General features: G+C 64.3%; 102 protein-coding genes and 1 pseudogene (2 of these 103 running past the window's edge). 61 read left to right on the top strand and 42 right to left on the bottom strand.

Translation table 11 applies throughout. The annotated features are described in order from the left end of the window. On the top strand, positions 1–320 hold the 3' portion of the coding sequence (locus ACLB0R_RS05400; protein WP_416642319.1) for a tyrosine-protein phosphatase. It extends 544 nt beyond the left edge of the window; 320 of the gene's 864 nt are visible here — the last part of the coding sequence; its start codon lies off the left edge, out of view; it ends in the stop codon at positions 318–320. 50 nt (positions 321–370) lie between these two features. Then, positions 371–1,093: pseudogene (locus ACLB0R_RS05395) on the top strand (IS6 family transposase). A gap of 266 nt (positions 1,094–1,359) precedes the next feature. Here the strand turns inward: ACLB0R_RS05395 and ACLB0R_RS05390 are convergent. Beyond that, on the bottom strand, positions 1,360–2,340 hold the full coding sequence (locus ACLB0R_RS05390) for a polysaccharide deacetylase family protein (protein ID WP_416642317.1): 981 nt from the start codon (positions 2,338–2,340) through the stop codon (positions 1,360–1,362). 275 nt (positions 2,341–2,615) lie between these two features. On the opposite strand from ACLB0R_RS05390, the gene ACLB0R_RS05385 reads away from it, so the two are divergent. Both ACLB0R_RS05385 and ACLB0R_RS05380 read left to right on the top strand, forming a co-directional pair. Continuing rightward, positions 2,616–2,879 carry a hypothetical protein gene (locus ACLB0R_RS05385; protein WP_416642316.1) on the top strand — a complete coding sequence of 88 codons (264 nt, stop codon included), beginning with the start codon at positions 2,616–2,618 and terminating at the stop codon, positions 2,877–2,879. A gap of 250 nt (positions 2,880–3,129) precedes the next feature. After that, a complete protein-coding gene (locus ACLB0R_RS05380; protein WP_416642315.1) occupies positions 3,130–4,284 on the top strand; it encodes a hypothetical protein in 1,155 nt (384 codons plus the stop codon). 375 nt (positions 4,285–4,659) lie between these two features. On the opposite strand, the gene ACLB0R_RS05375 is transcribed toward ACLB0R_RS05380, so the two are convergent. Next, positions 4,660–5,916, bottom strand: coding sequence for an NADH:flavin oxidoreductase/NADH oxidase family protein (locus ACLB0R_RS05375; RefSeq protein WP_416642314.1), 1,257 nt, complete (start codon positions 5,914–5,916; stop codon positions 4,660–4,662). Positions 5,917–5,945: 29 nt separating this feature from the next. Then, positions 5,946–6,365 (bottom strand): tautomerase family protein, encoded by a 420-nt coding sequence (locus tag ACLB0R_RS05370; protein WP_416642313.1) that lies wholly within the window; start codon positions 6,363–6,365, stop codon positions 5,946–5,948. Positions 6,366–6,447: 82 nt separating this feature from the next. On the opposite strand from ACLB0R_RS05370, the gene ACLB0R_RS05365 reads away from it, so the two are divergent. The 3 genes from ACLB0R_RS05365 to ACLB0R_RS05355 all read left to right on the top strand — a co-directional run bounded on the left by ACLB0R_RS05365 (position 6,448) and on the right by ACLB0R_RS05355 (position 8,381). After that, on the top strand, positions 6,448–7,074 hold the full coding sequence (locus ACLB0R_RS05365; protein WP_416642312.1) for a TetR/AcrR family transcriptional regulator: 627 nt from the start codon (positions 6,448–6,450) through the stop codon (positions 7,072–7,074). A gap of 102 nt (positions 7,075–7,176) precedes the next feature. After that, positions 7,177–7,614, top strand: a complete 438-nt coding sequence (locus ACLB0R_RS05360) for a MarR family winged helix-turn-helix transcriptional regulator (RefSeq protein WP_416642311.1) — start codon at positions 7,177–7,179, stop codon at positions 7,612–7,614. An 8-nt stretch (positions 7,615–7,622) separates the two neighbouring features. Next, positions 7,623–8,381, top strand: coding sequence for an enoyl-CoA hydratase (locus ACLB0R_RS05355; RefSeq protein WP_416642310.1), 759 nt, complete (start codon positions 7,623–7,625; stop codon positions 8,379–8,381). 251 nt (positions 8,382–8,632) lie between these two features. On the opposite strand, the gene ACLB0R_RS05350 is transcribed toward ACLB0R_RS05355, so the two are convergent. From ACLB0R_RS05350 to ACLB0R_RS05335, 4 genes are all read right to left on the bottom strand, one after another. Further along, positions 8,633–9,403, bottom strand: coding sequence for an anti-sigma factor family protein (locus ACLB0R_RS05350; protein ID WP_416642309.1), 771 nt, complete (start codon positions 9,401–9,403; stop codon positions 8,633–8,635). Further along, the gene (locus ACLB0R_RS05345) at positions 9,400–9,942 is read right to left on the bottom strand and encodes a sigma-70 family RNA polymerase sigma factor (RefSeq protein WP_434953764.1); all 543 of its coding nucleotides are present in this window, start codon (positions 9,940–9,942) and stop codon (positions 9,400–9,402) included. The genes ACLB0R_RS05350 and ACLB0R_RS05345 overlap by 4 nt, the downstream gene beginning before the upstream one ends. A gap of 79 nt (positions 9,943–10,021) precedes the next feature. Beyond that, on the bottom strand, positions 10,022–10,447 hold the full coding sequence (locus ACLB0R_RS05340; RefSeq protein WP_416642307.1) for a c-type cytochrome: 426 nt from the start codon (positions 10,445–10,447) through the stop codon (positions 10,022–10,024). Then, positions 10,444–11,415 carry a metallophosphoesterase family protein gene (locus ACLB0R_RS05335; RefSeq protein ID WP_416642306.1) on the bottom strand — a complete coding sequence of 324 codons (972 nt, stop codon included), beginning with the start codon at positions 11,413–11,415 and terminating at the stop codon, positions 10,444–10,446. Before ACLB0R_RS05335 ends, ACLB0R_RS05340 begins: the two co-directional genes overlap by 4 nt. 442 nt (positions 11,416–11,857) lie before the next feature. On the opposite strand from ACLB0R_RS05335, the gene ACLB0R_RS05330 reads away from it, so the two are divergent. The 4 genes from ACLB0R_RS05330 (at position 11,858) to ACLB0R_RS05315 (ending at position 13,870) form a co-directional block, all read left to right on the top strand. Then, positions 11,858–12,178, top strand: a complete 321-nt coding sequence (locus ACLB0R_RS05330; protein WP_416642305.1) for an ArsR/SmtB family transcription factor — start codon at positions 11,858–11,860, stop codon at positions 12,176–12,178. Continuing rightward, positions 12,175–12,636 (top strand): SRPBCC family protein, encoded by a 462-nt coding sequence (locus tag ACLB0R_RS05325; protein WP_416642304.1) that lies wholly within the window; start codon positions 12,175–12,177, stop codon positions 12,634–12,636. The genes ACLB0R_RS05330 and ACLB0R_RS05325 overlap by 4 nt, the downstream gene beginning before the upstream one ends. Then, a complete protein-coding gene (locus ACLB0R_RS05320) occupies positions 12,636–13,319 on the top strand; it encodes a glutathione S-transferase family protein (RefSeq protein ID WP_416642303.1) in 684 nt (227 codons plus the stop codon). Before ACLB0R_RS05325 ends, ACLB0R_RS05320 begins: the two co-directional genes overlap by 1 nt. A 161-nt stretch (positions 13,320–13,480) precedes the next feature. Next, on the top strand, positions 13,481–13,870 hold the full coding sequence (locus tag ACLB0R_RS05315; protein WP_416642302.1) for a histidine kinase: 390 nt from the start codon (positions 13,481–13,483) through the stop codon (positions 13,868–13,870). A gap of 165 nt (positions 13,871–14,035) precedes the next feature. On the opposite strand, the gene ACLB0R_RS05310 is transcribed toward ACLB0R_RS05315, so the two are convergent. The 6 genes from ACLB0R_RS05310 to ACLB0R_RS05285 all read right to left on the bottom strand — a co-directional run bounded on the left by ACLB0R_RS05310 (position 14,036) and on the right by ACLB0R_RS05285 (position 18,445). After that, positions 14,036–14,737 (bottom strand): VIT1/CCC1 transporter family protein, encoded by a 702-nt coding sequence (locus ACLB0R_RS05310; RefSeq protein ID WP_416642301.1) that lies wholly within the window; start codon positions 14,735–14,737, stop codon positions 14,036–14,038. A 30-nt stretch (positions 14,738–14,767) separates the two neighbouring features. Next, complete coding sequence (locus tag ACLB0R_RS05305) at positions 14,768–15,475, bottom strand: cytochrome b/b6 domain-containing protein (protein WP_416642300.1); 708 nt, start codon at positions 15,473–15,475, stop codon at positions 14,768–14,770. A gap of 89 nt (positions 15,476–15,564) precedes the next feature. Next, entirely contained in the window at positions 15,565–16,899 is a 1,335-nt protein-coding gene (locus ACLB0R_RS05300) for a sensor histidine kinase (protein ID WP_416642299.1), read from the bottom strand. Then, positions 16,892–17,578, bottom strand: a complete 687-nt coding sequence (locus ACLB0R_RS05295; protein WP_416642298.1) for a response regulator — start codon at positions 17,576–17,578, stop codon at positions 16,892–16,894. The genes ACLB0R_RS05300 and ACLB0R_RS05295 overlap by 8 nt, the downstream gene beginning before the upstream one ends. Continuing rightward, on the bottom strand, positions 17,559–18,161 hold the full coding sequence (locus ACLB0R_RS05290) for a cytochrome b/b6 domain-containing protein (RefSeq protein ID WP_416642297.1): 603 nt from the start codon (positions 18,159–18,161) through the stop codon (positions 17,559–17,561). The genes ACLB0R_RS05295 and ACLB0R_RS05290 overlap by 20 nt, the downstream gene beginning before the upstream one ends. Before the next feature lie 2 nt (positions 18,162–18,163). Next, on the bottom strand, positions 18,164–18,445 hold the full coding sequence (locus ACLB0R_RS05285) for a PepSY domain-containing protein (RefSeq protein ID WP_416642296.1): 282 nt from the start codon (positions 18,443–18,445) through the stop codon (positions 18,164–18,166). A gap of 195 nt (positions 18,446–18,640) precedes the next feature. Here ACLB0R_RS05285 and ACLB0R_RS05280 point away from each other — a divergent pair, with 195 nt between their 5' ends. Then, positions 18,641–19,120 (top strand): ferritin family protein, encoded by a 480-nt coding sequence (locus ACLB0R_RS05280; protein WP_416642295.1) that lies wholly within the window; start codon positions 18,641–18,643, stop codon positions 19,118–19,120. A 271-nt stretch (positions 19,121–19,391) separates the two neighbouring features. Here the strand turns inward: ACLB0R_RS05280 and ACLB0R_RS05275 are convergent, their stop codons facing one another. From ACLB0R_RS05275 to ACLB0R_RS05260, 4 genes are all read right to left on the bottom strand, one after another. Beyond that, positions 19,392–20,480: a PepSY-associated TM helix domain-containing protein gene (locus tag ACLB0R_RS05275; RefSeq protein ID WP_416642294.1), complete on the bottom strand. Its 1,089-nt coding sequence runs from the start codon at positions 20,478–20,480 to the stop codon at positions 19,392–19,394. Between the two features lie 2 nt (positions 20,481–20,482). After that, positions 20,483–22,552: a TonB-dependent siderophore receptor gene (locus ACLB0R_RS05270; protein WP_416642293.1), complete on the bottom strand. Its 2,070-nt coding sequence runs from the start codon at positions 22,550–22,552 to the stop codon at positions 20,483–20,485. Between the two features lie 69 nt (positions 22,553–22,621). Then, positions 22,622–23,035 (bottom strand): DUF2946 family protein, encoded by a 414-nt coding sequence (locus ACLB0R_RS05265; RefSeq protein WP_416642292.1) that lies wholly within the window; start codon positions 23,033–23,035, stop codon positions 22,622–22,624. Positions 23,036–23,316: 281 nt separating this feature from the next. Next, entirely contained in the window at positions 23,317–24,630 is a 1,314-nt protein-coding gene (locus ACLB0R_RS05260) for an alkaline phosphatase family protein (RefSeq protein WP_416642291.1), read from the bottom strand. Positions 24,631–25,672: 1,042 nt separating this feature from the next. On the opposite strand from ACLB0R_RS05260, the gene ACLB0R_RS05255 reads away from it, so the two are divergent. Next, positions 25,673–26,098: a hypothetical protein gene (locus tag ACLB0R_RS05255; protein ID WP_434953762.1), complete on the top strand. Its 426-nt coding sequence runs from the start codon at positions 25,673–25,675 to the stop codon at positions 26,096–26,098. 343 nt (positions 26,099–26,441) lie between these two features. Here the strand turns inward: ACLB0R_RS05255 and ACLB0R_RS05250 are convergent, their stop codons facing one another. Next, positions 26,442–27,635: an FAD-binding domain-containing protein gene (locus tag ACLB0R_RS05250; protein ID WP_416642289.1), complete on the bottom strand. Its 1,194-nt coding sequence runs from the start codon at positions 27,633–27,635 to the stop codon at positions 26,442–26,444. A 30-nt stretch (positions 27,636–27,665) separates the two neighbouring features. Further along, entirely contained in the window at positions 27,666–28,802 is a 1,137-nt protein-coding gene (locus tag ACLB0R_RS05245; RefSeq protein ID WP_416642288.1) for an alpha/beta fold hydrolase, read from the bottom strand. A 1,077-nt stretch (positions 28,803–29,879) separates the two neighbouring features. Between ACLB0R_RS05245 and ACLB0R_RS05240 the strand changes: the two genes are divergently transcribed. The 5 genes from ACLB0R_RS05240 (at position 29,880) to ACLB0R_RS05220 (ending at position 36,311) form a co-directional block, all read left to right on the top strand. Further along, a complete protein-coding gene (locus ACLB0R_RS05240) occupies positions 29,880–32,222 on the top strand; it encodes a putative bifunctional diguanylate cyclase/phosphodiesterase (protein ID WP_416642287.1) in 2,343 nt (780 codons plus the stop codon). Positions 32,223–32,318: 96 nt separating this feature from the next. Then, positions 32,319–32,816, top strand: a complete 498-nt coding sequence (locus tag ACLB0R_RS05235; RefSeq protein WP_434953760.1) for a Csu type fimbrial protein — start codon at positions 32,319–32,321, stop codon at positions 32,814–32,816. A 1-nt stretch (position 32,817) separates the two neighbouring features. Continuing rightward, entirely contained in the window at positions 32,818–33,546 is a 729-nt protein-coding gene (locus tag ACLB0R_RS05230; protein WP_416642285.1) for a fimbrial biogenesis chaperone, read from the top strand. A 21-nt stretch (positions 33,547–33,567) separates the two neighbouring features. Further along, positions 33,568–35,823 carry a fimbria/pilus outer membrane usher protein gene (locus tag ACLB0R_RS05225; protein WP_434953759.1) on the top strand — a complete coding sequence of 752 codons (2,256 nt, stop codon included), beginning with the start codon at positions 33,568–33,570 and terminating at the stop codon, positions 35,821–35,823. Beyond that, entirely contained in the window at positions 35,820–36,311 is a 492-nt protein-coding gene (locus tag ACLB0R_RS05220) for a Csu type fimbrial protein (RefSeq protein WP_416642283.1), read from the top strand. The genes ACLB0R_RS05225 and ACLB0R_RS05220 overlap by 4 nt, the downstream gene beginning before the upstream one ends. Positions 36,312–36,336: 25 nt before the next feature. On the opposite strand, the gene ACLB0R_RS05215 is transcribed toward ACLB0R_RS05220, so the two are convergent. Further along, positions 36,337–37,221, bottom strand: a complete 885-nt coding sequence (locus tag ACLB0R_RS05215; protein ID WP_416642282.1) for a PAS domain-containing protein — start codon at positions 37,219–37,221, stop codon at positions 36,337–36,339. Between the two features lie 288 nt (positions 37,222–37,509). On the opposite strand from ACLB0R_RS05215, the gene ACLB0R_RS05210 reads away from it, so the two are divergent. After that, positions 37,510–37,743: a hypothetical protein gene (locus ACLB0R_RS05210; protein ID WP_416642281.1), complete on the top strand. Its 234-nt coding sequence runs from the start codon at positions 37,510–37,512 to the stop codon at positions 37,741–37,743. Between the two features lie 146 nt (positions 37,744–37,889). Here ACLB0R_RS05210 and ACLB0R_RS05205 read toward each other — a convergent pair whose 3' ends face one another. Continuing rightward, positions 37,890–39,377, bottom strand: a complete 1,488-nt coding sequence (locus ACLB0R_RS05205; RefSeq protein ID WP_416642280.1) for an MFS transporter — start codon at positions 39,375–39,377, stop codon at positions 37,890–37,892. Positions 39,378–39,533: 156 nt separating this feature from the next. Between ACLB0R_RS05205 and ACLB0R_RS05200 the strand changes: the two genes are divergently transcribed. From ACLB0R_RS05200 to ACLB0R_RS05190, 3 genes are read left to right on the top strand one after another with little or no spacing between them, the layout of a single operon-like run. Then, positions 39,534–40,181, top strand: a complete 648-nt coding sequence (locus tag ACLB0R_RS05200) for a TetR/AcrR family transcriptional regulator (protein ID WP_434953758.1) — start codon at positions 39,534–39,536, stop codon at positions 40,179–40,181. Between the two features lie 11 nt (positions 40,182–40,192). Then, positions 40,193–41,419 (top strand): glycoside hydrolase family 1 protein, encoded by a 1,227-nt coding sequence (locus ACLB0R_RS05195; protein ID WP_416642278.1) that lies wholly within the window; start codon positions 40,193–40,195, stop codon positions 41,417–41,419. Further along, the gene (locus tag ACLB0R_RS05190; protein WP_416642277.1) at positions 41,419–42,639 is read left to right on the top strand and encodes a serine hydrolase domain-containing protein; all 1,221 of its coding nucleotides are present in this window, start codon (positions 41,419–41,421) and stop codon (positions 42,637–42,639) included. The genes ACLB0R_RS05195 and ACLB0R_RS05190 overlap by 1 nt, the downstream gene beginning before the upstream one ends. Positions 42,640–42,850: 211 nt before the next feature. On the opposite strand, the gene ACLB0R_RS05185 is transcribed toward ACLB0R_RS05190, so the two are convergent. Together ACLB0R_RS05185 and ACLB0R_RS05180 are read right to left on the bottom strand one after the other, a co-directional pair. Next, on the bottom strand, positions 42,851–45,145 hold the full coding sequence (locus ACLB0R_RS05185) for a putative bifunctional diguanylate cyclase/phosphodiesterase (protein ID WP_434953757.1): 2,295 nt from the start codon (positions 45,143–45,145) through the stop codon (positions 42,851–42,853). 56 nt (positions 45,146–45,201) lie between these two features. Then, positions 45,202–45,804 carry a carboxypeptidase regulatory-like domain-containing protein gene (locus ACLB0R_RS05180; RefSeq protein WP_434953756.1) on the bottom strand — a complete coding sequence of 201 codons (603 nt, stop codon included), beginning with the start codon at positions 45,802–45,804 and terminating at the stop codon, positions 45,202–45,204. Between the two features lie 178 nt (positions 45,805–45,982). Between ACLB0R_RS05180 and ACLB0R_RS05175 the strand changes: the two genes are divergently transcribed. Together ACLB0R_RS05175 and ACLB0R_RS05170 are read left to right on the top strand one after the other, a co-directional pair. Then, a complete protein-coding gene (locus ACLB0R_RS05175; protein ID WP_416642274.1) occupies positions 45,983–46,798 on the top strand; it encodes a DUF3034 family protein in 816 nt (271 codons plus the stop codon). 12 nt (positions 46,799–46,810) lie between these two features. Then, a complete protein-coding gene (locus tag ACLB0R_RS05170) occupies positions 46,811–47,281 on the top strand; it encodes a group I truncated hemoglobin (protein WP_416642273.1) in 471 nt (156 codons plus the stop codon). 75 nt (positions 47,282–47,356) lie between these two features. On the opposite strand, the gene ACLB0R_RS05165 is transcribed toward ACLB0R_RS05170, so the two are convergent. From ACLB0R_RS05165 to ACLB0R_RS05145, 5 genes are all read right to left on the bottom strand, one after another. Beyond that, on the bottom strand, positions 47,357–48,703 hold the full coding sequence (locus ACLB0R_RS05165; protein ID WP_416642272.1) for an LLM class flavin-dependent oxidoreductase: 1,347 nt from the start codon (positions 48,701–48,703) through the stop codon (positions 47,357–47,359). Positions 48,704–48,827: 124 nt separating this feature from the next. Continuing rightward, positions 48,828–49,538 (bottom strand): SDR family oxidoreductase, encoded by a 711-nt coding sequence (locus tag ACLB0R_RS05160; RefSeq protein ID WP_416642271.1) that lies wholly within the window; start codon positions 49,536–49,538, stop codon positions 48,828–48,830. Positions 49,539–49,542: 4 nt separating this feature from the next. Next, positions 49,543–50,160, bottom strand: coding sequence for a glutathione S-transferase family protein (locus ACLB0R_RS05155; protein ID WP_416642270.1), 618 nt, complete (start codon positions 50,158–50,160; stop codon positions 49,543–49,545). 27 nt (positions 50,161–50,187) lie between these two features. Beyond that, positions 50,188–50,865 (bottom strand): peroxiredoxin-like family protein, encoded by a 678-nt coding sequence (locus ACLB0R_RS05150; RefSeq protein WP_416642269.1) that lies wholly within the window; start codon positions 50,863–50,865, stop codon positions 50,188–50,190. A 75-nt stretch (positions 50,866–50,940) separates the two neighbouring features. Further along, complete coding sequence (locus ACLB0R_RS05145) at positions 50,941–51,711, bottom strand: enoyl-CoA hydratase/isomerase family protein (RefSeq protein ID WP_416642268.1); 771 nt, start codon at positions 51,709–51,711, stop codon at positions 50,941–50,943. A 155-nt stretch (positions 51,712–51,866) separates the two neighbouring features. Here ACLB0R_RS05145 and ACLB0R_RS05140 point away from each other — a divergent pair, with 155 nt between their 5' ends. After that, a complete protein-coding gene (locus ACLB0R_RS05140) occupies positions 51,867–52,757 on the top strand; it encodes a LysR family transcriptional regulator (protein ID WP_416642267.1) in 891 nt (296 codons plus the stop codon). Between the two features lie 19 nt (positions 52,758–52,776). Here ACLB0R_RS05140 and ACLB0R_RS05135 read toward each other — a convergent pair whose 3' ends face one another. From ACLB0R_RS05135 to ACLB0R_RS05125, 3 genes are read right to left on the bottom strand one after another with little or no spacing between them, the layout of a single operon-like run. Beyond that, positions 52,777–54,201 carry an efflux transporter outer membrane subunit gene (locus ACLB0R_RS05135; RefSeq protein WP_416642266.1) on the bottom strand — a complete coding sequence of 475 codons (1,425 nt, stop codon included), beginning with the start codon at positions 54,199–54,201 and terminating at the stop codon, positions 52,777–52,779. Next, positions 54,198–57,368: an efflux RND transporter permease subunit gene (locus tag ACLB0R_RS05130; RefSeq protein ID WP_416642265.1), complete on the bottom strand. Its 3,171-nt coding sequence runs from the start codon at positions 57,366–57,368 to the stop codon at positions 54,198–54,200. Before ACLB0R_RS05130 ends, ACLB0R_RS05135 begins: the two co-directional genes overlap by 4 nt. Next, positions 57,365–58,639 carry an efflux RND transporter periplasmic adaptor subunit gene (locus ACLB0R_RS05125; protein ID WP_416642264.1) on the bottom strand — a complete coding sequence of 425 codons (1,275 nt, stop codon included), beginning with the start codon at positions 58,637–58,639 and terminating at the stop codon, positions 57,365–57,367. The genes ACLB0R_RS05130 and ACLB0R_RS05125 overlap by 4 nt, the downstream gene beginning before the upstream one ends. A gap of 115 nt (positions 58,640–58,754) precedes the next feature. Here ACLB0R_RS05125 and ACLB0R_RS05120 point away from each other — a divergent pair, with 115 nt between their 5' ends. Both ACLB0R_RS05120 and ACLB0R_RS05115 read left to right on the top strand, forming a co-directional pair. Further along, positions 58,755–59,429 carry a response regulator gene (locus tag ACLB0R_RS05120; protein WP_416642263.1) on the top strand — a complete coding sequence of 225 codons (675 nt, stop codon included), beginning with the start codon at positions 58,755–58,757 and terminating at the stop codon, positions 59,427–59,429. Beyond that, positions 59,426–60,784: a sensor histidine kinase gene (locus ACLB0R_RS05115; RefSeq protein ID WP_416642262.1), complete on the top strand. Its 1,359-nt coding sequence runs from the start codon at positions 59,426–59,428 to the stop codon at positions 60,782–60,784. The genes ACLB0R_RS05120 and ACLB0R_RS05115 overlap by 4 nt, the downstream gene beginning before the upstream one ends. On the opposite strand, the gene ACLB0R_RS05110 is transcribed toward ACLB0R_RS05115, so the two are convergent. Further along, a complete protein-coding gene (locus tag ACLB0R_RS05110; RefSeq protein WP_416642261.1) occupies positions 60,753–63,344 on the bottom strand; it encodes a DUF4118 domain-containing protein in 2,592 nt (863 codons plus the stop codon). The two genes, ACLB0R_RS05115 and ACLB0R_RS05110, sit on opposite strands and share 32 nt — an antisense overlap. Before the next feature lie 297 nt (positions 63,345–63,641). On the opposite strand from ACLB0R_RS05110, the gene kdpF reads away from it, so the two are divergent. From kdpF to ACLB0R_RS05085, 5 genes are read left to right on the top strand one after another with little or no spacing between them, the layout of a single operon-like run. After that, positions 63,642–63,731, top strand: a complete 90-nt coding sequence (gene kdpF / locus ACLB0R_RS05105; protein WP_416642260.1) for a K(+)-transporting ATPase subunit F — start codon at positions 63,642–63,644, stop codon at positions 63,729–63,731. Further along, positions 63,731–65,434, top strand: coding sequence for a potassium-transporting ATPase subunit KdpA (gene kdpA / locus ACLB0R_RS05100; RefSeq protein ID WP_416642259.1), 1,704 nt, complete (start codon positions 63,731–63,733; stop codon positions 65,432–65,434). The genes kdpF and kdpA overlap by 1 nt, the downstream gene beginning before the upstream one ends. 14 nt (positions 65,435–65,448) lie before the next feature. Beyond that, positions 65,449–67,479, top strand: coding sequence for a potassium-transporting ATPase subunit KdpB (kdpB, locus tag ACLB0R_RS05095; RefSeq protein ID WP_416642258.1), 2,031 nt, complete (start codon positions 65,449–65,451; stop codon positions 67,477–67,479). Between the two features lie 21 nt (positions 67,480–67,500). Next, positions 67,501–68,085, top strand: coding sequence for a potassium-transporting ATPase subunit KdpC (kdpC, locus tag ACLB0R_RS05090; protein WP_416642257.1), 585 nt, complete (start codon positions 67,501–67,503; stop codon positions 68,083–68,085). Between the two features lie 8 nt (positions 68,086–68,093). Beyond that, a complete protein-coding gene (locus ACLB0R_RS05085) occupies positions 68,094–68,771 on the top strand; it encodes a response regulator (protein WP_416642256.1) in 678 nt (225 codons plus the stop codon). Positions 68,772–68,835: 64 nt separating this feature from the next. Here ACLB0R_RS05085 and ACLB0R_RS05080 read toward each other — a convergent pair whose 3' ends face one another. The 3 genes from ACLB0R_RS05080 to ACLB0R_RS05070 form a co-directional block, all read right to left on the bottom strand. Beyond that, positions 68,836–69,465 (bottom strand): TetR/AcrR family transcriptional regulator, encoded by a 630-nt coding sequence (locus ACLB0R_RS05080; protein WP_416642255.1) that lies wholly within the window; start codon positions 69,463–69,465, stop codon positions 68,836–68,838. Further along, positions 69,465–69,671: a hypothetical protein gene (locus ACLB0R_RS05075; RefSeq protein ID WP_416642254.1), complete on the bottom strand. Its 207-nt coding sequence runs from the start codon at positions 69,669–69,671 to the stop codon at positions 69,465–69,467. The genes ACLB0R_RS05080 and ACLB0R_RS05075 overlap by 1 nt, the downstream gene beginning before the upstream one ends. A 208-nt stretch (positions 69,672–69,879) precedes the next feature. Then, on the bottom strand, positions 69,880–70,572 hold the full coding sequence (locus ACLB0R_RS05070; RefSeq protein WP_416642253.1) for a TetR/AcrR family transcriptional regulator: 693 nt from the start codon (positions 70,570–70,572) through the stop codon (positions 69,880–69,882). A gap of 67 nt (positions 70,573–70,639) precedes the next feature. On the opposite strand from ACLB0R_RS05070, the gene ACLB0R_RS05065 reads away from it, so the two are divergent. Next, positions 70,640–71,641, top strand: coding sequence for a hypothetical protein (locus tag ACLB0R_RS05065; RefSeq protein WP_416643099.1), 1,002 nt, complete (start codon positions 70,640–70,642; stop codon positions 71,639–71,641). Positions 71,642–71,656: 15 nt separating this feature from the next. Here ACLB0R_RS05065 and ACLB0R_RS05060 read toward each other — a convergent pair whose 3' ends face one another. Further along, a complete protein-coding gene (locus tag ACLB0R_RS05060; protein WP_416642252.1) occupies positions 71,657–72,565 on the bottom strand; it encodes a LysR substrate-binding domain-containing protein in 909 nt (302 codons plus the stop codon). 215 nt (positions 72,566–72,780) lie between these two features. Here ACLB0R_RS05060 and ACLB0R_RS05055 point away from each other — a divergent pair, with 215 nt between their 5' ends. From ACLB0R_RS05055 to ACLB0R_RS04965, 19 genes are all read left to right on the top strand, one after another. Then, positions 72,781–75,456, top strand: a complete 2,676-nt coding sequence (locus tag ACLB0R_RS05055) for a TonB-dependent receptor (protein ID WP_416642251.1) — start codon at positions 72,781–72,783, stop codon at positions 75,454–75,456. Positions 75,457–75,553: 97 nt separating this feature from the next. Further along, positions 75,554–77,560, top strand: coding sequence for a tetratricopeptide repeat-containing sulfotransferase family protein (locus ACLB0R_RS05050; RefSeq protein ID WP_416642250.1), 2,007 nt, complete (start codon positions 75,554–75,556; stop codon positions 77,558–77,560). Positions 77,561–77,657: 97 nt separating this feature from the next. Next, entirely contained in the window at positions 77,658–78,797 is a 1,140-nt protein-coding gene (locus ACLB0R_RS05045) for a TIGR03364 family FAD-dependent oxidoreductase (protein ID WP_416642249.1), read from the top strand. After that, on the top strand, positions 78,794–79,603 hold the full coding sequence (gene phnX, locus ACLB0R_RS05040; RefSeq protein WP_416642248.1) for a phosphonoacetaldehyde hydrolase: 810 nt from the start codon (positions 78,794–78,796) through the stop codon (positions 79,601–79,603). The genes ACLB0R_RS05045 and phnX overlap by 4 nt, the downstream gene beginning before the upstream one ends. Then, positions 79,600–80,892, top strand: a complete 1,293-nt coding sequence (locus ACLB0R_RS05035; protein WP_416642247.1) for a DUF5690 family protein — start codon at positions 79,600–79,602, stop codon at positions 80,890–80,892. The genes phnX and ACLB0R_RS05035 overlap by 4 nt, the downstream gene beginning before the upstream one ends. Before the next feature lie 223 nt (positions 80,893–81,115). Continuing rightward, entirely contained in the window at positions 81,116–82,018 is a 903-nt protein-coding gene (locus ACLB0R_RS05030; RefSeq protein WP_416642246.1) for a helix-turn-helix domain-containing protein, read from the top strand. Between the two features lie 334 nt (positions 82,019–82,352). Next, positions 82,353–87,896, top strand: coding sequence for an AMP-binding protein (locus ACLB0R_RS05025; RefSeq protein WP_416642245.1), 5,544 nt, complete (start codon positions 82,353–82,355; stop codon positions 87,894–87,896). Positions 87,897–87,985: 89 nt separating this feature from the next. Continuing rightward, on the top strand, positions 87,986–91,681 hold the full coding sequence (locus tag ACLB0R_RS05020) for an SDR family oxidoreductase (RefSeq protein WP_416642244.1): 3,696 nt from the start codon (positions 87,986–87,988) through the stop codon (positions 91,679–91,681). 86 nt (positions 91,682–91,767) lie between these two features. After that, positions 91,768–92,259 carry a YbgC/FadM family acyl-CoA thioesterase gene (locus ACLB0R_RS05015; RefSeq protein ID WP_434953750.1) on the top strand — a complete coding sequence of 164 codons (492 nt, stop codon included), beginning with the start codon at positions 91,768–91,770 and terminating at the stop codon, positions 92,257–92,259. Then, a complete protein-coding gene (gene tolQ, locus ACLB0R_RS05010) occupies positions 92,256–92,963 on the top strand; it encodes a protein TolQ (RefSeq protein ID WP_416642242.1) in 708 nt (235 codons plus the stop codon). The genes ACLB0R_RS05015 and tolQ overlap by 4 nt, the downstream gene beginning before the upstream one ends. Next, entirely contained in the window at positions 92,963–93,400 is a 438-nt protein-coding gene (tolR, locus tag ACLB0R_RS05005) for a protein TolR (protein ID WP_416642241.1), read from the top strand. The genes tolQ and tolR overlap by 1 nt, the downstream gene beginning before the upstream one ends. Continuing rightward, positions 93,397–94,308 carry a cell envelope biogenesis protein TolA gene (locus ACLB0R_RS05000; protein WP_416642240.1) on the top strand — a complete coding sequence of 304 codons (912 nt, stop codon included), beginning with the start codon at positions 93,397–93,399 and terminating at the stop codon, positions 94,306–94,308. The genes tolR and ACLB0R_RS05000 overlap by 4 nt, the downstream gene beginning before the upstream one ends. Positions 94,309–94,319: 11 nt before the next feature. After that, on the top strand, positions 94,320–95,750 hold the full coding sequence (tolB, locus tag ACLB0R_RS04995) for a Tol-Pal system beta propeller repeat protein TolB (RefSeq protein WP_416642239.1): 1,431 nt from the start codon (positions 94,320–94,322) through the stop codon (positions 95,748–95,750). Between the two features lie 92 nt (positions 95,751–95,842). Beyond that, positions 95,843–96,346, top strand: a complete 504-nt coding sequence (pal, locus tag ACLB0R_RS04990) for a peptidoglycan-associated lipoprotein Pal (RefSeq protein ID WP_416642238.1) — start codon at positions 95,843–95,845, stop codon at positions 96,344–96,346. Positions 96,347–96,467: 121 nt separating this feature from the next. Continuing rightward, positions 96,468–97,367 (top strand): SPFH domain-containing protein, encoded by a 900-nt coding sequence (locus ACLB0R_RS04985; protein ID WP_416642237.1) that lies wholly within the window; start codon positions 96,468–96,470, stop codon positions 97,365–97,367. A 12-nt stretch (positions 97,368–97,379) separates the two neighbouring features. Beyond that, the gene (locus ACLB0R_RS04980) at positions 97,380–97,583 is read left to right on the top strand and encodes a toxin-antitoxin system HicB family antitoxin (protein ID WP_416642236.1); all 204 of its coding nucleotides are present in this window, start codon (positions 97,380–97,382) and stop codon (positions 97,581–97,583) included. Continuing rightward, on the top strand, positions 97,583–97,813 hold the full coding sequence (locus tag ACLB0R_RS04975) for a hypothetical protein (RefSeq protein WP_416642235.1): 231 nt from the start codon (positions 97,583–97,585) through the stop codon (positions 97,811–97,813). The genes ACLB0R_RS04980 and ACLB0R_RS04975 overlap by 1 nt, the downstream gene beginning before the upstream one ends. A 3-nt stretch (positions 97,814–97,816) precedes the next feature. Next, positions 97,817–98,053: a hypothetical protein gene (locus ACLB0R_RS04970; RefSeq protein WP_416642234.1), complete on the top strand. Its 237-nt coding sequence runs from the start codon at positions 97,817–97,819 to the stop codon at positions 98,051–98,053. Continuing rightward, the gene (locus ACLB0R_RS04965; RefSeq protein ID WP_416642233.1) at positions 98,044–99,003 is read left to right on the top strand and encodes an alpha/beta hydrolase; all 960 of its coding nucleotides are present in this window, start codon (positions 98,044–98,046) and stop codon (positions 99,001–99,003) included. Before ACLB0R_RS04970 ends, ACLB0R_RS04965 begins: the two co-directional genes overlap by 10 nt. Here ACLB0R_RS04965 and ACLB0R_RS04960 read toward each other — a convergent pair whose 3' ends face one another. Next, complete coding sequence (locus ACLB0R_RS04960) at positions 99,004–99,858, bottom strand: S1/P1 nuclease (RefSeq protein WP_416642232.1); 855 nt, start codon at positions 99,856–99,858, stop codon at positions 99,004–99,006. A 44-nt stretch (positions 99,859–99,902) separates the two neighbouring features. Beyond that, the gene (locus ACLB0R_RS04955; RefSeq protein WP_416642231.1) at positions 99,903–100,835 is read right to left on the bottom strand and encodes an isoaspartyl peptidase/L-asparaginase family protein; all 933 of its coding nucleotides are present in this window, start codon (positions 100,833–100,835) and stop codon (positions 99,903–99,905) included. Positions 100,836–100,907: 72 nt separating this feature from the next. Between ACLB0R_RS04955 and ispG the strand changes: the two genes are divergently transcribed. The 3 genes from ispG to ACLB0R_RS04940 are packed head-to-tail and all read left to right on the top strand — an operon-like array spanning position 100,908 to position 103,410. Continuing rightward, positions 100,908–102,032 carry a flavodoxin-dependent (E)-4-hydroxy-3-methylbut-2-enyl-diphosphate synthase gene (gene ispG, locus ACLB0R_RS04950; RefSeq protein ID WP_416642230.1) on the top strand — a complete coding sequence of 375 codons (1,125 nt, stop codon included), beginning with the start codon at positions 100,908–100,910 and terminating at the stop codon, positions 102,030–102,032. Next, on the top strand, positions 102,029–102,931 hold the full coding sequence (locus ACLB0R_RS04945; protein WP_434953748.1) for a DMT family transporter: 903 nt from the start codon (positions 102,029–102,031) through the stop codon (positions 102,929–102,931). The genes ispG and ACLB0R_RS04945 overlap by 4 nt, the downstream gene beginning before the upstream one ends. Further along, positions 102,928–103,410: a GNAT family N-acetyltransferase gene (locus ACLB0R_RS04940; protein ID WP_416642229.1), complete on the top strand. Its 483-nt coding sequence runs from the start codon at positions 102,928–102,930 to the stop codon at positions 103,408–103,410. The genes ACLB0R_RS04945 and ACLB0R_RS04940 overlap by 4 nt, the downstream gene beginning before the upstream one ends. A 167-nt stretch (positions 103,411–103,577) precedes the next feature. Here ACLB0R_RS04940 and ppa read toward each other — a convergent pair whose 3' ends face one another. From ppa to ACLB0R_RS04925, 3 genes are read right to left on the bottom strand one after another with little or no spacing between them, the layout of a single operon-like run. After that, on the bottom strand, positions 103,578–104,117 hold the full coding sequence (gene ppa, locus ACLB0R_RS04935) for an inorganic diphosphatase (protein WP_416642228.1): 540 nt from the start codon (positions 104,115–104,117) through the stop codon (positions 103,578–103,580). 28 nt (positions 104,118–104,145) lie between these two features. Further along, the gene (locus ACLB0R_RS04930; protein WP_416642227.1) at positions 104,146–106,050 is read right to left on the bottom strand and encodes a M61 family metallopeptidase; all 1,905 of its coding nucleotides are present in this window, start codon (positions 106,048–106,050) and stop codon (positions 104,146–104,148) included. A 51-nt stretch (positions 106,051–106,101) separates the two neighbouring features. Further along, positions 106,102–106,752 (bottom strand): DUF1345 domain-containing protein, encoded by a 651-nt coding sequence (locus ACLB0R_RS04925; protein ID WP_416642226.1) that lies wholly within the window; start codon positions 106,750–106,752, stop codon positions 106,102–106,104. 115 nt (positions 106,753–106,867) lie between these two features. On the opposite strand from ACLB0R_RS04925, the gene hisS reads away from it, so the two are divergent. The 6 genes from hisS (at position 106,868) to ACLB0R_RS04895 (ending at position 114,217) form a co-directional block, all read left to right on the top strand. After that, complete coding sequence (gene hisS / locus ACLB0R_RS04920; protein ID WP_416642225.1) at positions 106,868–108,196, top strand: histidine--tRNA ligase; 1,329 nt, start codon at positions 106,868–106,870, stop codon at positions 108,194–108,196. Further along, entirely contained in the window at positions 108,193–109,275 is a 1,083-nt protein-coding gene (gene prfA / locus ACLB0R_RS04915) for a peptide chain release factor 1 (protein WP_416642224.1), read from the top strand. Before hisS ends, prfA begins: the two co-directional genes overlap by 4 nt. Then, positions 109,241–110,095, top strand: coding sequence for a peptide chain release factor N(5)-glutamine methyltransferase (prmC, locus tag ACLB0R_RS04910; RefSeq protein ID WP_416642223.1), 855 nt, complete (start codon positions 109,241–109,243; stop codon positions 110,093–110,095). The genes prfA and prmC overlap by 35 nt, the downstream gene beginning before the upstream one ends. A 255-nt stretch (positions 110,096–110,350) precedes the next feature. Continuing rightward, a complete protein-coding gene (locus tag ACLB0R_RS04905; RefSeq protein ID WP_416642222.1) occupies positions 110,351–111,160 on the top strand; it encodes a DUF4167 domain-containing protein in 810 nt (269 codons plus the stop codon). Between the two features lie 98 nt (positions 111,161–111,258). Continuing rightward, on the top strand, positions 111,259–112,656 hold the full coding sequence (locus ACLB0R_RS04900) for a DUF4139 domain-containing protein (RefSeq protein ID WP_416642221.1): 1,398 nt from the start codon (positions 111,259–111,261) through the stop codon (positions 112,654–112,656). A gap of 7 nt (positions 112,657–112,663) precedes the next feature. Further along, positions 112,664–114,217: a DUF4139 domain-containing protein gene (locus ACLB0R_RS04895; RefSeq protein ID WP_416642220.1), complete on the top strand. Its 1,554-nt coding sequence runs from the start codon at positions 112,664–112,666 to the stop codon at positions 114,215–114,217. Here ACLB0R_RS04895 and ACLB0R_RS04890 read toward each other — a convergent pair. Next, positions 114,214–114,323, bottom strand: partial view of a hypothetical protein gene (locus ACLB0R_RS04890; RefSeq protein ID WP_416642219.1) — the end only. The gene runs 169 nt beyond the window's last position; only the last 110 of its 279 coding nucleotides appear in the window; its start codon lies beyond the right edge, outside the window; it ends in the stop codon at positions 114,214–114,216. The genes ACLB0R_RS04895 and ACLB0R_RS04890 overlap by 4 nt on opposite strands.

The raw sequence follows: 114,323 nt of genomic DNA, 5'->3' as shown, positions 1-114,323 counted from the left end.
AGGACCGCACCGGCATTGCCGCGGCGCTGCTTCTCACCGCCTTGGGCGTGCCGCACAACACTGTCGTTGCTGATTATCTGCTGACGAACCGTTATTTTGATACCCAGAAAATAGTGCGGGGTCAGAATCCCAATGCAGGCGGTTTCGCTGAGCTACCACCCGATGTGCTGCGCGCCTATATGGCAGCAGATAGCGACTATATCGAAGCGGCGCTCAAGATGATCGAAAGCCACACTGGCGGTGCGGAGGGGTATTTCCGCGACGAACTGGGCATCAGCCATACCGATCTTATCCAGCTTCGCCGAATGTATACGGTGTAGGTCCCGCATCGTTACCGTCAGACCGTTAAGGCACCTGCTCGCTGCGTTGGATACCATGCAAATCAAGAGCTCTTTCGCCGAGCCCATTTCGTAGGTTCAACGCGTCGCCCGAGGTGATCCGCTCGGTGGTGATGATGTACATCCGGTTCCCGCTGTCGATACGGAATGTGGAAGACCTGCTATTCGAGCGCGGGATCGATGTCTGCCATGAGACAGTGCGCTTCTGGTGAAACAGGTTCGGCCCGATGTTCGTGGGCGAAGTGCGGCAGCAACGGGTGTCGCGGATGCGCGGCTTCCGCCGCTGGCGCTGGCACCTCGATGAGATGTACGTGAAGCTCAATGGCGAGATGGTCTACCTTTGGAGGGCGGTCGACCACGAGGGCGAGATTCTTGAGAGCTACGTCACCAAGACCCGCGACAAGGACGCCGCACTAAGGTTTATGAATAAGGCGCTGAAGCGCCATGGTTCGCCGGAAGCCATCACGACTGATGGTTTGCGCTCCTACCGTGCAGCGATGAACGAGCTCGGCAACGCCGGGAAGAAGGAGGTTGGCCGCTGGGCCAATAACCGGGTGGAGAACAGCCACCTGTCGTTCCGACAAAGAGAGCGAGCGATGCTCCGGTTCCGACGAATGAAAAGCTTACAGAAGTTCGCTAGCATCCACGCCACCGTGCACAACCATTTCAACCTGGAACGCCACCTCGTCAGCCGTAAAATCTACAAGGAACGACGCTCGGCCGCGCTGGCCGAGTGGCGGTCGCTCGCCAGCTAGGCTTTTAGCTCAAAGACCGACTTGCATCGTGGAGAGAGCGGTTCGCGTTAGACTGACAGCACTCTTGAACGCCATTTCGTCGACCGCCGGAGCTACAAGGAGGGACGTTCGGCCGCCTTAGCGCTGCGGCAATCACTGGCCGGCTGAGGCACAGACCACCCGCCCCACACTCATCCTAGACCGAGCGGTTCGCGTTAGACTGGCGGCACCGACAGCACCTGTTGATATAATACTTTCGAATGGCCCTCCCGCCGGCAGGCAATCGGTCAACGCCGGTCGTTATCGACGCGATCATAGGCAAGCTCGATCCAGTGCGGGGGGTCCTCGTCGCCGATGGAGGGGAGGTCCTTGCGGAGAACCAATGCCCAACGCTCGAGCCAGTTGAGCCCGTCCTTGCCAACGTAGCGATCCGGCGTTCGATAGGCTGGATCAGACATTACTTGATCCAGGCGGGACGGCTGGAGGTGCGCGCGGCGCAACAACCTTGCGAGTTGGTCGAGCACGTCGGCATTCAACCGCGTGCAGTGAAGCAGCATGACATGGGCAATATCCCGGCCAAACAGGATGCGCGCGCTGCGTTGCGACCATTCGATGCGGATGGCGGTATAGGCAAGATATTCCGCCATGATCCGTTTTTGTAACGGTCGATCATGTCGCGCTACCGCATCGTCATAGGGCTCGGCGAACTCCCAATCGTCCGCGTCGATCGTAACGGGCGCGATGCGATAGCCATGCCCTTCAAGCCACTGATCGATTGCAGCCTTAGCCGATGCCGGTAGCCCAGTCTCAAGATAAGGGTGACGGAACCAATGCAGCTGCTCCCCCTTGGCGATAAGCAGCGAACGGGTCACAGACTCGCCTCGCTCGACATCGGCAATGTAAGCCGCCGCAGTGACGTCGGTTGCCGACTCATGCGAAAAGGTGTGATTTCCAAGGATCATTTCCGCATCGAGCCAGCGGCGCAGATTGGCCACCTGCTGCTCGCGTTGCGGCTCATCGAGCTTGCCTTCGTTCACAAAACCAATCGCCGGGAAGCGATGCTGGACGAGCTTGCGCAACAGCCGCGCATTGAGTGCATCTACATAGGCTTGGTCGCGAGAAAGCGTCAGCGCCGGGAGGTCATCGAAGGTAAGTGCGACCCGACCATCTTCGGCGCGGGCCGGAGCGCCATCTAGCGCGATCCATGCCAGAATGGACAACGGAACCATCGCGGCACCAATGCGCCGCCCTATGCTTTTAATCGGCACTATCGCTCCCCCAAAGCTTCCTCAACAAGATCATGCGCATTGTCGCTTGGGGTGCAACAGGCGTCATAAGCCTGCGCGGTATCGTCAGATCAACGCTGAAGGGCATGCTGACTATGTTATCATGACCCCCGAACTCGTTCGGCTCGTTGATGGACGGCCGCTTGCATCGTCTCCCAAGTGGAGGTTGGATGAGCGGAAAATGGCCTCCAAGCGGTCCTTAGCTGTTACTTCGACAACGCCATTCAGAGGTTATCGTCGACCTGCACGGAGGTACAATGGCAAACAGAATTCAGGCTGGCATCGTGATGGTCAGCATCGGTACCATCAGTGCCGTTTTCTCCTATACCCAAGTACGCACAGGCATGAAAAGCGGCTCGATCATTACATCGAACAGCTCGGACGGCGGATCATCGAGCGATTATCGGGAATATAATCGGGTCAATCATCCGCTGCGTTTTAGGCTCATCCTTGCCCGCCATGCGATGGGGATAGTTATTGGGATTGCCATCGCGCTCTTCGGTGCGTTGCTTATCCTGTGAGGGGATGGTAGATCGGTAGTGCCTAAGTCGCTCTGAACGCGCGTCGCGAGTGACACACTGCGGGGCGATATTGGGATCCGCGCATCAGCGTGCGGAGCGCTGTCCGCCTCATTCTGGTGGCGCACCCACCGGACGCAACAACTCAAGGTGGCAACCACACCAGCGCTCTCTCCGCTAATTTCAGCACATAAAAGCCCTGTGCGACCGGCCACCGCTAGCCAGAGCGACACCTTTAGCTTGCTACCCATAATTGACGTGCCGGCTGAAGTGGGAGAGGCTCACGTCGACGCATCTGACTTTGGTTTCGGGGAGGGAATCGACGATGGGCATGCAGAAATTTTCGGCGCAGTTATTCCTGGCGGCGACCACCACTTTCTTGGTGGCGGCACCGGTGCAGGCCGATTCGCTGCCCAAGCCGCACATCGCGAAAATCTGGCTGTCGCGATACAAGGATCGGGGTCATTACCAGGTGGATGAAGTCGTCCAGCCAACGCCCGTCATCACCGATGATGCTGCGCGCAACCTCGACCCCATGGGCAGGATTGTCTTCGGGCTCCTCGGTGATGGCCTTGCCCCTGACAATGAAGGCCATCCCGGCGGGTTCATCGGCGGCTATGTCCACCTCTATGTCCGTGGCATCGATGCCTCGGGCAGCGCGGGGGACTGGCGGCGCTGCGATGGCGGTGATTGCCTCGTCGGCGGTGCCACCTCGCCTGGGCGAATCCTGGTTATCCTGAACCCCAACTTCTACATGAATCAGGTCGGCGCCAAATTACAATTTCGGGTATGGATCTCATGGACCCCGGCGCTTGTTGACGATCCGAGCGCAACGCTGATTCGCCACAGCGAATGGTCTGATATCTTCACTGTGACGCGCGGGCATCTCGCTGCCGACGCGCCGCGAGCCTCGGCGCCGCCGGCCGATCCCGAAGCCCCCGCTATTGATCGGGTCTATCCCAACCCGATCGAATTTGGGCCGGGCAAGCCTACCGATTGGGTTGTGACAGTCACCGGATCGGCATTGTGCAGCCCGCGACTGAAGATCATCCTCAATGACCAGGCGCAGAATCCCGTGCCGCTGCTCTCCGCTTGCGCAGGGGTCCAGTCGCGAGGCAACGCAGGGTCAAATGGTGAGCAGCAAATCCGTTTCCAGTTGCCCCCCGCCCTCCAAAAGGCGGGAGTCTGGCGCCTGCTATTGCGCAATTCGGCTGGCGACAGCGGCGTTGGGCTGATCGTCGTCAAGCAACTGACATTTAACAGGGCGGGTGCAGCGTCGGCCGGCACACCGCTCCCTGTCTCGGGAGCATCCCCCGTGACCACGAGCCCAGGCAATCAGCCTGCACTGCGGCTGCCGCAACCCAAGCAGCCGCCCAAGGTATCAACGCCCGTTCCACAGCCCAGATGATCAATCAGCAATGGGCAAGGTCGCGCTCAACAGGCCGTTGCGGGCTGCTTCGGGCGCTGGGAAAGTTTGCGTGAGTTTGGTTGAAAATGAATAAGCCTGTTAGACCAATGGCCTGCACGATAAGGCAAGCCGAAGGATTTTGAGCGCGTTTGAGGCTGGCGCCTTACTAATTCCCCAATAAATGCCGACGGATATGACTAGATATCCGCCCTCGCCCGATTCTCAGGCGCCCTAATTCTCACTTCCGCTATGCGACCCGATATAAGTCATACATCCAGCTGGCCGGTGATCCCCACAGCTATCGCTCGGAACGTGTGGGTCTATCGACGGATGCTAGACCCTCTCACCCCAGGATCCACGGCGTTATCATTACGCTTAGCGTTTCCGTCGGAACGCGCGGGTCGAGTCCTTGCCGAGGTGCGCGAGCAAGGCGCCCAATGCGCTAAGGCCCGGTTTGGGCAAGCGCCCCGCGCCCAGCCGCTCGATCTGATTATAATACCAGCCGGCCTGAGCGAAGTTGTTGAGCGCGCGCATGGTCGCCGAGCTGCTATTGGGCCCGAAATAGCCCGATCCCAGTTTGATCCTGCCTTCGGGCACGGGCAATCGGTCGAGGTCGCCGTTCAACATCCGGTCGGGCCAGTCGGGGTCAAGGCAAAATGGTCGCGCTACGCCAATCATATCGGTCTGGCGGTCGGCGAGCGCCGATTCCATGCCCTTTAGCGTGCGAAACCCGCCCGTGACCATCACGGGCATTTGCGCCACCGCTTTGATCTTGGCGGCATAATCCAGGAAAATCGCTTCGCGCGCGCGGGTGCTCGCTCGAATGTCATTTTCCGGAATAGTTTTGAAGCACTCGATCTGCTCGTAAGTGCCGCCGGAAATTTCGAGCAAATCGATCGACGCGTCGTTGAGCCAGCGCACGACTTGGGTCGACTCCTCCTCGGTAAACCCGCCCTTGACAAAGTCAGATGAGTTGAGCTTGACCGCAACTGGAAAGCGCGGGCCCACCTTGGCGCGGACGGCAGCAATGACCTCGAGCAGCAACCGCGCGCGATTCTCAAGCGCGCCACCCCAGCGATCGTGCCGCAAATTCGTCCGCGGCGAGAGGAATTGCGACAAAAGATAGCCATGCGCCGCGTGGATTTCGACGCCATCAAACCCGGCGGCTTGAACCAATCCCGCGGCGGTGGCGAACCGTGCGATGATATTGGCAATATCCGCCTCGGTGGCTTCGCGCGGCTTGCCGTAATTGCCGATCAATTGCAGCTGCACCTCGGAGGGTGCCAAGGGTCGCGCGTTCACAAGCCGGGGGCATTGCCGGCCGGGATGACTGATCTGCGCCCAAAGCTGGCTGCCGGCCTGGTGCACGGCATCTGCCCACTGCTTGAGCGCGGGCACGACCCGTTCATCCTCGACCACAACGTTGCCGGCGCGCTCCAGATACCGGCGGTCGATCATGATATTGCCCGACAAGAGCAGCGCGGCGCCGCTTTCGGCCCAAGTCGTGTAGAGCCGCCTTAGACTGGCGGTCGGGTTGTCATTCGCGTCGGCAAGCCCTTCCGTCATCGATGCCTTGCACAGGCGATTGGCGAGGCGATGGCCGCAAGGCAGCGTCAGGCTTTCCGAAATCATCAGGGGTGTCCTTCAAGGAGGCGTGCGCTCTAATTCGTCAGGCCAAGCAACGGCCCGACTTTGGCGAGCCACGCCGCTTCCTCGCCGGGCTCGGGCAGGATGTGCCCGCCTTCCATGGCGTTGCTCGCCTTCACATCGGCGATCGAGACGGTGAGGTCTTTGGGCGAGACATGACCGACCCGTATGACCAGCGCCGATATGGCCTCCATCATCGCAGTCTTGACCGCCTGTTCACGGCCTGCGCGGATGCTGCCGCCGATCAACACCGGCGCACCTTGCGTCCCCCCGTTGAAACCGAGACCGGCGGGATATTCCTGAAAAACGACATTGACGAACTGCCGCAGGCCGCCGGCCAGATCGAGATGGATATCGGTAATCCCCGCCGCAATCTCGGCACGCTGCGCAGCGTCGAGCGACCCCGCCTGATTGGTAATCTGGTAGAATGGCATGGCTCGCTCCCACATTTATGGCGTTCACCATAGTATGGCAAACGCCATAGAATTGTCAACCGAGCGATGCTATGGTGGCTCGATGACACGCAAGACAGAGGCTCGCGACCGCGCGATTGCGACAGCGGAACGGTTGTTCCGCCAGCAGGGTTATGCCGCGACAGGATTAGCCCAGATCATCGAGGAGAGCGGTTCGCCGAAAGGGTCGTTCTATTTTCATTTTCCGCAGGGAAAGGCCCAGCTCGCTGAAGCTGCCGTCGATTTGTACATGCGGGACAACGCGATCAGTCTGCAGCGGATCGCGGAGCTGACCGCCGGTGATGCCGAGGGCTTTGTGCGTCAGCTTTTTGATGCCCTTGCCGAGGAAATGACCAGCGGCGATTTCCAATCAGGCTGCCTGCTGCAAACCTTGGCCAATGAGCCGTCTGCCCAGGCAACCGCGCTGGCCGAGCGCGTCGCGCGCGGATTTGAGGACTGGATTGCCTTTGTCGCCGAACATCTGAAGGGATGCGGTTTCACGGCCGCGCAGGCGCTTGCGACCGGGTCTGCGCTGGTCGCGGCCCTTGAGGGCGCGCGAACGATTGCCCGGGCGCAGCGATCAGCCGCAATTTATCAGGAACTGGCAGATATCTTCTGTCGTGGGCTTTCGGGTCGTGACGGGCCGGACGACCCAGCCGCCCTCGCCAGACCGGCAACGCGGGCACGTTGACCGTCCGAAGCCACGCGCAAGGAATGCACTCCAGGCTTTACTTCGTACCCAAAATATATACTTCGGACACGAAGTATCATCGGATGAGTCGCGATGGAGCAAATGGAACGGGGTGCGCCGGACGAGCCGTTCACCCGACGGTTCATCTACCTGCTGAGCGTTGCACATCGGCGTCTGCAGGCCTGGATGACCGAGCAATATGGCGAGGTGACCAGCGCCCAGGCGGGTGTGCTTTTCTCCCTTGACGCGCCCGAAGGCGTGCTGGTCGGCGACGTCGCCCGTTCGCTCGGGATCGGCGCGCCAGCCGCCACCGGTCTGGTCGACCGGATGGAGGCCATCGGGCTGGTCGAGCGGCGCGCTGATCCCAAGGACGGTCGCGCCGCGAGGTTGTTCCTGACCGACAAGGGTCGGGAGATGCGGGCTTATGCCGCGGCGCGGACCAAGGAGATTAACGCAAGGCTCGTCGAGGATTTCAGCGAGCATGAGCTCGATATCGTCGCCCGCTGGCTGATGACCGTCGCCGAGCGATTTTCAAAGTAGAACGGGACGTGAGCGAGCACATCAACATCAGCAACAGCAACGGCATCCTGACACTGGTGATGAACCGGCCGGATAAGAAAAATGCCCTGACCAATGACATGTACGGCGCGCTTGCCGACGCCTTGGAAGGCAGCGATCATGATCCGTCGGTGCGGGTCATCGTCATCCGAGGTGAAGGCGAAATTTTTACCGCCGGGAACGATGTCGGCGAATTCGCTGCCGGGGGCGCGGGACCGCGCCACGTCACTCGGTTTATCCGCGCGCTGGCGACGATCGCCAAGCCGCTGGTCGCCGCGGTGCAGGGCAAAGCTGTCGGTGTCGGGACGACAATGCTGCTCCATTGCGACCATGTGGTGCTTGCAGAGAACGCCGAGTTGATCGCGCCGTTCGTCAACCTAGCGCTCGTGCCCGAAGCGGCGTCGAGCTTGTTGTTGCCGAGTCGCATCGGCCATGTCCGTGCCTTTGCGATGTTTGCGTTGGGCGAGCCCATTGGCGCCGAAGACGCCGTGACGTGGGGGCTTGCCAACAAGGTCGTCGCGACAGATGATCTTGTTGCCACCGCGACCGAATTTGCCGAGCGCCTGGCCAGACAACCGCTCGGCGCGCTGATCGCAACCAAAAAATTGATGCGCGCGACCAACACCATAACCGCGCATATGGACGTGGAAAGCGAGCAATTTGCAGCCCGCCTGACCAGTCCCGAAGCGCAGGAAGCGTTCCTGGCGTTCGCTCAACGACGGCAGCCGGATTTCCGTCAATTTGCCTGAGCAAGCGATTTTTTCGTTGGCACCATTGGCACGCCAGTGGCGGTAGTGCCAGGACTGCGCGAAAAGGAATTGAGATTGCTCCGACGATTATCTTTCCGTCGGCCGCTTGTCAGCCATAGGGCCGATCAGAGATAAGCGGGCCGGCGGTAAAGCGCCCTAAAGGTGGTCATTCCCTGGCCAGCAGTTCAACCCTAATAGCTGTCATTCATTTGGCAGGCCACAAAGCAGCAGTTGGTGGCGGTTGCCGACCGTCACCGCGTCGTCGCGTTCACAAATTGCTGACGGAACAAGCCAAGGTCGCCGGGGTCGATATCCGATACTGCCCAGTAATCGAGATCGCCGGTGACCCAGTGCACGACTGAATAGCCATGACGGCGGATCGTGTCCCCGCGCGCCGACGGGTTCGGCGATATTGGACGGACGAACAAGTTGATCGTGTGAAGCCGCCGCCGATAGACGAGCGCCGCTACTGGCCGGTCGCCGATATAATCGAGCCGCCCGCCGACCAACGGAAATCCCTGCGGTGCGAGATCGACAACGGGCGGCGAGAAATCAATCCGGCCGTTGAACCAGGGTTTGACGACGTGCCGGTCGGATGTGACGACGTCTGTCAGATGCGCGGCCTGGAGCGACCGGATATGACCGGCGATGAGCTGATCGGGCAGATCGTCGCCGCCGATCTCCGGCGCCGCCACCAGCAGCGCAAGGCTCGCCGCGAGCGCGCCGATCGCCCCGCCGCCGATCCACGGCAGGTAGCGGCTGGCCGGGAATCGTTGGGGCATGGTCGGGGCTGCATCCGGCGACGGGACCAGTGCTTCGATCCGTCGCCGCAACCCGTCCGGCGCTACCTCATCCAGCGCCGCGGAAGCGATTACCTCGCGCACGTCCGCCAACGCCGTCAGATAGTCGCTGCAGCCCGCGCAGGTGCGGACATGCGCTTCGACTTCGGCCGCGTTCAGGCTGTCGAGCTCGCCATCGAACAGCGCGTTGAGCGCCGCTTCACGATCGACGCAATGGGTCATGCGCGCATCCCCTTTCGGTCGCCGGACAGCAACAACGCGCTCAGCAACAGCCGCGCCCGCGCCAGCCGCGACATCACCGTGCCGATCGGCACACCAGTGATCGTGGCGATTTCGCGGTAGGACAGCGCGTCGAGCTCGCGCAGGATGATCGCCTCGCGAAACGGCTCGGGCAAGCGCGCGATGGCCTCTCGTACCGACAAGGCGTCGAGTTGGCGCTCGAGCACGGTTTCGGGGGTATCGCGGTCGGCCACGGTCTCGGCAAGGTGGCCGGTATCCGGCGTGCTCCCAAATCGATTGGCTTTGCCCCAGTCGATGAAGCAATTGCGCACGATCGCGAACAGCCATGCTTTCTCGTTGCCGTGGCAGGACGCGTGGGCCTTCAGCGCGCGCAGAAACGCGTCCTGCACAATATCCTCGGCCGCCGACTGGTCGCGCGACAAGTAGCGGGCATAGCGATAGGCGTCGTCGAGATGCGGCAACAGGCACCGCCCGAACTGGCCCTGATCAGGCGCCGCAGGGCCATCCCGCGCGTCGGACACGACATGCAGGCGCGGAGTCCAGCGATATCGTCCGTTGCTTACCATGTCGGATGAGCCCGCACGTCTATGAGGTCGCGCGTCAGTGCTGCTGCGCAAGATAGGCAATGATGTCGGCGCGCTGCTGGGGGTTGGCAACCGAAAAATACATCTTCGCGCCCGGCACCAGCTTTTGCGGGTTGGTGAGCCAGCGGTCGAGATTGGCGGGCGTCCAGACCAGCCCCGAATTCTTGAGCGCTGCCGAATAGGCATAGCCGGGCACGATGCCGGCCCGCCTGCCGACCACGCCACGATGTTTTGGCCCGACGTCATTCTCGTCGAGCGAATGGCAGCCGGTGCAGGCCTGGTAGAAGGCTCGGCCTTGCCCCGGGTCGCCGACGAGGGGCGCCGGCGAAGCGGCGGGCGCGGACGCCATTGCCGACGGCGAGGACGCCGCCCAGATGACGATGGGTGCCAGCGCCACGAGACTGAGCGCGGCGAGGTGATGGCTTCGCGCGACCCCGCTCATGCCGCACCAGCCAGTGTCTGGTCGATGATGGCCAGCGGCAGCGGCGATTGGCGCACCAGCACGCTCGACATGCCGATCGCCGAGCGCAATTCGGCCGGCGGCACCAGCAACGGTCCCGGCCCTGGGCCGACCCCAGGCGCGGGTTGGGGATAGGCCGTCGACCGACCTGCGTGAAAGACCATGCCACCTTCTGTCTTTTGCTGGATCTGATGGATATGCCCGTTGAGCGCCGTCACCGAGGCAAAGCGCTTGAGCAACGCCAGCGCCCGCATGCCGTCCGACGTGCCCCAACCCCATTCGGAAAACAGCGGCCATAACGGGAAGTGCGACAGCACCACGATTGGCGTCGACGCAGAAAGGTGTGCGACATCGTCTTTCAACCAGGCGAGCTGATCCTCACCCAGCGATCCCATCCCCTTGTCGGCAAGCCGAACGACATTGACCAGCGCGATAAAGTGCGCGCCGCCCACATCGAAACTGTACCAGCCATCACCTTTCGTGCCATTCCCGAACCGGTCGAGAAAGGGCTGGGGATTGGTGCCGTCGAGAATGTCATGCTCGCCGGGAATGAAGTGGATCGGCAGGTTGAGCTCGCTGAGCAACTGCTGTGCGGTATCGAACTGCTCGGGTGTCGCGAGGTGGCTGATATCGCCGGTGTGGACGATGAAATCGGGCTGCACCTCGAGCGCGCGGACCTTGGCGATCGTTTCCTTCAGCGTGCCGATGACATCGGGGTTGGCGGCCTTTTTGAAGCCGATATGAGTGTCGCTGATCTGCAGGAAGCTGAACGGCTTGACTTTGGCCGCAGTCGCGCCGCCCGATTTCGGCGTCGCCGCCAGCGCCTGATCGAGCGTCATCGCGGTCTCGATACCTCCCGCCAGCGCGAACAACGTCCCCGTGCCCGCCCAGCCCATGCACTCCAGTATGCCACGCCGGTCGATCGGCTTGTCCCAGTGATAATCCGCCATGTCCGTCCTCCTGATGGGTTCGGCGGTTAAGACTGGAATGGGGCGCGGTTTATTCCCGGGACTGAAAATTCTTGCGGGGGTCTTCGTTTGCAACTTCTGAGCGCGACCACGAAGGGAATCGGCCGCACAGCTGAATCGCCGAAAATCTTTGAGTCACATTGGCTGCGATTGAGTAAAGGCGAATTTGCCGGGCATAAATTGGACAACTCAAAGCGGCCGGTGTGTGACCTGCCCACCATCATCGCTGACATTGGTCGACGCAGCCTGTCCGCTATGCGCCCCAATTACGGTCGTTCCCTCGGTCTAACAGTCAGCCTGGAGGCGGACGTTCGCAGATGTGAGGTTTGCGAACCGCCATGTTTGTCAGCGAGTTAGATGGACTTGAGCGAAGCACCCCAGAACATCCCTTGACTTTTTGGCAAGTCTATACTTACCGTAAGTCATGACTAACCGAGTCGCAGTTGCTATCGAGGCGCTCGCCGATCCCACTCGCCGCTCGATCTTCGAGCGGCTGGCGGCGCGGCCCAGCCCGGTCGGCGAGATCGCCGCCGGGCTGCCGGTGTCGCGCCCAGCGGTCTCGCAACATCTGAAGGTGCTGAAGGAGGCGGGGCTGGTGACCGACAGCGCCGAGGGCACGCGCCGCATCTACCGCATCGATCCGCGCGGGCTCGCTGCCGTGCGCGATTGGCTCGAGGGCTTCTGGGCCACCTCGCTCGCCGATTTCCAGGATTTCGCCAACACCGCTGCCGAGGAGGACCAATGAGCATCGCGCCGATCATCCAGACCGTCTCGGTCAAGCTGCCGCCCGACCGCGCCTTCGCGCTCTTCGCCGTGCGGATGGGCGAGTGGTGGAGCAAGGGCAAGACGATCGGGAAGAACCCGCACCGTGCGATCGTGCTCGAGCCGCAGCCGGGCGGACGCTGGTACGAGGAGGACGAAGCGGGCGCGCAATGCGACTGGGGCAAAGTGATCTCCTGGGAGCCGCCGCACCGCCTGCTGCTCGCCTGGCACCTGGATGCCAGCTTCACATTTGATCCGGACTTCTCGACCGAAGTGCAGGTGACCTTTGCGCCCGAGGGCAGCGGCACCCGCGTGACGCTCGAACATCGCCAGCTCGAGCGCTTCGGCCCGAGCGCCGAGCGAGTGGCGGCGCAGCTTTCCGGCGGCTGGCCGACCCGGCTCCAAGACTTCGCCGATTTTGCCAATCAGGGAGACGACTAATGACCGAGTTCACGCTGCATGGCATCCCGGGCAGCCCCTATGTCCGCGCGGTCGCGCTCACCCTCGAGGAGAAGCGCGTCCGTTGGACGTTGGCGGCCATCCCGATGGGCGCACACCGCGCGCCGGACTACCTCGCGGTCCACCCCTTCCAGAAGATCCCGACGCTCGATCACGGCGACTTCCGGCTCTACGAGACGCACGCGATCCTGCGCTATCTCGATCGCGTCTGCCCGGGTGCGTCGCTGGTGCCGGACGATCCGCGCCAGGCGGCCCGGGTCGACCAGTTGATCAGCCTGACCAACGACTATGTCGCGCACCAGGTGAGCGCCGTGCTGAGCTACAACCGCCGCATCGTGCCTCTGCTCGGCGGCATGCCCGATGAGGCGGCCGTGGCGAGCGGGATTGAACCAGCGCGCCGCGTGCTCGCCGAACTCGCGCGGCTGCTCGGCGACCGGCCGTTCTTCGCCGGCGAGACGCTCTCGCTCGGCGATCTAATGGTGGCGCCGCACCTGTCGTTCCTCCCGGAATATGGCGAGGGCCGCAACCTGCTCGCCGAACGACCGAACCTGGCAGCTTGGCTCGAGCGGATGGAAACGCGCGCCAGCATGCAGGCCACGAGCTGGGACGCGCTGATCGCCAAGACCGGGGTCGACACCAAGCGACCAATAGCTGCGGCAGCTTAGCGCCCCAATAATCGGCCACGCAGACTACCGACGAGAGATCCTGGAAGCGGTCACCACATTTACGACCTGAACAACCGACAACCGCCCATTCAGCTTGGCTTCCGCTGCACTCTGCTAGGTCTTCACCCGCAGGATCGGTCCTGCAGGTGAGGAGTGGCAACATGCGTAAGTTGGTGAGCATAGTGGCGCTCGCAGCGAGCGGGCTGATCGCGGGATCGGCGAATGCCCAAAGCTTTGGCATCTATATTGGCAATGACGGCGGCTATAACTGGCAATATCACGACTACGATGATGATGGCGTGGTCCGCTCGGTTTGTTCAGGCGCGCGGGCCCACGCACTGGAGGCACGGCTGCGTCACGAGGTCGACGAAAACGAGATCGACGATGATGATGCCGCCCGCATTCATAACGTGATCGATCGCTTGGAAGGTCGCCAGCGGCACGAGTGCGCCGAAGGTGATCGACGGTCGATCTATGAGATTGCCCAGCGCTACAACGGGATCGGCCAGTGGATTGACCGCGAGGCACATGGAGATGAGCGTCGTTGGTAGTATCGGCATTGGCGGGTGTTGCGGGGCCCGGCGTGCCCATGAGTATTACGCCGATCCCAGGAGTTATTGGATCGGCTGAACGCGTCGAGACGTAGGCTGGCCCTTGGGCCGCCCTCCGGACGTAAGGCTGACCCGGTGTTCGCCGGTGGGGCAGGCGGTCGCAAATTACACGGCAGTGCCAACCAAGCGGCCGATGCCCGCCGTCAGCGCCATTGCCAGTGCCCCCCAGAAGGTGACGCGGACCGCCGCGACCCCCATCGGTGCACCGCCGGTCCGCGCACCGATCGCTCCCAGGAGCGCCAGGAACAACAGTGAGGCGATTGCCTCGATCACGATCAAAAGGTTGGCGGGAGCAAGCACGACCAGCGCGAGCGGCAGCGCCGCACCAGCGGCAAATGTCGCAGCAGAGGTCAGCGCGGCCTGCATCGGCCGGGCGGTCGTTTTCTCCGAGATGCCGAGTTCATCATGCGCATGGGCGGCCAAGGCATCCTTGGCCATCAGCTGACGCGCGACCGTATCGGCCGTGATGTGATCGACGCCTCGTGCGACATAGATCGCCGCCAGCTCTTCGATCTCTGCATCTACGTCCCCGGCCAACTCTGCCTGCTCTCGGGCAAGCTCGGCCTTTTCGGTATCAGACTGTGAGCTGACCGAGACATATTCGCCCGCGGCCATCGACATTGCGCCGGCGACCAGTCCGGCAATGCCGGCAATCAGAATGTCCGACGGCAGGGCGGCGGCAGCGGCGACCCCGATGATCAGGCTCGCTGTAGAAACGATGCCGTCATTGGCGCCCAGGACAGCAGCCCTCAGCCAGCCGATCCTCGAGACAAGATGACGTTCCCTGTGAAGTGCTAGACGAGTCATTGCGTATATCCTTGTCGATCTGTTCGAGTGTTAGTCGCGATCGCCGCCCTCGCCGGATTCGCCTGCTTCGGCATGCGCGCTCAGCGTAAACGCCGTCGGGTCGACCGCTGTAATGGAATAGGCGGCTAGGCCGGCAGCGACGCCTGCCATAGGCAAAGCCAATGGCATTGGCGGACGCGCATCCGTGGCGCCCGGGTGCAGATCGGCGCTCTTCCGTCCAGTAATGAACCCAAGGATCAGATTCTCGCGCGTCAGCATCGACATGGCGATGACGGCGAAGACATGGACCGCGATGAGTGCGAGCAGCAAATTGGCGAGCGTCTCATGCAGGCCTTCACCGGCATCGCCGCTCGTTTGTGTGCCCGAATATATAACTGCCGCCACAGCCGCGAGCAGGACGATCATTGCCACGCCACCCACCGGGTTGTGGCCAACCGACCGCCCCCGCGCGGGCGATGCCAACGAGGCAAGATGGTGCCCGATTTGACCTGGCTTTAGGAACCGGGAGAACAGCGCATGCTCGCCGCCGACAAAGCCCCAAATGACCCTAAAGATGATCAGGACCGCTGCGACCCATCCGGCTGGCACGTGCCAGTGCGCAAGAGCGCATTCCTCGTCGGCCGACAGGAAGGCGACGAGGATCGCGGCCACCAGGAGCCAGTGGAAGATGCGGACCGGGAGATCCCATACCCGGATCGATTTTGCGCCGAAGGGCGCTACTGCTGCGGTGTCGTGCATGATCGTCTCCTTTCAGGAGGCGTCAATGCGGCACAGTTCTGACAAGCCCCTGACGATGCTCACCCGTCTCGCAGCGGCACGTGCCTGGTTCAGGACGCGAGGTTGAATTGCACGCGGAACAGCGCGCCGCCGCCTTCTACATTCTCGACGCTTACGGCGCCCTGATGCGCTTCGGCCAGCCGCTGGACGATACCCAAACCAAGGCCTGCGCCATCATACTTGCGCCGGTCCTTGCGCCAGAAGCGCTCGAAGATATGCGGCAGATCGGCGTCCGCGATGCCTGCCCCGTAATCGCGCACGGCAATCTGTGGCCCGGGTCCTGCCGTCACGTCGACGGGGGTCTCGCCGGGCGCGTGGGCCAGCGCATTGTCGATCAGGTTGCGGTAAATGCGAAAGATTGCCTCGGGATGCCCGGTCACCTGCGTGTCGCCCAGGCTTTCAAAGCGCAACTCCCTGTTTGCGGCAAATGCCTTGGGTGTCATGGCGGCGACGACCTCGCGACCGATGTCGGCCAGGTCGACTTCCACCTGACCTTCCGCATTCAGCACATCTGCCTGTGCAAGATCGAGCATCTGTTCGACCAGGCGGGTCATGTGTCGGGTGTCGGCCCGCAGATCATCGCGCAGCTCGCCCTCTGGCAGCCGATCGAGCGACAGCTGCATGATCGATAGGGGGGTGCGCAGTTCGTGCGCCGCGTTCGCGGTAAAGCCCCGCAAAATCGCTATCGAATTCTCGAGCCGACTCAGCGCCCGATTAACGGCGCGGACCAGCGTGTTCACCTCGCGCGGTGCCCGTGGCTCCGACAGGCGCATCGTCGCGTTTTCAGGGTCCAGCGCATCGACCTCACCCTCCGCGTGGCGCAGTGGCTGAAGCATGCGTCGCACCGCAAAGACGTTGAATAGCAACAGCAGCAATGACAGCGGGATCAGCGGCAGCAGCACATGCTGGACGATTTCGTTGACGATCACCGGCACATAGGGTCGGATGCCGTCGCCTTCGAACTGCATCGCCAGCCACCGCCGCTCCTGGCCGCGATCGACGGCACGAACCCCTGAAATGCGAAAGCCACCGGGGATCTTCTCGCGACGGGTCCAATCGACCAGTGTCGATGACCCGTCGGGAACGGTCGCGCCGAACGGCCGGAGTTCGGGCGAACCGGGCTCGACATAGCGTGCCGACCAGCGTTCAGCGCCGGGTGGCCCAGCCAGCAAATCGGCGGACAGGGTGCTGCCGGCCTGCGCCTTTGCCGCTTCCAACGTCAGCAATTCCTGGGCAAGCGACTCAGGCTGTAGACTGTAGGTGAGCACGACGATGCCGACATCGAGCAGCGCAAAAAGCAGCGTGAACGCCGCCAGTCGCGTCGCGATCTGCCGAAAAAGCGTCGGCCCGCGCAGTGCGAGAGGGTCGTTGGCGATGCTATTCATCGGCGGTTCTGGGTCCGAACAACGCGTAACCCACGCCGTGGACCGTGCGGATCTGGACGTCGGCCCCGGCCGCGGCCAGGCGCTTGCGCAACCGCGATACCGAGGCCTCTAGCGCGTTCGGGGTCACTTCGGCATCCATCGAATAGAGGGTGTTTTCGAGCACGGGCTTCGCAACGACATGGCCGACCCGGCGCAACAGGACTTCGAGCAAATTGACCTCGCGCGGTGTCGCGTCGGTTGCAGACCCGGCGATCTCGACCGACCGTGCGGCACAATCGAGCACGACGTTGCCCGCGGCAAGCTGCGTGCCCAACGATGCTCCCGGTCTGCGCAGCAACGCGCGACATCTTGCCGCGAGCTCCGCGATCTCGAAGGGCTTGACGAGATAATCATCGGCACCAGCGTCCAGACCGGTGACACGGTCGTCGAGACCACTCCGGGCGGTCAGCACCAGAATGGGGGTGGTGTCCTTGTTCTGGCGAGCCTTGCGGATCAGGTCGAGGCCGTCGCCATCGGGAAGGCCGAGATCGACCAGAAGCAGATCATGGTCAGCTACCTTCATGGCAAGCTCGGCATCGTCGACGGTCTCGACCCAGTCGAGCGCGAAACCCTGCCGACCCAATCCCTCCATGACGAGATTGGCGAGGCGGGCATTATCCTCAATCAGCAGTAGGCGCATGGTCGATGTCGGTCCCTGTCGGTGCCCGCTTGTAGCCGGTAATCATCGCCAGCGGCAGGTTCTCGCGATGCCGTACACTTTCGAAGATCGCGCCGAAAATGTGAAGCGCGACCGCGCCAATCAAAATATTGGCTGCGACCTCATGCAGTGTTTCGACCCAGCCGACTCCCCAGAACAGATCGAGACCCATCATCCACCCGGTCGTCCCGACCGTCGCCAGCAAAACCATCAGCACCACGATCATGACCGCACCCGCCGGATTATGTCCGATATAGCGGGGCTCGCGCCGCGCAGCCATGGCACGAAAATAGCGCCACAGACCGCTCGGGCCGGGGATGAAGCTCGAAAACCGGGCGTGGCGGCGGCCGACAACGCCCCACATCAGGCGGATCGCCAGTGCTGTGACGACCGCATATCCGACATAGATGTGCGGCGTTTCCTGGTGTCTCAGGAAGGTCAGGTTGGCGATAACCCCTCCGGCCACGGTCCAGTGGAAGACGCGGACGATCGGGTCCCAAACCTTGACGCTGCGGCAGCTGCGCGCAGGGTCATCGGCCTCGGTTGCCAGGGCGATGTGGGCCATCGTCAATCGACGTTGTTATGAACGACAGCACCGTTCACCGGGTTGAAATACACCTCGGCACGCTTGCCTTTCTTGGTGTGGGCGTAAATCTCATAGCAGCTGCCCGAGACCTGGAAGACCTTGATGTCGCGATAGCCCATCTTAGCGATCCTAGCCTTCATCTGGGCTGGTGTGAGCCACTTCGCCTCTGGCACCTTGGTGCACGCCGGTGACGCCATCGCCATTGGCGCGGCCGAAAGCGCAACGAGCGCAACGGCGACCTTCAGGGGGGCAAATCGGATCATTCAACAAGGCTCCTGCATGGGGCGACATTGCCCCGATGACGACGAGGTCGCAGGAACCCCTGACCGAATCCTGACGGCGTGAGTCTTCTGCCAATCATCGCAAAACGGCGTGCGGGGATATCCTGTCAGGCCTCCGTCAGAACCTGCGCCGAAACGGGAAGCACCCGCCCTTCCGGCGGCCCAGGAGTATCGACTATGAAGAAGTCATTGACCCTCGCCGTCGCTGGCGCCGCGGCGCTCATCGCCGTTGGCGTGGCTGCCGCGCAACCCTCGTCGCCAAAACCGCTCGCCGCCAGCACGCGGGCCAATCTCGAAGCCGCGATGCATGGCGAAGCCTATGCCAATCTGAAATATCTGCGCTACGCCGAACAGGCCGAAGCCGCTGGCAAACCCGCCCTCGCGAAGCTGTTTCGCGCCTCAGCCAATATCGAGGCGAACGAGCACTTCGATCGCGAAGCCCAGGCGCTTCAGCTCGGCAGCACTAACACTGCCAACCTCGAAGACGCGATGAAGGGCGAGCATTACGAAAACGTCACGATGTACGTGAATTTCGCCAAGGAAGCGGAAGCCGCCGGCGACACCAAGGTGGCGGCGATGTTCCGCCAGATCGCGGTCGACGAGGGCACCCATTACGACGCATACAAGGCTGCGCTGGCCAAGCTCCCCCAGCACTGAGCCAGCCGCAGGCGCCGGCCCAAATTACGCCCCCTTTGGGCCGGCGCACATCTTGCCCATCGGCAAGCCGGTTTGGCTCTCCGGTGCTCAAGTCATTGACGCTGGAAGGCATGAGATTGGGTGTGACGAAGCTAGCTCTGCGATAAGCCCGCATCTGATGCGAGGCGGTGGGGTGGCTTAGCGCCCCACATCCGGACTTCGGGCGGGTGCTCCATGATGCCCGAAATCTGCCGTATCCCGCGACGCGTTCGGAGCTGCCAACACCCGCCCGTCAACTACGACAACGCGAGCGCGATCGATCATATGACCGTCGCCGTCGATTCACCCAATGCGTCACTCCCGACGCGTAGAGGAGCAATGGCACCAGACTTGCGATCGCAAAGACTGCCTGGCCCATCGATCCCCAGCGATGCCCTTGGTGGAGGCTGATCAAGAAGCTCGCGTCCGGCGGGCCGGGTAAATCGCGTGGTCGCGAGCTTGATATGAGCAGCAGCCTACCAGTCCGACGATCGACCGTGATCCAGCGATAGCCGCCCCATTCGTCACCGGTCGTGACCTGGAGCGGCACTGGCTCTTCTATGCCAAAGACACCGAGCAACGGCCGTCCTGGCGTAGCGGCACTTGCGAGGCGCGCAAGCTGTTCGAGCGGTTGGGCACCGGGGTTGGCCTTGAATGCAACGACCGGCGGAATCTCGCCACCCAAAGTGCGCGTCGCCGGGAACTCAAGAAGCAGCGTTGTCGCGGCGGCAAGTGCCACAGGAACGAGCGCGTAAATGCCCGACTTGTTGTGCAGATCAAGCCAGCGATGGCGCGGTCGGATCGTCGGCGCCAGCACTCGCCAGCGCCAGCTACGCGGCCACCACAGGATGACGCCGCTCAGCGCAAGCACGACGAACATTGCCGCCAGCAGCATCACCGCGATGCGGCCGGCAAGATCAAGCCCCGCCCGATCAAGCGCCAGACGGGTATGTACAGAATACAGCCATGAGATCGCAGCATCGTCGAGCGACCGCACGCCGATCACCCGCCCGGTGGCTGCGTCGAGCGATACCTCGCGCTGCTTTCCGCCGGACAGCGTCAGCGCCGCCTGTGCGGTCCCGTAGTCGGGCAATAGCACGACGCTCTGTAGATTCGCCGTCGGGACCGCCTTTCGGGCCGACGCGGCAAGCGCATCGAAGCTCGCGCGTGGCTTGCTGATGGTGCCCGCATAATAGCCGGGCGCGAACAGCGCGTCGGATGCATACCAATAGGTCACCGGCAGCCCCGTTGCCGCAATGACTGCAAACGGCAGGCCCAGCACCAGGCCCATCCACAGATGGACCTGGCGCAGGACGCCGCGCGTGTTTCGCGACGGGCGCATCGTCAGAACTGCCGGCGCAGACTGGCCTGGAGGATGAGCGGTCGACCGGCGACGACGCCAGCGAAGTCGGCGCCCGCCCAGTAATGCTTGTCGAACAGGTTCTTTGTGTCGAACCCGAACTCATATCGCCCGGAGCGGTAATGCACCGCCAGATCAACAAGCACGAAGCCCGGCAGCTTGTCGCTCGGACCGTCGCCGCGCCGATCGCCCTGATAACGCAAGCCGATGCCGATATCGGCGCCGCTCAGCCCGAACGCCTTGCCGTCGAGCGTGGCGAACCCGCTCGCCGCGTGGGTCGGGACATTGCTCGGCCGTAAGCCCACATCGCCATTGGTGCTGTCGGTGATCCGCGCGTCGAGATAGATATAGCCGGCACGCAGTGTCAGCACGTCGAACGGCTTGATCTGCCCTTCTAACTCGACACCCCGGTTGCGCTGTCCGCCGGTCAGCACGCTATAGGAAACCGGGAGCGCGAAGATGTCGTTGACGACGTTCTTCAGCCGGATGTCGAACACCGCGATCGTCGCCAAAGCGCGGCCGTCGCGGCTCGCCCACTTGACGCCGCCTTCCCACTGCGCCCCCTCGGTCGGCGGCGGCTGGCTGCCGTCGAGCAGACGATCGACTCCGACTTGCGGCTCGAACGACTGCGCATAGCTGACATAGGGTGTGAACCCGCCCGGTGCGATCCAGAGGATCGCCGCGTCGCCGATCAGCTTGTCGTCGTCCTGGGATGTACTGGTGCCCGCGTTCAAGTCACGACCGCGATTGAACGTTGCGCCATAACCGATACCGCCGGTCACGACGTAGCGCCGGTCGAGCGTCAGCCGATATTGTGCATAGGGATGCACCTGCTCCAGCGACGAGGTGCTGCGATATTCAGGTCCGATCGGCGGCGCGCCGGTATAGACAGGCTGATATGCATCGATCGGACCGACATCGAGATTGCGGTAGCGCGTGCTCGACGTATTGCGCAGATAGTCGATGCCTACGAGCAGGCGATGCTCCAGCCGACCGGTGGCGAACACGCCCTCGACCTGCGTGTCGGTCGAAAATACGCTGGTGCCGATCCCGAACGTGATCCCGAACCGATCGACCGTCCGGTTGTCGGCTTCGAGGCCGATCGGCGCGACATAGCCGCCATCGAGATCGTAGTGCAGGTATCGCGCCTTGGTCCTGAGCGTCCAACCCGGTGCGAGGCCGTGCTCGACGATCGCGGCGAGCTGATATTGCGGACTATCGAAGCGCCGCAACGACGGTTCGCCGAGAAAGGCGAAATACGGGATCGGGCCGTTGGGATTGGGCGCGATCGTGCCGGGGACCGGCAGGCCGACCGTGCGGTAAAGCTTGTCCTTCTGATACACCGCGAGCAGCGTGATCTTGGTGGTCGCGCTCGCCTGCCAGCTGAGCGCGGGCGCTATATACACGCGGTTCGATCCGACCACCGGCTGCGGATCGTCGGTGCGGCGGTAGAGCCCCGTCAGCCGCCAAAACAAGCGATTATCGCTATCGAGTTTGCCACCGACATCGGCACCGGCGGCGAACTGACCATAGAAGCCGCCTTCGAGCATGATCTCGCCGGGCAGGTCGGCGCGCGGCTGCTTGGAGATGAAGTTCAAAAGGCCGCCCGGCGAAATCTGGCCGTAGAGCACCGAGGCCGGTCCCTTGAGCACCTCGAGCCGGTCGAGCCCGTAGGGCTCTTGCTGTTCGACATAGCCGGGGTCGAGCCTCAATCCGTCCCGATATTCATAAGCCGATTGGTTGAAACCGCGGATCGTGATGTTGTCGAAGCCGCGGCTGCCGCCGGTCTCGGTCTGGACCGACGGCACGTAGCGCAGCGCTTCCTCAATCGTCTGGACGTTGAGCTGGTCGAGCTGTTGGCGATCGACGACCGTCACCGATTGCGGGGTTTCCTTGAGCGGGACGCCGGATTTGGTCGCTTCGGCGGTGACGACGATATCGGCGGTATCGCTCGAAGAGGATGGCAGGGTTTGGGCTAAAGTGGGGGTGGCCAGGCCGCAAACCGCGGCACAGCAGAGCAGTCCGGGCCAGGCCCGGCGCGGTCGATAAAGCATTGTAACTCTCGCAAGATCATTGTGGCGCAGACGCGCGGACGCCGGCGGGGCAAGCCGGCTGACGATGGATCAGGCGAGGGAGAACGGGGGCGCGCGGGACGGTGGTGGCGGGGCAGCAAGCCCACGGCCGGGCACGATATCAAGCGCTGCGTCAGCAACGCGCGCCTGATCGGGTCCCGGCATTGCAAGCAGCGGGACGGTCGCTGGGGGCAATGGCGGCGCCGCGTTCCCGGCGAAGGGGCAGCAATGATCGCTCTTCTTGTCCGGCGCAGCAGGCGCGTCGTGCCGCGGATCGGCCATCGTCATCGGCCCGATGCCGGTGCAGATAACAATCGTGCCGCCTTGCGCCACCATGAAGCCGGAGGGCACATAGGATTTGAAAAGCAACGCCAGCAGCGTGAGCGCGTAGAACGCGCGCATCGTCAGACCATGGCGTTGATCGACCTTGTTCACGCGTGCATCATAGCCCGCGCTTACGAGCAAGTCCTCCCTATAGATGTGTTATAAAGTGGGCGGATCTCGCGGCCTTACTGGCGGTGCCAGCGCGGTTCGGGCTGCGGCTGAAATCCGCCGCAAAGTCGGCCATTTCGCTTCACCATCGTCGCCCACGAAGCCTGCCGGTCGCTCACGATGCTTGAGGCCCCAGAACGACCAACTTATAGCTATGTCGCCTCGCGCATCATGCCGGCCAATATTTCCGTGACCGATATGCCGAAGAATCGCGCGTTCTACTTTCGTTCGATCCGGGATCCGGCTATTTTGACCTAAAGCGGTGGAAGCTCAGCGCTGGCGAGGCGAGCATGCATCAACTTGGCCAGCGTCGGCGCGATTTGCCGCATATCGATCGTGCCGAGCGATCGCCGACCATGGACGGCGGGGCCGAGCAGGAAGAACACCGACTGCATTTCGGGTACGCCAGGATCATAGCCATGCATGCCCTTGAGCGTCGAGGGCGCGACCAGCGGCGCAAGCGGATCGCGTCCCATCTCGGTCCCGGCGGAGAATTCGACGAACCAATCGGCCTGCTCGCCTGCGCCGCGCCTTACCAGCTCGTCATGATCGAGGATGGTCGCAATATGGGTTTGGGGATCGTTGCGAAGCTGCGCGAGAAGCGCGGCCACGCGCGTGCGCAGCGCCGGGTCATCGCGCCGCGCCATCACCACGGCGGCGCTGCCGCCGGCGAACCAGGGCACCGCGTCCCAACCGGTGACCTTGCCGCCACTCACCTGGATCAGCCCCGCCTTGATGAAAGCCCCGAATAGATTGACGTCGGTGGTGATCGGCAGGAACCCGTGATCGGATACAACAGCAACATTGGCGCCAGGTAAAGCTGCCATCAGCTGGCCAACCATCGCGTCGATGCGCTCCAAGGCGGCGTGAGCCTCTGCAGTGTCGGGACCAAAGACGTGCTGCACATGGTCAAGACCGGTGAGATACACGGTGATGAACCCAGGATGCCGCAGCGCAATCAGGCGCTCGGCAAACCGTGTCCGCCCGGCATCACCCTCGACGCTCTCATCGATCCCCTGGGGATAGGGGCCCAAATCATGCTCCAGCTGATCCAACAGACCCGGCGTTGCGAGCACGCGCATTAGCTTGCGGTCGTCATCATGCCCCGTCCGCCAGATCTGAGGCAGATTGTAGTCAATCTTGCCACCCACGCTCACGGGCCAGTGGACATTGCCGGTCGTGATCCCGGCAGCATGGGCGGCGTCCCACAAGGTCGGGACGGCGATATCGGATGTGTACCAATACCACCCGGTCTGGTTGATGTTGGTGGGATCGAAGGTGAGGTTGTTGACGATACGATGGCGCCGCGGCGCGACCCCCGTGATCAGGGTGGTGTGACTGGGATAGGTCAGTGTCGGTAGCACACCGACTACGCCATTTGCCGACCACCCCTCCGCCACGAAGCGGCGGAGATGCGGCACCTTCAAGCCCCGCGCCTCAGCATCGAGCACGTCGCCGGGTCGCAGGCCATCGATCGAGATCAGGATTAGCGGTGTGGCTGGCGTTTTCGCCTGAGTTGGCGCGGCGAGCAGGGCTCCCAGGAAAGCGACAACAAGGCAAAGACGCATGTTATTTTCCTTCATGGATAAAGCGCTGATGAGCGGGGAGAAAAATGGCTCGATTGTCGTCGTCGGAACCCTCTGCAGCGATCAGAATAGCGGTTTGCCATCGGCCTGCGGGAGCGCCAGACCCATCTGCTTGGCGAGGGTTTTGGCGATGTCGCGCTTGGCACCATCAGGGTGCCAAAGCGGTGATTAGAATTCTTCGCACAGCGCCTCCCTACAATGCCTGCATGGGCCGTAATTATGACAGGCGAAAAACACTCAAAAGGTGCGCAGCTCTGGTCAACCGTGGAAATCAGCATCCGCTGCCGCGCAAGTTCTGCCAGCGTCACCAGCCCAAACTCTGCCTGCATTTGATCGCGTCTGCTCGTTGGGTTGCACTCTGGCGACAATCAGGCGGGCTGGCACCGAATCCGGTACCTTGTGTCGGCGCACGGCTACGTGGGAACAGTCTGGTCAGCGGCCTGTCGATCGAGGTCAACCTCAACAAACTACCCTAAAAACCCACGTCGCCGTCATTAATTCGGACGACGCGGCCGCGCGCGCGGGGACAACCAAACGTTGCTAAGCGTCGAGCCGCGTCAATTACATGTAACGCTTCGCATGAAGTGTTAACGCTCGGCGGGACTAGCGTCCGTTTGGTGGCCAAGGACCGCGTATGCGATTGGCGTTCGTCGCAAATGGATTACCTTGATAGTCAAAGCGACTGTCGGCCGTCATCCATGAGAATCCGATCTCGGCGAGCAACAGAGCTGGGGTACATATCTGTATCTGGGGCTGCGTGACATTGAAAAGACCCTGAATGACTGTCCGCTTTGCGTATTCACTGGCCGAAAACCCGTCAGTCGGCAGGCGGTCCAAATACCGCCGTTCCAGTCGCGATAGAGAATTCGTTACGCTGCCGCTCGCTCAGCTTGTCAAAAGTCGAGGGCCATTGACGTCGTTGCAGGCCACTAATGTGGCTACTATTCTGCGAGCAGCGGTAGATCGAATTTTAAGACAAGGTAAATCGCTACTCGGTTACCTCAAATTGCACAAGGAGGCTATCATGAAAGTAGCTACCATGATCGCGGCAGCGGTACTTGCGTCTATCAGCATAGGGGCGCGAGCGGGCCAAATCGAAGACGCTAGGACAGTTTACGCAAAGGGCGACTTCGCAACCGCCTTCCGCTTGGGCCACCAAGCCGCGGAAAAAGGCGACGGGTCAGCCCAGGCCATGCTCGGTTACATGTATCACGATGGTGAGGGTGTAGCTCGGAACTATGTGCTGGCCTTAATGTGGTTCCAGTTGGCGACTGCCCAATTGGATAAAGAGGCTCGGCTACAAAAAGATAACAAGCTCTTTGATCTCAGCAGGGATACCGCGCAGGCAATGGACCTCACGGCAAGTCTGATGACACCAGCTGAAATCGCCGAGGCACATCATAAGGCTTACCAGTGCCAAGCGAACGGGTTCAAAAGCTGCGATCCGTAGAATGAGATGGGGAAGGTGCTGTCGGCCTAACACGAACCGCCCTCTCCATGATGCATAGGGGAAATAAGTTGGGTCTTGGCTGGCGAACGCCGCTGACTTGGCCAGGGAGGCCGAGGGCATTGTTAGACGAACAAGGCAGGCTATGGCGCAAAGGCATCAGTATACCATCCTCGTGCGGCTGGTTCCTGGATGTGCGTTTGTCTGGCATCCGAACGGGAAGATTGAGTGGCCGGAGGTTGCTCAAAGTCACCCCTGCCAATTTGTGCTGACAACACCCTGCACCCCCTTATCAAAGGCGCCCGGTCCGAAAAGGCGGTGTTGCATCCCCACCTCCACGCGACGCTTATGCCGTCAGCAAATCGGGGATTGTTTCTTTCAACGCGAAAAAACCTCTTCGGCAGTGCGGCCAAGCACGACGATCCCAATCGCGCAAATGCTCGGCCAGCAATAACCCCGCCTGGTCGAGTCCAGCCCGTATTTCGGCAAGCTGGTCGGCAGTCGGCCCTATGGGGGCGAACGCCGTTACGACTTGGCCGCATCCATTGGACTGCGCGACAGCCACAGCCGAAGATACCGGGTCATCGGTATTAAGGTCGGTAACGGGTAGCTGCCAATGTAGCTCAGCGCGCCGGGCGGCATCGGCAATGGCGATTTCATCCCATTGGTTGCGCCGCTTGAGCGTTGCGATCGCCCGGATTGGCAAAGCGGCGACCAAAGGCTCGGTCTCCAGCGATAGATCCTCGGCCGTGATCAGCAGCAGCGCTGGAACCTGCGTTGCTGGTGGCGAGAGCTGCCGCAGCGGAGTCGCAGGGGGCAGTGGCTCGGGCGGTACGGCAAAGCTCGCTGCCAATCCTTGTGGGTGGAAGCGGCCACGGGTCATCAGCGCAATCCGCTCGGTTGAGGCAAAATAGGCCTTGCCGGCGGTATGCAGCCCCGCCACCCAGCGCCAAGACAGCGTATTCGACGCAGGGTCGCCATCGATAAATCGGGACAATGTCCAGTCAGCTCCGAGCGCCCATGGCAGGCGCAACGTGAAGGTCCAGATCGACGCCACCTGCATCCGCGACCAATTATGCAGATATCCGGTATCGTTCAGTTCGCGCACCCAGTGATCAAAGCAATCAATGCCGGTGCGCCCTTCAATCGCTTCACGATAGCGGCGGTCGAGCGCGTCGTCGCGCGTACGTTCGGCGTCGAACGCGGCGACGAGCGCCTGGTAATCACGCCAGATACTCGGCCGTTGTTCCAGCCAGCCTTTCCAGTAAGTGCGCCAGAATACCTCCGACACGAATTTCTCGGCGCCCCTGAACCCGTGCCGCTCTATGGCGGCGTGCACAACGTGTTGCTCGCTGATCAGGCGGCGGCGTAGCGCGGCGGACAGGCGCGAAACCGCGCTATGTTGCCCGGAGCCATGATCGAAATTGCGGTTGGCCGCGTAGTCCGCGCCTGCATGCGGCAGAAAGTCGGCAAGCCGGTCCAGCGCAGCCTGTCGCGTCAATGGAAAGTCCGGCGGTGCGGCCAGATCGGTGTCTATCATGCTCGTGTCAGGAATTCGTTGGTGCAGCGGTCATCCGCCTTTGGTGTCGGTCGACGCCGCCAGCGGAGCAGTCCCCCCATTTAGGAACGCCGCAATATGTTCGTTCAGGAAGCGACCATCGGCAGGATTGCTCGCGGCCCCAGCGGTGTGCCCCCATAGCGACGGGAGTGGTACAAGCTGCACGTTAGGAATGAACCCAGCCTCATAACGGGCATCGTCGACCGGGAAATAAAGGTCGCTCGCTGACGGCATGTAGAGCACCGGCACATTGATCGCGGCGAGCGCTTTCTTGATGTCGTTGTCGTACCCCGGCGTCGTCCCGATATCGTGCGCTTCCCAGGTTCGCATCTGCAGGATCAGATCATTCGCATCGGCGCCCGGAATGAAATCCTTGTAAAGTCCATCAAACACAGTGCGGAATGTGGCTCCGGCTGGAGCATTTGCTCGCCACAATTCTTCGCGCCACCAGGCCTGCGAGAAGAGCCACGCTGCCCAGATCGCGCCAAAGGTCTGCAGTCCCTTCTTTGGCGGCTGCTTATAGTCGCCATTAGCAAAATCAGGATCGGCCTGGATTGCGATGATCTGGCTCTCCAAGCGGACGATCCCGTGCGGCCAGGTCTTGGCGGTAGCGGCGGTGACGACGATGCGGTCCATGAAATCGGGATAGGAAACCGCCCATTGAAAGGCCTGTTGCCCACCCATCGAAAAGCCGATCACGGCGCGTAGGTGACGAATTCCGAGCGCCTCGGTCAATAGCCGGTGACCGGCTACGACATTGTCGCGGATCGTCGTGACGGGGAAGCGCGGACCATCGAAGGGTGCGGGCGTGTTGCTGGGGGACGAGGACTTGCCGTTGCCGAAAAGCTCGGTTGCGACGAGAAAGTATTTTGCCGGATCAAGCGCCTTGTCAGGTCCGATCAGCCATTCATAGCCATGGGCATCGGCCATGTAATGCGACGGCAGCAATACAACATTGTCGTGCGCGGCATTCAGCTTGCCGTAGGTAGCGTACATGATCTTGGCCTCGGGCAGGACCGTACCGTTCTCCAGCTTGAAATTCCGGATGACGAATGTCCGCCGCTCACCATCGGCGGCCGCCGCGGGCGATCCAAGCCCCACTAAAAAGCCCAGTAGAATGACGAACAGGCTAACAAGGCGTACTCGCATCAGATCGTCCTATCATTGCTAACGCTCCAGGCGCCGCGTTGTCAGCAGTTTCCGCCGTTGCCCTATCCGCTCTTAGACCTGCAGCGATTGGCACAGGCAATACGACCTTGGGACACTTGGACACGGTTGTCTGGGCGCGGCCGCGGGCGCGCGAACCAAGGCACCATCTCATTGTCATGACTTTCGACCAGAGCTGCAACGGCCTATTGCGTCCATGCCCTCACAGACGGTGAAATGCCCTCCAAGGGTATGCGCTTCCTCCTTTATTCCGATCGAAAGCATTCTATCCGCAACGTACTCATCAATCACGAAGCTGCAATACACTGAGTAGCCATCCGGCAAAGCGCCTCAATTCAATATGTTGCGTCCGTATGGAAATAAGACCGAAGCCGGACACACTTTTAGTCGGCCGGTACAACGCAACAGCATGTGCTCGGGTGTTAATGCGGACTGGACTTGTTTGTCGAACAGCGCCACCGGTGCCGCCTCCTTGTCTACCTGCAATCCCGGGGCACCGTCTGGCTTTCAGGTGTGCAGCAATTAAGCTGTTCAACAGTGCACAGCAAGGCAGTCTTTCGCCCATCTGGCCCATCATCGAGCCGTCCGGCTGCGCAAATATTGCCTGACGCCTGCCTCGCGAACACGCGGGCTAACGGAGCTGCCAGCTAAGGGGGAATGGGACGACGAAGCCCTACAAGCAGCGAAGCCGATGCATCATAGAGAATATAAGAGCATACGCAATGCACCCACCCAATGCCATAAGATTTTACGTATATTACGCTGAATAGTTGGGCTGTCTAATCAATCAACAATCCATCGCTTCGCGCTAGCTTAACCATCTTGGGGATTAGAGCCGGGGCAGATAGGCAAATGAATTACCGGAAAGAAGCGCAGCGTTGGCCGGGTCCGTTGAAAACCTCGGGTTTGTCGCGGAGATTTACGCAACTTTCTGGGAGAATAATCAGGCCGATTGTCGGTTTCTTGCGAAACCTGCCGCTGCGATTGGTCGGGATGATCGGGTTTCGACAGATAAGTACGCGCTTGCTCGTGCGCTATGGCGTGCTGTTGGCGACTGCTATGGCTGCGGTCACCCTCACCTCGCAACTACTCATCCGCCGGCATGTCGAAACGACGGCGCAGAATGAATTAGTCTCCAGCGTCGCGGTATATTCGAAAATATGGGAGCAACGCGCTCGAGCGCTGAGCGCGCATGCGAGCGTGCTGGGACACGACTTCGGCTCCCGTTCGGCGATCGCCTCGGGCGATGCGGAAACAATACGATCCGCGCTCGACAATCTCGCCGGGCGGGTCAACATGCCTCAAGCCTATTTCGTCTCCACCGAGGGACATGTGCTGGGCAACAGCCGCCAGCAGATCGACCCGCGCCTCGCCAAAATGGTCGTTTGGGCGGCGGAGCAGCAATCGGAGCAGATCGACCAGTTTGAACAGATCGACGTCATTGGCGGGCGCCCATTTCGCTTGATCGCCTCGCCGGTTATGGCGCCTGTGCTCCTCGGCTACATCGTTTTTGCAGTGCCAATTGATGCGGCGGAGCTGGACCAGATTCGTCGCCTGGCCCCGATTGCGCTGCAGGCGACGTTGCTGCACCGCGCTCCCGATGGCCGGTGGACCGCCGATCGCGGCCCCGAAAGCGATGAGCAGCTAGCGCGCCTGGTCGCCTTGAGCGGCGCCGCTCGGGACCGGGTAAGGACTGTCACAGGCCCCGATGGGCCCGAACTGGCGATTGTCGAACCGCTGAACGGGAATTTGCGCGAGGCGAAGGCTGCGCTGCTGCTCACCTATCCTTGGTCCGCTGCGTTGGTCGGCTACAGGGAGCTGCAGCTGGGCGTGACGCTGTCCAGCATTTTCGCGCTGCTGCTCGCGTTACTAGGCGGCGTGCGGTTGTCGAGCGCGATAACGCAACCGATCGTCGAATTGGAGCGCGCTGCCCACAATCTCGAAAGCGGCATGGCCTCGAGCATTGAGGTCACCGCCCCGGACGAGATCGGCCGGCTGGCCGAGAGTCTCAACCGTATCGGTCGGCTCGCCTTCCACGACAATCTCACCGGGCTCGCCAACCGGACTTTCGTGAACGAGCAGCTGCAGGCGGCGCTCGAGGCATCGATCCGGTTAGAAACGCAAACTGCGATGCTGTGCCTTGATCTCGACCGGTTCAAGCTGGTGAACGACAAGCTGGGGCACCAGGTCGGCGACGCCCTGTTAAAGCGCGTCGGCAAAATTCTGCGCGATTCGGTGTCTGACGGCACGGTCGCCCGATTGGGCGGGGACGAGTTTGCGATCGTGCTGCCCAACTGCACGCCGGAACGCGCCCGGCTGTTGGGGCAAGCGCTGATCGACACGCTTGCCGTGCCGATGAAGATCAACGACTATCAGGTCGCAACGGGTACGAGCGTGGGCGTCGCCTTCGGCCCCAAGGACGCTCATGATGCAGCAGCACTCATGCGCGCGGCCGATCTGGCGCTGTACAGCGCCAAGCGAAGCGGACGGGGCGTGGTGCGCTTCTTCGAACCGGGGCTCGATTCGGTTGCCCAGCAACGTCATCAGATTGAGACGGAATTGCGGGACGCGCTCCAATCCGGGCAATTTCTCCTCGCCTTTCAACCGGTGTTGAACATCGAGAAAGGCGAAGTCCGCACGCAGGAGGCGCTGCTGCGCTGGCAGCACCCCACGAAGGGCAACATCGCACCGGACGAGTTCATCCCGATCGCCGAGAGCAATGGCTTGATCGTCGCGATGGGCGAATGGGTGTTGCGCGAGGCTTGCCGCGAAGCGGCTGCCTGGCCGGGCAATTTCGGGGTCGCGGTGAATGTGTCGCCGCTGCAGTTTCGCAATAGTGGCTTTCTGAACGCGATCTTCCAGGCGCTGTCGCAAAGCGGCTTGTCACCCGATCGGCTGGAAATTGAGCTGACCGAGTCGATCTTCCTGGATGGCGAGGCGGCGATCCTTGCCCAGCTCCACCGCCTCCGCGAAGCGGGGGTGCGCATCGCGCTCGACGACTTCGGCACCGGTTATTCGTCGCTCAGCTATTTGCGCAGCTTCCCCTTTGATCGCGTGAAAATCGACAAAGTCTTCATCCACTCGTTGCAGGACGATGAGAGCACGCGCGCGGTGGTGCGATCGATTATTGACCTCGCGCACGCGCTGCACATGGACGTAACGGCGGAAGGCGTCGAAACAGCGGAGCAGTTGGATCTGCTGAAGTCGTTCGGGTGCGACAATATCCAAGGCTTCCTGATCGGTATCCCGCAATCAGTGGGAAATACCTCTGTCGTGGCGAATGCAGAATTTACTCCCTTGCAGGTCGGCTCTGTTGTCGCTGGTACCCCCACGCTTCTGACGCAGCCGCCGCGCTTGGCTGATCGCCAGGGCCTTGGCAGTCGAACCGCTTCAAAACTCTAATGGTTTTCGCAAAGTACGTATTAATCACTGAATACGCACTTCACTAATATTTGACCATATTGTGAGACTGAGATGATCGTCTAAGGAGTAGATACGATGCGCGTCCATCATACCCTGAAGATTTTTGTTCTTTGTGCAGGGGCCCTGACTGTTAGTCCGGCCACTGCGGCGACTACTACTACCACACTGAACGTCAACGCAACAGTCACTGGTGTGTGCCTGGTCACAGCGAATACATTGGCGTTCGGGAGCTATGACCCTACTTCGGCGGTGCCGCTGGACGCCTCGACGACGCTGTTGGTCACTTGCACCACCGGCACGGTCTACACCGTTGCCCTTGGCGTTGGTGGGGGTACGGGGGCGACGGTCGCGGTGCGCAAGATGCGCAACGGGGCGAATGAGCTGCACTATGCCCTCTATCAAGACAGCGCGCGTACGACGCTCTGGGGCAATACCCCCGGCACTGACACGCCCGCCGCCGCCACCGCAAGCGTGACGCCCGCTACACTGACGGTCTATGGCCGCGTTGCCGCGTCGCAGAACGTGCCGGCGGGCACCTATACCGACGCCGTCACCGTAACAGTGACCTACTGACATGCTCGCGCGAGCAGCCATATCGACCCTCATCGCGGTCACGCTGGTTGCAGGAGGCATCGGCGTCACGCCGGCGGAAGCGAGCGCGTTCAAGGTCGCGCCGGTGCGGGTCAGCCTGGACGGCACGAGCCGATTGAGCACGCTTCGGCTGACCAATGAGGGCGACGAGCCGGTCGGGGTGCAGATCACGGCCTGGCGGTGGTCGCAGGTGGATGGCGAGGACAAGCTCGAGCCGAGTGATGAGATCATCGTTAACCCGGTGATTACGCAGCTGCCGCCGCATGCCACGCAGCTGCTGCGCATCGCGGTCACCCGGCCGCTGGGCGGGGCGCTAGAGCAAAGCTTCCGTCTGATGATCGAGGAGTTGCCGCAGCGCGGTCCGAGCAGCGGCCAGGTTCGCGCGCTGCTGCGGCTGAGCTTGCCGATCTTCGTGAAGCCGGCAGCGCCGAGGATTGTGCTCGCGCCGCAGCTTGCAGCGCCGGATCGCTTGACGCTCAGCAACCAGGGGAGCGTCCATGTCCAGGTGCATAGCGCGACGCTGCTACGCGGGACAACGCCGGTCGCTCGGATCGAGCAGCCGCTCTATGTTCTGCCCGGCGCCGCGCGCACGATCAGCCTGCAGCCTATTGCAGGGACAGCGCGGCTGCAGCGCGGCGAGCCGCTGACGTTGGTCGCGGCAACCGATCAGGGCGAAATGCGCGCAGCGTTGGCGTGGCCCCCTGCGCCATAAGCCATGTCCCCCGCGGTTGCCTTGATCGGGCTGATACCCGCCGCGAGCATCATCGTCGCGGCGCCCGACGCAGGATCGGCGTCGACGTCAGACATCATCGCTGCCGGCATCAGCTTAAACGGCGTTGCGCGTGCGCCGGCCATCATTCTGCGGCGCGGCGAGCATTTCTATATCGATCTGGTGGATGCCCAAGTCTGGCGGCTCGTCGTCGACCCTAAGACGTTGATCGATCATGACAATCGGCGCTGGGTGCCGATCGATCGGCTGCCGGGCGCCCGATTGTCTTTCTCCGAAAGCGACCAACGGCTCAGCATCGAGCTGGCGCAGCAGGCCTTCGCGACCCAGCAACTCGACGCGGCGCCCAAGGCACCGTCGGTCGCCGAGGCCCCCCTCGCGCTGTTCGCCAATTACGACGTGAATGTGGAGGGCGGGAATGGCGGATTCAGCGGCAACGCGCTTGGTGAGGCGGGGCTCTCGGGCCAGTTCGGCGCGATCGCATCGTCCTGGCTGTGGAGCAGCGTAGCGAACGGTGGCATACGCCGTTTGGCTAGCAGCTGGACGGTGGACGATCCCGCGCGCCAGCGGCGGCTGGTGATCGGCGACGCGATCAGCCGGCCAAGCTTCTGGGGAGGCGCCGCGCGTTTTGCAGGCGTGCAATACGGCACCGACTTTGGCATCGCGCCTGATCTGGTGACGTTTCCGGTGCCGCGCCTGGCCGGCGTGGCCGGCGTGCCCTCCACGGTCGATCTGCTGGTCGATCAGGGGCTGCGATATCGCGGTGCAGTGGACGCGGGGCCGTTCACGATCGATGGCGTGCCGGTGACGAGCGGGGCACACCGGGCGGTGTTGCTCGTGCGTGATGCCTTTGGCGGCGAGCAGAGCGTCACGGTTCCTTATTATGCCAGCGCCGCGCTGCTCCGCCCCGGGCTGGTCGATTTCGGTATCGAAGGCGGCTGGGAACGACGCGACATCGCGACCTCAACTGATCGCTACACCAACCCTTTTGTCGCCGTCGGCGCACGCATCGGCGTGACCTCGCAATTGACCGTGCAAATGAGCGGTCAGGCGCGGTCCGACGGCCTGTTGGTCGCGGGCGCTGCCAGCACATCGCTCGGGGGTGTGGCGGAGATGACGGTGGGCGTGGCCCAGTCCGAAAGCGCCGGCAAGGCGGCGCGGCTCTATTCGGTGACGCTCGTACGGCGCGCGCCCAACTGGTCATTTGGGATAGCGGTCGAACGGCGCGAAGTGGGCTTTGCCGAACTTGGGCGGCTGGGCGAGGCCGAGCAGGTCGATCGCGTGCTCGCCGACTCCTCGGTCAATACGCCGGTAGGGCGCCTGGCGATCGCCTATGCCCGCACCGTCAATGGGCCGGACACCTCGTTCAGCCTGGCCACTGCCACACTTAGCTACCCAGTGTCGCGGCGGCTCAACCTGGCGCTGTTCGGCCAGCGCGTGACACAGGGAGAACGCGAGTCGCTGCAAGGCTCGCTCACGCTCAGTCTTTCCTGGGGGCGCAACAGTTTGTTCGCCTCGGCCGCGTCCGATGGATCGCGCGTGGAATTCCAACGTTCGCCGCAGTTGAATGGTCCGCTCGGGCTGCGCGCCGGCTTGGTCGATGGCGTGTTCGGGCCGGGCGCGGTGGCGGAGGCCACGCGCTGGTCAGGCCAAGGGGATACGAGCCTCGCCGTCACAATCAATGGCCGTGGCCCCGCAGCACGCTTCAGCGCGAGCGGCGGCGTTCTGGCGACGCAGGGCATGATTGCCGCTGTCCGCCGGGTGGACCAGGGCTTCGCCGTGGTCGACGCGGGCGGGGCGGCGGGGCTCCCGATCTACAATAACGGCCAACTGGTTGCGCGCACCAACCGCCACGGCCGAGCGATCATCCCCAACCTGCTTGCCTACCAGCACAACCGCATCAGCTTCGATCCTGCCGATCTGCCGATCGATACCAATGTTACCAGCGGCGAGGCTGATGTGACGCCGGGCTATCGCAAGGGAGCGATGGTGCGGCTGGGCATCCGAAAGAGCCGCACGCTGCTCGTCACCGCGCTCGATCCGCGCGGACAGCCGCTGCCGATCGGCAGCCGGGTGATCCTGCCGGGTGGCGGCGAGACGATCGTCGGCCGCGACGGCCTGCTCTTTGTCGGCGATTTCATCAGCCGGGCAACGCTGGTGATCGAGTCGGACGCCGATAGCCGCTGCATCCTTACCTTGCCCGCCAGCGCGCCCGAGGGGATGAAACCAATCCAGCTCCAATGTAGGAACCAGGCAACATGATCGACCGCACCCTTCTCCGCTGGCTGCCGCGTGGCGTGGCGCTCGTGATCGCGGGCATGGGCGCCCCGGCTTATGCCTGTACGCTGTGCTCGTGCACCGTCTCGGCCACTGGAGTCGCGTTCGGGGCTTATGATCCGCTGTCGGCGAGCCCGACGGATGCCGTCGGCACGGTGACCGTGTCCTGCTCCGCGGTCGTCGCGCTCTCGGGCGGCTATACCATCCAGCTCGGCCCGGGCCAGGCGGGCAGCTATGCCGAGCGCCGGCTCGCAAATGGCAGCAACCAGCTAGGGTACAACCTCTATCTCGATGCCGCGCGCACGATCGTGTGGGGCGATGGTACCGGCGGCACCGGCACGCAGAGCTATACGCTCGTCGGCCTGTTGACCAATGATGTGAAGAACTACAGCGTCTATGCCCGCCTCCGCGCCGCGCAGAACGTGCCCGTGGGCAGCTATAGCGACACGATCGTCGTGACGGTGACCTATTGAGCGCCCGAGATCAGCGCTCGACGACCTAGTTGTGCATCGGGCTGACCAGCATCAACGCGCCGCTCGGCGCATATTCCTCCCGCAACTGTGCCAAAGTGACGTTGACCGGGCGCTCGACACCAGCATTGGTGAGGAACTTAGTTGCGAAATTCGCTGTTCCTCCCTTGCTGAGAACCTGCTCGACTTGCTGCATGGCCGCGACGCGGTGCGATGCAGGAATGATGTGAGAAAGCATCGTTTGTTCCAAAACCGCGGCACTCAGTCCAAGCAGTTCGACGAGCACGGGGTCTGCTTGAACAAGCGTTGCCCGTGGCGTCAATAGCGCTCGGCCCATCGATCCGGACGCCGAAAGTGCTTCCTCAAGGGCAGTTAATTGTACGAAGCGATGATCGAGTGGGAGCCTGGCTGTACTATTCACGAAAAAGCATCCCGCTCCGCCGCGGAACGGGAAGCATCGAACATGCATCCAATTACCCGGGTAAAGAGGCGAGGGCGCATCGAACGACTCTACCTCGCCCGATTTTGCAGCATAAGCCATTTTTGCCTTGATGAGAGAGTCATCAAATCCAGATATTAAATGATCAAGGCGTTTTCCTATAGCCTCTTTGCGTTCAACCTTGAGATAGGCGCATGCAGATGCGTTGGCATCCAAAACCGAAAAATCTAAATCAACTGAAAGAAATGACTCGTTCATTAAATCTATCGGTAGCGGATAGGCCTGACAGTTAGAGCAATTGTTTTTACACTGATTCAATAAGCTTTCGATTTTTGAAATATCCATCAAAAGATATTTATCCCTGCCGTGATGTGTCACGATCAGATTTTTCTCGTTAAGTTTTTCTTGAATTACGCCAAATTGTCGTACAATCTGCGCAGAACTTACTCGTTGTATATTAAGAAGATCAATCATAGTCGCCTCCCGGTCAGTTACCCATTCGACTGGGAGCCCCCAAAAGAAATCGTAACGGAATATTTTATCGCATTTTTAACGGCATTAAAAGTCTGTTATACAGACTCGCATTTACGTAATTTTTTCCACCGCTTCATATTGAACGGCTTTAATTCTACGGTGCGAAAACGTACGAGGGCCAAGGCAAAGACACGGAAGGCAGGCGCCCGAACGTGCGGGATAAGGTGGTCCAGTACGAGCAGGGCTCAACGGTCAGGAACAATCCTTCATGGATGTATCGTTGGCGACGTGATTGACCGCCGTTCAAAAATGATCAGGAAGCTTTCGAGCGGTGAGGCTCCTCAGCGCTATTGGGGCGATGGCATCAACGAGATTGGAGACTTGATGTTTCGCTTGCTTGCCGATAGTCCCGCGACGGCCGAAGGCACATTTGTTGTCCTGAGCCCACGTCGAGTGACCGTGGAAAGAATTGTTCGCGATTTTGCGGGCACCCTTGAATTCGACGGTATAGTGATCTCGTAGCCGGCGAAGCTCATCAGGCCGCGGTTCATCATGGGCACGCGCCTGGATGCTTAGCTCCAAGAGTACGATCCAACGTTGAACGAGGGTACAAAGCCCCTCTTCCGCTCCCCACCCGAATATGCTTTGCGGTGCTCTCAATACCGCCCTCAAGGCACGAGTGCCGCTGCTCCGGCAAGCGCGGCGGCGCGGCGGTCTTTGAGGTCGCGCAGGATGGCGGCGTGGCTCTTGGCATCGAGCCGGTAGAGGAAGACCGTTGCGATCGCCCCGGCGTACACCACGCCCGCGCCGGGCCCGTAGAAGAAGCCGAGCGCGTCGATCATCGTGTCGGGCAGCCTCGCCGCAGCGCTCGCGCCCTGTTTCGCCAGGTCGGTCGGGAAGTCGATCAGCTGAAGCACCATGCCTGCAATGAAGGCGCCCACGCCCGCCGCCGCCTTGCTCGCAAACGCCCAGCCGGCATGATAGAGTCCTTCACGCCGCGCCCCGAACAGGTGTTCGTGCTCGTCCGCGGCGTCGGCCATCATCGAGGCGAAGGCGATCGAGCCCGCCGCCATCAGCACCCCGCCGACGAACACGATGGCGGACAGGATCCACATCAATTGGTCGCCCTGAAACGGGAACAGCCCGAGCAGGCGCAGCCCCGCAGGTACTGCCTCCGACGCCGCGAGCCCGACCAGCCCGACGATCAGGATCGTGCGCTTCTCCAGCCGCTTGAGAAACGGCCCGGTCAGCGGCGCGCCGAACAGCAGACCGAGGAACACCGCGAGCGTCACCGCCTGGGTCTGCCGCGACGTGAAGTGCCAGAAAAAGGTGTTGGTGTGCAGCCCAAGCGCAGCGTGCGTGCCAAGCGCGGAAAAGAACAGCAGCGCGCTGCCGAACAAGATCCGGAACGAGCGGTTGCGGAACACTTCGCTAAGCTCGCGCAGGACGCGGACGTGCAGCCCGCCATCGCCCGCCGCCGGGGGATATTGGCGGTCGAGTGTGGCGCCGACGACGCGTGATGCGATCAAGCCGGCGACGATCAGAATCCCGGCCAGCGTCAGCGCAAACGGCGTGTAGTGCCCACGCAGCATCTGCGCACCCGGTCCGTTGAAGAAAACGCCGAATCCCAGCGCCACGACCGACAATGTGCCCGTCACCGCGAGCCCCCAGCGCCATGCCATGATCGACGAGCGCTCGTTATAATCGTCGCTCAACTCGGCACCGACCGCCTGGTAGGGCAGGTTGAACAGCGACAGCGCGATCCGTTGCAACACCGAGAGAAGCGTGAGCCAGACGAACAGCGCGGTCGTGCTAAGCCCCGTCGGCAGCGAGAAGATCGCGACGAGCAGGATCGCAACCGCCGGCAGCCCCGCGAGCATGAACGGCAGCCGCCGGCCGAAGCGCGATCGCCAACCGTCCGACGACGATCCGATCAGCGGGTCGACCACCGCATCGACAACCAGCCCGACCGCCAGCGCAATCCCTGCAAGCCCGCCAGGCAGGCCGCACACGGTCGTAACGTAAAACAACAGGAAAATGCTGAGGACCTGGCTGACGATCCCGTCAACGGCATTGCCAGCGGCATAGCCTAGCTTCTGCCCGAACGGCAGTTTGGCGCGGGCGCCCGGTATCGTTGCCGGTGCTGGTTCGGTCACGCCGCTCTCCCGTTTCGCGATCGAGTCTGCGCCCGGTCGAGCGATGGCATAGCGCAAAATCGATATCCGGCCAACAAAAAGGATGTACGTTCTGTAAATGAGGTGATATCGATGCCTCGCTGGAGCCAGCAAAGCTGTGACGACAAGGGAGAGACGGTGGAAGCGTTCGCAACGATCGATGCTCAGGAGCAGCGCGCCGCGCGCCGCCCGCAGGCGGAGCGAAGTGCCGGCACGCGCGCTCGGCTGATCGAAGCGGCGATCACGTGCCTCCACCGCACCGGCTACAGCGCGACCACCGTTTCGACCGTTGCCGCCGAGGCCGGGGTCAGCCGCGGCGCGATGACGCATCAGTTTCCGGCAAAAACGGATCTGATGCTCGCGGTGGTTGGCCATGTGTTCAACCAGGACATCGATCTCTACCGCGATGCGACCGAAGCGACCGACCCCGTCCGGTTCCTGCTCGACTTGCCCCATACGATGTGGCGCGTGATCAGCCGCCCGGCGGGGATCGCGGTGATCGAGATCATGCTCGCTTCGCGCGCCGACCCAGACCTTGCCGCTCAGTTGCGCGCGTTGCAGTCGCGCATCGACGTTCAGGCGCACCGCTGGAGCGAGGATCGCGTCCGCGCTGCCGGACTGACCCCGCATCCCGACGCAGCAGCAATCCACGAGCTTTATGTCGCCGCAGTCCGCGGGCTCGCGATCGAGGCCACGTTTATGGACAATCGCGACGGCGTTGAGCGCTCATTGCGCGTGCTGTCGGCGATGATGCGCCGCCTCTATCCCGACCTCGCCCAAGCCTGAAGGAGAAGGTTATGCCCCGTCCCGTACCCGAAGGCTTCCTGTGGGGCACCGCAATTTCCGCGCACCAGAGCGAGGGCAACAACCTCAATTCGGACGCCTGGCTGTGCGAAACAGTCAAGCCGAGCCTTTACAAGGAGCCATCGCGCGACGCGTGCGACAGCTATCACCGCTATGAGGAAGACATCGCGATCGCCGCTGACCTGGGCTTCAACTGCCACCGGCTGGGCATCGAATGGGCGCGGATCGAGCCCGAGCCGGGCATGTTCTCGACCGCCGAGCTCGACCATTACCGCCGCGTGCTGGAGGCGTGCCACAAGCGCGGCCTGAAGCCGATGGTGACGTACAGCCACTTCACCGTGCCGCAATGGTTCGCTGCGCGCGGCGGGTTCGAGGTCGCCGACGGTGCTGACCTGTTCGCGCGCTTCGCCGAGCGCTCGACCGCAGCATTCGGCGACCTGATCGCTTATGCCTCGACGTTCAACGAGGCGAACATCCAGCGGCTGGTCGGCTTGCTTCGCGGGGGCAATCCCGAGGCCCGCAGCGCGATCGCCGCGATGCTTGCCGCCTGCGCCAAGGCGTGCGGATCGGAGCGTTTCTCGTCGCTGCTGTTCGCGCCGGTCGGGACCAGCGAGCCGGTGATGGTCGATGCGCACACCAAGGCAATGGCCGCGATGAAGGCGGGGCCAGGCGACTTCCCCGTCGGGCTGACGCTGACGATGCAGGACGTCCAGGGCGTCGGCGACGGCCACAAGGCGGAAGCCCTGATCGACGCGCTCTATGGCCCGTGGCTCGACACCGCGCGCCAGGCCGATTTTGTCGGCGTCCAGACCTATACCCGCATTCTGGTCGGGCCGGAGGGCCCCTTGCCGCCGCCCAAGGGCGCCGAGCTGACCGGCGCGCACTATGAATTCTACCCACAGGCGCTCGGCGGCACGATCCGCTTCGCGCATGAACGCATCGGGCGGCCGATCTATGTCACCGAGAGCGGCATCTGCACCGACGATGACACGCGCCGCATTGCCTATCTCGATCAGGCGCTGGCCGAGGTGCGCCAGTGCCTTGACGACGGGATCGATGTGCACAGCTATATCTGCTGGTCGCTGCTCGACAATTTCGAATGGACGCGTGGTTACGGCGAGCGGTTCGGGCTGGTCCATGTCGACTACGAGAGCTTCGCGCGCACGCCCAAGCCGAGCGCGCATCACCTCGGCGCGATCGCGCAATCGGGGATGATCTGATGGAGCGCGTGGCACCAGAGACGGTGGGGCTATCGAGCGCCAGCCTCGACGCGGTCGATGCGGCGGTGCGGGCGCAGATCGACGCCGGCGTGCTGGCCGGCGCGGTGACGCTGACGGCGCGTCACGGCAAGATCGCCCGCGTGAGCACCATGGGCGTGAAGGACATCGAGACCGGCGAGCCGCTCGCGGCGGACACGATCTTCCGCATTTTCTCGATGACCAAGCCGATCACCGGCACCGCGATGATGATCCTCCACGACCGCGGGCTGTGGCACCCCGACGAACCAATCGCAAAACATTTGCCCGAACTCGCCAATGTGCAGGTGTTCACGGGCGAGGATGGGGACGGCAACCCGATCCTAGAAGCGCCCGGCCACGCCCCGACGATGGGCGAGCTGATGACGCACCGTGCCGGCTTCGCCTATGGCCTCAACCTCGGCCCACCCACCGACCGCGTTGAGGCCATGTACCGCGAGGCGCGGGTGCTCCAGGCCGATGACCTGAACGACATGGTCGCGCGGCTGGCGACACTGCCGCTCGCCTACCAGCCGGGATCGCGCTGGCGCTACAGCCTGTCGATGGACGTGCAGGGCGCGATCATCGAGCGGCTGAGCGGCCAGAGCTTGTCCGATTTCATGCGGACGCAGATCTTCGAACCACTTGGCATGGCCGACACCGCCTTTTTCGTGCCGCCGGCGAAGAAGTACCGGCTCGCGACGCTCTATTTCAAAGGACCCGACACGCCGCTGATGGCCTTGCCCGCCAACCCGGTGCGCCCCGACGCCGATACCGAGCCGGCGCTCGGGATGGGCGGTGGCGGGCTTTATTCAACCGCGCTCGATTACGCTCGTTACGCGCAGATGTTGCTGGGCGGTGGCACCTTCGGGGGGAATCGGATCATAAGCCAAGCGGGCGTGCGCGAACAGATGACCAATCGCCTGCCCGAGGAAATGCTCGCCAAGAGCTGGGTTGCCGGCCACCAGCGGTTCCGACCCGGGTTCGGCTACGGGTATAATGGCGTCGTCTTCCACGATCCTGAGCTTGCCGGCGTGCCCGTGGGCAAGGGGACGTATCAATGGGACGGCGCGGCGGGAACATGGTTCTGGGTCGATCCCGCCAACGACCTACTGTTCGTCGGGATGGTCCAGCTGCTGTCCTACGCCGCACCACCGCTGCAGGAGACGACGCAGAGGTTAATGGCCAACGCGATCGACAAGTAAGCGCGGATTGATGTCGCTACGGCGGCGTTTTGCATCAAATGACGGCGCCTGCTGCGGCGGGCGTTCGTCCGCCCCTGAATCGGGGGAGCTGGTGCGCTCAAATGATGATGTCGGCCATAGGTGACGTACGGCAGCTTTCGACATTGACGGTGGCCGGCCCGAGCGACCAATTATGGGCGCGTTGCGGGCATCCGGCCGCACCAACCCGGCGTCAGCCGGCCTTGCGCAGGTCGCCGGTGAGGAGGCTTGCCGTGTCGCCCGCTTCAAGGGGTCGGCTGAACAGATAGCCCTGAATGCTGGTGCACCCTTCCTGGCGCAGGGCATCCCATACCGCGTCTTCCTCCACGCCTTCGGCTGTCGTTTCCATCTTCAGCGCCGTCGCCAGATCGACGATTGCCTTGACGATCGCCTTGGCGCTCGAGTCGCCGACAAGGTCGGTCACGAACGATCGGTCGATCTTAATCTTGTCGAACGGGAAGCTGCGCAGATAGCTGAGCGACGAATAGCCGGTCCCGAAATCGTCCAGGGCGATGCGGATGCCTAGTTCCCGAAGCTTGTGGAGCAAGCCAATGGTCGACTCGGCGCCATCGAGAAAGACCGACTCGGTGATCTCGATTTCGAGCCGATTGGGGGCAAGGCCACTGCGGCCCAGCGCCTGGAAGACAATGCTCGCAAAGCCCGAATTGCGGAACTGCAAGGGCGAGACGTTGACCGCGACGCGCACATGCTCCGGCCATTGGTTGGCTTGGCGGCAAGCCTCATGCAGCGCCCATTCGCCCATCGCAATGATCAGTCCGGTTTCTTCCGCGACGGGAATGAAGTCGACTGGTGCAATCGCGCCGCGTACGGGATGCTGCCAGCGCAGCAGCGCTTCGAACCCGCCGATGCGGTTGTTCTTCAAATCATAGATGGGCTGGTAATTGAGGCGGAACTGGCCGAGCCGCAGCGCCTCGCGCAGATCGAGTTCCATTTGCCGGCGCTTGCGGGCGGCGGCATCGAGGCTCGGCTCGAAGAAGCGGAAGACGCCGCGCCCGTCCTGCTTGGCGCGGTAAAGCGCGAGATCCGCGTTTTTTAGCAGTGTATCGGCATCGTCGCCGTCATCGGGCCCGATCGCGATACCGACGCTCGATCCCGTGGCGATTTGGTGGCCACCGACATGCTTTGGCTCGCGCATCTGATCGACAATGGCCTGAGCGAGCTTGCGCGCGCGATCCGACGCGGCGGTTTCATCCAGGATGATCGCGAATTCGTCGCCGCCCAGCCGCGCGACAATGCCGTCATGCGCCAGCATCGCCAATTCCGCGCCGATCTGGCGGAGCAGCGCATCGCCGACGGGATGGCCCAGCGTATCGTTGACGCCCTTGAAGCCGTCGAGATCGAGGCATAGCACACTCACCTGCCCGCCACGCTTGGCCGCCCGGCCGATCGTCGCTTCGAGCTGCTCGCGGAACAGCACGCGATTGGGCAGCGCGGTCAAGCCGTCATGGAAGGCGAGATGCGTGATCCGGTTTTCGCGCTCGACGATCCCCGCCGACATGGTGTTGAAGCTCTCTGCAAGCCGGGCCAGCTCGTCCTTGCCCTGGATCGCGACTTCGGTGCGCGTCCCTTCTTCGAGCGCCTTGGCGGCCGCGTCGAGCGCCGCGACCGGACGGGCAATGGCATTGGCCAGTCGCCGGCTGCCCCAGACGACCAGCAACAGCCCCAACAGGCCCGCGCTTATCAACCCCAGCTGCAACAGCCGATAGGGCGCAAGCGCGGTCGCCAGCGGATAGCTCAGCAACAATATCGCCCGCGCCTGGTTGCCATCGCCCGCCAGCGGATGGGCAAGCGCCAGTGCCTCGCCGCCAAAGCTTCCCAGGGTCGCGATGCCATCGTGCGGACCGGACAGGAAGCGGGTCAGCGCAGCATTGTCGACGGGCGCAGTGCCGGCGGCGATGCTCCAGCCCTTGGCGGTCCGGCGGACAATCGCTGCATGCAGCGGCACGGCCGACAATCGCTGGAGCGCGCGCATTTCATCGTCGTCGAGGCGGATCGCGAAGACGACCCAGCCAATCTCGGTCGGCGCCATGATTGGCGACAACACGACGCGATAGACGCCGCTCGGCGCGGTGACGACCGCGCTGCGCGCGTTGTCGGGCAGGGTGAAGGGCAGTTTTGCGACAACCGGGCGCAAATCGTTCGCACCGCTGCCGATGACCTGGCCGGCCTGATCGATGACAAAGGCGTTATCGACTTTGGCGCGGGCGCGCAGCGTTTCCACCGCCGAATCGATCGTCGGGGCGTCGCCGCTCATCACCGCGCTGCGAAAGCCGAAGTCGCGGGCCAGCACTTCGGCCGAGTTGGTGAGGGCGTCGCGGCGGAAGGTCCAGATGCGCTCGAACACGCTGCCGCTGGCGGAAAGCTCGTCGCGCGCCGCCTCGGCGGCGTGGCGCAGGATCATTACCTCGGCCGATCCCGCCACCACGAGCAGCGATGCGGCGAACAGCAATCCGTAAAGGACGGCCAATCGCGTTCGCAGGTGGCGAAATCCGGTAAACCGGTACCAGGGACCGGCTGCTTTCGTCATCGCGCCTTCAACACGATGGTCTTCGCGATGCTACCGGCCGGCAGCGTCAGGGCTTCGCGCATTTCATTGTCGGGCGTGCGCAGCGAGGGATACCAAATGCGGAGCGTCACAGCGCCTGCCGGAACATTGGCAATCGTCACATGGCCGTTGGCATCGGTCTTTGCGGTGAACGGGCTTGTCGTCACATAGATGAAGCCCGACATCACGTCGTGGATGTTGCAGCCCAGGGCGACCACGCCCGGCTTGTCGAACACTTCGCTGCGGCTCTCGTCATGGCCGTAAAGCTTGATCTCGAACTTGTGCGTCTTCGACGCCGAATAGACGTGGTGGCGGACCTTGTCGCGATTGGGGAAGCTGACGGTCGCGCCTTGCGGCACGATCAAGACATGCGGCTGGAAGCTGATATTCTGCTGCGCCATCACATAAGGCCAATCGAACTTGATCGGCCCGGCCGGTGCGCGGGGCGCATCGATGCGGACGACGGCTTCCTTGATCGGCTGGCCATCGGGGCCCTGAACGGTCACCTCAAGCGTCGCTGCTGCTGCGGTTGAGGAGACGCAACAGAACAGCGGCATCAACAGTCGGACGAGCATCGCCATTTCCTCCACGGGGCGCGGTAGACCCGAGCGCGTTGCGATATGGTAAAGCAGCGCTTAACCCGGAAATAACCAAAGCGGGTAAATATCGCGTGTCTGCGACAGCGCGAGAAAAAACGTGTTACGCCAATTACTAATCGCTTCGGGGCTGATTGCCGCCTGCACTCTACCGGCGGCCGCCATGGCCAAGGAACGGCGCGAAGGCGGCAAATTGCTCCTGACCGCCGGCGTCTCGACCGTCGAAGGATCGGCCGGTGGCGGCTTGGCGAGCTGGGCGTTGATCGCTGGCGATGAGACCGAAGACGGCATTGGCGGTCGCGCGCATGTGACCGTCGTGCCGCTCGCTGACTACACCCTGCTGAGCTATGGCGGCGCGATCGGCATTAACGATCGTATCGAAATTTCCTATGCACACCAGACCTTTGACACGCTGAAGATTGGGCAGGCGCTGGGGCTGGGGCATGGCTTCAAGTTCAGCCAGGACGTGCTCGGCGCCAAGCTGCGCGTGCTGGGCGACGCGGTTTACGGGCAGGACAGCTGGCTGCCGCAGATTGCGATCGGCGTTCAGCACAAGCGCGCCGCGCAATCGGCGATCATCGGCGCGGTGGGCGGTCGTGCCGCGGCCGGCACCGATTTCTACGTGGCGGCGACCAAGGCCGTTCTGTCGCAGAGCCTCGTCATTGATGGAACGGTGCGCTTCACCAAGGCCAATCAGTTCGGCTTGGTCGGCTTTGGCGGCGACAAGAGCAATGCCTATTCCGCCCAGTTCGAGGGGTCGGTCGGTACGTTGGTGACGCGCCGATTGCTGGTCGGCGGCGAAGTCCGCACCAAGCCGAGCAATCTGGGTTTCGCGCGCGAGGATGCGGCCTATGATATCTTTGCTGCCTGGGCCATCCAGCGGCATGTCCAGTTGACAGCGGCCTATGTCGACCTTGGCAGCATCGCGACGATCAAGGGGCAGCGCGGCGCCTTCCTGTCGCTTCAAACCAGTTTTTGAGGAACCAAGACGATGACGATTTTGGCGCTGGCGCTGCTGATGATGGCTCAGCAAGTCCCGGTGGGTGAGCAGCCCGTCGACCCCTATACCCCAAGCAACGCCAATGCCGGCGCCACGCCCGTTCGCGGGAAGGGGTTGTGGCACGCTTTTCACGAACAACCCGGCGTTGACCGGGTCGTCGACGGCTTTGTCGATCGCCTGGTCGCGGACCACCGGATCGCCGAGATCTTCAAGGGCCAGGACATCGTCCGGCTGCGGCGCACCCTGAAAGAGCAATTCTGCTACATTTTGAACGGCGGCTGCGATTATTCGGGCCGCACCATGACGGCGGCGCACCATGCCATGGGCATCCAGACCAAGGATTTCGATGCGCTGGTCGAGGATTTGCAGGCCGCGATGCGCGCCGAGCATATCGGTTTTCGCGCGCAAAACCGGCTGCTCGCCAAGCTCGCGCCGATGAAGAGAACAACGGTCAATCAATAGGGCGATGTCGCGGACCTGGGGAAGGGCTGTCCCTGTCGGTGACCGCGTTCAGGATAACTTACCGGCCCGCCATCATCATTCAGCCGCCTCGGCAAGTGGCGCAAAGAAGCGATTCTCGGGCCGCGTTAGGCCGAGATGATCGCGCAGCGTCGTCCCCTCATACTCGGTGCGGAACAGCCCGCGCCGCTGCAGCTCGGGGATGACGTGATCGCAGAATTCCTCAAGGCCGCCAGGCTGCCACGGGAACATCACGTTGAAGCCGTCCGATCCGCGTTCGACCAGCCACTCTTCCATGCCGTCGGCGATCGTCTTGGCGGTGCCGACAAAGGCAAGACCGGCATAGCTCCCGGCCTTGGCGGCGAGTTGGCGGATCGTCCAGTTGTTGCGTTTCGCGGCCTCGACGAGGCGCGCGCGACCACTGCGCCCGGCATTGGTCTCGGGAATTTCGGGGAGCGGGCCATCGGGATCGAAGCCCGACACATCATAGCCCAATTGGCTCGACAGCGACCCGATCCCGCTGTCGTAATGCACCAGGCTGTCGAGCAGCGCGCGCTTCTCCTGTGCTTCCGCGTCGCTCTCGCCGACCACGACGAAGGCGGCGGGCAGTATCTTCAGGCTGTCGGGATCGCGCCCCAGCCGCTCCATCCGGCCTTTGACGTCCGCGTAAAACGCTTTGCCTGCTGCAAGATTGGGCTCGGCACCGAACACCACTTCGGCGGTTTCGGCGGCAAGCTGGCGACCGGGTTCCGACGCGCCGGCCTGGACGATGACCGGCCAGCCCTGCACCGGCCGTGCGATATTGAGCGGGCCGCGCACACGCAGTTCCGGCCCGACATGGTCGAGCACGTGCATCCGCGCCGGATCGAAATAGATACCTTCGGCTACATCGCGCACGAACGCGTCCTCGGCGAAGCTGTCCCACAGCCCGGTCACGACATCGTAGAATTCGCGCGCGCGAACATAGCGGGCGTCGTGATCGAGATGGCTTTCATAGCCGAAATTGAGCGCCGCATCGGGATTGGCGGTGGTGACGATGTTCCACCCGGCGCGACCGCCCGAAATATGGTCGAGCGAGGCGAAGCGCCGGGCGATGTGATAAGGCTCGTCGAAGGTGGTCGAGGCGGTCGCGACCAGCCCGATCCGCTCCGTGACCATTGCGAGTGCGGACAACAGCGTGAAGGGCTCGAAACTGGTGACGGTGTGGCTGCGCTTCAGCGCATCGACCGGCATGTTGAGCACGGCCAGATGATCGGCCATGAAGAATGCGTCGAACTTGGCTGCTTCCAGCCGTTTGATCAGCCGCTGCAGCAGCGGAAAGTTGAAATTGGCATCGGGCGCCGCGCCGGGGTAACGCCACCCGCCGGTGTGGATCGTGACCGGGCGCATGAACGCGCCGAGGTGCAGTTGGCGGGGCTTGGTCATGCGCGAAACTCCTGTGGAAAACAGGTTATCCGCCCGCGCCACCCTGCCGTAGCATGGACTTCTTTCCGGCTGCCAAGCGATGCTTGTGCGTCGCGGCGATGTGCGACGTCCTGAGCACCGCCGCTCAGCCGCGACCCAGGCTGGCGCCGCCATCGACAAAGATCGTCTGCCCGGTAACGAACCCGGCGCCGTCGGAAGCCAGAAACGCGACGGCAGCGGCGATTTCGCCCGGCGTGCCCAGCCGCCGCATCGGCACCTGTGCCAGATAGCGCGCTTCACCCTCACTGCCGGCGGGGTTGTTGCTGCGGAAGAGCTCGGTCTCGGTCGGCCCCGGCGCGACCGCATTGGCGGTGATGCCATTGGCCGCCTGCTCGATCGCGATGGTGCGCGTCAGGCTTTCGAGCGCGGCCTTGGAGGCGGCATAGCTGGTGCGACTGGGCAAGCCGATCGTGACCAGGCTGGTGATGTTGACGATCCGCCCGAAGCGCGCCGCCTGCATCGCGGGGAGCAATGCCTGCGTCAGCACCAGCGCCGGGCGCAGATTGAACGCCATCAGATCGAGGAATTCGACCGGATCGACTGCGCCGAACACGTCGCCCCGCGCAGCGCCGGCATTGTTGACGATGCCGAGCACATCGCCACGCCCGGCGAGCTGATCGGCGAGCGCGGCCGTAACGGCGGCGTCGGCCAGATCGGCGGCAATGAATTCGCCAGGAAAGCTGGCTGGCGCGGCCCGGGCGATGCCGATGACGTGCCAGCCATCAGCCGCCAGAGCATCAGCGGCAGCGCGACCGATGCCTTTCGACGCGCCGCTGACGAGGATGCTGCGCGCCATGTGATCAACCCTCCGCCAGCGCCGTGGTCCGGGCAATGCCGCGCTGGAAGGCGGGCCGCGCCTCGAGCTCGGCGACGTAGCGCTGGACGTTGGGCGCCGCGTCGATCGAAACTTCCGCGAATTGGCGCCGCCAAAGCCAGCCGAAATGCGCGATATCGGCAATGCTGAGGTCATCGCCGGCGACGAAGCGCTGCCGGCCAAGCAGGTCGTCGAGCAGGCCGATGATCCGCTGCGCCTCATTGCCGAAGCGATCGATCGCGAGCGGGATCGGCTCGGGCGCGAATTTGCGGAAGAAGCCGACATTGCCGAACGCCGGACCAAGCCCCGAGGCGTGGAAGAACAGCTGCTCGAACACGCGCGCGCGGGCGGCGCCCGACGCGGGCAGCAGCTTGCCGGTCTTCTCGGCAAGGTAGACGAGGATCGCCGCGCTTTCGGTCAGCGTCAGGTCGCCGTCGACGAGCACCGGCACCTTGGCATTGGGGTTGCGCGCGACATGATCCGGCGCTTTCTGCGCGCCCTGACGGATGTTGATCGGCAGCAGCTCGTAATCGAGCCCCATTTCCTCGAGCGCAATCGGCACCTTGACGCTATTGGGCGTGGAGAAGGCATAGACCTGGATCATCGTTGCGGTTCCTTGTCTTGAAGGGGTTCAGGCGCGGACCAGCGTTGCGGCACGCACGGCGGGCAGCATGTCGGCGGGCTCGGGGCGGCGGGTATAGTCGGGGTTGACTTCGGCATAGCGGATCACGCCATCCTGCCCGATGACGAACCGGCCGGGCATCGGCAGCGTCCAGCTGTCATCGCCGTTGAACCCGGGCAGGTCGTTGCGCAGCACGTCGCGATACAGCTCGACCAGATAATCCTGCATTTGAAAGCGGAGGCCGAAAGCATCGGCGGTCGCATTCCCCGCGTCCGACAAGATCGGGAAGTCGAGGCCGTTATCGCGCACCGACTTGCGGCTGTTGACGCGCGTTTGCGGGCTGATCGCGACGAGCGTGGCACCGGCGGCGCGGAACTCGGGCAGCGCTTCCTGCAGCGCGCGCAGCTCCATGTTGCAATAGGGGCACCAGACACCGCGATAGAAGCTGACGATCAGCGGACCCTGGGCGAGCAAGTCGCGCGAGGAGACCAGCGTCCCGTCGGGTGCAGGCAGCGTGAAGGCGGGCGCCACATCGCCGGCCTTGAGCGCGCGGGCGGCGGCGCCGGATGCGATCAGATCGTTGGTCGCGCGGTCCATCGTCTCGATCACCGAGGACGGCACATTATAGGGCGGCTTGCCGGCGCGGAAATCGGCCTTGAAGGCGTCGAGCTTGGCTTGGAGGGTCATGGTGGGTCTCCAGTAGAGCTAAAGGAAAGGGGTGCCCGGCGGCGGCGGGGGAACGCCGCCGGGCGTGGGGAAGGGTCAGCCCCGCGCGGCCATCGAGCGCGCGACTTCGGCAGCGCTGATCCCTTCGAGCGCGAGGCCATAGCCGGCACCTTCATCGATGATGCGGCGCAGCTTCTGGGTCAGCGCGATGCGCGTGTAGCGGCTGGTGAGCGGCGGCAGCGCGGCGATCTGATCGGCGAGCACATGCGCGCGACCGAGCAACCGGTCGGCCGGCACGATCTCGTTGACGACGCCATAGTCCTTGGCCGTCTCGGCATCGAGGAGCTGCCGCGTCAGGATGAAATACCGGCCGCGGATCGAACCGATCACTTCGGGCCACAGCAGATTGACGCCGTCACCGGGAACGATGCCGAAGTCGAAATGCGGCTTGTCCTGGAACACCGTCTCGGGCGTGGCGAGGATGATGTCGGTCAGCAGCGCATATTCGCTGTGGAGCAGCACCGGCCCGTTGAGCGCGCTGATCATCGGCACTTCGATGTCGAGGATATTGCTCAGCACCTTGCGGCCTTCGCGCAGGATCTTGTCGTACCCCACCGGCGAGAAGAAATCGAAGCCCTCGGGGTCGATCGTGTCCATGAAGGCATCGCCCGACCCGGTCAGGATGACGACGCGATTGTCGCGGTCTTCGCCGATCGCGTGGAACAGCTCGACGAATTGCTCGTGCGTGTGGCCGTTGAAGATCAGCTTGCCGCCATTGGTGTGGAGCGCGACTTCGAGCACGCCATTGGCCTTGCGCGTCAGCTTGGCGTTGGGGAAAGCGTCCTTGTAGGTGTCGAACTTGGCCATCTGTGCCTCCGTCTGTCACGGGCTCGGGGATCGAGCGGCGTTGAGGCGGAGATAGGGCGATCACGGGCGGCTGAGATGACGGCTTGGCGCGATAATCCCTATTCCCGACTGGAATAACCGACTTATAGTTGAGCCGTATTTGATGAGGGTGCGGCATGGATCGATTGCAGGCGATGGCGACGCTGGTCCGCGTCGTCGATACCGGCTCCTTCTCGGCGGCGGCGCGCCAGCTCAATATCGGCCAGCCGGCGATTTCGAAGACGATCGCGCAGCTGGAAGAACGGCTCGGCGTGCGGCTGCTGACCCGGACGACGCGCGGCCTCAGCCCCACCGAAGCGGGCCTGCGCTTTTACGAACGCGCCAAACGCTCGATCGCCGAGGCCGATGAAGCCGAGCTTGCCGCGCGGGGCGAAGGCGCGGCGCTCACTGGCACGCTCCGCGTATCAGCGGCGACCACCTTCGCCCGGCTCCATATCGTCAAGCTGTTGCCGGCCTTTCTGGCGGCGCACCCCGGCCTCGCGATCGAGCTGATCCTGGACGATCGCGTTATCGACCTGGTCGAGGAAGGCATCGACCTCTCATTGCGCATGGGGGACCTTGCCGACTCGTCGGCCACAGCTCGGCGCCTTGGATCAAGCCCCCGCGCCGTGTTCGGCACCCGCGCTTATCTCGATCGCGCCGGCATCCCCGCCAAGCCCGCTGACCTCGCCGAGCACGACGTCGTCATCTACACCCAGGGCCGATCGGGCAGCTGGGCATTCCGGCGCGATGGCACCGAAATCTCGGTCGCGGTAGGCGGGCGGCTGAAAGTCAGCAGCGCGGAGGGCATTCGCGCTGCGGTGCTGGCGGATATGGGGCTAACGATCGCCTCGCACTGGATGTTCGCGCCCGAGCTGACGTCTGGGGCGGTTTGTGCGGTGCTTGGCGACTGGACGCTCGATCCGATCGATCTGTGGGCCGTGTTTCCCTCGGGGCGCCTCGCGTCAGCGAAAGCGCGGGCCTTTGCCGATCTGGTGGCGACCGGGATGCGCTCCCTTGCGGCATAGTCGGCCGGCGCGCGTCCTTCTAATCGACTTGCGTCCCGCAGGCTTGGAACAACGCCACGCTATCGCTGAGCCTTGCGGTGCGCGCTTGGACGAGCGTTGCCGAGGCCTGCTCAGCTGCGACCGAGGCATTGAGCAACGCAATCGTCCCGATCGCGCCCAATTCGAGCTGCCGGCGCGTCAGCGCCAGCGAACGCGTCGCTGCGGCGTTGGCGCGCGCGGCGGCATCGAGCGCAGCAGCATCGGTTTTGAGCCCGGCGATCGCATCGTCGACATCGAGGAACGCTTGCAGCGCTGTCGAGCGATATTGTGCTTTGGCAGCATCAAGCGCCGCGTCGGCTGCGCGTTTCTGGTGCAGCAATTGCCGCGAATGGAAGATTGGCTGAGTGACGGTGCCGACGGCGCTGAAGAACAGATTGCCGTTGGCGAAGATCTCCTCGATGCGCGTCGCCAAGCCGCCCGCCGTGCCGGTCAGCTGCAGCGAGGGCAGCCGCGCGGCGATCGCCGTGCCGACATCCGCCGCCGCGCCGCGCACCGCCGCATCCGCCGCGCGCACATCGGGCCGGTGCGCGACGATATCGGCGGGCAAGCCGATGGGGAGATGCTCAGGCAATGCCAGTTCGCTCAGATGCGGCAAGTCAGGCGCCGGGCTGCCGGCGGGCACCCCGACCAGGTTGTTGATCAACCCGGTCTGGTGCGTCAGCTGCCGCTCCAGCCCCGGCAGCGTCGCCTCGACGGTCGCCAGCGCTGATTGCTGCGCCACGACATCGGCCTCGCCAAGGTCGCCCAGCGCGCGGCGCCGCTCGATCAGCGCGACAAGCTCGCGATCACTGGCGATGGCGGCCTTGGTCGCCTCGATCTGCGCTTCCAGCGAGGCATGCTGGATGACCGCAAGGACCAGATTGGCAACCACGGTGGTGCGCGCCGCGACCGCCTTGAAGCTGGCGACATCGGCGGCGGCGCGCGCCGACCGCGTCTTGCTTCGTCCCCCGCCGAACACGTCGAGCGGATACGTGACGGTCAGCTGTGCGGTGTGCAGGCTGTAAAGATAGGCATTGGGGTCGTTGAGCGGCGGCGAGAAAGTACCCGATGCGCGCAAGCCCTGTGCGGCGTAACTGGCATCAACTTGCAGTCCCTGCGCACCCGCGGCCGCTTTGGCGAGTTCGCGTGCTTGGCGGAGTGTCGCGTCGGCGACGGCAAGGTCGCTATTGTGCTTGAGCGCCTGATCGACCAGCGCGTCGAGCTTGGGGCTGGCGAAGCTATGCCACCATTCAGGGACTGGCGCCGCGCCCACCTCCAATGTCTGGGCCGTGCCCGATTGCGGCACGATACGATCCGACGCGCGAGCCGGCGGGAGCGGCACCGATCCGCTCCGGTCATGCGGCCCCAGCGTGCAGCCGGCCAGGACCAGGGCGCTGAGGAGCAGGGAAGCGCGCGCACCGATCATGCCGGCTCCATCGGCGTGCCATCGGCATGGTGGCGTCGGACCGGGTGGCCATGCGCACCGCGATGATGGCTGAAGCGGACGATCAGCACTGGCAAAGCGAGCAGGATCAGGACCGGCGCCAGCGTCATGCCGCCGACAACGACCAGCGCGAGCGGCTTTTGCACCTGGCTGCCGATGCCGGTCGAGAGAGCGGCTGGCAGCAAGCCGATCGCCGCGGCAAGGCACGTCATCACCACTGGGCGCATAACGTGGCGCACCGTCACAGCGATGGCGTCGTCGCGATGGAGACCGTCATTGATCTGCTGGTTGAACGCGCTGACGACAAGAATGCCGTCCATCGTCGCGATGCCGAACAGCGCTACGAAACCGATCGCCGCCGAGATGCTGAACGGCGTGCCGGTCAGCACCAGTGCCAGCACGCCGCCGATCAGCGCCATCGGGATCACGCTGAACGCGAGCAACGAGTCGCGCACCGACCCGAAATTGGCGAACAACAGGATCAGGATGAGCACTAGGCTGATCGGCACGACGATCTCGAGCCGGGCGACGGCGCTGGTGAGGTTGCCCAGTTCACCGGCCCATTCGAGGTGATAGCCCGGCGGCAGCACGATGTGCTGGCGGATGCGCGCCTTGGCTTCATCGACCGCGCCCCCCAGATCGCGCCCACGCACGCTGAACTTGATTGGGACGTAGCGTTCCTGATGCTCGCGGTAGATGAACGAGGCGCCCGAATTGAGATGGACTTTCGCGACCTCCGATAACGGCACTTGGATGAGGCCGTTACCGCTCGGTGCGGGGGCGCCGATCGTCACCTGCCTGATCGCCTCGATATCGTTGCGCTGCCCGGGATTGAGGCGGACGACGATCGGGAAATGGCGATCGGTGCCCTGCTCGTAAAGATCGCCGCTCGATTGGCCGCCGATCGCTGCAGCAACGGTGGCGTTGATGTCATCGGGCGTCAGGCCATAGCGCGCCGCCGCCAGCCGATCGATCTCGATCCGCACGGTCGGCTGGCCGAGCGAATTGCTGATGCCAAGGTCGGTGATGCCGTTGACCTGCTGCATCTGCGCTTTGATCGCATCGGCGAGCTTTTCAAGCGTATTGAGGTCGCTGCCGAAAATCTTGAGCGAATTGGCGCCTTTCACGCCCGATGAGGCCTCTTCGACATTATCCTGGATATATTGCGAGAATTCGAGGTCGATGCCGGGGAAACGCTGCTGCAGCCGGTGCTGCAAGTCGCTGGTCAGCTTTTCCTTGGTCATCCCCGCTGGCCATTCGCTGGCCGGCTTGAGCGGTGTGTAGAATTCGGCGTTGAAGAAGCCTGTGGCATCGGTGCCGTCATCGGGCCGGCCGTGCGTGGTGATGACGCGTTCGACCTCGGGATAGCTGGCGATGATGCGGCGGATCTGGCTCACGGTGGGCTGGCCTGCCTCAAGCGAGATCGACGCGGGCAGGCTCGCCCTGATCCACAGATTGCCTTCTTCCAGATGCGGCAGGAATTCGACGCCGAGCGCCATGATCGACAGGACGGCGGTCGCGAAGACGATGCCGGCCGTGCCCATCGTCAGCAGCCGGTTCTTGAGCGCAAAGGCGATCGCCGGCTCATACAGGCGGCGGATGCGCAGGACGAGCCAGGTATCCACTTCCTGCAGCCGATCGGGCAGCAGCAACGCCGAGAGCACCGGCGCCAGCGTGAATGCCGCGATCAGGCCGCCGCCGATCGCATAGGCATAAGTCTTGGCCATCGGCCCGAAGATATGCCCCTCAATGCCGGTCAGCGTGAACAGCGGCAGGAAGCTCGCGATAATGATGGCGGCAGCAAAGAAAATGCCGCGGCTGACGTCGCTCGAGGCGTGCAGGATCGCCGAGAAGCGATTGGCGCGGCTCGCGACGATGCGCCCGGCACCGAGCGCGTGCGACCGATCGACCATGCGCCGGTAGATCGCCTCGACCATGATCACCGCGGCATCCACCACCAGCCCGAAATCGAGCGCGCCGAGCGACAACAGGTTGGCGCTTTCGCCTTGTAGTGTCAGGATCAGGATCGCGACCGACAGCGCGAATGGAATGGTGAGCGATACGATCACCGCGCTACGCAAATCGCCCAGAAACACCCATTGCAGCAGGAAGATCAGCACCACGCCGGCGAACAGGTTTTCCATCACCGTCCGCGTGGTGACGGCGATCAGGTCGGAGCGGTCGTAGATGCGCTCGAGATGCACGCCCGGTGGCAGCACTCCGCCGGCATTGATCGTCTCGACTTCCTTCTGCACCGACTTGATCGTCGGCAGCGATTGCGCGCCGCGCTGCATCAGCACGATGCCCATCACGATATCGTCGTCCTTGCCTTCGCCCGCGATGCCGAGCCGGGGCAGATTGCCGATGCTCACCTGCCCGACATCGCGGAGCAACACCGGCGTGCCGCCATTGGTGCCGACCAGCACGTTGCGGATCGCATCGGTCGACTGGATCAGGCCAATGCCGCGCACGATCGCCGCCTGCTCGCCGAAATTGACCGTCTGGCCGCCGACATTGGCGTCGCTCTTGCCGATCGCCGCCAGCACTTGCGGCACGGTGATGCCGTGCGCGATCAACCGGTCGCGATCGAGCTGGACGTCATAGCTTCTGAGCTTGCCGCCCCAGCCGGTCACATCGACGACGCCCGGAATGCGCTTGAACCGCCGTTCGAGCACCCAGTCCTGCAGCGTCTTCAGGTCCATCACCGAATAGCCGCTCGGGCCGACCAGTCGATAGCGGTATATCTCGCCGATCGGGCTGGTCGGCGAAATCACTGGCCGCACCCCGCCGGGCAGCGCCGGCAATTGCGACAAGCGGCCGAGCACCAGCTGCTCGGCCTCGCGGAAGTTGACGCCATAGTCGAACTGGATCTTCACGTCCGACAAGCCGAACAGCGAAATCGAGCGGACGACAGTGAGATGGGGCAAGCCAGCCACCGATATCTCGATCGGGGTCGTGACATTGCGCTCGATCTCTTCAGCCGAAACGCCGTCACTCTGGGTGATGATCTCGACCATCGGTGGCACCGGGTCGGGATACGCCTCGATATTGAGGTTGATATAGCCGAACACGCCCGCGATCACGACTGCGATCAGCAGGCCGAGCACCAGCATTCGCTGCCGTAGCGCGAGCTCGACGAGACGATTCATTGGTTTAAGCCGGCCTCGTTGACGAACAACGCGCCCGACGAGACCACCTTGTCGCCCGGCTTCAGCCCGCGTGTCACGCGGGTATAGCCGCCCTCGGTATCGGCCGTCTCGATGGCACGGCCGTGCAACAGGCCGTCATGCCCCAGCACCCAGATGCGGGCGCTGTCGCCTTCATGGATGACCGCAGATGCCGGCACGAGCACGCCGACCGGGCCGGCCAGCGACCGCGTGATCGTGAAGCTGGCAAACATCTGCGGCTTCAGCAGATAATCGCGATTGTCGACCGACGCGCGGACCGGCAGCCGATGGGTATTGGGATCGAGCGCGGCGCCGATATTGTCGATGCGGGCATGAAAGACGCGGCCGGGCACGGCGGGCGTCGTCACGTCCACTTGGTCGCCGAGTTGGACATTCGCCGCATCGCTCTCGGCCAGCTGCGCGACCAGCCAGACGCGCGACAGATCGGTGATGGTCATCAGCGGGCTGTTGCCGCCGGCGCTGAGGAACTGCCCGGGGGAGACATTGCGGTCGGCGATCACGCCCGCCACGGGCGAGCGGTAGATGGTCGCAGCCTGGCCGGTGAGCCGCTTCGCCGGCGATTCCAGCGCGCGGATTTCGCCCGCAGATTTGCCGAACAGGCCGAGCCGATCCTGCGCTGCCCGCAGCGCTGACTGCGCCGTGCGCAACGCGGATTGCGCCGTCACCAGATCGGCTTGCGATTGGAGATAATCTTTCAGCGCGCCGCCAGCGGTCTCGTAAATCGCTTTCTGGCGCGCGGTGTTCTGCTCGGCGATGCGCACGGCTTCGGTCGCTGAGGCAGTCTGGGCCGCCGCGCTCAATAAGCCATTGCGCGCGTCGACCAGCTCGGGCGATGCGACCGACAATAGAGGCTGGCCGCGGCCGACGCGCTGGCCCGGCTCGACGAACACATCGACCGTCTGGCCGGAAAAGGGCAGCACGATCGGCGTACTGTGATCGGCATCGACCGCGATCGATCCATTGGCGCGCAGCAGCGTGGCGTTCGCGCCGGTGCCGACTTGGGTGAACTTGAGCTGGGCCAATTGCTCGCGCGTTGGCCGGAACGCATCGGGCGGCAGCGTCTCCATCGCCGCCGGCCGGGCACTCAGCACCCAGCGGCCGGTTTCGACAACAAGGACAAGCAGCGCGATGGCAAGCGCGATCAGACCCAACAGCCGGATCTGCTGATGATCGCTCAGCGCCACCGCAGATGGGGCCGGGCTTGCCGGGTTTGATGTGTCGGTGTCGGACAAGAATCGCGGTTCCGTAATGACGTCGGGAGAAGCTTAGACAATTGATCGACGGCTTGTCTCCGGCCATTAGCGGCGCCGGCTTACATCTCGCTTACGCTCGAGGATAGGAGAGCCGGTGCGGTTGCTGATTGTCGAAGATGACAAGGCTTTGGGGGATGCGTTGTCGCGCGCTTTGGAACGGCGCGGTTATCTGAACGACCGGGCCGCGCGCCTGGACGATGCGCGTCAGATGCTTGCTGCGGCCAGCTATGGCGCTCTGTTGCTCGATCTTGGCCTTCCTGACGGCGATGGCATCGACTTGGTCCGGCGATTGCGGGCAGGCCAGGATACCATTCCAATCATTGCGATCACCGCGCGCGACGCGATTGGCAATCGCATCGCCGGATTGGACGCCGGCGCCGATGACTATATCGTCAAGCCATTCGATATGGATGAATTGGTCGCCCGATTGGGCGCGGTCCTCAGGCGGCAAGGCAGTTTCGCCGGTCGCGAGCTCACCCTGGGGAATTTGACGTTCGATCTCGTGTCCGGCGACGTCGTCGTTGAGGACCGACGCCTGACGCTCTCGGCGCGTGAGCGCCAGCTGGTCGAATTGCTGATGCGTCGTGCCGGCCAGCTCGTCAGCAAGCACCTGGCCGAGGATCAGCTTTTCGGGCTCACCCAGCCGCCAGGGTCGAACGCCATCGAAGTGTATATCCACCGCTTGCGCCGCAAGCTGGAAGCCGCGGGCGCGTCGGCGGAGATCGAAACCGTTCGCGGGCTGGGCTATCTGATACGGCCCAAGCAATGAGATTATGGCCGCGCTCACTGGCGCTCCGCATCCTGGTCGTCGAGATCATCGCGGTCGTCGCCGCGATCATCATTCTCCCGCTGACCGCCGTTGCGCTGCTGCGTGATGCGAGCGACATCGAACAGCAGCGCCTGCTGTCGGCGCAAGCCCAGAGCATTGCGGCGGCGATGGACGATCGTGAGGGCGCCATCAGCGTCAAGTTGCCGCACAGCCTCGCGGCCGTCTTTGCCGAGGGTTATGATGGCCGCGGCTTTCTCGTCATCGACGCGCAGGGCAGGGTGCTGGCGAAAAGCCAGCGGGCAGCGGCTTTGCCCTTGACTGCCATCCCGCGAGCGGCCGGCGCCCGCTTGTTTCACAGCCCGCCTGTCGTGGCGATCAGCCAGCCGGCGCGGGTCGCCGGGCGGCGGCTTTGGATCGTCGTCAGCCAGAACCAGGCTTATCCCGGCGCCATCGTCGATGACGTGACGAGCCGCTTCCTTGGCCGCTACATCGCAGTGCTGGTTGCCGCGCTCGCGCTCTTGCCGCTGATCAACGCGTTCGCCGTGCGGCGTCTCATTCGGGTCGTCCGTCGGGTGTCGGAACAAGCCTCGACCATCGGGCCGTACGATCTCGGCAAGCGGCTCGACGACGCGGATTTGCCGCTTGAAATCAAGGGGCTGGTGGCAGCGACCAATCGACTAATCGATCGGCTCGCGCTCAGTCTCAATCGCCAGCGCCAATTTGTGTCCAACCTCGCCCATGAGCTGCGAACGCCGCTGGCGACGCTGCAACTCGAGATCGATGCGTTGGAGGACCGGCGCGCCGCCAAGGGCTTGGCGAAGACGATCGACCGGTTGGCGCATGTCGTGTCGCAGATGCGCGACCTCGCCGAACTGGAAACCCTCGATATCGCCGCCCGGGTGCCGGTGGACTTGAACGAAGTGGCGAAGCAGCTTGCCGGTGAGCTTACGCCCTTTGTCTACCGCGAAGCCCATCAGATCGCGCTTGAGACTCCGAGTGAGCCCGTTCGCATTCTCGGCAGCCGGCTGCTCATCGAGCTCGCGCTGCGCAATCTCATCGTCAACGCCGTCCAGCACACACCCGCCCAGACCCAAATCTCTGTGACCGTGACCGCGAATGGCGCGCTGACGGTCTCGGATAATGGACCCGGCTTGAAGCTGGACGATCAGGCACTCATTACCGAGCGATATTGGCGAGCCGATCAAGATCGTTCGGATACTGCCGGGCTCGGCTTGTCGATCGTCGAGCGTATTTGCGATGTCCATGGTGCCCGGCTGGCAATCGCTTCGAGCGCTGAAGGCGGCGCGAGCTTCTCGCTCGATTTCAGCCGGTTCGAACAGGGAATCCGAGAGTAAAGGCGGCTCCCCCGTCGGGACTGTTCGCGGCGGCAATCCCGATCTCCATGGCCAGCGCGAAACCCTTTGCAATCGCCAGGCCCAGCCCGCTGCCGCCATCGCGATCCGTGCCGTGACCGCGCGCGAATTTCTCGAAGATCGCGGCTTCACTGCCGGGCTCGAGTCCCGGTCCGTGGTCGCGAACCGTGAGGGTGACGAGGTCGGGCTTGCGCTCGCCAATGATCTCGATCGCGCCGTCGCCGCCATGATGCGCAGCGTTGGCGAGCAGGTTGATCAGGATATGGTGCAACAGCGTTGCATCGGCGCGGACCAGCGGCAGGGTAGCAGGCACGCGAAGATCGATGTGATGGCCGCGCAGGATCGCTTTCAGGTCGTGGACGGCGCTGGCGATCGCGTCGGTCAGGTCGATCGCTTCGATCTTGAGGTCGAGCTGGCCGCTGTCGATCCGGACCATGTCGACCAGATTGTCGAGAAAGCGCTTCAGCCGGGCGATCTCCAACCGGGCTGTGGGCACTGCCGACGCATCGGGGTGCTGCGCGGCGATCGCATCGATGGCGGCGGCGATCGACGTGAGCGGAGTCCGCAGGTCGTGACCGATCGAGGAGAGCAACGCGGCACGCAAGCGATCGCGCTCCTTGAGCACCGATACCTCTCGGACCTGGTCCTCCAGCTTCAGCCGTTCGTGCGCCAGCGCTGCCTGCCCGAGCAAGGTCGACAACAGTACGGCGCGATCGGCCGTCACCACCTCGGCACCATCGGGCCGCGACAGGCCGATAAGCGCCAGCGTGCCGAGCGTGGTCTTGAGCGGGTGAAACTGCCAGTCTGCCGCCGTCAGCGTCGCGGTACCGGCGCCGGCCGGCTCGCCGCGGCTCCATGACCAATCCGCCGCCGCGCGATCGACCGGTCCGAGCGGCGGCACATCGTCGCGCGACGCGGCTGCGACCGCGAATTGGCCGCCGCGATCGCTCATCAGGATGACGGTGGCGCCCAGCAGCCGCGCCATCTCGGTGCAGACGATGCGGTTCGTGCCGTCCCAATCGGACGCACGCGCCAGCGCCTGGCCGAAAGCCGCGACGGCGGCGTTCTCCTGTGCACTGCGCGCGCCGATCGTCGCGCGCGCGCGCAGGCGGCTGGTCAAATTGGCGGAAAACCAGGCAATGCCGATCAGCACGAATTGCGTCAGCACGCTTTGCGGATCGGCGATGGTGAAGGTGTACAGCGGTGGCAGGAAAAAGAAATTATAGCACAGGCCCGCCGCCAGCCCCGCTGCAATGCCGGGCCACAAGCCATAGCGGCTCGACGCGACGATGACCGGAAGCAGGTAGAACAAGTCGATCCCGCCTGCACCGATAAAGGGCTGGGCGACTTTGCCGACCGCCGTTGTCAGCGCGACGAGCAGCGCGGCAACGGCATAATCGCCGGGCCGGCCCCAACCACTCAACGGCAGGGCGCGTGTGCGCGGAGCCATTTCGCCGGTCGGGATGACATGGACGGCAAGGCCCTCGCTCGCTCGCAACATCGCCTCGACAACCGAGCCGTGGCGCAGCGCGAACCACCAGCTGCGCTGCGACTTGCCGATGACGAGCTGCGTGGCGCGCATGCCGGCGACATGCTCGGCGAGCCCTTGCGCAACGCTCGCGGCGGGCACGGTGGCGATGGTGCCGCCGAGCGTCGCGGCAAGGCGCAGCGTCTGGGCGATCGCGCGCTTCTGGTCTTCGCCAAAGCCTTCGGCGCGGGGGGTCTCGATATAGACCGCTTGCCATGGCGCTTTCAGCGCATCGGCCAGGCGCTTGGCGGCGCGGACCAGTGTGTCGCTGCCGGGCAATTCGCTGACCGCGACGAGCACGCGCTCGCCGCCGGCAAAGGTGCCGGGCGCCGCGGTCGCGTCGAGATGTTCGAGCATCGCCTGGTCGACGCTTTGCGCCGCGCGGCGCAATGCCATCTCGCGTAGGGCCGACAAGTTCGCCTTGGAAAAGAAATGGCCGAGCGCGCGCGTCGCTTCGGCGGGCACATAGACCTTGCCCTCCTTCAGCCGCTCGATCAGCTCGTCGGGCGGCAAATCGACGACTTCGATCTCGGCGTCGTCGAACACGCTATCCGGCACGGTCTCGCGCACGCGAACGCGGGTAAAGCTCGCGACGACGTCGTTCAGGCTTTCGACGTGCTGGATGTTGAGCGTGGTGAACACATCGATGCCGGCATCGAGCAGCTCCATCACGTCCTGCCAGCGTTTGGGGTGGCGGCTGCCCGGCGCGTTGGTGTGCGCGAACTCATCGACCAGCGCCAAGGCCGGGCGGCGGGCGAGCACCGCATCGATATCCATCTCGTCCAGCGTGTGGCCCTGATAGGCCATGGCGCGGCGCGGGACGATTTCGAACGGCGCGACCAACGCCTCGGTCTCGGCCCGGCCATGCGTTTCGACGATCGCGATCACGACATCGCTGCCCGCCCTCAGCCGCTCGGCGCCTTCCCGCAGCATTTCGAAGGTTTTGCCGACGCCGGGGGCAGCGCCCAGGAAAATCTTCAGCCGGCCGCGTGTCTCGCGCGCGGCCTGCTTCAACAGCGCATCGGGGGAGGGGCGCTCGTCGCTCAGTGTACGTCTCCAGTCATCGCCGGAACGGTTGCGCGCCGCACCGCCGATAGCAAGCCGACTTTATGGCTTCTTAATGCCCCGCCTGCGCATTCCCCCGCGAAACTTAATGCCGACCGCGCCTAGCTGACCGCATCTGCCGTCCGATCACGGGGCGGCGCGACGAAAGGGTTTGCAAGTGGCCGATCTCACCTGGCTCGCTGTGCTCGGCGGGTTGTTCCTGCTGACGCTGGCCTTCACCCGGCTGTGCGACGGAGCCTGACCGCGATGTCGACGCATCTGTGGATCGCTGGCCTCACTGGCCTTGGCTTGCTCGCTTATCTCGTTGCCGTGCTGCTGCGGCCGGAGAAATTCTGATGACGCTCCAGGGCTGGGCGCTGATCGCGCTGTTCCTCGCCATTCTCGCCGCGCTCACCAAACCGGCGGGACTGTGGCTGTTCGCGCTGTACGAAGGCCGTCGCACGCCGCTGCACTCCGTGCTGGGGCCGATCGAAAGCGGCTTCTATCGCCTGTCGGGCATCAACCCCAACGAGGAACAGGGCTGGCGGCGCTACGCGCTCCACATGCTGATGTTCCAGCTGGTGACGGTGCTGTTCACTTACGTGATTCTGCGACTGCAGGCCGGCCTGCCGCTCAACCCCGCCAAGTTCGTGGGCGTCGGCGCGGATGGGGCGATGAACACCTCAATCGCGTTCGCCACCAACACCAATTGGCAATGGTATGTCGGCGAGCAGGTGATGTCGAACCTGTCGCAGATGCTGGCGCTGACCACCCATAATTTCTGGAGCGCGGCGACTGGCATTGCGGTCGCTTTCGCGCTGTTCCGCGGCTTCGCGCGGCGCGAGACCCGGACGATCGGCAATTTCTGGGCCGATATGACCCGCGTTACGCTCTACATCCTCCTGCCGATCAGCATTGTTTATGCGGTCTATCTGCTGCTGAGCGGGGTACCGCAAACGCTCGCCATGTCGATCGACGCGACGACGCTGGAAGGTGCCAAGCAATCGATCGCGCTCGGCCCGGTCGCCAGCCAGGAAGCGATCAAGATGCTCGGCACCAATGGCGGCGGCTTTTTCAACGCCAATTCGGCGCACCCATTCGAGAACCCGACAGCGCTGACCAATTTCGTTCAGATGCTGTCGATCTTCGTGCTCGGCGTTGGTCTGACCTATACCTTCGGCAAGGCGGTTGGCGATGTGCGGCAGGGCTGGGCGATCCTGGGCGCGATGGCGGTGCTGTTTATCGCGGGCACGGCGGTCGTCTATTGGCAGGAAGCGGCGGGCAGCCCGGTGCTCCAGCATCTCGGCGTCGCCGGGGCCAATCTGGAGGGCAAGGAAGTCCGCTTCGGCATTGCCGCGAGCGCGCTGTTCGCTGCCGTCACCACCGCGGCCTCATGTGGCGCGGTCAATGCGATGCATGACAGCCTGACTGCTTTGGGCGGCCTCATCCCGCTGTTCAACATGCAGCTCGGCGAGATCGTTGTCGGCGGAGTGGGATCGGGGATTTACGGCTTCCTGCTGTTCGCCATCCTCGCGGTTTTCGTCGCCGGGCTGATGGTCGGCCGCACGCCGGAATATGTCGGCAAGAAGATCGAGGCGCGCGAAGTGAAGCTCGCCGTGCTGGCGATCGCGGTGCTGCCGCTCTCCATCCTGGGCTTCACTGCGCTGGCGAGCGTGCTGCCCGATGGGCTGGCCGGGCCGCTCAACAAGGGCCCCCATGGCTTTACCGAAATCCTCTACGCCTTCAGCTCGGCGACCGCGAACAACGGATCCGCTTTTGCGGGGCTGAGCGCGGGCACCCCCTTCTACAACGGCTTGCTTGGCGTGGCGATGTGGGTGGGGCGGTTCTTCGTCATCGTGCCGGTGCTGGCGATTGCCGGCAGCCTCGCCGCCAAGAAGCACACGCCAGCGGGCGCGGGGTCGTTCCCGACCACCGGCGGACTGTGGATCGGGCTGCTGGTCGGCGTGATCCTCATCCTCGGCGGCCTTACCTTTCTCCCCAGCCTCGCGCTTGGCCCGATCGCCGATCATCTCGCGATGATTGCCGGCAAGACCTTCTGAAACGGACGCACTCCATGTCTGCACCCAAATCGATGTTCGCTGCCGAGCTGGTCCTGCCGGCGGTCCGCGACTCCTTCCTGAAGCTCGATCCGCGCCAGCTGGTGAAGAACCCCGTGCTGTTCGTGACCGCGGTCATCGCGCTGTTGCTGACCGTGCTGCTGGCGCTCGGCGGCGAGCCTTTGTCGGCAGGCTTCCAGGCCCAATTGATCGCCTGGCTGTGGCTGACGGTGCTGTTCGGCACCTTCGCCGAGGCACTGGCGGAAGGGCGCGGGCGGGCACAGGCGGCGAGCCTGCGCGCGACTAAGGCCGACCTCCAGGCCAAGAAGCTGACCGGCGTCGGCGACACCTGGCGGCTGGTCGGCGCGGCACTGCTCGAAAAGGGCGATCTGGTCCTGGTCGAGACCGGTGACCTGATCCCCGCCGACGGCGAAGTGGTCGACGGCGTCGCTTCGGTCAACGAAGCCGCGATCACCGGCGAAAGCGCGCCCGTCATCCGCGAGGCCGGCGGCGACCGGTCGGCCGTAACGGCGGGCACCCGCGTCATCTCCGACCGGATCAAGGTGCGGGTGACGCAGGAACCGGGCCGCGGCTTTCTCGATCGCATGATCGCGCTGGTCGAGGGCGCCGAGCGGCAGAAGACGCCGAACGAGATCGCGCTCACCATTTTGCTCGTTGGCCTGACGATCATCTTCCTGATCGCGGTCGGCACCATCCCCGGCTTTGCCAGCTATGCAAAGGGCAGCGTGCCCGTCGCGATCCTAGCGGCGCTGCTGATCACGCTCATCCCCACCACGATCGCCGCCTTGCTCTCAGCGATCGGCATTGCGGGCATGGATCGGCTGGTGCGCTTCAACGTGCTCGCCAAATCGGGGCGCGCGGTGGAGGCAGCGGGCGATGTCGACGTGCTGCTGCTCGACAAGACCGGCACCATCACCATCGGCGACCGCCAGGCGAGCGAATTCCGCCCGGTCGCGGGGGTTTCGGTCGGCGACGTTGCCAATGCCGCGCTGCTCGCCAGCCTCGCGGACGAAACCCCCGAGGGTCGCTCGATCGTTGTGCTGGCACGCGACAAGTTCGCGGTGGTGCACTCGGCACTGCCCGATGGCGCGACGGTCATCCCCTTTACCGCGCAGACGCGTGTGTCGGGCGTCAGGATCGGTGAAGACACGATCCTGAAGGGCGCGGTCGATTCGATCCTGAAGGCCGACAGCTCGGCCAATAGCGAGGCGGTTATCGCCGAACTCAAGCGGATGACTGACGAAATCGCGCGCGCCGGCATGACGCCGCTGGCCGTCGCGCGGAACGGTAAGCTGCTCGGTGCGGTGGCGCTCAAGGACGTGGTCAAGGCCGGCGTGCGCGAGCGCTTCGCCGAGCTGCGCCGCATGGGCATTCGTACGGTGATGATCACCGGCGACAACCCGCTGACCGCCGCCTCGATTGCCGCCGAGGCCGGAGTTGACGATTTCCTCGCCGAGGCGACCCCCGAGGACAAACTCGCGCTGATCCGCAAGGAGCAAGCCGGCGGTCGCCTCGTCGCGATGTGCGGCGATGGCACCAATGATGCGCCCGCGCTTGCCCAGGCCGATGTCGGCGTCGCGATGAACACCGGTACGCAGGCGGCGCGCGAAGCGGGCAATATGGTCGATCTCGACAGCGACCCGACCAAGCTGATCGAGATCGTCGGCTTGGGCAAGCAATTGCTGATGACGCGTGGCGCGCTGACGACCTTCTCGGTCGCCAACGACGTGGCGAAATATTTCGCGATCATCCCCGCCATGTTCGTCGCGCTCTATCCGGGGCTCAGTGTCCTCAACGTCATGGGGCTCTCAAGCCCCCAATCGGCGATCCTGTCGGCGATCATCTTCAACGCGCTCATCATCCCCGCGCTGGTGCCGCTGGCGCTGAAGGGCGTGAAATACACGCCGATGGGCGCCGGCCCGCTGCTCGCCCGCAACCTGGCCATTTACGGCCTGGGCGGTCTGGTCGCGCCGTTCATCGGCATCAAGGCGATCGATCTGGTGGTGAGCGGCGTCGGCCTCGCCTGAGCAAGTCAAGGAAATCATCTCATGCTCAACGATCTCAAATCCTCGCTTCGCCCCGCGATCATGCTGACATTGCTGTTCGCGCTGCTGCTCGGCATTATCTACCCGCTCGCGCTCGTCGGCATCGGCCAGGCCATCGCCCCCGCCCAGGCCAATGGCAGCCTGATCCGCGACGCCAAGGGGACAGTCATCGGCTCCGCGCTGATCGGCCAGCGATTCACCGGCGCGCGCTATTTCCATGGGCGGCCGTCGGCAGCGGGCAAGGGCTATGACGCGCTCAATTCGGGTGGGTCCAATTTCGGCCCGACCAGCCAGGCGCTGGTCGACCGAGTGAAAGGCGACCTCAAATCCACCCGTTCGTCACCGGACTTTCCCCCGCCCGCTGATCTGGTGACGGCCTCCGCCTCGGGGCTTGACCCTCATATCAGCCCCGAGGCGGCTTTGTATCAGGCACCGCGTGTCGCTGCCGCGCGGGGGGTGTCTGTCGATCGGGTGCGCGCGCTGGTCGCGGCGCAGACGGAGACGCCATTGCTCGGGTTCATCGGCGAACCGCGCGTCAACGTCCTGCAGCTTAACCTCGCGCTCGACCGGATGCAGGATCGACGCTAACCCAAGGCATGTCTCCTGCCGCCAAGGTCCTGGTCATCGAGGATGACTTGCATATCCGCCGGCTCGTCCGTGCGGCATTGGAACGAGCCGGGCACCGGGTTGCCGAAGCCGCAACCGCGCGCGAAGGGCTGGCGTTGGTCGATATCGAAAAGCCCGACGGTGTCCTTCTCGACCTGGGCTTGCCGGACCGTGACGGGCTCGAGCTGATCCAGCTCATTCGTGCGCGCAGCGCGGTACCGGTGCTGGTGATTTCGGCGCGCGCGGATACCAGCGAGAAAGTCGCCGCCCTTGATCTCGGCGCCGACGATTATTTGACCAAGCCGTTCGATACCGAGGAGCTGCTCGCGCGGTTGCGCACGGCGCTCCGCCGTCGCCAGGCCGACGAGCCGATGCTCGTGACCGGCGATATCACGATCGACCTCGACCACCGGCGCGTGACGCGGGGCGGCGCAGACGTGCATCTGACGCCGAAGGAATATGCCGTGCTGGCCGAACTCGCGCGACGACCTGATCGGGTGATCAGCCACGCCCATCTGCTGCGCACGGTCTGGGGCCCCGCGCACGAAAGCCAGGTCGATTACCTCCGCATCGTGATCCGCGGGCTGCGCCAGAAGCTGGAAGCCGACCCCGCCGCTCCCGCGCTGATCCGCAACGAGCCGGGGGTTGGCTATCGGCTGGTCATATGATGGGCGTTCCGATTACCGCAGCTTCGTCATCGGGCACGAAAACCACCGTCCGGTCGATAGACTTTCAGGCCGGCCCGTAGCGGCTCAGGAACATGTCGATGCAAGCATCGACCCAGTGTGGTCGGGCAGGCGCGGGTAGGGGCGGCGCGGCGCCGATGATCGAGCGTTGCCAATGAATGCCGACCAGCATGCTCGACAGCAGCGCCGCTGCCTCATCTGGGTCGTCGCAACTCAACCGGCCGGCCTCGGTCGCGGCGCGCAGATAGCCGGTCAAGCGATTGAGTGTTTTGAGCGGCCCATGCGCAAAGAATGTTGGCCCCAGATCGGGCAGGCGGGGTGCCTCGGCGATGATAACGCGGTAGAGCGCGGTCGTGGTCGGATCGAGAACGACGTCGAGCAGCCCACGCCCAAATGCCGTCAAGCTTGCCCGCACGTCACCCGTATCGACGAGGTCAAAATCGGAAACGATCCGCTGCGACATCGCCTCGACGATCGCGGCGAAGAGCTGCTCCTTCGAGCCGAAATGATTGTAGATCGTTTCCTTTGATGCGCGCGCGCGCGCCGCGATCTGCGCCATGGAGGCATTGCTGAAGCCTTGCTCCAGGAACACCTCGATCGCCGCATCGAGGATCGCCGATGGCCGCGACGCTCGCGACCCCGGCCTCACGGGCCGTACCGTCGCCGTGCTCGCCATTAATGCCCCTTCCAGTGGAAGCCGAGCGTCGCACCGATCGTGCATGAGGTTCCGCAGAAGCCGATAATCTGGCTCGGCTTGGTCACGAACGCGGTCGGCTGGCCGCCGACGAACGTCTTGGTGAAATCGGGTGTCGTAATCGCCGGATAAGCCACGATCGAATTCCGGTAATGCTCGTTGGTCACGGTGCTAGCATAGACGCTCACACGCCAAGGTCCATGCTCGTGGCTCGCGCGCACATCGGGCGGGCCGTGCGCGGGCTCGCGGTTGTGCGGGGGCGCTGCGCGTTTCGCCAAGGCTCGAAGAAATAGGCCGAGATGTGGCAGTAAGCCCTGCGGAGGCTGACATTGCCGTCTCACACTCGCGCGCCATCCGCAATTCCCGCGAGACTTGTTGCGAATGCTCATCATGGCCTCAGGCTCGCTTATTCAGCACCCGTGTCATCGCCTCGATCGCATCCTCCAGTTCATGCCAGCTTTCGTCCGCCTGGAGGTCGAGCCCGGCATACCAGCGGATCTTGCGGCGCCTGAGCGCGAGATAGATCAAGCTCGCCGAATGGAGAGCGCTGAATGCGCGCAGCATCTGCTTGTCCGCAACGTCTGGGAACAGCTCAGCCATCAAGCGCAGCCCCAATGTCTCGCGGGCTTCCTCCATGATGGCGGTCAGCTCGTTCCGCTCGACCAGTTCCCACGCCATCAGCTCGAGGATCACCGGCCGCTGCAAGAGCAGGCGGGTGTTGCGCCCGACAATGTAGGCGGCGCGCTCGCTGACCGGCATTGCCAGCAATTGGTCGAGCGTCAGCCCACCGCACAGCGTTTCGAATGTCGGGAAGAAATCGGGCGCGTAGGCGATCGACCGGATCAGGCCGGGCAGGTCGCCGAAATATCTGTAGATCAACATCTTGTCGACGCCAGCGCGCTTGGCGACGGCCGTGGGCGTGAGCGCGGCAAAGCCGGCCTCGACCAGCAATGCTTCGACCGCGTCACGCAGTCGCTGCTCGGTCGCGGCGCGGTTTCGCTTGGGCGCCGAGGGGGCAGCCGCCTCTTCGGCACCGGCAGCAGCCGGCGTGGCTGGGGATTGCTGCGGCGACTCTAAGGATCGGACCATAATGTCTCTTGACAGAGACTTGTGATCGGCACAAGTCTCCAGTCAGAGACTTAAGGAGTCCGGCCTTATGCAGGAGCTTGTTCATCGCGCGCCTTCGAGCGCCATTCGTATCGTGGTTATCGCGTTGCTCGGCTGGGCGATCCTCAATGCCGCCATCATTGTTCTGGCACACGGCTTCTTGCCGTTCGACCGGCCCAATCTCATCACCATGCCGTTCTGGCTGCAGGTGGCGATGCCCTCGTTCGGCTTGATCGAGCAGCTTGCGCTGATGGGTGTCGTTGCGTTGATGACGCGCAAGCGGCCTTCCACGCTTGCGGATCGTACGCCGACGCGCGGCGTGGCGGGACGTGAAGTGGCCTATACGCTCGTTTATGCGATGATTGCCCAGGCAGGCGGCTGGATTATCGGGCCTGCCTTCGGGTTCCGACCGTTCAGTTTCCACATCGCCGGCACGCTGGTGGGCTGCTCCACGCTCGCCAGCCCGGCGGAAGCGACCGTTTGGGCGAGCTATAATTTCATCGCCTTTGCCATCGTGCCGTATCTCTGGTTTCGGCGGCGCTACTCCAATTATGAGCTTTGCCTGGTGTTCGACGGGCCCGGCAACGACCTGCTGGTCGTGCTGGTGGTGCTGGTCATCGAGAGCGCGGTCCAGTTGGCCGCCATGAAGAACATCTTCGCGCTGCCGCTGTCGGTGATGCTTGTGGCGGCCCCCTTGTCGTTCACGATCTTTCTGTTCGGCACCGTGCTTCCGACGATGATCCTCGTCTATGCGATCCTCCTGCCGCGCTATTACAAGCTCACCGGTTCGGTACCGTTATCGGTCATTTTGGGTGGCCTGACCTATGCGAGCCTGCACTTGGTCGAAGGCTGGTCGGCGTTCGACACGCCGGAAGATACCGCCCTGTCGATCCTCTTCGTCTTCTTGTCCTACACGGGGCCCGGCATGTTCAAAAGCTATGTCACGCTGCGCACCGGCAATGCCTGGGTCCACGCGCTTGGCTATCATGCCGTCGCGCCGCACACGATCATCGACGCGCCGATGATCGCGCGGGTGTTCCGCCTGATTTGATGGGCCGCTCTGCGGTCACACCGGCGCGGCGATCGCGGCTTGGCCCCTGTCGCGGATTTCCGCGGCTACGGCTCTGAGCGCGTACATCATGGTCGCGCGCCGCCGTTCCGTCTGGCAGACGAGATAGCCGCGCAGCAGGTAACTGCGCTCACCCGTATCAAGCGGTCGATACGCGATGCGCGGATCGGGCGGGCATTCGGTGCTGAAGAACAGGCCGATGCCCATGCCGAGGGCAATGCCCTCGCGGATGGTTTCGCGGCTGTGCAACTCGATCGTGGCGCGCGGGGTGATACCCGCCTCTGCCAGCGCCCGTTCGGCAAAGGCGCGCGTTTTGGAACCGGGCTCGCGAACGAGCAATGTCTCGTCGGCAAGCGCGGCGACCTCGATGCGGTCGCGGGTGACGAGCGGATGATCGGTGGGCAGGGCGCACGCCAACGCATCACTGATCAGTGGCTCATAGCTGAAATTGCCGTCAGCCGGTGGGTCGCTGGCCAGCGCCGCGTCGATATGGGCGTCCGCCAGCCAGCGCATTACTTCGCGGGCATTGCCCATCCGCACCTGCACATCCACCGCGGGGTGGCGGCGGCGGAGCAGTTCGACGGTCTTCGCCGCGTAATAAGGATTGTCCGAGCCAAGCCGCAGCATGCCGGCGGGCGCGCCTTTCGGCTCGCCGAGCATGTGATCGACATCGCTGATCGTCGCAAACAGCCGCTGCGTGAGCGCGAACAGCTCGCGACCGGAACTTGTGAGCGTGAGCGGCGCTTTGCGGCTTTCGAACAGCGCGACGCCGTGGCGGGCTTCGAGCGCCTTCAATTGCTGCGACAGAGTCGGTTGCGAAACATTAAGGCGCCGCGCCGCGCGCGAAACACCCCCGTCTGAGGCAATCGCGTGAAAAGCGCGCAGATGCTGGAAATTCACGGTCATTTGCGCTTCGAGAGTACCGCGAATTCGTGACGGCAGCGTGACGCAGCGACCTATCCAACCATAGGTAGAATCTATGGACCCCATCCAGCGAAAGACTTGGCGGCGGCCCCCCCGCCTCCACCAAAGCGGCGGGGCTTAGCCGAGGTCTCGACTCGGCTGCAGCGTGCATTGGGCGGTCCGGGGGCCGCGAGCTGTAGCAACCAAGGGGAACCAGCATGAAGACCAAGTATCTTGTGTCCTGCGCCGCTGCGGCGCTGCTCGGCGGCACCGCCCACGCTGCGGACAAGGCGGTCGATACGGCGCCCGCGGCCACGGCTGCGCCTGGTGCCGATACGCCCGCTGCCGGCGACAACGCTCCCCAGGTCGGCGACATCATTGTGACAGCGCAGCGTCGCGATGAAAGCATCCAGAAAGTGCCGGTGACGATCCAGGCGTTTTCGGGTGATACGCTGTCGAAGCTCAACGTCACCAACTTTAACGACCTGCTGAAGTTCACGCCCAACGTGACTTTCGCCAGCAACGGCCCGGCGGCCGGCGCGATCTTCTTCCGTGGGCTGTCGAGCGGCTTCGCGGGCAACCAGTCGTCGGCAACGATCGCCTACTTCCCGAACGTCGCGCTCTATCTCGATGACCAGTCGCTCCAGTTCCCGGCGCGCAACGCCGATGTGTATGTGGCCGACATCGAGCGCATCGAAGTGCTCGAAGGTCCGCAGGGGACGCTGTTCGGCGGCGGCGCCGAGGCGGGTGCGGTGCGCTACATCACCAACAAGCCCAAGCTCGACAGCTTTGGCGGCCATATCGAAGGCCAGTTCGGCGGCACCGCGCACGGCGCGCCCAATGGCGCGTTCAACGCGGTGGTCAACGTGCCGATCATCCAGGACAAGCTCGCGGTCCGCGCGGTGATCTATGACGACCATCATGGCGGCTATATCGACAACGTTCCCAGCACCTTCACCCGCGCTGACAGCGACACCGGCAATGTCTCCTATTTCGGCTCGCCGCGCGCGCTGCCGCCGTCGCAACAGTCGAACGGCGGCCAGTATAATAATTACGCTCTCGCCAAAGCCGACTTTAACCCGGTCGATTATTCGGGCGGCCGCATCTCGGCCAAGTGGCAGATCAGCCCCGATTGGGACGCGCTGGTGACCGAAAGCTATCAGCGCATCGACGCGGAAGGCACTTTCGCGACCTACCCGATCGGTTCAGACTTCCAGCGCCTCGGCGACCTGCAGACGACGGTGTTCTCGCCCAGCTTCAACAAAGACACTTATTGGAACACTGCCTGGACCATCGACGGCAAGATCGGCGATTTCAAGCTGATCTACACCGGCGCGTACATGACGCGCCACCTCGACACCCAGCAGGACTATTCCAACTATTCACGCACCGGCGGCGGCCAATATTATCAGTGCGTTGGCGGCGGCACGGGCTGGGGCCCCTCCACTAACGCGCCTTTCTGCTATTCGCCGATCACTTATTGGCATGATCGGGTGCGCAATACCCACCTGACCAACGAATTCCGCATCTCGACGCCGTCCGACAAGCGCATCCGGGCGATTGTCGGCGCGTTCCATGAAGTCTTCCGCATCTACGACATCATGGATTTCGATTATAAGACGATCCCGACCTGCACCGCGACGATCATCGCCGCGAATGGCGCCTGCTCGGGCGTGATCCAGACCATTCCTGGGTCGACCGCCAACGAGCCGGGCTTGAAGCCGACCAATACCGCGTTCGGCGAGGATACGCAGCGTGGCTACGACCAATATGCGTTCTTCGGTTCGGTCGATTTCGACATCCTGCCCAACCTGACGATCACCGGCGGCACGCGCTATTATAACTACAAGGAATTCGAACTCGGCTCGCAATACGAAACTTATGCCGGCCGCTGCTACCAGGTGCTGGTCTGCGCACCGGGCGGGTCGGGCAACGTCAATATCGACGCCAATAACGACCATGTGACCTATCACGGTTTCCGCAGCCGCGCGTCGATTGCCTGGCATCCGTACGCTAATACGCTGGTCTATGGCACGTTCAGCCAGGGCTTCCGCCCGGGCGGCTTCAACCGCACGGCGCGGCTGATCCTGCCTGACCAGAACGGCAATCCGCAGCTGATCCGGCCCAATGCCTATAAGCCCGACACGCTGACCAATTGGGAAGTCGGCCTGAAGACTGACTTTTTCGACCGCAAGCTGCAGGTCAATCTGTCCGCCTATTACATGATCTGGCAGGACGTGCAGATCGGCTTCTTCAATCCGGCAGGCGGCTTCGGCAACACCAGCTTCGTCACTAACGGCGCCAATTTCCATGTGAAGGGCGGCGAAGCGCAGATTGCAGCACGGCCGATCGACGGGCTGACCGTGCAGGCGAGCGCGACCTACAACGTCAGCAACCAGACGACCCAGCCCTGCTTCATCTCGAATGCGCCGGGTTCAGCGACGTTGGGCCAGTGCATCACTTATTACTACAGCGGCGCGACGCGTAATGCGCTGCAAAGCCCCTTTGGTGCAGTCGGATCGTCACTGCCTTACTCGCCCAATTTCCAGGGCAACGTCCGTGGCCGCTATGAATGGCAGGGCAAGGCCGATCTCAACTGGTTCGTCTCGGCGGGCGTGTCGTACACCGGGCCGACGTATAACCAGCCGTCGACCTATCCCTCGGGCGATGGCGTGTTGATCCCGGGCACGACGCTTCTGCGCTACCGCATGTCGGGCTACGCGATCGTCGACGCGCAGTTTGGCTTCAAGCGCGACAAATGGAGCGTGTCGGTGTTCGGCGAGAACCTGACCGACAACCATGCCAGCACCTTCACCTCATCGGCGCAGTTCATCAAGTCGCAGGTCGTGCTGCGGCCGCTGACTTACGGCCTCAAGGTCGGCGTCGATTTCTGACCGTCGTCAGGCCGTTGCACCTGCGTCGGCGGCATGGGAAAGGAACGGGCGGCCTTCGGGTCGCCCGTTTCTCCTTGACCGACCGGACGTGCCAACCGTGAATCAACCGATCGCGCCATCGCAAACGCTGGAAGTCGAGGTCACCCGGCTCCGCCAAATGGCCGACCTCGGCGAGCATGCCGCGGTCGTTGCCGCGCTGGACCCGCTGATCGCGCGCTACCCCGACAATCGCGACTTGCTGTTGCTCCGCGCGCATTGCCTGCGCTTTCTGGGCCAGATCGATGCGGCGTTGGCGACGCTCGACCAGCTTGCGACGACCCAGCCGCGCTACAGCCTGCTGCACCAGGAACGCGGCCTGTGCTACGTCGCGCGCAAAGATGCGCCTGCTGCCATCGGCGCGCTGCTGGAAGCGGTCAACCTCAACCCCGCCCTGCCGCTCAGCTGGAAGATGCTGGCGGGCGTCTACCGCATCGTTGGCGATCAGGCGAACGCCGCGACAGCGCAGGCGCATGTCGAAACGCTCGCCGCGCTGCCACCGCCGGTGGTTGCGGCGACATCGCTGTTTCAGGATGGCGATCTCGTCCAGTCCGAAGCGATGATCCGCGCGTGGCTGCTCGCCCAAGGCGATCATCCCGAGGCGATGCGCCTGCTCGCCAAGATCGGCATGGCGCGCGATGTGCTCGATGACGCCGAAACGCTGCTTGAAGCGGTGGTGCGGATGGTGCCCGATCATCGCGCCGCGCGGCACGATTATGCGCAATGCCTGGCGCAGCGGCATAAATATGTTGCGGCCCGGTCGGAGGTCGAAAAGCTGCTGGCGCTGGACCCCGGCAACATGGACTATCGCTCGATCGCCGCGACCTGCGCGGTTGGGCTTGGCGACAGCGAAGGCGCGATCGAGCTCTACGACGCGATGCTGGCCGACATGCCCGACGCGGCGGACGTGCATTTGTGGCGCGGCCATGCACTGAAGACCGTTGGTCGCGTGCCCGAGGCGATCGAGGCGTATCGCGAGGCGGCGCGGCTGAGGCCCGATTTCGGCGACGCCTATTGGAGCCTCGCCAATCTGAAACTCTACAGCTTCGACGATGCGATGATCGCGGTGATGGAGGTCGCCGAGGAAGCGCCGCGCACCGGCACCGAAGACCGCATCCATATCCGCTTCGCGCTCGGCAAGGCCTATGAGGATCGTGGCGAAGCGGCGCGCTCATGGCGTTATTATGCGGCGGGCAATGCGCTCAAGCGGGCAGAGAGCCGTTACCGACCGGAGATACTGGAGACCAACACGCGATTGCAGCGGCAAATCTGCACCGCCGGCTTCTTCGCAGCGCGCACGGGCTGGGGAGCGCCCGACCGCGATCCCATCTTCGTGCTCGGCCTGCCGCGATCGGGATCGACGCTGATCGAGCAAATCCTCGCGTCGCATTCGATGGTCGAGGGCACGCAGGAGCTCGCCGACATCCAGCGCATCGTGCTTGATCTGCAGGGCCGCGACCCGGATTATGACAATCCCCGCTATCCCGGCGCACTCTCCGACCTGTCAGCTGAGCAGGCGCATGCGCTGGGCCGGCGCTATCTCGACGACACCCGCGTCTATCGCACCCACCGGCCACGCTTCATCGACAAGATGCCCAATAATTTCCGGCATATCGGGCTCATCCACGTGATCCTGCCCAACGCGATCATCATCGATGCGCGGCGCGAACCGATGGCGTGCTGCTTCAGCAACCTGAAGCAGTTGTTCGCGCATGGCCAGGAATTCACCTACAGCATCGAGGATATTGCGCGCTATTACCGCACCTATCTCGATCTGATGGAACATTGGGACGCGGCGCTGCCCGGGCGCGTGATGCGCGTCCATCACGAGGATGTCGTCGATGACCTTGAAGGCAGCGTGCGCCGCATCCTCAGCCATTGCGGTTTGCCGTTCGAGCAGGCCTGCGTCGATTTTCACCAGAACCGCCGCAGCGTCCGCACGCCGAGTTCCGAGCAAGTGCGCCGCCCGATTTTCCGCGACGGCCTCGACCAATGGACGCAATTCCGCGACTGGCTCGGGCCGCTAGAAGCCGCGCTGGGCGATGCGTTGACGCGGTACCGGCGCTGATGGAGCGCGGATAGGTGTCATCTATATCCATCATCGACTCAAAGGCTTGGCCGACCGCTCGCGATGTCGCGCAATGGCGCGCGAGGAGAGGCGCGCCATGATCGAAGAGTCGTTCGATATCGCCATTGTCGGTGCCGGGATTGTCGGGCTGGCGCATGCGCTGGCGGCGACGCGGCTGGGGTTGCGTACCGTGGTGATCGATCGCGATGCTCAGGCCAACGGCGCCTCGATCCGCAATTTCGGCTTCATCACCGTGACCGGCCAGGAACAGGGCGCGGTGTGGCGCCGCGCGCGCCGATCACGCGATGTTTGGCTGGAAGTGGCGCCCGCCGCCGGCATCGCCATCGAGCACCGCGGGCTGGTGCTCGTCGCGCAACGGCCGGAAGCGCGTGCGGTGTGCGAGGCGTTCCTCGAGACCGATATTGCGGAAGGTTGCGGCTGGCTCGACCGCGCTGAAGCACAAGCCCTGCTCGCGCCGATGCGGCCGGCGATGCTGGAAGGCGCGCTGACCAGCAGCGTCGATATCCGCGTCGAATCGCGGACCGCAATTCCGGCGCTGGCGGCCTGGCTGGCCGAGGCAAAGGGCGTGGTCTTCCATCGCGGCGAGACGGTATTGTCGGTCGAAACCGGCCGTGTCGAAACCGCCATGCGCCGGATCAACGCCGGAGCGGTCATCGTTTGCCCGGGCGATGATTTCTACGCGCTGTTCCCTGAAGAGGTTGCCGCCGCCGGGGTCACCCGCTGCAAGCTCCAGATGCTGCGCCTCGCCTCGCCCGGTTTCCGCTTGCCCGGCGCGCTGATGTCCGACCTCGGGCTGGTGCGCTATCTCGGCTATTCGCAATTGCCGCAAGCGGCGGCGCTTAAGGCGCGGCTAGAGCGGGAACGCGCGGCGCAGCTCGTCAATGGCATCCACCTGATCGTCACGCAAAGCCGTGACGGCAGCCTGATCGTCGGCGACAGCCACCATTATGCCGCCACGCCTGATCCCTTTGCCGATGAGGCGATCGACGCGCTGATCCTCGATGAATTCCGCGACGTGTTCGGCACCGTGCCGGCCATCACCGAGCGCTGGATCGGCACTTATGCCTCCGGCCCGCAGCACAGTGTCGCGCTCGCGCCGCTGCCCGGCGTGCGGCTGGTGACGGTGACGAGCGGCACCGGCGCCTCGACCAGCTTCGCGCTCGCCGAGGAAGTGATGAGCGAATTGACCGGGCAGGATGTGAGGGCAATGGCATGAGCAATATCAAGGCCGTGGTGTTCGATTGGGCAGGCACGATGATCGACCATGGCTGCCGCGCCCCGGTCGTCGCGCTGGAGCGGGTGTTCGCCGACGCCGGTGTGCCGGTCAGCGAGGCCGAAGCGCGCGCCGATATGGGCCGGGCCAAGCGCGATCATATCCGCGCGCTGCTGGCCGCGCCGCGTGTTGCCGCTGCGTGGCAGGCGGCGCATGGCGCTGCGCCGAGCGAGGACGATGTCACCCGCCTCCATGACGCTGTTGAGCCGATGATGCGCCTTGCCGCCAAGGATTGCTCGGCGCTGATCCCGGGCGCGGCGGACGTCGCCGCGCGACTGACGGCGGCGGGCGTACGGATCGGCTCGTGCACCGGCTATACCCGCGCGATGATGGCGGACATTCTGCCGCTCGCCGCCGGACAGGGCTATGCGCCTGAAGTCGTCATCTGCTCGGGCGAAACCGCGACCGGACGCCCCTCGCCGCTGATGCTGTGGAAAGCGCTGGTCGAGCTCGGCGTCTGGCCATCGCGCGCGTGCATCAAGGTCGACGACGCGACCGTCGGCATCACCGAGGGGCGCGAGGCAGGATGCTGGACGGTCGGCGTCGCTGCCTCGGGCAACGGTGTCGGGTTGTCGAGCGAGGCGCTGGCCGCACTGCCCGGAGACGACCGGCGCCAGCGGATCGAGACCGCAGCCGCCGATCTACGCGCCGCGGGCGCGGACTATGTGATCGACAGCGTCGCCGATCTCTGGTCCGTCGTCGAAGCGATCGACGCGCGCATCGCGGCGGGCGAGCGGCCGGCAATATGACCGCGGCGGCAATCGCCGCACCGGCAACGGGCAGCCCGGTCACGCGTTGGCTGGAGCGCGCGTCGCCGTTCGTCTTCACGCTCTACGGCGGCACGGCAGCCTTTGCCGCTTATTTCGCGATGTACGCCTATCGCAAGCCGTTCAGCGCGGCGACCTATGGCGTGGTACCGGGCTGGCACGGCGTTATCGATTTCAAGATCGCGCTCGTTATCGCTCAGGTTGCCGGGTATGCCCTGTCTAAGGTCATCGGCGTCAAGCTGATCGCCGAAATGGGCCAGCGCCGCCGCGCGGTGACGACGCTGGGCCTCATTCTGTTGGCCTGGGCAGCGCTGATGCTGTTCGCGGTGTTGCCCGCGCCGTGGAATGTCGCGGCGATGTTCCTGAACGGGCTGCCGCTCGGCCTCATCTGGGGGCTGGTGTTCAGCTATGTCGAAGGGCGGCGCACATCCGAAGTGATTGGCGCGATCCTGTGCGCGAGCTTCATCCTGTCGTCCGGCGTGGTCAAGTCGGCGGGGGCGTGGCTGCTGGAGCTCGGCGTCAGCGTCTGGTGGATGCCGGCGGCGACGGGTCTGATGTTCCTGCCCTTGTTACTGATCTCGGTCGCGGCGCTCGCGCAATTGCCGCCGCCCGATGCCGAGGACAAAGCACAACGCAGCCCGCGCGCGCCGATGGATGGCGCAAAGCGCCTACGTTTCTTCGCCGCCCACGCCGCCGCACTAGTGCCGTTGCTGATCGCTTATGTGTTTTTGACGGCCTTTCGCGACTTTCGCGACAATTTCGCTGCCGAAATCTGGCGGGCGCTGGGTTTTACCGATGTCGCGGCACTGTTCACTTCCAGCGAGCTCCCCGCCGCGCTCCTGTCGCTGGTGACGATGGGGTTGCTCATCGTGGTGCGCGACAATCGTCGCGCGCTGCTGTTGGTTCATGCCGCGATTGCGGTCGGCGCCCTGCTGATCGGTGGCGCCACGCTTGCCTATCAGCAAGGATTGATCGATCCGATCGCTTGGATGATCCTGCTCGGGGTCGGGCTCTACATGGCCTATACCCCGTTCAACGCCATGCTGTTCGATCGGATGATCGCTGCGACGCGCACGGCCGGCAATGCCGGTTTCCTGATCTACCTTGCCGATACGTGCGGCTATGGCGGCAGCATCGTGCTGCTGCTCGTTCGTAACTTCGCGGCGCTCAAGCTCGATTGGCTGAATTTCTTCGAAGGCGCCGCTTATGTGACGGCGTTGCTCTGCTTGGCCGGAGCGCTGCTCTCAGGACGCCATTTCCGGTCGTCATAGCGTCGTTGGGTAGACGAACAAAGAAATTGTCGGGCCAAGGTCGACCTCAAGCACTTTTTGCGCCGCGTGCCCAAGCCGAGCCAAGATGCTAAGCTACCAACGACTCCCGGTTGGTGATTGGCGGTACGAGGAGGATGCGCCGGGGGTGGGGAAGAGCGAATGTTCGGCGGATTTCATAGCCGGTTGCCGTCGGCATCGAGAGCGCAGGGGAGGTGTCGCTATCATGACGATCCAGCTCGACTTTGCCGATTTCCTGCGCGCGTCGATCCCCGGCGCCGATGTCGACATCGCCGGGCAGGACGATGGCTGGGTGGCGCCGTTGGGCATCGTGCATGCGCCTGGCGGTTTTGACGAGGAAACCTGGATTGATGACCAGCCCGACAGCGTTCTGACGGTATCGCTGGGCGGGGCGCGCGCGGTGTGCGAGAATCCCGGCTTTCGCGGGGCCCATGTCGATGGCGGCCAGCGCTTGCTCTGCCTCCAGCCGAAGGGCGGGCAATCGCATTATTGGGCACGCGGCAGCATCAGCTTCGCTCATTTCTACGTGACCGATACGCTGGTCGTGCGCGCGGCTGAAGGGCTCAACGCGCCATCCTTTACCGCAGCCGAACTGCGCCGCGATCTCATCATGTTTCCTGATGAGGCCTTGTGGCGACTGCTGAGCGCTTATGTCGAGCGGGCGACCGACCGCAACGCCCCGCCCATCCGGCTCGAGATGGAAGCGCGCGCGCTGCTCGTTGTCGAGCGGTTGATCGGCCAGCACCATCTCGATCGACGCCCCACCTTGGCACGCGGCGGGCTGGCGCCATGGCAATTGCGGCGCACCCAGGAAGCGATGCTGGCGCGGCTCGATTCATCGGTAAGCCTGGAGATGCTTGCCGAAATCGCCGGTTGCTCGCCCACCCATTTCAGCCGGGCGTTCAAACAGTCGGTCGGTCTGCCGCCGTTCGACTGGCTGGCCGAGCGCCGCATCGATCGCGCAAAGGAGCTGCTCGAAACCAACCGGCTTTCCTTGGCCGAAGTGGCGCTGGCGGTGGGCTTTGCTGCCCAGCCGCAATTCACCACCGCCTTCGGCAAGGCAACGGGAGTGACGCCCGGTCGTTGGCGGCGCGAGCGGCTGGGGTGAAGCCATCGCAATGGCCGGCTATAATTGGCTTGGGCTAAGAATAGTGCTAATGCCGCCGCGTTCGTCGATCGCTTTTATCGCGAGCAGGTGCGCGACTTGGCGTGATGCCATGCGCGCCCAAACCGGCAGGCTGTCCGCCGCCCATCGCGTTGGCCCCTAGCTTCTTCCCCAAGATCCGTCTTGCCAGCCGCCGCAAGACGTGGTCGCATGTACCTTGACGCAATAATCGTGCAGCGCCGGATCGATCGACGATCAGGCATTGCGGAGGATGGACCGGGATGACGATGCCAATTGCTCATGCTGCCGATGATCGGGCGCCGATAGGGCTGGTCGCGTGGCAACGGGGCTAAGCGAGGCGACAACCGATCTGCCGGAGGGGCAGGGGGTTCGGCCCCGGGCAGCACTGCCCGGCGCTGAGGTCAATCCCGTTCGCTCGCGCGCCGATTGGGAAGCGATGCGCAAGGCCGCGCTCGATGATCCGGGCAGCTTCCATGGCGACATCGCGGCGCGGACGATCCACTGGTTCGTCGGCGAGATCGGCGCGGCGGGCGCGTGGATCATGCGCAGCGAGGATGGCAGCTGGCAGGGCTGGGATGCGGCGACTGGGGCAGCGGTGTCGCCTGGTCTGCCTGCCGATTTCGCGCCATGGGATTTGGCGTTCGATGCGAGTGATCCGCCGCATTGGAAGTGGTTTTCCGGCGGGCGGACCAATGGCGCGTTCAATGAAGTCGATCGCCATGTGCTGAGCGGCCATGGCGACGAAACTGCGCTGATCTTCGAAGGCGATCGCTGGGACATGGCGGCGGACGGCGGGCGTGGCGCGCCGCTCGATTGCTTCCACGTCTCGCGCAAGAAGCTGTTGCTCGAAAGCGCGAAATGCGCGGTGGCGTTGCAGGCACTGGAGCTGAAGGCAGGCGATCGCATCGTCCTCAACATGCCGAGCATCATGCCGCAAATTTACTGGACCGAAGGCGCCAAGCGGCTCGGTGTCGTCTACACAGCGGTCTTCGGCGGGTTCAGCGACAAGACGCTGTCGGACCGGATTGCCGATGCCGGCGCGCGGGTGATCGTCACCTCGGACGGCAGCTATCGCAACGCGCAGGTCGCCGCCTTCAAGAACGCCTATACCGATCCGGCGCTCGACAATTTCGTGCCGGTCGCAACCGCGCTCGCCGCGCTGGGCAACATCGATCTCGACTTGCCCAAGGCCGACACCGCGCTGATCCGCGATACCGTCGCCGAAACGCTGGCGGGCGAGGTGACGGTCGAACGGTCGGATGTAATGCGCGGTGTCGGCCGAGCGCTCATCACGCTGGGCAAGGAAGGGCGGATCAGCTCGGCCGATGCGGCGCGGGTGCGGATTGCGATTGCTTCCAGCCTCGTCACCCTGCCGCCCCGCGTCGACGCGGTCATCGTCGCGCGTCATACCGCGCAGCCCGACATTATCTGGCGCGAGGAGCGCGACCGCTGGGGCCATGAGCTGACCAACGCGGCGCTGTCGACGATCCTCGATAAGGCGCGCACCAGCGGGTTCGCAGTCGATAGCGAAGCCGATCTGCTCGCGCTTCCCGATACCGATTTCGTCCGCGCGATCTGGGCCTCCTCCGCGCCGCTGCCGGTCGATGCCGAATTTCCGATGTTCTTCATCTATACCAGCGGCTCGACGGGGAAGCCCAAGGGCGTCGTCCACGTCCATGGCGGCTATTCGTCGGGTATCGCGCACACGATGAAAGTCGCGTTCGACGCGCGGCCCGGCGACACCATGTACGTCGTCGCTGACCCCGGCTGGATCACCGGGCAAAGCTATATGATCGCCGCCTCCCTGCTGACGCGGGTGACGAGTGTGGTGTCGGAGGGCTCGCCGGTCTTCCCGCATGCCGGCCGCTTCGCCTCGATGATCGAGCGGCACAAGGTGACGATCTTCAAGGCGGGCGTCACCTTCCTGAAATCGGTGATGTCGGACCCGTCGAACCTCGCGGACGTGCAGCGCTACGACTTGTCGTCCCTGCGCGTCGCGACCTTCTGCGCCGAGCCGACTTCGCCCTCAGTCCAAGCCTTCGGGATGGAGCATGTCGTCCCGCAGTACATCAACAGCTACTGGGCGACCGAGCATGGCGGCATCGCCTGGACGCATTTCTACGGCAATGCCGATTTCCCGCTGCGCCCCGATGCGCATGCCTATCCGCTGCCATGGATTTTGGGCGATGTGTGGGTGGAGGACGGGCGTGACGCGGCCGATATCGGCTTGTTCGAGCGCGCCCGCGACGATGGCGTGGGCTGGCGGCCGGCCGAGATGGGCGAGAAGGGCGACATCGTCATCGCCGCGCCTTACCCCTATCTCGCCCGCACCATCTGGGGCGATGCCGCCAATTTCCGGGTCGAGGATGGCCGCGTGGCCGGCGCCTGGCGCGGTGACGCGCAGCGCTGGGTCGATGGCTATTGGCGGCGGTGGCGAGGGACCTGGGCCTATACCCAGGGCGATTTCGCGATCCGCTATGATGACGGTTCGTTCAGCTTCCACGGCCGCAGCGACGACGTCATCAACGTCTCGGGCCACCGCATGGGCACCGAGGAAATCGAAGGTGCGATATTGCGCGACAAGGCGCTCGACCCCGACTCGCCGGTCGGCAATGTGCTGGTGGTGGGCGCCCCACATCGCGAGAAAGGGCTGACGCCCCTGGCGTTTGTCGTGCCGGTCGCGGGGCGCAAGCTCAGCCTCGATGACAAGCGCCGGCTGTTCGAGCTGGTGCGGACCGAAAAAGGCGCGGTCGCGGTGCCCGCCGACATCATCGAAGTCACCCAGTTCCCCGAGACGCGCAGCGGCAAGTACATGCGCCGCATGGTCCGCGCGCTGGTCGAAGGCGGCGACGTCGGCGACGTGACGACGCTGCGCAATCCCGAAGCGCTTACCGAGCTCAAGACCGCGATCGATGCCTGGCAGCGCAAGCAGAGCCTGTCGGACAATCAGGCGCTGTTCAATCGCTATCGCTATTTTCTGGTCCAGTATAATCTCGTCGCGCCGGGCAAGCGCGTCGCGACCGTCACCGTCACCAACCCCCCGGTCAACGCGCTCAACGAACGCGCGATCGACGAGCTGGTGATCGTCGTCGATCATCTGTCGCGGAAAGACGATGTCGTCGCGGTGGTGTTTACGGGGCAGGGCACCGCCTCGTTCGTCGCCGGCGCGGACATCCGCCAGATGCTCGAGGAGATCCACAGCCGCGACGAAGCGATGGTGCTGCCCAACAATGCCCAGCTCGCCTTCCGCAAGATCGAGACGATGGGCAAGCCGTGCATCGCCGCGGTACAGGGCGTCGCGCTGGGCGGGGGCATGGAATTCGCGCTCGCCTGCCATTACCGCATCGCCGAGCCGACCGCGCGCTTTGGCCAGCCCGAAATCCGGCTGCGCCTGCTGCCCGGCTATGGCGGCACGCAGCGCCTGCCGCGCCTGCTGCTCGACAAGCGCGGTGCGGAGGGGGTGCGCGATGCGCTCGACCTGATCCTTGGAGGTCGCAGCATTGACGCAGCATCGGCGCAGCAAATCGGGCTGATCGAGGACTGCGTCGATGGCGCGACCGATGCCTTGTCGGCGGCCCATGCGGCGGTGCGCGAGTATGTGCTGCACGGCGAAACGAGTGCTCTCGGCCAAGCCTATGCTGCACGGATGCTGCAGGTCACAGCATGGGAGCAGCCTGCATCAATCCACCTCGATAGCGTGCTGCAGGATGACTTCCTCCAGCGCATCCTGCGCCAGCTGTGCTGGGCGGGGCGCGAGGCGGCCGGCAATCGCGCGCTAGACGCGGTGCGCACCGGTTTGGAACAGGGCATGGCAGCCGGGCTGGCGCGCGAGGCGGCCTTGTTTGCCGATGCGATTGTCGATCCCGAAGGCGGCAAGACCGGCATTCGCCAGTTTATCGACAAAGTCAGCCCACCGCTGCCGGTCCGGCGCGACGGCGTATGGATCGATGCCGAGCATCAGCCGCGCGGCAAGGCGCTGGAGGCAGCGGGCGATTTGCTCCCGGTCGGCGCGGCCTTCTACCCCGGCGTAACGCCCATCCCGCCCTGGCAATATGCGTTCGGCGTCGCGCGCGATCCCGACACCGGCGCGCCGCGCTTCGGCCCGCCTGCCACGCATGAGCGCGAGCTGATCGTCAAGGTGCCCGAGCCTGCGCCAAACGAGGCACTGCTCTACATGCTGACCAGCGAGGTCAACTTCAACGACATCTGGGCGCTGACCGGCATTCCAGTGTCGCCGTTCGATGCTCATGAGGAAGACGTCCAGATCACCGGGTCGGGCGGCATTGCGCTGGTTGCCGCGCTCGGCAGCGAAACGCGTGCCGAAGGGCGGGTGAAGGTCGGCGATCTGGTGACAGTCTATTCGGGCACCAACGATCTGCTCAGCCCCCAGGTCGGCAATGACCCGATGTTCGCCGATTTCTCGATCCAGGGCTATGAAACCGAAACCGGCAGTCACGCGCAGTTCCTGACCGTGCAGGCGCCGCAGATGCACGCCATCCCGCCCGACCTGACGCTGGAACAGGCGGGGAGCTATGTTCTCAATCTCGGCACCGTCGCGCGCTGCCTGTTCACGACGCTGAAGATTGCGCCGGGGCGGACGCTGTTCGTCGAAGGGGCGGCGACGGGGACTGGTCTCGACGCGCTGCGTAGTTCGGTGCGAACCGGGTTGCAGGTGACGGGGCTGGTGTCATCGGCCGATCGCGCGGCGTTTGTCCAAGGGCAGGGCGCAGTCGGAGCGATCAACCGCAAGGATGCCGCGTTGGCGGGCTTGTTCACGGTCGTGCCCGAAGAAGCCGACGCCGCGCGCGCCTGGGAAGCCGCCGGGGCGCCGCTGGTCGAAGCATACAAGGCACTGAACGGTGGCGTGCTGGCCGATTATGTCGTCAGCCATGCCGGCGAAACGGCGTTTCCGCGCAGCTTCCAGCTGCTGGCGGAAGGCGGGACGCTGGCCTTTTACGGCGCCTCGTCCGGCTATCATTTCAGCTTCATGGGTAAGCCGGGCGTGGCCAGCCCCGAGGAAATGCTGCGCCGCGCGGGCCTGCGCGGTGGCGAGGCGGTGCTGATCTATTACGGGCCCGGATCGAGCGCGCTGCTCGACGAAATGGGGCTGGAAATCATCGAGGCAGCGCGGCGCTTCAACGCCAAGAGCGTCGTCGCCACCACCACCGATGGCCAGCGCGAATTCCTGCAATCGCTGGGCCTGGAAGATGCGATCGAGGGCATCGTCAGTCTCGAAAGCATCCGCCGCCGCGAGGGAGACAATTTCCTCTGGCCCGACACTATGCCGCGCCTCCCCGATGCCAAGGCCGATATCGAGGTCTTCAAGGCAGCAGTGCGCGATTATCAGGACCGGGTGATGAAGCCGTTCGGCGGCGCGATCGGCAAAATCCTGCGCTCGCCAGACAATCCGCGCGGCAGCCCCGATCTGGTGTTCGAGCGTGCCGGGCAGGACACGCTCGGCGTCTCGACCTCATTGGTCAAACCCTTCACCGGCCGCGTCGTCTTCGCCGAGGACCTGGCGGGCCAGCGCTTCACTTTCTACGCGCCGCAGGTGTGGACGCGGCAGCGCAAGATATTGATGCCGACCGCGTCGATCCTCGGCACCCATCTGTGCAACGCGTACGAGGTCGCACGGATGAACGACATGATCGCGGCGGGCTTGCTCGAAGTGACCGAGCCGAGCGTCGTGCCCTGGGATGGCTTGCCCGACGCGCATCAATCGATGTGGGAAAACCGCCATTCGGGCGCGACTTATGTCGTCAACCACGCGCTGCCGGCGCTGGGCCTGCGCAGCCGCGATGAATTGCTCGAAATGTGGGCCGCGCAGGAAACCGGGGGCTTGCGCGACTCGCCCGGATAGCGATCACTAACCTTCGGCTTTCCTCCCCAGGCGCCGATTACCACGACCATCGCAACGCAGCGGCGCCCGTGCCGCCAGGGAGAGCTGAAATGGCCAAGTCCACGACCATCGCCGAAAGCGCGGCCAAGCCCAAGGCCAAAGTCGCGCCGGTCGAGGCCGGGCGGCTCGCGGGCAAGATCGCCGTCGTCACCGGGGCTGCGGGCAATATCGGTGGCCACATCGTCCGCCACTATCTGGCCGAAGGCGCGACGGTGGTGATGACCGGCCGCACGCCCGCGCGCACGGATGCGGCGGCACAGGCGATCGTCAAGGAAACCGGTGTCGATCCGGCGCGCGTCGCAACGGTCGCGCTCGACGGCGCCGATGCCGCCTCGGTCAAGGGCGCCATCGCCGATGTCGTCAAGCGCTTCGGGCGGATCGATATCCTCGTCAACAATGCCGGCTCGGCGGGGCCGAAGCAGCCGATCGAACAATTGCCGCTTAATCCAGCCGAGCTCGCCGCGACCGACAGCGAAACGGTCGGCGGCGCGATGCGCAACATCTTCGGCGTCGCCTGGAACGTCGCGCGCGCCGCCGCACCGGCGATCCCCGAGGGCGGGACGATCATCAACGTCTCGACGATCTTCTCGCGCACGCCCTATTACGCGCGCGCCGCCTATGTCGTGCCCAAGGCAGCGATGAACGCCTGGTCGCGCGAGCTGTCGCTGGAGCTGGGGGTACGCGGCGTGCGCGTCAATCTCGTCTTCCCTGGTCCGATCGAAAGCGAGCGCATCCGCACCGTTTTCGCCACCATGGACAAGATGCGCGGCGACGAAGCAGGCACCACCGCTAATCAGTTCTTCGACATGATGTCGCTGGAACGCGCGACCGGCGGCAATCCGCGCGCCAAGACATTCCCGGCGCCAGACGACATCGCCACCACCTGCGTATTCCTCGGCAGCGATGAATCGGCTGCCTATAACGGCCATGATTTCGAGGTGACGCACGGCATGACCGTGCGCAAGGAGCAGCGCTCGACGTATCTCTCGCGCCCCTCGATGCGCTCGATGGACGGCACGGGCTTGGCTGTGCTGATCGTCGCCGGCGATGGCTGGGAGGATGCGCTGGAGCTGGCGCGGGTGCAGCTTGCCTCGGGCGCGCAGGTGCTGCTTGGCCTATCGCGCCAGGCCGATGTCGCGATTGCCCAAGCGCGCGCCAAGGCGGAAGGCTTTGGCGAGCAGCTCAGCATCATCCGCTTCAACCGCACCGAGCCCGCCGCGATGGAATCGGCGCTCGAGGAGTATACCACGCAGAAAGCGCCGCTCACTGGCGCGCTCTTCCTTCCCGCGCTCGCGCCCGACGAGCTGACCGGCTCGCTGACCGGCGCCGATCAGGAAGTCGTCGAGCGGCTGATCGATATCGAGCTGACCGGTGCGGTCGCGCTTGCCCGCACGCTGAGCCGATACTGGAAGCGGCACGACCAGTTGCTGCAAGCACCGCGCTTCGCATTTGTCTCCAACGCGACCGATGGCAAAGGCGATGTCTATGGCAACATCCTGCGCGCCGCGACCGAGCAGCTGGTGCGCATCTGGCGCGACGAGTCGGAGGTTGAGGTCGCGCATGGTCGCCGCAAACAAGCCGAATGGGGCAACCAGATCGTCCGCTTCACCAATGCCGAGGCCGAGAATATCCGCTTCACCGCGGGCCATGCCGCGCGCATTCTGCTGAAAGAGAGCAAGATCCGCGATGTGACGCTCTACCTCCCCGCCAGCATCGGCGAGGCGACGGGCGCGGCCAAGGCAATGCCGGGGTTCAGCGAGAACATCACCGGGCTGCATCTCGGCAAGGTCGCGCTGATTACGGGCGGATCGGCGGGGATTGGCGGCCAGGTCGCACGCCTGCTCGCGCTGGCGGGCGGCAAGGTGATGATGGTCGCGCGGCGCGAAAGTGAACTCGCCGCTGCCCGCGCGCGCATCGTCAGCGAGCTTGAGGATATCGGCTTTGCCGGCGTCGAACGCCGCGTCCAGACGATGGCGAATATCGATGTCAGCGATTTCGCATCATTGAAGACCGCGGTCGACGCGACGATCAAGGCATTCGGGCGGATCGATTACCTGATCAACAATGCCGGCGTCGCCGGTGCCGAGGAAATGGTCGTCGATATGAGCGTGGACGCGTGGAACTACACGCTCGACGCCAATCTCATCTCCAACTTCCTGCTGATGCACCATGTCGTGCCGCTGATGAAGGCGCAGGGCTCAGGCTATATCCTCAACGTCTCGTCCTATTTTGGCGGCGAGAAATATCTGGCGGTCGCCTACCCCAATCGCGCCGATTACGCGGTGTCCAAATCGGGCCAGCGCGCGATGGTCGAATCGATGGCGCGGCATCTGGGGCCGGAAATCCAGTTCAACGCGATCGCACCCGGGCCGGTCGATGGCGACCGGCTGGCCGGCACCGGCGGCAAGCCCGGCCTGTTCGAGCGGCGCGGCAAGTTGATCCTGGAGAATAAGCGGCTGAACGCTGTCCATGCCGCGATCGTCAAGGCGCTGCGGCGCGGCAATCGGGTCGAAGCGATCCTGTCGCGGCTGGCGCGCAACGACACGGTGCGGATGTCGCACGACACCAACAACCCGCGCGAGCTGCGTGACCTGGCGCTCGCCTGCGCGCGCGAAGGCGACGGCATCTGCACTTGGGACCAGTATCTGCTGACCCCGTCGATCGCCGCGCGGCTGATCTCGCGGTTGCGCCAAGGCGGCTATTTCCTCGATGCGCCCGAATGGGCCGACCGCCCCGACACCAGGGAAGCCAACAGCGACTGGCTGCTGCGCGTGCCCCCCGCCGATGCGCCGTTCCTGCCGGCCGATCGCATTGCGGCGGAAGCCAAGAAGGTCGGCACTGGTGTGCTCAGCCAGCTTTACCTCGGCAAGATGCCGACCGAGACCGATGTCGCCCAGGCCACGGTGTTCTTCCTCGCCGACCGCGCCGTCTCGGGCGAGACGTTCATGCCTTCGGGCGGCTTGTCGGTCGAACGCTCGACCACCGAGCGCGAGTTGTTCGGCGGGCCGAAGCAGGAGCGCCTCGACCAGATGCGGGGCAAAACGGTATGGGTGATCGGCGATCACCTGACCGATTATCTGGCCGAAACCGCGCGCGCCTTCATCGCCGACTGCCATGTCGCGCGGGTCGTGCTGATGACCAAGAGCGACGCGGGCGGCAATGCCATCCTCGCGCTGCTCGATGATTTGCCCGGCAGCGCGATCGAGCCGATCACGTATGGTGATGCGATCGAAGCGGCGATGGACAAGGCGGTGGCGGCCTGGGGTCGCCCGACGACGATCCTGTCGACCCCCGCCGAAGCGCTACCGCCGCGCCTGTTCGGGCTCGACGCGCCGCTGACGCCGCCCGAATTCCGCAAGGTCGTCGCCGCCAACCTGACGCATCATTTCCGCGTCGCGCGCAAGGCGTCGCTCTATGATGGCTGCCAGTTGGTCCTGACGTCGCCCGACGTGCCGATGGGCGACAAGAGCCCGGCCTTCGCGCTCGCCAATTTCATCAAGACGACGCTGCATGCCTTCACCGCGACGCTGGCGGTCGAGAATGAGCGGCTGGTCCATGACGTGCCGGTCAACCAGATCAACCTGACGCGGCGTGTGCGGTCGGAGGAACCGCGCGACCTGGAGGAGCATCTGGAAGAGGTGAAGCGCTTCGCCCGCGCCGTGCTGCTGCTCGGCGCGCCGCTCCCCGATGCCGAGGATTCGCGCTATCGAGCCCGCATTTACCGCGGCATGTCGATGACGGTGTGAGGGCGCGTGGCCGCTAATCGCCGCCGCGCCCGAGCGCGAAAGCGGGACAGGCGGGGGCAATAGCGGGGTTTCATCGCGGCGCGGCTTTGGTTAACAGCCGCCGGGTGACTGCCGCGCTTGCCCTGGATCAACCCGCCGCCGGCCGCTTTGCGGACCGCGAGCATCGCTTCCCGGTGCGGGTTTATTTCGAGGACACCGATCTTTCGGGCGTCGTCTATCACGCCAATTATCTCCGCTTCATGGAGCGCGCGCGATCGGACATGCTGGCGCTCGCCGGCATCGACCAGCGCGCCGCGCACGACGCGGGGGAGGGCGCTTATGCCGTCACCGAGCTCGAAATCACCTATCGCGCGCCCGCGCGGCTGGGCGATGCGTTGGTCGTCGCCAGCCGATTGATCGCGGTGCGCGCCGCTTCATGCCGCATTCATCAGCGCGTCATAAGGGAAGCGTCATTAGTGACCGAGGCGACGGTGACAGCCGCGTTCGTCGCGCCCGATGGGCGCCCGAAGCGCCAACCGGCCGCCTGGGTAAAGGCGTTCGAGCCATTGCTGTGGACAGGGGAATTGGACGCCCGATGAATTTTGCCTTCAACACCGATCCGTCGTCGCTGTCGCCGCTGGCGCTGTTTCTCCATGCCGATTGGGTGGTGCGGGGCGTGATGTTAGGGCTGCTTGTCGCCAGTATCTGGACGTGGTGGATCATCGTCTCGTTCGGGTTGCGGCTCGGGGGCATCCGCCGGCGGCAAGCGCGGTTCGAGAAGGAATTCTGGGATGCCGCCGATATCGACGCCTTTTACCGCGCCGAGGGCGAGCAGAACCAGCCGGTGGCTCGCGTGTTTTCGGCAGGTGTCGTGGAATGGCGGCGCTCGACCGCGACCAGCACGATCGACCGCGAAGGCACGCGCGAACGGCTGGCGACGGCTATGGGATCGGCGGTTGCGGCTGAAATCGACCAACTTGCCGATCGCCTGAACGTGCTCGCCACCGTCGGCGCGGTGGCGCCGTTCGTCGGCCTTTTCGGCACGGTCTGGGGGATCATGCGCGCCTTCACCGGCATCGCCGCGCAGCAGAGCACGTCGCTTGCGGTGGTCGCGCCGGGGATTGCCGAGGCGCTGTTCGCGACTGCGATCGGCCTGTTCGCTGCAATCCCGGCGGTGATTGGCTATAACCGCTACGGCCACCGCATCAATCGCGTCGAAAGCGCGCTCAACCGCTTTGCCGATGCCTTCCACGCGTCGCTCAGTCGCCAGCTCGAAGCCCCCGGGATGAAGGGGCGCGGCTGATGGCGGCCATGTTGCCCTCCACCCGCTCGCGCGGCCGGCGTGCGCCGATGGCGGAAATCAACGTGACGCCGCTCGTCGACGTCATGCTGGTGCTGCTCATCATCTTCATGGTGACGGCGCCGTTGTTGACCGCCGGCGTGCCGGTCAACCTCCCGGACAGCCGCGCCAAGCCGCTCGACCAGCAGCAAAAGCCGGTCGAGATCAGCCTGGACGAGCAGGGCCGCATCTTCGTCGATCAGGACCCGGTGAGCGAGGCGCTGTTCCCCGATGTGCTGCGCCAGATTGCGGCGAAGGGCACGCCCGACAACCCGCCGCGCATTTATCTGCGAGCGGACAAGGCGTTGACCTATGGCTCAGTGGCCCGCGTGCTGGGCGAGCTCAATCGCGCCGGCCTCAACCATGTCGCGCTGGTCTCGACCCCGCGCGAGAGCAAGTGAGCGCGATCACCATCGATCCGCCGCCGGTGATCCGGCGCAGCCGCTGGCCCGATGTGTCGGCGCTGCTGATCGTGGTGATTGGGCATGTCGTGGCGTTCGTGCTGCTGTCGGCAAGCTTCCTGGCCAAGCCCGATCTGGTGCAGATCAACGAGCAGCCGATGGATGTGGTGCTGACCGACAAGATCGGCCTGGAGGCAACCGCGCCGCAAAGCGTGACGCCGCCCGCGCAATCGGTGGCGCCCGAAAAGGGTGCGCCGGAGGATGCTGCGCCGCCCGCCGCTGCTACGCCCGCCGATACGCCGGCGCCGCCGGTCGCCGCCAAAGCCGCGCCGGCTGCCAAGCCTGCCGAGACGCCGCAGCCGACTCGCGCCAAGCCCGCACCCGATACACCGCGCAAGCCCGCCAAGGCGGCGCCGGCTGATGCGGCATTGCCCAATCCGTCGACGTTCAAATCCGATACGCCGGGCAAAAGCGGCAGCAAGGCGCACGCCAAGGGCGCAACGTTGGGCGATGATTTCCTAAAGGGGCTGAGCGACAAGCCGAGCAAGTCGCACAGCCAGACGCCGCGCGCCGCGATCATCGATGCCGCTGCGCTCGCCAGCATCCGCGATGCGATCGCGCGGCAGATTCAGCCCTGTGCCGATCGCCAGGTCAATCCCGGGCCGGGCGCCAATCGGATTGTGACGACGCTCAATCTGCGCCTCAATCCCGACGGCACGCTCGCGGCGACGCCGAGCATGGTGCGACAGGCGGGTATCGATGACGAAAACCAGCGTTATGCCCAGCGCGTGCGCGACTTGGGGATCGCGGCCTTCAAGGGCTGCGCGCCGCTCCATCTGCCGCCGGAATTCTATGCGACGCCGAATGGCGGCTGGGGCAACATCAATTACAACTGGCAATTGCGTTGAAGGATGAACGGATGATCGATCGCGCCCATCGCTGGCTTGGGGGAATGGCGTTGATCGCCGGTCTGGCGTTCGCCGCGCCCGCGCTGACTCAGACGGCGCCAACGCCGGCACCGGCGCAGCCGGCGCCTGCCGCAACACCCGCGCCGGCGCAGGCCGCTCTCGGCCAGCCCGCCGCCCCGCCACCGCTCGAAGTGTCGGTAACGGGCGGCATCTCGGCACCGCTCCCCATTGCGATCCCGGCGATGCCGACTGCTGAGGTCCGCGCGACCGCCGCCGGCTCGACCGATGCGCTTGGCCGCCAGCTTGCCGATGTGATCAGCAACGATCTCAAAAATTCCGGGCTGTTCAATCCGCTTGGTGCAAGCCAGCTCAAGCCCGTTGCTTATGGCGAGGTGACCGCGCCGCAATTCGACTTCTGGAGCGGCACCGGCGCGCAGGCACTCGTCCAGGGCTTCGTCCGCGCCAATGGCGACGGCTCACTGACGGTCGGCTGCTATCTCTACGACGTGTCGGCGCGCAGCGAGCTCGCGCGCCAGGGCTTTGTCGTGCCGCCGTCTGACTGGCGCCGTGCTGCGCACAAATGCGCCGACACCATCTATACCCGGCTAACCGGCGAAGGCCCCTATTTCGACAGCCGCGTCGCTTATGTCTCCGAAACGGGCCCCAAGGATCACCGCGTCAAGCGCTTGTCGGTGATGGACCAGGACGGCGCCAATCACCGCTTCCTGACCAACGGCCAATCGATCGTGCTGACGCCGCGCTTCTCGCCCGATTACCGCCAGATCGTCTATATGAGCTACCTCAACGATCGCCCGGCGTTGTATCTGTTCGATTTCAACACCGGCCGCCAGCGGCTGCTCGTGCCCGATACCGCGCTGACGTTCGCGCCGCGCTTTTCGCCCGACGGCAAGCATGTCGTCTTCTCGATGGCGCAGGGCGGCAACACCAATATCTATCGCGTTGCGACATCGGGCGGTGCGCCGCAGCGCCTCACCAACGCGCCGGGGATCGATACCAGCCCGTCCTATTCGCCCGATGGCAGCCGCATCGCGTTCGAAAGCGACCGGTCGGGCACGCAGCAGATCTATGTGATGGATGCCGATGGATCGAACCAGCATCGCATCAGCTTCGGCTCGGGCCGGTATGCGACGCCGGTGTGGAGCCCGCGCGGCGACTTGATCGCGTTCACCAAGATTGCCGGCAATTTTCGCATCGGTGTCATGACGCCGTCAGGAGCAGATGAGAAGTTGCTGACCGAGGACTGGCAGGACGAAGCGCCGACATGGTCGCCAAACGGGCGTGTTTTGATGTTCTTCCGGTCGAGCCAGGGGCGCTCGGGCGTCGCCGATCTGTTTTCGGTCGACCTGACCGGGGTCAATTTGCGGCGGCTGCCGACCCCGCTCGACGGATCCGATCCCGCATGGGGACCGTTACGCCCCTAGGATCAGCCTAGGATTTTGGCGGCGAGTGTGCGTTAACCAATCCCGTCGACTGTCATGACGGGACCGATTCGAACCAGTCGAGGAGGAATATGATGGCCAGAATGACGACCAAGCTAATGCTCGCGACCGCGCTGATCGCGCTTTCCGCGTGCGCCACCAAGAAGCAACCGTTGCCGCCGCCGCCCTCGCCGCAGCCAACGCCGACCTACACGCCGCAGGGTGACGGCATCGTGCCCGGCAGCCGGGCCGATTTCCAGCGCTCAGTAACGAGCGACACGATTCACTTCGCATTTGACCGCTATGATGTCGATGCGCCCAACCAGGCGATCCTCGACAGCCAGATCGCGTGGCTCGCCAAATGGCCCAATGTGCCGGTGAGCATCGAAGGCCATTGCGACGAGCGCGGCACCCGCGAATACAACCTCGCGCTGGGTGATCGCCGCGCCAACTCGACCAAGAATTATCTGGTCGCGCATGGCATCGCGGCTGCGCGCATCACCACGATCAGCTATGGCAAGGAGCGCCCGCTGGCGCTGGGATCGGACGAGGCAAGCTGGGCGCAGAACCGCCGCGCGGTGACGATCGTGCTCAACTAATCACGCGATTTTCCAAGTCTTTTCAGGCGCCGTCGGGGCAACCCGGCGGCGCCTTTTGTTTGGCCCTTGCGGGTTCGATTGAAATTATATAAATATGATATCACTTTCTCAGGAGGGAATGATGATCGATTCGGTCAACTCTGTGTCAACGCTCACCCATAGTCAGGAGCGGCCGGCGCAGGCATCGAGCGGCTATGCGATGTTGCTGGTGCTGCTGCTCGCGGTTGTCGGCATTATTGCGGGTGCGGTGATCAGCCCCGGCGACAAGCCGCTCGGCGTTACCGTGCTGTTCGGCTCGGCGTTTGTGTTCGCGTTCGTACTGCTCGGCTTTTACGTGCTCCAGCCCAACCAGGCGGCGGCGGTGACGCTGTTCGGCAGCTACAAGGGCAGCGATCGGGTGACGGGGCTGCGCTGGGTGCTGCCCTGGATGGGGCGCAAGAAGGTGTCGCTGCGCGCCAACAACCTCATCTCCGACAAGATCAAGGTCAACGATCTGCGCGGCAACCCGATCGAGATCGCCGCCCAAGTCGTGTGGCGCGTCACTGATACAGCGCAAGCGCTGTTCGACGTGCAGGATTACAAGGCGTTCGTGAACGTGCAGATCGAAGCGGCAGTGCGCACCATCGGCTCGCGCTACCCCTATGACGATTATGAGCACCAGGAAATCACGCTGCGCGGCGCCCATGATCAGGTGAATGCCGAACTGCGCGACGAGCTGCGGGCGCGGCTGAAGGTCGCGGGCATCACCGTCGACGAGTGCGGCTTCACCCATCTGGCCTATGCGCAGGAAATCGCCGGCGCGATGCTGCGCCGTCAGCAGGCCGAAGCGGTGGTCGCTGCACGCAAGACGCTGGTCGAGGGTGCGGTCGGCATGGTCGAGATGGCGCTCGACAGCCTGTCCGCCAAGCAGGTCGTCGAACTGGATGACGAGCGCCGCGCGGCGATGGTCTCCAACCTGATGGTCGTGCTGTGCGGGGAGCGCGAGACGCAGCCCGTCGTCAACACCGGCACGCTCTACTGATCGGGCCTGGCGGTGGCGAGCGCGCAGAAAAAGGCTTTCCCGCTCCGCCTGGATCCGGCGCTCTACGTCGCGATCGAGCGGAGCGCGGCGGCCGATCTGCGCAGCGTCAACGGTCAGGTCGAGTATCTGCTGCGCGAGGCGCTGCGCGGCCGCGGCATCAAGCTGGAAGCGCCCAAACCGATCAAGCGCGGCCGGCCGCCCAAGGGAGATAGCTGATGGACGATGACGATTATTGGTTCGTCCGTCGGCGCGGGCCGTTGAACTACGGGTTCACCCCGATCAGTTGGCAGGGCTGGGTCGTGACGGCCGTCTACGCGGCTGCGTTGCTGGCCATCATGCAATTGGCGGGGGCTGGGCGCTGGCTCGAATGGGGTCTGCTGTTCAGCCTTGCGACGCTCGTTTTGGTGATTGTCGCGCTCCGCACTTCCGATCCTGAAAGGAAATAACTGATGGAAGACGCCTGGTTTATTCGCCGCCGCTGCCGCTGGGGATGCGAGCTGCGGCCCGCCCGCTGGCAGGGCCGAGCGCTCATGGCCGGCTATGTGGCGCTCTTGCCGCTCATCGTCACCGGCAAGGACTTCGACTGGCCGGTTGAGGTCGCGCTGCTGGCGCTCGCCACTTTCTGCTACATCGTCATTGCCTGGCGCATGTCGGCGCCGTCGCTGGAGCGTGGGACGTGCGATTGATTGGATGGGTAGCGGCACTGGTGGCAATGATCACCGCAGTACCGGCAACCGCAGAGCCTGCGCCGCGCGAGATCACCGCGCCCGGCCCGCTTGCAGACCTCCACGGCACGCTGATCGACGCAGGCAAGGGCAAGCCGGTGGTGCTCATCGTCCCCGGCTCGGGCCCGACCGATCGGGACGGCGACAACCCTTTGGGTGTGAAAGCCGCGCCTTATCGCTTGCTTGCCGAGGCGCTGGCGGCGCGTGGCATTGGCAGCGTGCGGATCGACAAGCGCGGCATGTTCGCCAGCAAAGCAGCGGTGGCCGATGCCAGCAAAGTGACGGTCGCCGATTATGTCGCCGACATCACCGCCTGGGTCGCCGCCGCGCGGGCAGCCACCGGCGCGAAATGCGTGTGGCTCTTGGGCCATAGCGAAGGCGGGCTGATGGTGCTCGCGACCGGCGACGCGCCGGGGGTGTGCGGTATCATCACCGTCTCGGCGCCGGGCCGGCCGTTCGACGTGCTGATCCGCGAGCAGATCCACGCCAATCCCGCCAATGCGGTGGTGTTCGACCAGGTCGATGCCGCGCTCGCCAAGCTGAAGGCCGGCGAGCATGTCGATACCGCGCAGCTTCATCCCGGGCTCGCGACGTTGTTCTACCCAGCCGTGCAGGATTATCTGATCGACCTGATCCGCCACGATCCAGCCGCGCTGGCGGCGCGGGTGAAAGCGCCGATGCTGATTTTGCAGGGCCTGGCCGACATTCAAGTGAGCGAAACCGACGCCCGCGCGCTTGCCGCGGCACAGCCCAAAGCCAAGCTGGTGCTGCTACCCGGCGTCAATCATGTGCTGAAGCAGGTCGGCGCTGGCGACCGCGCGGCCAATCTCGCCACTTATGCCAACCCTGATCTCCCGATCGATCCGAGCGCGGTCGATGCAGTGGCCGGTTTCGTAACGGCGCGCCGTTAATCAGCTGCCGAACGCTTCGTCCAGCTCCCGGGCGAGGCGCAGGCCCGCGCGCTGAACCTGAAGTCGCTGTACGGGGACGAGGCGCGCGATGGTCGCATCGTCAAGCACCGCACGCGCGCTCGGCTTGGTGGTGCAGACGTTGCTCAGACCGGCGCTTGAATACACGATGTCGCGGCTCAGCTGCCAGCTTTCGCGGCTCCAATCCTCGATCGTGCCAGCGGCGAGGGGCGCGGCTTCCTCGGTCGAGTAGTGCCGGACTAGGCTGGGCCCATCGGTAATCGCGCGCTCAGCGAGCGGCCCATCCCAGACGCTGTGCAGGTTGAGCCGGTCAGGCGCGTAGATGCCGTAACCCGCGCTCACCTGATTGCCGCCAGCGTCATTGTGCTCGCCGGCATGGAGCGGCATATGCAAGTCGCCGGTGAAATGGACGAGGAACGCGAGCGCCATCAGCCGCTCGCGCGGCGGCAGGCTCTTGTCTTTGAGCAGGCGGATTTGCCGATCGATCTGCGCCGACACGCAATTGCCGTCGCGGCAGGCGGGCTTCAATGTGAAGGGCGCGCAGATATCGACATCCTGATAATGCCACGCCGCAGTATAGGAAAAGCGCGGCCCCAGCGCGCGGATGCAATCGGGCCAGACGCTCAGGTCGTCGATCTTCGCAGCCTTGCAGGTCGGCGTTTCGAGCAGCGGCGCCTTGGCCATCAGCGCCAGCACCTTGGCGCGGGTAACGGGCGATACATTCGCCATCGCGATGCGTGCGATCGTCGCATGGCCGAATGCGCCATAGGCGAGCACCGGTTGCGGCAGGAGGACCAGGGCGAGAGCGGCGAGCAACCGTTGCAGCGAGCGAATCATCGCTGGTGCTTTAGCCGTGCCGACGACAAGCGAGAACTGCTGCTTCAGCCCTCATCGCCATAAATCGCCACGCGCCGCGCGCCATCGCTCCCCGCCACGCCGCGAAACATGCCAGCGGTGTTGAAATGCCAGAGTGCGTCTCGCGACGGCGTCACCACGATCACGCCGCCGCTGCCGCCCATCTTGGCGACTTCGGCGAGCGCGGTGGTGGCAGCTTGTGCCGGCGCTTCACCCGCCAACGCGATCCGCGCGGCGATCTGGTGGCACACGCCGGCGCGGATGAAATATTCGCCCGATCCGGTGGCGGAAACCGCGCAGACGCCGTCCGCCCAGGTGCCGGCGCCGATGATGGGCGTGTCGCCAATCCGCCCCCAGCGCTTCGCGGTGATGCCGCCGGTCGAGGTTGCGGCGGCGACCCGCCCGCCCGCGTCGCAGGCAACCGCGCCGACGGTGCCGAACTTCATTTCCTCGTCGAACCAGCCATCGCCGCGCGCCTTCATTTCCTCGAGCTGCTGGCAGCGGCGGGGTATCTCGAACCAACCTGGCTCGGCGGCTTCCAGGCCCTGCTCGCGCGCGAATTGCTCGGCGCCAGCACCCGACAGCATGACATGCGGCGTCGTCATCACCCGCCGCGCCAGGCTGACCGGATGGCGGACCGTGCCGACGCCGGCGACCGCGCCGGCGCGCTGGCCATCGCCCGCCATGATCGCGGCATCAAGCGAGACGCCGCCGTCATAAGTCAACACCGCGCCGCGCCCGGCATTGAAGTGCGGGTCATCTTCCAGCACGCGCACCGCCGCCTCGACCGCGTCAAGCGCCGAGCCACCAGCCGCCAAAACCGCGCTGCCGGCATGAAGCGCAGCGGCGAGACCCGCCCGTGCGCCGGCATCTTCTTCCGCGCTCAGCCGGTCGCGCGTCATCTGGCCCGCGCCGCCATGGACCGCCAACACCCAATTGCCTGGCGTTTCACTCATCATCTGGTTTCCCTAGAGGTTTCCCTGCTTCGCTGCCCGCGCTATAGGCGCCACAAACCGCAAGGAAAGCCCGCAATGTCCCTTCGTCCCTGGCGCGACATCATCCGCCGCAAGAGCCGCCAGATCATGGTCGGCAATGTTCCCGTCGGCGGCGACGCGCCCGTCACCGTCCAGACGATGACCAACACGCCAACCGAGGACGCGGTCGCGACGATCGACCAGATCCGCCGCTGCGAGGATGCTGGCGTCGACATCATCCGCGTATCCTGCCCCGATGTGGAAAGCACCACCGCGCTGAAGCAGATCGTCCGCGCCGCGCGCGTGCCGATCGTGGCGGACATCCATTTCCATTATAAGCGCGCGCTCGAAGCGGCCGATGCGGGCGCGGCGTGTCTGCGCATCAACCCCGGCAATATCGGCTCGGAAGCGCGCGTGAAGGAAGTGATCGCCGCCGCCAAGGCCAATGGCTGCGCGATCCGCATTGGGGTAAACGCCGGTAGCCTCGAAAAGGACCTGCTGGAAAAGTACGGCGAGCCGTGCCCCGAGGCGCTGGTCGAAAGCGCGATGGATCACATCAAGATCCTGCAGGACCACGACTTCCACGAATTCAAGGTCGCGGTGAAGGCATCGGACCAGTTCCTCGCGGTCGCGGCGTATCAGCAGCTCGCCGAGATGGGCGATTTCCCGCTGCATCTCGGCATTACCGAGGCAGGCGGTTTCGTCGCCGGCACGGTCAAGTCGGCGATCGGCATCGGTTCGCTGTTGTGGTTCGGCATTGGCGATACCATCCGCGTTTCTCTGTCGGCCGAGCCCGAGGATGAAGTGCGCGTCGGCTTCGAGATCCTGAAGACGCTCGGCATCCGCAATCGCGGCGTCCGCGTCGTCAGCTGCCCGAGCTGCGCGCGCCAGGGCTTTGACGTGATCCGCACCGTGCAGAAGCTCGAGGAGCGCCTCCAGCACATCCGCACGCCGATGTCGCTGTCGGTGCTCGGCTGCGTCGTCAACGGCCCCGGCGAAGCGCGCGAGACCGATATCGGCCTCACCGGCGGCGGCAACGGCAAGCATATGGTCTATCTCTCGGGCGTGACCGATCACCAGATCGAAGATGCCGACATGATCGAGCACATCGTCAAGCTGGTCGAGACCAAGGCCGCCGAGATCGAAGCGGCGGAAGAGGCGCGCGCAGTGGCGGCGGAGTGAGCGCACAGCCGCGCATTTCCCCCACCACCGCTTTCGGCGCCGCCTGCCTCGGCATCTCGATCTATTCGCTGATGGACGCGGTGATGAAGGGCCTGTCGATCCAGAGCGGGGCCTATGCCGCGGTGCTGTGGCGATCGATCATCGGCGCGGCCGGCATGGGCGCGATCTTCTTCGCGCGCGGCGGGCGCTGGCCGGGTCCGGCAGCGTTGCGCCTGCACATCGCGCGCGCGGGCGTCGCCGGGATTTCAGTGCTGCTGTTCTTCTGGGGGCTGGCGCGCGTGCCGATGGCGGAAAGCGTCGCGCTGACCTTTCTCGCGCCGCTGATCGCGCTGTATCTCGCCGGGCTGTTCCTAGGCGAGAAACTGCAGCGGGCGGTGGTTGGCGGGTCGATCCTGGCCTGCATCGGCGTTGCGGTGCTGGCGCTGGGCGAGTTCAGCATCCACGCCTCGACCGATCATGTTCTCGGCGCGATTGCGCTGCTTGCCGCGTCGGTCTCTTATGCCGGCAGCTTGATCTTGCTCCGGATGCAGGCGCAGCTCGCCGCGCCGCTTGAAGTCGCGTTCTTCACCAGCCTGGTGCTCGGCGCGATGCTGCTGCCCGGCGCGCCGTGGTTTGCCGGCTTGCCCGCGCCGGGCCAATTGCCGGCGATCGTCGCGGCGGCGATTTTCGGGTCGATCTCGGCAATGCTGCTCGCCTGGGCTTATGCCCATGCCGAGGCGCAATTACTGTCGACGGTCGAATATACCGCGTTCGTTTGGGCAGCGATCCTCGGCTGGCTGGTGTTTGGCGAGGCGGTCGGGGTTTATACTTTTGCCGGCGCCGCGCTGATCATCGCCGGGTGCCTGGTCGCGGTGCGCGGGCCGGTCGCGCCCGCACCGCAAACTGAGGCTGCCGCATGACGATCACTACCCGCTTCGCTCGCCCCGATGATGTCGCCACGATCCTGCGCTTCGTCCGCGAGCTCGCCGAGTTCGAGAAGGCGCCGCACGAAGTCGTCGCGACCGAGGCGCTGATGCACGAGGCGCTGTTCGGCGCGCATCCGGCGGCGGAAGCGATCATCGCCGAAGCCGATGGCGAGCGCGTCGGCATGGCGGTGTTCTTCCACAATTTCTCGACCTGGACCGGCGTGCGCGGCATCTGGCTCGACGACCTCTACGTCACGCCCGCCGCGCGCGGCACCGGCGCGGGGACGGCGTTGCTCAAGGCCGTCGCGCGCGTCGCGGTCGAGCGCGGCTGCCCGCGCTACGAATGGTGGGTGCTCGACTGGAACACCCGCGCCATCGATTTCTATCGGGCGATGGGGGCGCTAGCGATGGACGAATGGACCGTCCAGCGGGTGAGCGGCGAGGCGCTGAAGCGGCTGGCCGCGGGCAACTGATCTGACAAAACCTTCAGACGATTGTCATGTCATTAAGCGGCCCCGACATTTGATCGTCACCCCAGCGAAAGCTGGGGTCGCTCGCGGCTACGGTGGTACGAGAACGTGAGCGGTCCCAGCTTTCGCTGGGACGACGTTAGTCCGGCAACCAGCCTGTCCCTCGCTCGTTAGGTGCCCTTCGCCGCTTTCGCCCGCTCAATCGCTTCGATCACGATCTGCCGCGCTTCCGCCGCATCGCCCCATTTGCCGACGCGGACCCATTTCTCGGCCTCCAGGTCTTTGTAATGGGTGAAGAAATGCTCGATCTGCGCGAGCACGATGCTCGGCAGGTCGGTGCGCTCGCCGACATCCGAATAATAAGGGAAAGTCGTGTCGACCGGCACGCAGACGAGCTTCTCGTCGCCGCCATGCTCGTCTTCCAGGTTGAGCACGCCGATCGGTCGTGCGCGCACGACGCAGCCGGGGATGAAGGGCGAGCGCGCGATCACCAGTGCGTCGAGCGGGTCGCCATCGGGCGACAGCGTGTGCGGCACGAAGCCGTAATTGGCCGGATAGCGCATTGGCGTGTGCAGAATGCGGTCGACGAACAGCGCGCCGCTGGCCTTGTCGAACTCGTACTTCACCGGCTCGCCGCCCACCGGCACCTCGATGACGACATTCAGGTCATCGGGCGGGTTCTTGCCGGTGGGAATCAAATCGATACGCATTGTGGATCCTTTGTGCGTTTGCCCCAGGTCAGCGGGGCGCCAACAGCCGATCCAGGCCAGCCTCTCCTTGGCCGATCTTTTCGAGGTGCGGATAGCGCAAGCCGCCATGATAGTCGATGGCGACGGTGCGCAACCGCTCGCCGCGCTTGACCGTGAGCAGAATCGGCGCGGTGCCGCCCTTGGCCGCGGCGATCGCTTCCTTCAGCTTCTCGGGCGAATAGGTGGTCGCGCCGATCGCGATGACCGCGTCGCCGCTGGTCAATCCCGCCTTGAACGCCGGGCTGTCCCATTGCACGGCTGCGATCTCGCCATCCTTGCCCATCGACAGGCCGATCGACAAGCTCAAGTCAGTGCGCTTGCGCTGCTTTTCGGCCTGTTTGAAGAAATTGCTCGGCGTCTCGCTATAGACCAGCCGATAGCCATTATTGGTGAAGCCATCGAGCGGGGCGTGCTGCTCGGTGTCGTAAAGCCGCGCCGCCAGCAGGCCGCGCCAATCATAGGGCTGAATGTCGTTAAGCGTCTTAGCGACATCGTCGAAGGTGTACGTCACCTCACCCCAATCGCCATCGTTGATGCCGAAAAAGGCATGGGCGAAATCATCGAGCGATTTCTTGCCCTTGGATTGCTTACGCAGGATCGAATCGACTTCCATCCACACCAGCAGCCCCTCATTGTAATAATCCTCGGAGCGCTGCCAGCTAAGCCAGCCCTTGGGCCGGCGCTGCGACATGGTGGGATCGTTGGTCGTGTCGATCAGCGGCCGCCATTGCCGGGCCGGCGCGGCATCAAGGCTGGCGGCGATCTGCGCATAGGCGTCGAGGGTATCCTGCTTGGAGACGAGGCCCGATCGCGCCTGCAACACATAGCCCCAGAATTGGGTCTGGCCTTCATAGACCCAGAGCAGGCTGTCGCGCATCGGCGTCTTGAAGTCGGGCGTCCACAAATCGGCGCCCCGGCGGAATTTGCCGTCCCAGCTATGGGTATATTCGTGCGGCAGCAGGTTGCGCGACGGCGTGTCGTTGGCCCAATCGCTGAAATAGCCGATCCGCGTGCCCTCTTCCGAGCTGCGATGATGCTCGAGACCGATGCCACCGAGTTCGTCGGAAATCGCCAGCAGGAAATGGTAATTGTCGTAATGCTGGGCGCCGAAGAGCTTCACGGCTTGCTCGACCAGAGCCTTGTGCGGGGCGATCTGCGCCTCGGTCGCGGCAAGCTCCTTTTCCGACGGGGCGACGGTGTCGAGGAACACGCGATCGCTGAGCGGCCATTGCTTATAGTGGAGCCCGGCCAGCGTCGGCGAATCGACCAGCACTTCGTAATTGGTCGGCTGATAGCGATAAACGCCGCTCTCCACGGTCGCGGGCAGGCCTGACGCCGCCGTCCAACCGGCGGGATAAGTCACCGTCGCAGTCACCGGAATCTGCCGGGTGAAATAGCCGGCGGGGTAGAGGCTCATCGCGTTCCACTGCAGGCGAAGCATATCGGGCGCGGTGACCTGCCGGCCCTGGCCGCCGTCGGTCGCAGCGAGATATTGGAGGTCGATGTCGATCGCGGTTGCGCCCTGCGGCACATCGATATGGAAGGCGTAGACATCGACCGGGTCGCGCGTCCAGCGGATCGTCTGACCATTGGCGCTGAACCTGATCCCGGCGACCTTGTCGATCGCCCCGGTGGGCGAATGCGTGCCGGGCAGCCATTCGGGCAGCAGCAGCACGAGCGGCCCGGGGCCGGCCACGGTCAGCGTTTCATGCGTGCGGAAAATGCCGTGCGCGACGTCGGTCGCGTCGATGGCAAGCGTCATCGTGCCGGGATAAGGCACGTCCTTGGCGGGCGGGATGGTGTCGGCAATCGGCACTGGCTGCGGCTTGGAATTCTCGGCCTGAGCGGCGCCAGCGGCGGCGATGAGAGCAGCGGCTCCAACAAAACGGATCATTGACGCACGTTCCTTCCCTATCTTGTCTTAAGTCTTGTCGTCGGCCGAGGCTCAGCTCGCGCTGCTACCGAGCACGTTCACGGTCAGCGCGAGCACGCCGATATTGAACACGAACGCCGCCATCGATTGCCCCAGCACGACGCGGCGCACGCGCGGAGACGAGATCCCGGTGTCGGAAGTCTGGAAGGTCATGCCCAGCGTAAAGCTGAAATAGGCGAAGTCCCAGTAATCGGGCTCGGGCGTTTTGCCGACAAAGTCGATGCCGCCGGCATCACCGCCTTTGCCGTCGGCCGAATAATAAAGATGCGCGTAATGCAGCGCATAGACGGTGTTCGAAAACAACCACGCCAGCACCAAAGTACCGACCACTTGCGCGACACCAAGCCGGCTCGATCGCGCCATCATTTCGGTCGAGACAACGACAAGCACGACCAGCGTCACCAGCACGCTGATCAGCAGCAGCAGCGCGCGATTGGCATCATTGGCACGCGCATGGCTGCGCATCCGGCCGGGTTCCGAATTGAACAACGGTGCGACCGAAATCAGGAAAATCGTGCCGGCTATGTCGAAGGCGCCCATAATCGCCCGCGTCGGCACCAATGTGGGCGACAACAACACCAGGCTGAGCGCGAACACCGAAACGAAGAGCAGGAAGCGGGGCGGCGCCAGGCGGCGGCCGAGCGCAAGAGGGTGGCGAGCCATGGACCGCCTTGCTAACGCCCCCAGCGCGGCATGCAAGTCTGGTCAATCGCCGGTAACGCCAGCGCATCCACCCCACTGGCGCTGCGTCGCGGCTTCGCTTATGCAGCGCCGCCACATGGCCCGGATTGAAACGCCCCGCCCGATACGCGGCACCCAGGATATTTTCGGCGACGACCAGCGCCGCTTTCAGCGCGTGGTCGAGGCGTTCGATTTCGTGCGCAAATTATACTGCTTCCAGCGCGTCGAGCTGCCGGTGTTCGAGGCGACGGCGGTGTTCGCGCGCTCGCTCGGCGAGACGACCGATGTCGTATCGAAGGAAATGTACACTTTTGAGGATCGCGGCGGCGATTCGTTGACGTTGCGGCCGGAATTTACGGCGGGAATTGCGCGCGCCTATCTGACCGAGGGGTGGCAGCAATATGCGCCGCTCAAGGTCGTCACGCACGGCCCGGTGTTCCGCTACGAGCGCCCGCAAAAGGGCCGCTATCGCCAGTTCCATCAGATCGACGCCGAGATTATCGGCGCGGCCGAGCCGCAGGCCGATGTCGAGCTGCTGGCGTTTGCCGATCAGCTGATCCACGAACTTGGCATTGCCGATGGCGTAACGCTGCAGCTCAACACGCTGGGCGATGCCGAGACGCGCGATGCCTGGCGCGCGGCATTGGTCGCGCATTTCGAGGCGCATCGCGGGGAATTGAGCGAGGACAGCGTGGCGCGGCTCGACAAGAATCCGCTGCGCATTCTGGACTCAAAGGACCCGCGCGACCGGCCGATCGCCGACGCGGCGCCGGGGATCGATGGTTTCCTGACGAGCGAGGCAGGGACGTTTTTCGAGAGCGTGACCAAGGGGCTCGACGCGGCGGGCGTCACCTGGACGCGCAACGACCGGCTGGTGCGCGGCCTCGACTATTATCGCCACACCGCGTTTGAATTCGTGACCGATAGGCTCGGCGCGCAGGGCACGGTGCTGGCGGGCGGGCGCTATGATGGGCTGATCGAGAGCTTGGGCGGCAAGCCGACGCCGGGCGTTGGCTGGGCGGCGGGGATTGAGCGGCTGGCGATGCTATTGGGCGAGCGCTTTGAGCAGGACGGCTTGATTGCGAGCGTGATCCCGGAACGACCGGATGCGACTGAGCTATCTTGGCGGATTGTTTTTGAACTACGCCGTCGCGGCATCAGAGCGTTTATGCCTTACAACACCAAGCGAGCTTTCGAGCTTGGGGTAAAGGCTGGAGCAACAGTCACTATAAACGTGAGTGCGCAGAGCCCGATTGCCGGCGATCTTGGAGAGCTAAAAGTCAGAGCTATAAAAGACGATGCCCTAAATGGGTTTCACGAAAAGATAATAGAGGCCTTGCAATCAAGCTTTGATTTGAACTCACATACTCTTAGCAGAGAGATATTCGGCGCTTCCATTCTGTATTTTTCTGATCGCCTGCCATGACGTCCATCTCCCCCGACCGCATCGCCATGATCGAGGCGCGGCGCGATGAGCTGGCTGCGCTCATGGCGACGGGCGATTTGTCGGGCGATCGCTTTGTCCAGGTCTCCAAGGAATATGCCGAGATCGAGCCCGTCGCCCAGGCCGCCGCCGATGTCCGCCGCTTGCGCGCGGAACTCGCCGTGCTCGCCGACATGGCCGAGGGCGAGGAGCAGGACGGCGAGTTGAAGGCGATGGCGCGCGAGGAGATCGACGCGATCCGCGCCGCGCTGCCCGAGGCCGAGCGACGGCTTGCGCTCGCGCTCCTCCCCCGCGACGCCGCCGACGAGCGCGCGGCGATGCTCGAAATCCGCGCCGGTACCGGTGGCGATGAAGCGGCTTTGTTCGCGGGCGATCTGCTGCGCATGTACCAGCGCTATGCCGATCGCCAGGGGTGGAAAGTCGAGCTCATCTCCGCCAGCGCGGCGGAGCTGGGCGGCTATAAGGAAGTCGTCGCCTCGGTCGAGGGCAAGGGCGTGTTCGCCAAGCTGAAGTTCGAAAGCGGCGTCCACCGCGTCCAGCGCGTGCCCGTCACCGAAAGCGGCGGCCGCATCCACACCAGCGCCGCGACGGTCGCGGTGCTGCCCGAGGCCGAGGAAGTCGACGTCCAGATCGACGAGGCGAAGGATTTGCGCATCGACATCTACCGATCGTCGGGGCCGGGCGGGCAATCGGTCAACACCACCGACTCGGCGGTGCGCATCGTTCATATCCCGACCGGGCTGACCGTCATTCAGCAGGACGAGAAATCGCAGCACAAGAACAAGGCTAAGGCGCTGAAGGTGCTACGCACCCGGCTCTACGAAATGGAGCGTGAGCGGCTGCATGCCGAACGCGCCGGCGCGCGCAAGTCGATGGTCGGCTCGGGTGATCGCTCGGAGCGCATCCGCACCTATAATTATCCGCAGGGGCGGGTGACCGACCACCGCATCAACCTGACGCTGCACCGTCTGCCCGAAATCCTGGAAGGCGAGATGGACGAACTGCTCGGCGCGCTGATTGCGGAGGATGAGGCCGAGCGGTTGGCCTCCCTTGACGGCTGACCGCGTTCGCCGCGCGCTCGCGCGGGCGGCCGAGGCGCTTGGTCCCGTCAGCAATAGCCCGCGCCTCGATGCCGAGCTGCTGATGGCGCACGCGCTTGGCATGACGCGTGAGGCGATGCTGCTCTCCCATCTCGACGCGCCCGCGCCCGCCGGCTTCGCCGCGCTGATCGAGCGCCGCCTGGCGCATGAGCCGGTCGCTTACATCACCGGCCGCCGCGCCTTCTGGACGATCGAGCTTGCCGTCGGCCCCGGCGTCCTCATTCCCCGGCCCGACAGCGAGACGCTGATCGAAGCCGCGATCGAGCATTTCGGCGAGCGGTCGCCCCGGCGGATTCTTGATCTGGGCTCTGGACCGGGCACCTTGCTGCTCGCCGCGCTTGCCGAGTGGCCCGAAGCAACCGGGCTGGGCATCGATGCGTCGGCCCAAGCGCTGGATTATGCGCGCGCCAATGCTGAGGCCTTGGGTCTGGCCGAGCGCGTGATCTTCCGGGAGGGCGATTGGGCAGCCCGTGTTGACGAGCGTTTCGACCTCATCCTCGCCAACCCGCCTTATATCGCGACCGATGAAGCCTTGCCCGCCGATGTCCGCGATTACGAGCCGGCGCGTGCGTTGTTTGCAGGCACGGATGGCCTGGACGCCCATCGCCGCATCGTGCCCGATCTGCCGCGCTTGCTGGTCCCCGGCGGGGTGGCGATCCTCGAAATCGGGCACACCCAGGCCGATGCCGTCGGGGCGTTGATCACGGCGGCGGGTCTGCGCCATTCGGTTCGTCGCGATCTTGGCAATCGTCCCCGCGCGATTATCGTCAACATGGGTTGAATCGCCCCAAAACCGTCACATATTTCCGCTTGGATTACACCGCGCCTGCGGCTATGGCGGGCGCGAGGGGTACGCAGGTCCACCGGCAGAACGGCGGGAAACAGCGACCTTTCAGTCTCTTCGTCATGGTATCGCTGTCGTCCGGCGATCGTGGCAGCGTTTTCCGTCGGCTTGGTCGTCGGAAAGCGCCCGAGAGCACCCATCGACCTAGCGGAGCAGTGCCGGGTTTGACTTTACGGACAAGGACAACAGCAGTTGATCAATAATCGTCAGGGCGGCCGCCGTCGCGGTCGCGGCGGGCAGCGCTCGCAGGGTGGCAATCCGGGGCGCGGCTCCGACAATGGCAACCGGATCGATAATCGCGCGCGCGGCAATGCGGCGCAGCTTCTCGAGAAATACAAGACGCTGGCGCGCGACGCGCAGATGCAGGGCGACCGCGTCAACACCGAATATTATCTGCAGTTCGCTGATCATTATTATCGCGTGCTGGCCGAAAATCGCTCGCGCTTCGAGGATCAGCAGCACCGCCGCAACGACGCTTATGAAGCCGACGAGGGCGAGGATTTCGACGGCGATGAGGGCACCGACATGGCGGCCGATGCGCCGCGCGGTAATGGCCAGAATTTCGCTGGTCAAAATGGCGGCGGTCAGAATTATGGCGATCAGAATTACGGTCGCCGCGGCTATGCAAACGGCAATGGCGGCGGGAACGGTGCCAACGCGAATGGCAATGGCAACGGCAATGGCTATGGCGCGCCCTACGCCAATGGCCATGACGCCGGCGCCGAAGCCAGTGAGGCCCCGCCCGCGCGCCAGGAGCGCCAGCCGCGCGACAATCGCGCCGATCAGCGCCAGGATGAGGATCGCCCGCGGCGTGGTCGCCCGAGCCGGCGCCCGGAACCGGCGCGCGACGCAGAGGATGGCGAGCCGATCGCGCTTGGCATCGATCGGTTGCCGCCCGCGATCGGCGCAACCGTCGATGCGCCAGAGGCCGATGCCGCGCCGGTCGAGAAGCCGCGCCGCCGTCGTCGTACCGCTGCTACCGACGAGCCTACTCCGGCTTGAGCGCGCGCGGTTCAGCCGCGCTTCAGGTAATAAAGTGACATTGACCCGTCATGCGGCGGGACTAAGCTCCCGCGCATAATGATGAGCGGGAGAAGGCGATGCGTTACGGGGCTTTGATCGCGCTGCTATTGGTGCCGGCGGTCGCCGCGGACGCGCAGAGTGCGCCCGACGCAGCGCTCGACCGGACTGCGCAGGGCGATGTCGCCGTCACCATCTATTCTGACGGCACCGCGCTCGTTCAGGACACGCGGCAGATCGCGCTGCCCGGCGGCGTCTCGCGCCAGGAATTCAAGGACGTATCGAGCCAGATCCGGCCCGAAACCGTTCGGTTGAGCGCGGCCGGCACGACGATCATCGAGCAGAATTACGATTACGATCTGCTCAGCCCCCGCGCGTTGATGGAAAAAGCGGTCGGGCAGACGATCACGCTCGTTCGCACCAATCCCGGCACCGGCGCCGAAACGCGCGTGCCCGCCAAGGTACTCGCTTCCAACGATGGCGTCGTGCTGCAGGTCGGCGATCATATCGAGGTGCTGCGTGACGATGGCCTGCCGGTGCGCGTGCTGTTCGCCTCGCTGCCGCCCAATCTGCGCGCGCGGCCGACGCTTTCGGTGACGCTCCACACCAAATCGGGCGGGCCGCGGCCGGTGACCCTCAGCTACCTCACCAACGGCATGAGCTGGTCGGCGGATTATGTCGCGCTATTCGATGAAGCCAAGCAGGCGATCGACGTGCAAGGCTGGGTAACGTTGCGCAACAACGGCAACACCCCATTCGTCGATGCCGATACCGTGCTGGTCGCTGGCAATCCCGGCGGGCGGAGCAATGGCGGGCGCGGCATCGCGCCGGGCACGCGCGCGGGGACCGAAACCGCGTCGCGCGGTCGGCTGGGCGATTATTACCTTTACCCGATCGAGCATCGCACCACGATCGCCGCCAATCAGCAGAAGCAAGTGAGCTTTCTGAGCGTCGGCGGCGTGCCGGCGCATCGCGGCTATGAATTCCGCAACGGCTGGCTGGAAACGCTCGACGATCCGCAAAGCGCCGCCACCGTCATCAGCTTCTCGAGCTCGGCCAAGGGCGGGCTGGGCGACGCGCTGCCCGCCGGCACGGTGCGCATCTATCTGCGCGACGCCAAGGGCCAGCCGCAATTCATCGGCGAGAATGCGATCAGCCACACGCCGATGGGATCGACACTCGCGATCAAGACCGGCGATGCGTTCGACGTGAAAGTGAAGCCGGTGGTGACCGAGCGGACGCGGCTTGGCAGCGACCATTGGCGCACGGTGATGACCTACACGCTGACCAACGCGCGGCCCGATGCGGTGACGGTCGATGTCGTCCAATCGGGGCTCGACTGGGGATTTGAGGACACGCGGATCACCCAGGAAAGCCTGGGCCATGAGCGCCGTTCGTCGAACGAGGCAGTGTGGCACGTGCCGGTGCCGGCCAATGGCGCGGCGACGCTCAACGTCACTTACGAAACGCGTTACTGATCCCGCGATGCGCGCGGCGCTCATCGCCCCGCTGTTGCTGCTCGCCGCCCCGGCTGCGCGCGCGAGCGGCGATGCGCCGGTGCCGATCGTCTCGGCGGGGCCGAGTGCGGTCTCGGTGACCGTCTATCGCGCGCCCGATCGCGGCGAGGAACCCATCGAGCGCAGTGCGCCGCAAGGCTTTGCGCTGATCAGCGAGACGCGGACGATCAGCCTGCCTGCTGGCCCGGCGGTGATCCGGTTCGAAGGTGTGGCGGGCAACATCTTCCCCGAAACCTCGATCATCACCGGCCTGCCCGGCGATGTGCGCGAAAAGAATCTCGACGCCGATCTGCTGAGCCCGCGCACGCTGTACGACCGCGCGCTCGGTCGCCGCGTCATCATTCGCCGCACCAATCCCAAGACGGGCAAGGCGAGCGAAGAGCAAGCCGTTATCCGCTCGTCGGCCGATGGCGCAGCGGTGCTGCAAGTGGCGGGGGGCAACGAGACGCTGCGCTGCTCGGGGCTGCCCGAGACGATCGTCTATGGCTCGGTCCCGTCCGATCTCTCCGCCAAGCCGACGCTGTCCGTCCAGACCGACAGCCCTGTCGCGCGCACGGTGACGATCACGCTTTCCTATCTCGCCGGCGGGTTCGACTGGCAGGCCGATTATGTCGCGACGATGCGAGGCGAAGGCGCCAACAATGGTGCGAGCGCCGATCTGTTCGCCTGGCTGAAGCTGGCGTCCAACGACGTTACGAGCTTTGAGCACGCCAATCTCCAGGTCGTCGCGGGGCGACTTAATCGGGAAGGGCAGAACGATTTCGGTAACTACCAGGCGGGCGAACTCGACCTGCAATGCTGGCCCGATCCGGATTATTCGACGCACCTGATCCAGGGGCTCACGCCGATCTACACGGCCGCCCCACCGGCTCCTCCCCCTCCCGCGCCGATGATGGCGCGGGCAGAGGCGCAGGACATCGTCGTCACCGGCGCGCGCAAGGCGGCGCTTGAGCAACTTGGCGACCTCAAGCTTTACCGCGTCCCCGACGCCGTCACCGTGGCGGCCAAGGCAGAAAAGCAGGTCGCCTTCCTCGATAGTCAAGGCGTGCAAATCACGCCGTTGTTCGTCAGCGACATCAGCTATGGCAACGCTGATGGCCCGTTTCTGACGCTCAAGACCCGGAACACGCCCGACGCGCATCTGGGCGTGCCGTTGCCCTCGGGCCAAGTCGCGGTGTTCGAGAATGCCGGCGCGCGACCGATCCTCGTCGGCGAAACGCATCTGGCCGATAAGGCGGTGAACGAGGATGTCGAGGTAAAGCTGGGAACCTCACCGGCGGTGAATGCCGACCTGACTGAGCTTGGCGATAAGGGCCGAACGACGCGCTACCGCCTCGTTGTGACCAACGCCAATCCCCGGCCGATCGCTTACGAAGCGCGGCTGTGTGTGGGTGGCGGGCAGAAATATGCGACCTCGGGCGTTCGGTTGATCAAGCGCGATGGCAAGCTCATCTGGGCAGTCGCGATCCCCGCCAACGCCAGCGCCACGCTCGATTATTCGGTCACCGAGCCGCGCGATTAATCGATCCGCTCGACATCCTCGTCATGGCCGCTGCCCGAGCTTAGGAAAGCGAGCCCCATCAGCGCCGCCGCCAGCAATGCCGTCCCACCAAAGCCGCCAATCGCCG

Origin of the sequence: Sphingomonas sp. GlSt437, assembly GCF_048015635.2 — a bacterium.
Lineage (GTDB): Bacteria > Pseudomonadota > Alphaproteobacteria > Sphingomonadales > Sphingomonadaceae > Sphingomonas.
The sequence above is the reverse complement of the archived record's forward strand: the minus strand, read 5'-3'. Positions and strand labels throughout refer to the sequence as shown.

Bases quoted from the DNA above. Each gene is read 5' to 3' on its own strand.
- ACLB0R_RS05385 (WP_416642316.1), top strand. From the start codon at position 2,616: ATGGCAAACAGAATTCAGGCTGGCATCGTGATGGTCAGCATCGGTACC.
- ACLB0R_RS05375 (WP_416642314.1), bottom strand. From the start codon at position 5,916: ATGATTTCGGAAAGCCTGACGCTGCCTTGCGGCCATCGCCTCGCCAAT.
- ACLB0R_RS05370 (WP_416642313.1), bottom strand. From the start codon at position 6,365: ATGCCATTCTACCAGATTACCAATCAGGCGGGGTCGCTCGACGCTGCG.
- ACLB0R_RS05365 (WP_416642312.1), top strand. From the start codon at position 6,448: ATGACACGCAAGACAGAGGCTCGCGACCGCGCGATTGCGACAGCGGAA.
- ACLB0R_RS05360 (WP_416642311.1), top strand. From the start codon at position 7,177: ATGGAACGGGGTGCGCCGGACGAGCCGTTCACCCGACGGTTCATCTAC.
- ACLB0R_RS05350 (WP_416642309.1), bottom strand. From the start codon at position 9,403: ATGACCCATTGCGTCGATCGTGAAGCGGCGCTCAACGCGCTGTTCGAT.
- ACLB0R_RS05340 (WP_416642307.1), bottom strand. From the start codon at position 10,447: ATGAGCGGGGTCGCGCGAAGCCATCACCTCGCCGCGCTCAGTCTCGTG.
- ACLB0R_RS05335 (WP_416642306.1), bottom strand. From the start codon at position 11,415: ATGGCGGATTATCACTGGGACAAGCCGATCGACCGGCGTGGCATACTG.
- ACLB0R_RS05330 (WP_416642305.1), top strand. From the start codon at position 11,858: ATGACTAACCGAGTCGCAGTTGCTATCGAGGCGCTCGCCGATCCCACT.
- ACLB0R_RS05325 (WP_416642304.1), top strand. From the start codon at position 12,175: ATGAGCATCGCGCCGATCATCCAGACCGTCTCGGTCAAGCTGCCGCCC.
- ACLB0R_RS05320 (WP_416642303.1), top strand. From the start codon at position 12,636: ATGACCGAGTTCACGCTGCATGGCATCCCGGGCAGCCCCTATGTCCGC.
- ACLB0R_RS05315 (WP_416642302.1), top strand. From the start codon at position 13,481: ATGCGTAAGTTGGTGAGCATAGTGGCGCTCGCAGCGAGCGGGCTGATC.
- ACLB0R_RS05310 (WP_416642301.1), bottom strand. From the start codon at position 14,737: ATGACTCGTCTAGCACTTCACAGGGAACGTCATCTTGTCTCGAGGATC.
- ACLB0R_RS05305 (WP_416642300.1), bottom strand. From the start codon at position 15,475: ATGCACGACACCGCAGCAGTAGCGCCCTTCGGCGCAAAATCGATCCGG.
- ACLB0R_RS05300 (WP_416642299.1), bottom strand. From the start codon at position 16,899: ATGAATAGCATCGCCAACGACCCTCTCGCACTGCGCGGGCCGACGCTT.
- ACLB0R_RS05295 (WP_416642298.1), bottom strand. From the start codon at position 17,578: ATGCGCCTACTGCTGATTGAGGATAATGCCCGCCTCGCCAATCTCGTC.
- ACLB0R_RS05290 (WP_416642297.1), bottom strand. From the start codon at position 18,161: ATGGCCCACATCGCCCTGGCAACCGAGGCCGATGACCCTGCGCGCAGC.
- ACLB0R_RS05285 (WP_416642296.1), bottom strand. From the start codon at position 18,445: ATGATCCGATTTGCCCCCCTGAAGGTCGCCGTTGCGCTCGTTGCGCTT.
- ACLB0R_RS05280 (WP_416642295.1), top strand. From the start codon at position 18,641: ATGAAGAAGTCATTGACCCTCGCCGTCGCTGGCGCCGCGGCGCTCATC.
- ACLB0R_RS05275 (WP_416642294.1), bottom strand. From the start codon at position 20,480: ATGCGCCCGTCGCGAAACACGCGCGGCGTCCTGCGCCAGGTCCATCTG.
- ACLB0R_RS05270 (WP_416642293.1), bottom strand. From the start codon at position 22,552: ATGCTTTATCGACCGCGCCGGGCCTGGCCCGGACTGCTCTGCTGTGCC.
- ACLB0R_RS05260 (WP_416642291.1), bottom strand. From the start codon at position 24,630: ATGCGTCTTTGCCTTGTTGTCGCTTTCCTGGGAGCCCTGCTCGCCGCG.
- ACLB0R_RS05255 (WP_434953762.1), top strand. From the start codon at position 25,673: ATGAAAGTAGCTACCATGATCGCGGCAGCGGTACTTGCGTCTATCAGC.
- ACLB0R_RS05250 (WP_416642289.1), bottom strand. From the start codon at position 27,635: ATGATAGACACCGATCTGGCCGCACCGCCGGACTTTCCATTGACGCGA.
- ACLB0R_RS05245 (WP_416642288.1), bottom strand. From the start codon at position 28,802: ATGCGAGTACGCCTTGTTAGCCTGTTCGTCATTCTACTGGGCTTTTTA.
- ACLB0R_RS05240 (WP_416642287.1), top strand. From the start codon at position 29,880: ATGGCTGCGGTCACCCTCACCTCGCAACTACTCATCCGCCGGCATGTC.
- ACLB0R_RS05235 (WP_434953760.1), top strand. From the start codon at position 32,319: ATGCGCGTCCATCATACCCTGAAGATTTTTGTTCTTTGTGCAGGGGCC.
- ACLB0R_RS05230 (WP_416642285.1), top strand. From the start codon at position 32,818: ATGCTCGCGCGAGCAGCCATATCGACCCTCATCGCGGTCACGCTGGTT.
- ACLB0R_RS05220 (WP_416642283.1), top strand. From the start codon at position 35,820: ATGATCGACCGCACCCTTCTCCGCTGGCTGCCGCGTGGCGTGGCGCTC.
- ACLB0R_RS05215 (WP_416642282.1), bottom strand. From the start codon at position 37,221: ATGATTGATCTTCTTAATATACAACGAGTAAGTTCTGCGCAGATTGTA.
- ACLB0R_RS05195 (WP_416642278.1), top strand. From the start codon at position 40,193: ATGCCCCGTCCCGTACCCGAAGGCTTCCTGTGGGGCACCGCAATTTCC.
- ACLB0R_RS05190 (WP_416642277.1), top strand. From the start codon at position 41,419: ATGGAGCGCGTGGCACCAGAGACGGTGGGGCTATCGAGCGCCAGCCTC.
- ACLB0R_RS05180 (WP_434953756.1), bottom strand. From the start codon at position 45,804: ATGGCGATGCTCGTCCGACTGTTGATGCCGCTGTTCTGTTGCGTCTCC.
- ACLB0R_RS05175 (WP_416642274.1), top strand. From the start codon at position 45,983: ATGGCCAAGGAACGGCGCGAAGGCGGCAAATTGCTCCTGACCGCCGGC.
- ACLB0R_RS05170 (WP_416642273.1), top strand. From the start codon at position 46,811: ATGACGATTTTGGCGCTGGCGCTGCTGATGATGGCTCAGCAAGTCCCG.
- ACLB0R_RS05165 (WP_416642272.1), bottom strand. From the start codon at position 48,703: ATGACCAAGCCCCGCCAACTGCACCTCGGCGCGTTCATGCGCCCGGTC.
- ACLB0R_RS05160 (WP_416642271.1), bottom strand. From the start codon at position 49,538: ATGGCGCGCAGCATCCTCGTCAGCGGCGCGTCGAAAGGCATCGGTCGC.
- ACLB0R_RS05155 (WP_416642270.1), bottom strand. From the start codon at position 50,160: ATGATCCAGGTCTATGCCTTCTCCACGCCCAATAGCGTCAAGGTGCCG.
- ACLB0R_RS05150 (WP_416642269.1), bottom strand. From the start codon at position 50,865: ATGACCCTCCAAGCCAAGCTCGACGCCTTCAAGGCCGATTTCCGCGCC.
- ACLB0R_RS05145 (WP_416642268.1), bottom strand. From the start codon at position 51,711: ATGGCCAAGTTCGACACCTACAAGGACGCTTTCCCCAACGCCAAGCTG.
- ACLB0R_RS05140 (WP_416642267.1), top strand. From the start codon at position 51,867: ATGGATCGATTGCAGGCGATGGCGACGCTGGTCCGCGTCGTCGATACC.
- ACLB0R_RS05135 (WP_416642266.1), bottom strand. From the start codon at position 54,201: ATGATCGGTGCGCGCGCTTCCCTGCTCCTCAGCGCCCTGGTCCTGGCC.
- ACLB0R_RS05130 (WP_416642265.1), bottom strand. From the start codon at position 57,368: ATGAATCGTCTCGTCGAGCTCGCGCTACGGCAGCGAATGCTGGTGCTC.
- ACLB0R_RS05115 (WP_416642262.1), top strand. From the start codon at position 59,426: ATGAGATTATGGCCGCGCTCACTGGCGCTCCGCATCCTGGTCGTCGAG.
- kdpF (WP_416642260.1), top strand. From the start codon at position 63,642: ATGTCGACGCATCTGTGGATCGCTGGCCTCACTGGCCTTGGCTTGCTC.
- kdpA (WP_416642259.1), top strand. From the start codon at position 63,731: ATGACGCTCCAGGGCTGGGCGCTGATCGCGCTGTTCCTCGCCATTCTC.
- kdpB (WP_416642258.1), top strand. From the start codon at position 65,449: ATGTCTGCACCCAAATCGATGTTCGCTGCCGAGCTGGTCCTGCCGGCG.
- kdpC (WP_416642257.1), top strand. From the start codon at position 67,501: ATGCTCAACGATCTCAAATCCTCGCTTCGCCCCGCGATCATGCTGACA.
- ACLB0R_RS05085 (WP_416642256.1), top strand. From the start codon at position 68,094: ATGTCTCCTGCCGCCAAGGTCCTGGTCATCGAGGATGACTTGCATATC.
- ACLB0R_RS05080 (WP_416642255.1), bottom strand. From the start codon at position 69,465: ATGGCGAGCACGGCGACGGTACGGCCCGTGAGGCCGGGGTCGCGAGCG.
- ACLB0R_RS05070 (WP_416642253.1), bottom strand. From the start codon at position 70,572: ATGGTCCGATCCTTAGAGTCGCCGCAGCAATCCCCAGCCACGCCGGCT.
- ACLB0R_RS05065 (WP_416643099.1), top strand. From the start codon at position 70,640: ATGCAGGAGCTTGTTCATCGCGCGCCTTCGAGCGCCATTCGTATCGTG.
- ACLB0R_RS05060 (WP_416642252.1), bottom strand. From the start codon at position 72,565: ATGACCGTGAATTTCCAGCATCTGCGCGCTTTTCACGCGATTGCCTCA.
- ACLB0R_RS05055 (WP_416642251.1), top strand. From the start codon at position 72,781: ATGAAGACCAAGTATCTTGTGTCCTGCGCCGCTGCGGCGCTGCTCGGC.
- ACLB0R_RS05045 (WP_416642249.1), top strand. From the start codon at position 77,658: ATGATCGAAGAGTCGTTCGATATCGCCATTGTCGGTGCCGGGATTGTC.
- phnX (WP_416642248.1), top strand. From the start codon at position 78,794: ATGAGCAATATCAAGGCCGTGGTGTTCGATTGGGCAGGCACGATGATC.
- ACLB0R_RS05035 (WP_416642247.1), top strand. From the start codon at position 79,600: ATGACCGCGGCGGCAATCGCCGCACCGGCAACGGGCAGCCCGGTCACG.
- ACLB0R_RS05030 (WP_416642246.1), top strand. From the start codon at position 81,116: ATGACGATCCAGCTCGACTTTGCCGATTTCCTGCGCGCGTCGATCCCC.
- ACLB0R_RS05020 (WP_416642244.1), top strand. From the start codon at position 87,986: ATGGCCAAGTCCACGACCATCGCCGAAAGCGCGGCCAAGCCCAAGGCC.
- tolQ (WP_416642242.1), top strand. From the start codon at position 92,256: ATGAATTTTGCCTTCAACACCGATCCGTCGTCGCTGTCGCCGCTGGCG.
- tolR (WP_416642241.1), top strand. From the start codon at position 92,963: ATGGCGGCCATGTTGCCCTCCACCCGCTCGCGCGGCCGGCGTGCGCCG.
- tolB (WP_416642239.1), top strand. From the start codon at position 94,320: ATGATCGATCGCGCCCATCGCTGGCTTGGGGGAATGGCGTTGATCGCC.
- pal (WP_416642238.1), top strand. From the start codon at position 95,843: ATGGCCAGAATGACGACCAAGCTAATGCTCGCGACCGCGCTGATCGCG.
- ACLB0R_RS04985 (WP_416642237.1), top strand. From the start codon at position 96,468: ATGATCGATTCGGTCAACTCTGTGTCAACGCTCACCCATAGTCAGGAG.
- ACLB0R_RS04975 (WP_416642235.1), top strand. From the start codon at position 97,583: ATGGACGATGACGATTATTGGTTCGTCCGTCGGCGCGGGCCGTTGAAC.
- ACLB0R_RS04970 (WP_416642234.1), top strand. From the start codon at position 97,817: ATGGAAGACGCCTGGTTTATTCGCCGCCGCTGCCGCTGGGGATGCGAG.
- ACLB0R_RS04960 (WP_416642232.1), bottom strand. From the start codon at position 99,858: ATGATTCGCTCGCTGCAACGGTTGCTCGCCGCTCTCGCCCTGGTCCTC.
- ACLB0R_RS04955 (WP_416642231.1), bottom strand. From the start codon at position 100,835: ATGATGAGTGAAACGCCAGGCAATTGGGTGTTGGCGGTCCATGGCGGC.
- ispG (WP_416642230.1), top strand. From the start codon at position 100,908: ATGTCCCTTCGTCCCTGGCGCGACATCATCCGCCGCAAGAGCCGCCAG.
- ACLB0R_RS04940 (WP_416642229.1), top strand. From the start codon at position 102,928: ATGACGATCACTACCCGCTTCGCTCGCCCCGATGATGTCGCCACGATC.
- ppa (WP_416642228.1), bottom strand. From the start codon at position 104,117: ATGCGTATCGATTTGATTCCCACCGGCAAGAACCCGCCCGATGACCTG.
- ACLB0R_RS04930 (WP_416642227.1), bottom strand. From the start codon at position 106,050: ATGATCCGTTTTGTTGGAGCCGCTGCTCTCATCGCCGCCGCTGGCGCC.
- ACLB0R_RS04925 (WP_416642226.1), bottom strand. From the start codon at position 106,752: ATGGCTCGCCACCCTCTTGCGCTCGGCCGCCGCCTGGCGCCGCCCCGC.
- hisS (WP_416642225.1), top strand. From the start codon at position 106,868: ATGGCCCGGATTGAAACGCCCCGCCCGATACGCGGCACCCAGGATATT.
- prfA (WP_416642224.1), top strand. From the start codon at position 108,193: ATGACGTCCATCTCCCCCGACCGCATCGCCATGATCGAGGCGCGGCGC.
- prmC (WP_416642223.1), top strand. From the start codon at position 109,241: ATGAGGCCGAGCGGTTGGCCTCCCTTGACGGCTGACCGCGTTCGCCGC.
- ACLB0R_RS04900 (WP_416642221.1), top strand. From the start codon at position 111,259: ATGCGTTACGGGGCTTTGATCGCGCTGCTATTGGTGCCGGCGGTCGCC.
- ACLB0R_RS04895 (WP_416642220.1), top strand. From the start codon at position 112,664: ATGCGCGCGGCGCTCATCGCCCCGCTGTTGCTGCTCGCCGCCCCGGCT.